The organism is Gordonia sp. IITR100 (assembly GCF_002009645.1).
In the GTDB taxonomy this organism is placed as follows: Bacteria; Actinomycetota; Actinomycetes; order Mycobacteriales; family Mycobacteriaceae; genus Gordonia; species Gordonia hongkongensis.
Map to the genome: position 1 here is coordinate 227,751 of NZ_MVKV01000001.1, position 113,535 is coordinate 341,285.

The 113,535-nt window shown below is 67.8% G+C and carries 113 protein-coding genes, 1 tRNA gene, 2 pseudogenes and 1 riboswitch (2 of these 117 running past the window's edge); of the genes and pseudogenes, 69 read left to right on the forward strand and 47 right to left on the reverse strand.

Translation table 11 applies throughout. The annotated features are described in order from the left end of the window. Positions 1-111 carry the start of a TetR/AcrR family transcriptional regulator gene (locus B1818_RS01085; protein ID WP_058251334.1) on the reverse strand. It extends 516 nt beyond the left edge of the window, so the window shows 111 of its 627 coding nt (coding positions 1-111); the start codon lies at positions 109-111; the stop codon falls past the left edge of the window. Between the two features lie 209 nt (positions 112-320). Between B1818_RS01085 and B1818_RS01090 the strand changes: the two genes are divergently transcribed. The 4 genes from B1818_RS01090 to B1818_RS01105 all read left to right on the forward strand — a co-directional run bounded on the left by B1818_RS01090 (position 321) and on the right by B1818_RS01105 (position 3,856). Beyond that, positions 321-1,514 (forward strand): acyl-CoA dehydrogenase family protein, encoded by a 1,194-nt coding sequence (locus tag B1818_RS01090; RefSeq protein ID WP_058251335.1) that lies wholly within the window; start codon positions 321-323, stop codon positions 1,512-1,514. Between the two features lie 41 nt (positions 1,515-1,555). Next, positions 1,556-2,668, forward strand: a complete 1,113-nt coding sequence (locus tag B1818_RS01095; protein ID WP_058251336.1) for an acyl-CoA dehydrogenase family protein — start codon at positions 1,556-1,558, stop codon at positions 2,666-2,668. A gap of 142 nt (positions 2,669-2,810) precedes the next feature. Further along, positions 2,811-3,296 carry a DUF350 domain-containing protein gene (locus tag B1818_RS01100; protein ID WP_058251337.1) on the forward strand — a complete coding sequence of 162 codons (486 nt, stop codon included), beginning with the start codon at positions 2,811-2,813 and terminating at the stop codon, positions 3,294-3,296. A 101-nt stretch (positions 3,297-3,397) separates the two neighbouring features. Next, on the forward strand, positions 3,398-3,856 hold the full coding sequence (locus tag B1818_RS01105; protein WP_058251338.1) for an SRPBCC family protein: 459 nt from the start codon (positions 3,398-3,400) through the stop codon (positions 3,854-3,856). 236 nt (positions 3,857-4,092) lie between these two features. Here the strand turns inward: B1818_RS01105 and B1818_RS01110 are convergent, their stop codons facing one another. After that, the gene (locus B1818_RS01110) at positions 4,093-4,893 is read right to left on the reverse strand and encodes an HAD-IIA family hydrolase (RefSeq protein WP_058251339.1); all 801 of its coding nucleotides are present in this window, start codon (positions 4,891-4,893) and stop codon (positions 4,093-4,095) included. A gap of 99 nt (positions 4,894-4,992) precedes the next feature. Here B1818_RS01110 and glp point away from each other — a divergent pair, with 99 nt between their 5' ends. The 6 genes from glp to B1818_RS01140 all read left to right on the forward strand — a co-directional run bounded on the left by glp (position 4,993) and on the right by B1818_RS01140 (position 13,161). Continuing rightward, on the forward strand, positions 4,993-6,234 hold the full coding sequence (gene glp, locus B1818_RS01115; protein ID WP_058251429.1) for a gephyrin-like molybdotransferase Glp: 1,242 nt from the start codon (positions 4,993-4,995) through the stop codon (positions 6,232-6,234). Positions 6,235-6,338: 104 nt separating this feature from the next. Beyond that, a complete protein-coding gene (locus B1818_RS01120; RefSeq protein ID WP_058251340.1) occupies positions 6,339-7,070 on the forward strand; it encodes a phosphatidylserine decarboxylase in 732 nt (243 codons plus the stop codon). 26 nt (positions 7,071-7,096) lie between these two features. Next, complete coding sequence (locus B1818_RS01125; protein WP_231742352.1) at positions 7,097-8,143, forward strand: phosphatidylcholine/phosphatidylserine synthase; 1,047 nt, start codon at positions 7,097-7,099, stop codon at positions 8,141-8,143. Beyond that, positions 8,140-10,434: an AAA family ATPase gene (locus tag B1818_RS01130; RefSeq protein ID WP_058251342.1), complete on the forward strand. Its 2,295-nt coding sequence runs from the start codon at positions 8,140-8,142 to the stop codon at positions 10,432-10,434. Before B1818_RS01125 ends, B1818_RS01130 begins: the two co-directional genes overlap by 4 nt. A gap of 193 nt (positions 10,435-10,627) precedes the next feature. Continuing rightward, on the forward strand, positions 10,628-12,307 hold the full coding sequence (locus B1818_RS01135) for an MDR family MFS transporter (protein ID WP_078111727.1): 1,680 nt from the start codon (positions 10,628-10,630) through the stop codon (positions 12,305-12,307). Then, complete coding sequence (locus B1818_RS01140) at positions 12,304-13,161, forward strand: universal stress protein (protein WP_078111728.1); 858 nt, start codon at positions 12,304-12,306, stop codon at positions 13,159-13,161. Before B1818_RS01135 ends, B1818_RS01140 begins: the two co-directional genes overlap by 4 nt. A gap of 170 nt (positions 13,162-13,331) precedes the next feature. Here the strand turns inward: B1818_RS01140 and B1818_RS01145 are convergent, their stop codons facing one another. Beyond that, positions 13,332-13,760 (reverse strand): hypothetical protein, encoded by a 429-nt coding sequence (locus B1818_RS01145; protein ID WP_078111729.1) that lies wholly within the window; start codon positions 13,758-13,760, stop codon positions 13,332-13,334. A 73-nt stretch (positions 13,761-13,833) separates the two neighbouring features. Here B1818_RS01145 and B1818_RS01150 point away from each other — a divergent pair, with 73 nt between their 5' ends. From B1818_RS01150 to B1818_RS01185, 7 genes are all read left to right on the forward strand, one after another. Further along, positions 13,834-16,779, forward strand: coding sequence for a Na+/H+ antiporter subunit A (locus B1818_RS01150; protein WP_058251346.1), 2,946 nt, complete (start codon positions 13,834-13,836; stop codon positions 16,777-16,779). After that, positions 16,776-17,570 (forward strand): Na(+)/H(+) antiporter subunit C, encoded by a 795-nt coding sequence (locus B1818_RS01155; RefSeq protein ID WP_065630107.1) that lies wholly within the window; start codon positions 16,776-16,778, stop codon positions 17,568-17,570. Before B1818_RS01150 ends, B1818_RS01155 begins: the two co-directional genes overlap by 4 nt. Further along, positions 17,567-19,183, forward strand: a complete 1,617-nt coding sequence (locus B1818_RS01160; RefSeq protein WP_058251348.1) for a Na+/H+ antiporter subunit D — start codon at positions 17,567-17,569, stop codon at positions 19,181-19,183. Before B1818_RS01155 ends, B1818_RS01160 begins: the two co-directional genes overlap by 4 nt. Next, a complete protein-coding gene (locus B1818_RS01165; protein WP_078111730.1) occupies positions 19,180-20,037 on the forward strand; it encodes a Na+/H+ antiporter subunit E in 858 nt (285 codons plus the stop codon). The genes B1818_RS01160 and B1818_RS01165 overlap by 4 nt, the downstream gene beginning before the upstream one ends. Further along, positions 20,034-20,297: a monovalent cation/H+ antiporter complex subunit F gene (locus B1818_RS01170; protein WP_058251350.1), complete on the forward strand. Its 264-nt coding sequence runs from the start codon at positions 20,034-20,036 to the stop codon at positions 20,295-20,297. Before B1818_RS01165 ends, B1818_RS01170 begins: the two co-directional genes overlap by 4 nt. Next, positions 20,294-20,626, forward strand: coding sequence for a monovalent cation/H(+) antiporter subunit G (gene mnhG / locus B1818_RS01175; protein ID WP_058251351.1), 333 nt, complete (start codon positions 20,294-20,296; stop codon positions 20,624-20,626). The genes B1818_RS01170 and mnhG overlap by 4 nt, the downstream gene beginning before the upstream one ends. Before the next feature lie 308 nt (positions 20,627-20,934). Continuing rightward, positions 20,935-21,324 (forward strand): DUF1304 domain-containing protein, encoded by a 390-nt coding sequence (locus B1818_RS01185; protein WP_078111731.1) that lies wholly within the window; start codon positions 20,935-20,937, stop codon positions 21,322-21,324. 38 nt (positions 21,325-21,362) lie between these two features. On the opposite strand, the gene B1818_RS01190 is transcribed toward B1818_RS01185, so the two are convergent. The 4 genes from B1818_RS01190 to B1818_RS01205 all read right to left on the reverse strand — a co-directional run bounded on the left by B1818_RS01190 (position 21,363) and on the right by B1818_RS01205 (position 24,188). Further along, positions 21,363-22,490, reverse strand: coding sequence for a glutamate--cysteine ligase (locus B1818_RS01190; protein WP_078111732.1), 1,128 nt, complete (start codon positions 22,488-22,490; stop codon positions 21,363-21,365). A 33-nt stretch (positions 22,491-22,523) separates the two neighbouring features. After that, a complete protein-coding gene (locus B1818_RS01195; protein ID WP_065630469.1) occupies positions 22,524-23,204 on the reverse strand; it encodes a superoxide dismutase family protein in 681 nt (226 codons plus the stop codon). 85 nt (positions 23,205-23,289) lie between these two features. Continuing rightward, entirely contained in the window at positions 23,290-23,775 is a 486-nt protein-coding gene (locus B1818_RS01200; protein WP_065630470.1) for a LytR C-terminal domain-containing protein, read from the reverse strand. A 47-nt stretch (positions 23,776-23,822) separates the two neighbouring features. Continuing rightward, positions 23,823-24,188, reverse strand: a complete 366-nt coding sequence (locus B1818_RS01205; protein WP_065630471.1) for a DUF3263 domain-containing protein — start codon at positions 24,186-24,188, stop codon at positions 23,823-23,825. A 273-nt stretch (positions 24,189-24,461) separates the two neighbouring features. Here B1818_RS01205 and B1818_RS01210 point away from each other — a divergent pair, with 273 nt between their 5' ends. The 6 genes from B1818_RS01210 (at position 24,462) to B1818_RS01235 (ending at position 28,687) form a co-directional block, all read left to right on the forward strand. Further along, positions 24,462-25,307, forward strand: coding sequence for a triacylglycerol lipase (locus tag B1818_RS01210; RefSeq protein ID WP_065630536.1), 846 nt, complete (start codon positions 24,462-24,464; stop codon positions 25,305-25,307). A gap of 20 nt (positions 25,308-25,327) precedes the next feature. Next, a complete protein-coding gene (locus tag B1818_RS01215; protein ID WP_068970680.1) occupies positions 25,328-25,930 on the forward strand; it encodes a peptide deformylase in 603 nt (200 codons plus the stop codon). Positions 25,931-25,954: 24 nt separating this feature from the next. Then, a complete protein-coding gene (locus B1818_RS01220) occupies positions 25,955-26,938 on the forward strand; it encodes a GNAT family N-acetyltransferase (protein WP_249145312.1) in 984 nt (327 codons plus the stop codon). Further along, positions 26,935-27,723, forward strand: coding sequence for an exodeoxyribonuclease III (locus B1818_RS01225; RefSeq protein WP_068970671.1), 789 nt, complete (start codon positions 26,935-26,937; stop codon positions 27,721-27,723). Before B1818_RS01220 ends, B1818_RS01225 begins: the two co-directional genes overlap by 4 nt. Before the next feature lie 84 nt (positions 27,724-27,807). Further along, entirely contained in the window at positions 27,808-28,239 is a 432-nt protein-coding gene (locus B1818_RS01230; protein ID WP_068970670.1) for a MarR family winged helix-turn-helix transcriptional regulator, read from the forward strand. A gap of 25 nt (positions 28,240-28,264) precedes the next feature. Continuing rightward, entirely contained in the window at positions 28,265-28,687 is a 423-nt protein-coding gene (locus B1818_RS01235; protein WP_068970669.1) for an organic hydroperoxide resistance protein, read from the forward strand. A 61-nt stretch (positions 28,688-28,748) separates the two neighbouring features. Here the strand turns inward: B1818_RS01235 and B1818_RS01240 are convergent, their stop codons facing one another. Beyond that, positions 28,749-29,495 carry a siderophore-interacting protein gene (locus tag B1818_RS01240; protein WP_058251359.1) on the reverse strand — a complete coding sequence of 249 codons (747 nt, stop codon included), beginning with the start codon at positions 29,493-29,495 and terminating at the stop codon, positions 28,749-28,751. Between the two features lie 105 nt (positions 29,496-29,600). Further along, positions 29,601-31,250 carry a long-chain-fatty acid--ACP ligase MbtM gene (gene mbtM, locus B1818_RS01245; RefSeq protein ID WP_078111733.1) on the reverse strand — a complete coding sequence of 550 codons (1,650 nt, stop codon included), beginning with the start codon at positions 31,248-31,250 and terminating at the stop codon, positions 29,601-29,603. A 378-nt stretch (positions 31,251-31,628) separates the two neighbouring features. Between mbtM and B1818_RS01250 the strand changes: the two genes are divergently transcribed. From B1818_RS01250 to B1818_RS01280, 7 genes are read left to right on the forward strand one after another with little or no spacing between them, the layout of a single operon-like run. Next, positions 31,629-35,339 (forward strand): non-ribosomal peptide synthetase, encoded by a 3,711-nt coding sequence (locus B1818_RS01250; protein WP_068971006.1) that lies wholly within the window; start codon positions 31,629-31,631, stop codon positions 35,337-35,339. A gap of 57 nt (positions 35,340-35,396) precedes the next feature. After that, positions 35,397-36,005, forward strand: coding sequence for a GNAT family N-acetyltransferase (locus B1818_RS01255; RefSeq protein ID WP_058251362.1), 609 nt, complete (start codon positions 35,397-35,399; stop codon positions 36,003-36,005). 4 nt (positions 36,006-36,009) lie between these two features. After that, positions 36,010-37,824 carry an IucA/IucC family siderophore biosynthesis protein gene (locus tag B1818_RS01260; protein ID WP_068971005.1) on the forward strand — a complete coding sequence of 605 codons (1,815 nt, stop codon included), beginning with the start codon at positions 36,010-36,012 and terminating at the stop codon, positions 37,822-37,824. 5 nt (positions 37,825-37,829) lie between these two features. Continuing rightward, positions 37,830-40,247 (forward strand): penicillin acylase family protein, encoded by a 2,418-nt coding sequence (locus B1818_RS01265; protein ID WP_078111734.1) that lies wholly within the window; start codon positions 37,830-37,832, stop codon positions 40,245-40,247. Beyond that, positions 40,235-41,695 (forward strand): condensation domain-containing protein, encoded by a 1,461-nt coding sequence (locus B1818_RS01270; RefSeq protein ID WP_058251365.1) that lies wholly within the window; start codon positions 40,235-40,237, stop codon positions 41,693-41,695. Before B1818_RS01265 ends, B1818_RS01270 begins: the two co-directional genes overlap by 13 nt. Positions 41,696-41,745: 50 nt before the next feature. Next, positions 41,746-43,290, forward strand: coding sequence for a pyridoxal-dependent decarboxylase (locus B1818_RS01275; RefSeq protein WP_058251366.1), 1,545 nt, complete (start codon positions 41,746-41,748; stop codon positions 43,288-43,290). After that, a complete protein-coding gene (locus B1818_RS01280) occupies positions 43,287-44,621 on the forward strand; it encodes a lysine N(6)-hydroxylase/L-ornithine N(5)-oxygenase family protein (RefSeq protein WP_058251367.1) in 1,335 nt (444 codons plus the stop codon). Before B1818_RS01275 ends, B1818_RS01280 begins: the two co-directional genes overlap by 4 nt. Positions 44,622-45,147: 526 nt before the next feature. Here the strand turns inward: B1818_RS01280 and B1818_RS01285 are convergent. From B1818_RS01285 to B1818_RS01310, 6 genes are all read right to left on the reverse strand, one after another. After that, positions 45,148-46,122 (reverse strand): ABC transporter substrate-binding protein, encoded by a 975-nt coding sequence (locus tag B1818_RS01285; RefSeq protein WP_058251432.1) that lies wholly within the window; start codon positions 46,120-46,122, stop codon positions 45,148-45,150. 63 nt (positions 46,123-46,185) lie between these two features. Then, positions 46,186-47,025 carry a hypothetical protein gene (locus B1818_RS01290; protein ID WP_058251368.1) on the reverse strand — a complete coding sequence of 280 codons (840 nt, stop codon included), beginning with the start codon at positions 47,023-47,025 and terminating at the stop codon, positions 46,186-46,188. A gap of 107 nt (positions 47,026-47,132) precedes the next feature. Next, positions 47,133-48,440 (reverse strand): wax ester/triacylglycerol synthase domain-containing protein, encoded by a 1,308-nt coding sequence (locus B1818_RS01295; protein WP_058251369.1) that lies wholly within the window; start codon positions 48,438-48,440, stop codon positions 47,133-47,135. 41 nt (positions 48,441-48,481) lie between these two features. Next, on the reverse strand, positions 48,482-49,663 hold the full coding sequence (locus tag B1818_RS01300) for an acyl-CoA dehydrogenase family protein (protein WP_058251370.1): 1,182 nt from the start codon (positions 49,661-49,663) through the stop codon (positions 48,482-48,484). 17 nt (positions 49,664-49,680) lie between these two features. Beyond that, on the reverse strand, positions 49,681-49,929 hold the full coding sequence (locus tag B1818_RS01305; RefSeq protein ID WP_058251371.1) for an acyl carrier protein: 249 nt from the start codon (positions 49,927-49,929) through the stop codon (positions 49,681-49,683). A 46-nt stretch (positions 49,930-49,975) separates the two neighbouring features. Continuing rightward, positions 49,976-51,316 (reverse strand): salicylate synthase, encoded by a 1,341-nt coding sequence (locus tag B1818_RS01310; protein WP_058251433.1) that lies wholly within the window; start codon positions 51,314-51,316, stop codon positions 49,976-49,978. A 157-nt stretch (positions 51,317-51,473) separates the two neighbouring features. Here B1818_RS01310 and B1818_RS01315 point away from each other — a divergent pair, with 157 nt between their 5' ends. Beyond that, entirely contained in the window at positions 51,474-53,144 is a 1,671-nt protein-coding gene (locus tag B1818_RS01315; RefSeq protein ID WP_078111966.1) for a (2,3-dihydroxybenzoyl)adenylate synthase, read from the forward strand. A 166-nt stretch (positions 53,145-53,310) separates the two neighbouring features. Here B1818_RS01315 and B1818_RS01320 read toward each other — a convergent pair whose 3' ends face one another. Then, complete coding sequence (locus B1818_RS01320; protein ID WP_058251372.1) at positions 53,311-53,658, reverse strand: GNAT family N-acetyltransferase; 348 nt, start codon at positions 53,656-53,658, stop codon at positions 53,311-53,313. A 210-nt stretch (positions 53,659-53,868) separates the two neighbouring features. Continuing rightward, positions 53,869-53,983, forward strand: a riboswitch (TPP riboswitch). On the opposite strand from B1818_RS01320, the gene thiC reads away from it, so the two are divergent. After that, entirely contained in the window at positions 53,975-55,663 is a 1,689-nt protein-coding gene (gene thiC, locus B1818_RS01325) for a phosphomethylpyrimidine synthase ThiC (protein WP_078111735.1), read from the forward strand. It overlaps the preceding riboswitch by 9 nt. Further along, the gene (gene thiD, locus B1818_RS01330) at positions 55,663-56,583 is read left to right on the forward strand and encodes a bifunctional hydroxymethylpyrimidine kinase/phosphomethylpyrimidine kinase (protein WP_078111736.1); all 921 of its coding nucleotides are present in this window, start codon (positions 55,663-55,665) and stop codon (positions 56,581-56,583) included. Before thiC ends, thiD begins: the two co-directional genes overlap by 1 nt. 77 nt (positions 56,584-56,660) lie before the next feature. Here the strand turns inward: thiD and B1818_RS01335 are convergent, their stop codons facing one another. After that, positions 56,661-57,050: an SHOCT domain-containing protein gene (locus B1818_RS01335; RefSeq protein WP_058251374.1), complete on the reverse strand. Its 390-nt coding sequence runs from the start codon at positions 57,048-57,050 to the stop codon at positions 56,661-56,663. A gap of 192 nt (positions 57,051-57,242) precedes the next feature. Here B1818_RS01335 and B1818_RS01340 point away from each other — a divergent pair, with 192 nt between their 5' ends. Beyond that, entirely contained in the window at positions 57,243-58,307 is a 1,065-nt protein-coding gene (locus B1818_RS01340; RefSeq protein ID WP_078111737.1) for an LLM class flavin-dependent oxidoreductase, read from the forward strand. On the opposite strand, the gene egtD is transcribed toward B1818_RS01340, so the two are convergent. Both egtD and egtB read right to left on the reverse strand, forming a co-directional pair. Beyond that, positions 58,288-59,277, reverse strand: coding sequence for an L-histidine N(alpha)-methyltransferase (gene egtD / locus B1818_RS01345; RefSeq protein ID WP_058251376.1), 990 nt, complete (start codon positions 59,275-59,277; stop codon positions 58,288-58,290). The genes B1818_RS01340 and egtD overlap by 20 nt on opposite strands. Then, the gene (egtB, locus tag B1818_RS01350; protein ID WP_078111738.1) at positions 59,274-60,587 is read right to left on the reverse strand and encodes an ergothioneine biosynthesis protein EgtB; all 1,314 of its coding nucleotides are present in this window, start codon (positions 60,585-60,587) and stop codon (positions 59,274-59,276) included. The genes egtD and egtB overlap by 4 nt, the downstream gene beginning before the upstream one ends. A gap of 172 nt (positions 60,588-60,759) precedes the next feature. Here egtB and B1818_RS01355 point away from each other — a divergent pair, with 172 nt between their 5' ends. Continuing rightward, entirely contained in the window at positions 60,760-61,611 is an 852-nt protein-coding gene (locus tag B1818_RS01355; RefSeq protein ID WP_078111739.1) for a Clp protease N-terminal domain-containing protein, read from the forward strand. On the opposite strand, the gene B1818_RS01360 is transcribed toward B1818_RS01355, so the two are convergent. Further along, entirely contained in the window at positions 61,608-62,102 is a 495-nt protein-coding gene (locus B1818_RS01360) for a DUF5709 domain-containing protein (protein ID WP_078111740.1), read from the reverse strand. The two genes, B1818_RS01355 and B1818_RS01360, sit on opposite strands and share 4 nt — an antisense overlap. 129 nt (positions 62,103-62,231) lie before the next feature. Here B1818_RS01360 and B1818_RS01365 point away from each other — a divergent pair, with 129 nt between their 5' ends. Next, positions 62,232-62,813, forward strand: coding sequence for a hypothetical protein (locus B1818_RS01365; RefSeq protein WP_175404303.1), 582 nt, complete (start codon positions 62,232-62,234; stop codon positions 62,811-62,813). Positions 62,814-62,817: 4 nt separating this feature from the next. On the opposite strand, the gene B1818_RS01370 is transcribed toward B1818_RS01365, so the two are convergent. Then, positions 62,818-63,243 carry a DoxX family protein gene (locus tag B1818_RS01370; protein ID WP_058251379.1) on the reverse strand — a complete coding sequence of 142 codons (426 nt, stop codon included), beginning with the start codon at positions 63,241-63,243 and terminating at the stop codon, positions 62,818-62,820. A 222-nt stretch (positions 63,244-63,465) separates the two neighbouring features. On the opposite strand from B1818_RS01370, the gene B1818_RS01380 reads away from it, so the two are divergent. Both B1818_RS01380 and B1818_RS01385 read left to right on the forward strand, forming a co-directional pair. Next, a complete protein-coding gene (locus B1818_RS01380; protein ID WP_078111741.1) occupies positions 63,466-64,833 on the forward strand; it encodes a M1 family metallopeptidase in 1,368 nt (455 codons plus the stop codon). A gap of 8 nt (positions 64,834-64,841) precedes the next feature. Continuing rightward, complete coding sequence (locus tag B1818_RS01385) at positions 64,842-66,110, forward strand: hypothetical protein (protein WP_058251382.1); 1,269 nt, start codon at positions 64,842-64,844, stop codon at positions 66,108-66,110. 292 nt (positions 66,111-66,402) lie between these two features. Here the strand turns inward: B1818_RS01385 and B1818_RS01390 are convergent, their stop codons facing one another. Beyond that, a complete protein-coding gene (locus tag B1818_RS01390; protein WP_058251383.1) occupies positions 66,403-67,257 on the reverse strand; it encodes a glycosyltransferase family 2 protein in 855 nt (284 codons plus the stop codon). A gap of 91 nt (positions 67,258-67,348) precedes the next feature. Here B1818_RS01390 and B1818_RS01395 point away from each other — a divergent pair, with 91 nt between their 5' ends. Further along, positions 67,349-68,050, forward strand: a complete 702-nt coding sequence (locus B1818_RS01395; RefSeq protein WP_058251384.1) for a glycosyltransferase family 2 protein — start codon at positions 67,349-67,351, stop codon at positions 68,048-68,050. A gap of 7 nt (positions 68,051-68,057) precedes the next feature. After that, complete coding sequence (locus B1818_RS01400; RefSeq protein ID WP_058251385.1) at positions 68,058-68,411, forward strand: DUF2304 domain-containing protein; 354 nt, start codon at positions 68,058-68,060, stop codon at positions 68,409-68,411. Here B1818_RS01400 and B1818_RS01405 read toward each other — a convergent pair. Further along, positions 68,408-69,139, reverse strand: a complete 732-nt coding sequence (locus tag B1818_RS01405; protein ID WP_176455863.1) for a hypothetical protein — start codon at positions 69,137-69,139, stop codon at positions 68,408-68,410. The two genes, B1818_RS01400 and B1818_RS01405, sit on opposite strands and share 4 nt — an antisense overlap. 126 nt (positions 69,140-69,265) lie before the next feature. Here B1818_RS01405 and B1818_RS01410 point away from each other — a divergent pair, with 126 nt between their 5' ends. From B1818_RS01410 to B1818_RS01420, 3 genes are all read left to right on the forward strand, one after another. Continuing rightward, complete coding sequence (locus B1818_RS01410; protein ID WP_058251387.1) at positions 69,266-69,808, forward strand: EXLDI protein; 543 nt, start codon at positions 69,266-69,268, stop codon at positions 69,806-69,808. A gap of 133 nt (positions 69,809-69,941) precedes the next feature. Beyond that, positions 69,942-70,880, forward strand: a complete 939-nt coding sequence (locus tag B1818_RS01415; RefSeq protein WP_058251388.1) for an ABC transporter ATP-binding protein — start codon at positions 69,942-69,944, stop codon at positions 70,878-70,880. A gap of 8 nt (positions 70,881-70,888) precedes the next feature. Beyond that, complete coding sequence (locus tag B1818_RS01420) at positions 70,889-71,683, forward strand: ABC transporter permease (RefSeq protein ID WP_058251389.1); 795 nt, start codon at positions 70,889-70,891, stop codon at positions 71,681-71,683. A gap of 57 nt (positions 71,684-71,740) precedes the next feature. Here the strand turns inward: B1818_RS01420 and B1818_RS01425 are convergent, their stop codons facing one another. Both B1818_RS01425 and rfbA read right to left on the reverse strand, forming a co-directional pair. Next, positions 71,741-72,358, reverse strand: a complete 618-nt coding sequence (locus tag B1818_RS01425; protein ID WP_058251390.1) for a dTDP-4-dehydrorhamnose 3,5-epimerase family protein — start codon at positions 72,356-72,358, stop codon at positions 71,741-71,743. 52 nt (positions 72,359-72,410) lie between these two features. Then, positions 72,411-73,286 (reverse strand): glucose-1-phosphate thymidylyltransferase RfbA, encoded by an 876-nt coding sequence (rfbA, locus tag B1818_RS01430; protein WP_058251437.1) that lies wholly within the window; start codon positions 73,284-73,286, stop codon positions 72,411-72,413. A 130-nt stretch (positions 73,287-73,416) separates the two neighbouring features. Between rfbA and rfbB the strand changes: the two genes are divergently transcribed. Next, entirely contained in the window at positions 73,417-74,433 is a 1,017-nt protein-coding gene (rfbB, locus tag B1818_RS01435; protein WP_058251391.1) for a dTDP-glucose 4,6-dehydratase, read from the forward strand. A 222-nt stretch (positions 74,434-74,655) separates the two neighbouring features. Next, positions 74,656-75,675 carry a UDP-glucose 4-epimerase GalE gene (galE, locus tag B1818_RS01440; RefSeq protein ID WP_058251392.1) on the forward strand — a complete coding sequence of 340 codons (1,020 nt, stop codon included), beginning with the start codon at positions 74,656-74,658 and terminating at the stop codon, positions 75,673-75,675. Here the strand turns inward: galE and B1818_RS01445 are convergent. The 4 genes from B1818_RS01445 to B1818_RS01460 all read right to left on the reverse strand — a co-directional run bounded on the left by B1818_RS01445 (position 75,660) and on the right by B1818_RS01460 (position 80,927). Beyond that, positions 75,660-76,523, reverse strand: coding sequence for a hydrolase (locus B1818_RS01445; RefSeq protein ID WP_078111742.1), 864 nt, complete (start codon positions 76,521-76,523; stop codon positions 75,660-75,662). The two genes, galE and B1818_RS01445, sit on opposite strands and share 16 nt — an antisense overlap. Positions 76,524-76,811: 288 nt before the next feature. Then, the gene (locus B1818_RS01450) at positions 76,812-78,893 is read right to left on the reverse strand and encodes a DUF6541 family protein (RefSeq protein ID WP_078111743.1); all 2,082 of its coding nucleotides are present in this window, start codon (positions 78,891-78,893) and stop codon (positions 76,812-76,814) included. 109 nt (positions 78,894-79,002) lie between these two features. Then, the gene (locus tag B1818_RS01455) at positions 79,003-80,265 is read right to left on the reverse strand and encodes an MFS transporter (RefSeq protein WP_078111744.1); all 1,263 of its coding nucleotides are present in this window, start codon (positions 80,263-80,265) and stop codon (positions 79,003-79,005) included. Further along, complete coding sequence (locus tag B1818_RS01460; RefSeq protein WP_058251396.1) at positions 80,262-80,927, reverse strand: GntR family transcriptional regulator; 666 nt, start codon at positions 80,925-80,927, stop codon at positions 80,262-80,264. Before B1818_RS01460 ends, B1818_RS01455 begins: the two co-directional genes overlap by 4 nt. A 267-nt stretch (positions 80,928-81,194) precedes the next feature. Here B1818_RS01460 and B1818_RS01465 point away from each other — a divergent pair, with 267 nt between their 5' ends. Continuing rightward, positions 81,195-82,391, forward strand: coding sequence for an NADP-dependent malic enzyme (locus tag B1818_RS01465; RefSeq protein WP_058251397.1), 1,197 nt, complete (start codon positions 81,195-81,197; stop codon positions 82,389-82,391). Between the two features lie 132 nt (positions 82,392-82,523). Here the strand turns inward: B1818_RS01465 and B1818_RS01470 are convergent, their stop codons facing one another. From B1818_RS01470 to B1818_RS01515, 9 genes and pseudogenes are all read right to left on the reverse strand, one after another. After that, positions 82,524-83,195 (reverse strand): VOC family protein, encoded by a 672-nt coding sequence (locus tag B1818_RS01470; protein WP_058251398.1) that lies wholly within the window; start codon positions 83,193-83,195, stop codon positions 82,524-82,526. A 48-nt stretch (positions 83,196-83,243) separates the two neighbouring features. Next, positions 83,244-83,951: a hypothetical protein gene (locus tag B1818_RS01475; RefSeq protein WP_078111745.1), complete on the reverse strand. Its 708-nt coding sequence runs from the start codon at positions 83,949-83,951 to the stop codon at positions 83,244-83,246. Between the two features lie 6 nt (positions 83,952-83,957). Then, positions 83,958-84,440 (reverse strand): enoyl-CoA hydratase, encoded by a 483-nt coding sequence (locus tag B1818_RS01480; RefSeq protein ID WP_078111746.1) that lies wholly within the window; start codon positions 84,438-84,440, stop codon positions 83,958-83,960. Between the two features lie 713 nt (positions 84,441-85,153). Then, entirely contained in the window at positions 85,154-85,642 is a 489-nt protein-coding gene (locus tag B1818_RS23865; RefSeq protein ID WP_139114285.1) for an enoyl-CoA hydratase, read from the reverse strand. 20 nt (positions 85,643-85,662) lie between these two features. Next, complete coding sequence (locus B1818_RS01495) at positions 85,663-86,841, reverse strand: hypothetical protein (protein WP_254859515.1); 1,179 nt, start codon at positions 86,839-86,841, stop codon at positions 85,663-85,665. Positions 86,842-86,935: 94 nt separating this feature from the next. Further along, positions 86,936-87,636: pseudogene (locus B1818_RS01500) on the reverse strand (hypothetical protein); the annotation flags it as partial. Between the two features lie 74 nt (positions 87,637-87,710). Continuing rightward, the gene (locus B1818_RS01505; RefSeq protein ID WP_139114287.1) at positions 87,711-87,908 is read right to left on the reverse strand and encodes a hypothetical protein; all 198 of its coding nucleotides are present in this window, start codon (positions 87,906-87,908) and stop codon (positions 87,711-87,713) included. A 308-nt stretch (positions 87,909-88,216) separates the two neighbouring features. After that, entirely contained in the window at positions 88,217-89,428 is a 1,212-nt protein-coding gene (locus B1818_RS01510; RefSeq protein WP_254859516.1) for a hypothetical protein, read from the reverse strand. Positions 89,429-89,469: 41 nt separating this feature from the next. Then, a complete protein-coding gene (locus B1818_RS01515) occupies positions 89,470-90,345 on the reverse strand; it encodes a hypothetical protein (protein WP_231742338.1) in 876 nt (291 codons plus the stop codon). A 222-nt stretch (positions 90,346-90,567) separates the two neighbouring features. Here B1818_RS01515 and B1818_RS01520 point away from each other — a divergent pair, with 222 nt between their 5' ends. The 5 genes from B1818_RS01520 (at position 90,568) to B1818_RS01540 (ending at position 93,233) form a co-directional block, all read left to right on the forward strand. Further along, positions 90,568-91,149 (forward strand): hypothetical protein, encoded by a 582-nt coding sequence (locus B1818_RS01520; protein ID WP_058251113.1) that lies wholly within the window; start codon positions 90,568-90,570, stop codon positions 91,147-91,149. A gap of 49 nt (positions 91,150-91,198) precedes the next feature. After that, complete coding sequence (locus B1818_RS01525; protein WP_078111749.1) at positions 91,199-91,699, forward strand: helix-turn-helix domain-containing protein; 501 nt, start codon at positions 91,199-91,201, stop codon at positions 91,697-91,699. A gap of 38 nt (positions 91,700-91,737) precedes the next feature. Beyond that, positions 91,738-92,163 (forward strand): VOC family protein, encoded by a 426-nt coding sequence (locus B1818_RS01530; protein ID WP_058251159.1) that lies wholly within the window; start codon positions 91,738-91,740, stop codon positions 92,161-92,163. 61 nt (positions 92,164-92,224) lie between these two features. Further along, the gene (locus B1818_RS01535; protein WP_058251112.1) at positions 92,225-93,076 is read left to right on the forward strand and encodes a triacylglycerol lipase; all 852 of its coding nucleotides are present in this window, start codon (positions 92,225-92,227) and stop codon (positions 93,074-93,076) included. An 84-nt stretch (positions 93,077-93,160) separates the two neighbouring features. Continuing rightward, positions 93,161-93,233, forward strand: a tRNA-Thr gene (locus B1818_RS01540). Between the two features lie 79 nt (positions 93,234-93,312). On the opposite strand, the gene B1818_RS01545 is transcribed toward B1818_RS01540, so the two are convergent. Together B1818_RS01545 and B1818_RS01550 are read right to left on the reverse strand one after the other, a co-directional pair. Next, positions 93,313-94,458 (reverse strand): tyrosine-type recombinase/integrase, encoded by a 1,146-nt coding sequence (locus B1818_RS01545; RefSeq protein ID WP_078111750.1) that lies wholly within the window; start codon positions 94,456-94,458, stop codon positions 93,313-93,315. Beyond that, entirely contained in the window at positions 94,458-94,994 is a 537-nt protein-coding gene (locus B1818_RS01550) for a hypothetical protein (protein ID WP_139362966.1), read from the reverse strand. The genes B1818_RS01545 and B1818_RS01550 overlap by 1 nt, the downstream gene beginning before the upstream one ends. A 115-nt stretch (positions 94,995-95,109) precedes the next feature. Here B1818_RS01550 and B1818_RS01555 point away from each other — a divergent pair, with 115 nt between their 5' ends. The 16 genes and pseudogenes from B1818_RS01555 to B1818_RS01620 all read left to right on the forward strand — a co-directional run bounded on the left by B1818_RS01555 (position 95,110) and on the right by B1818_RS01620 (position 106,520). Further along, on the forward strand, positions 95,110-95,316 hold the full coding sequence (locus tag B1818_RS01555; RefSeq protein WP_078111752.1) for a helix-turn-helix domain-containing protein: 207 nt from the start codon (positions 95,110-95,112) through the stop codon (positions 95,314-95,316). Continuing rightward, complete coding sequence (locus B1818_RS24125) at positions 95,313-95,450, forward strand: hypothetical protein (protein ID WP_176455864.1); 138 nt, start codon at positions 95,313-95,315, stop codon at positions 95,448-95,450. Before B1818_RS01555 ends, B1818_RS24125 begins: the two co-directional genes overlap by 4 nt. Beyond that, on the forward strand, positions 95,443-95,772 hold the full coding sequence (locus B1818_RS01560; protein WP_078111753.1) for a hypothetical protein: 330 nt from the start codon (positions 95,443-95,445) through the stop codon (positions 95,770-95,772). The genes B1818_RS24125 and B1818_RS01560 overlap by 8 nt, the downstream gene beginning before the upstream one ends. Continuing rightward, positions 95,769-96,095 (forward strand): DUF2742 domain-containing protein, encoded by a 327-nt coding sequence (locus B1818_RS01565; RefSeq protein ID WP_078111754.1) that lies wholly within the window; start codon positions 95,769-95,771, stop codon positions 96,093-96,095. The genes B1818_RS01560 and B1818_RS01565 overlap by 4 nt, the downstream gene beginning before the upstream one ends. Then, the gene (locus tag B1818_RS01570) at positions 96,096-97,511 is read left to right on the forward strand and encodes an AAA family ATPase (protein WP_078111755.1); all 1,416 of its coding nucleotides are present in this window, start codon (positions 96,096-96,098) and stop codon (positions 97,509-97,511) included. A 141-nt stretch (positions 97,512-97,652) separates the two neighbouring features. Next, the gene (locus tag B1818_RS23870) at positions 97,653-97,865 is read left to right on the forward strand and encodes a hypothetical protein (RefSeq protein ID WP_139362967.1); all 213 of its coding nucleotides are present in this window, start codon (positions 97,653-97,655) and stop codon (positions 97,863-97,865) included. Then, positions 97,865-98,230 (forward strand): HNH endonuclease, encoded by a 366-nt coding sequence (locus B1818_RS01575; protein ID WP_078111756.1) that lies wholly within the window; start codon positions 97,865-97,867, stop codon positions 98,228-98,230. Before B1818_RS23870 ends, B1818_RS01575 begins: the two co-directional genes overlap by 1 nt. Further along, positions 98,230-99,706 (forward strand): annotated as a pseudogene (locus B1818_RS01580) (terminase large subunit). The gene B1818_RS01575 and the pseudogene B1818_RS01580 overlap by 1 nt, the downstream one beginning before the upstream one ends. Continuing rightward, entirely contained in the window at positions 99,703-100,986 is a 1,284-nt protein-coding gene (locus B1818_RS01585; protein ID WP_078111757.1) for a phage portal protein, read from the forward strand. Before B1818_RS01580 ends, B1818_RS01585 begins: the two are co-directional and overlap by 4 nt. Then, complete coding sequence (locus tag B1818_RS01590; protein ID WP_078111758.1) at positions 100,986-101,567, forward strand: hypothetical protein; 582 nt, start codon at positions 100,986-100,988, stop codon at positions 101,565-101,567. Before B1818_RS01585 ends, B1818_RS01590 begins: the two co-directional genes overlap by 1 nt. Then, the gene (locus B1818_RS01595) at positions 101,564-101,971 is read left to right on the forward strand and encodes a hypothetical protein (RefSeq protein ID WP_254859518.1); all 408 of its coding nucleotides are present in this window, start codon (positions 101,564-101,566) and stop codon (positions 101,969-101,971) included. The genes B1818_RS01590 and B1818_RS01595 overlap by 4 nt, the downstream gene beginning before the upstream one ends. Positions 101,972-101,981: 10 nt before the next feature. Beyond that, on the forward strand, positions 101,982-102,233 hold the full coding sequence (locus B1818_RS01600; protein WP_078111760.1) for a hypothetical protein: 252 nt from the start codon (positions 101,982-101,984) through the stop codon (positions 102,231-102,233). Between the two features lie 102 nt (positions 102,234-102,335). Beyond that, the gene (locus B1818_RS01605; protein WP_078111761.1) at positions 102,336-103,178 is read left to right on the forward strand and encodes a phage major capsid protein; all 843 of its coding nucleotides are present in this window, start codon (positions 102,336-102,338) and stop codon (positions 103,176-103,178) included. Continuing rightward, entirely contained in the window at positions 103,178-103,510 is a 333-nt protein-coding gene (locus B1818_RS01610; protein ID WP_078111762.1) for a hypothetical protein, read from the forward strand. Before B1818_RS01605 ends, B1818_RS01610 begins: the two co-directional genes overlap by 1 nt. Positions 103,511-103,991: 481 nt before the next feature. Continuing rightward, positions 103,992-105,257 (forward strand): Fic family protein, encoded by a 1,266-nt coding sequence (locus B1818_RS01615; protein ID WP_058251111.1) that lies wholly within the window; start codon positions 103,992-103,994, stop codon positions 105,255-105,257. A gap of 108 nt (positions 105,258-105,365) precedes the next feature. Next, complete coding sequence (locus tag B1818_RS01620; RefSeq protein WP_058251110.1) at positions 105,366-106,520, forward strand: hypothetical protein; 1,155 nt, start codon at positions 105,366-105,368, stop codon at positions 106,518-106,520. Positions 106,521-106,542: 22 nt separating this feature from the next. Here the strand turns inward: B1818_RS01620 and B1818_RS01625 are convergent, their stop codons facing one another. Both B1818_RS01625 and B1818_RS01630 read right to left on the reverse strand, forming a co-directional pair. After that, positions 106,543-107,259, reverse strand: a complete 717-nt coding sequence (locus B1818_RS01625) for a phytanoyl-CoA dioxygenase family protein (RefSeq protein ID WP_058251158.1) — start codon at positions 107,257-107,259, stop codon at positions 106,543-106,545. Positions 107,260-107,369: 110 nt separating this feature from the next. Next, positions 107,370-107,930, reverse strand: a complete 561-nt coding sequence (locus B1818_RS01630) for a TetR/AcrR family transcriptional regulator (protein ID WP_078111763.1) — start codon at positions 107,928-107,930, stop codon at positions 107,370-107,372. A 154-nt stretch (positions 107,931-108,084) separates the two neighbouring features. On the opposite strand from B1818_RS01630, the gene B1818_RS01635 reads away from it, so the two are divergent. Then, positions 108,085-108,927 (forward strand): alpha/beta fold hydrolase, encoded by an 843-nt coding sequence (locus B1818_RS01635; protein ID WP_078111968.1) that lies wholly within the window; start codon positions 108,085-108,087, stop codon positions 108,925-108,927. Between the two features lie 96 nt (positions 108,928-109,023). Here B1818_RS01635 and B1818_RS01640 read toward each other — a convergent pair whose 3' ends face one another. The 4 genes from B1818_RS01640 to B1818_RS01655 form a co-directional block, all read right to left on the reverse strand. Next, positions 109,024-109,203 carry a hypothetical protein gene (locus B1818_RS01640; protein ID WP_078111764.1) on the reverse strand — a complete coding sequence of 60 codons (180 nt, stop codon included), beginning with the start codon at positions 109,201-109,203 and terminating at the stop codon, positions 109,024-109,026. A gap of 103 nt (positions 109,204-109,306) precedes the next feature. Beyond that, the gene (locus B1818_RS01645) at positions 109,307-109,831 is read right to left on the reverse strand and encodes an SRPBCC family protein (RefSeq protein WP_078111765.1); all 525 of its coding nucleotides are present in this window, start codon (positions 109,829-109,831) and stop codon (positions 109,307-109,309) included. After that, the gene (locus tag B1818_RS01650; protein ID WP_068970201.1) at positions 109,828-110,271 is read right to left on the reverse strand and encodes a helix-turn-helix transcriptional regulator; all 444 of its coding nucleotides are present in this window, start codon (positions 110,269-110,271) and stop codon (positions 109,828-109,830) included. The genes B1818_RS01645 and B1818_RS01650 overlap by 4 nt, the downstream gene beginning before the upstream one ends. 47 nt (positions 110,272-110,318) lie before the next feature. After that, a complete protein-coding gene (locus B1818_RS01655; RefSeq protein ID WP_078111766.1) occupies positions 110,319-111,605 on the reverse strand; it encodes a DNA polymerase III subunit delta' in 1,287 nt (428 codons plus the stop codon). 172 nt (positions 111,606-111,777) lie between these two features. Between B1818_RS01655 and B1818_RS01660 the strand changes: the two genes are divergently transcribed. Next, positions 111,778-113,238, forward strand: coding sequence for an adenylate/guanylate cyclase domain-containing protein (locus B1818_RS01660; RefSeq protein WP_078111767.1), 1,461 nt, complete (start codon positions 111,778-111,780; stop codon positions 113,236-113,238). Between the two features lie 82 nt (positions 113,239-113,320). Here the strand turns inward: B1818_RS01660 and topA are convergent, their stop codons facing one another. Then, positions 113,321-113,535, reverse strand: the 3' end of a protein-coding gene (gene topA, locus B1818_RS01665; RefSeq protein WP_078111768.1) for a type I DNA topoisomerase. The gene runs 2,887 nt beyond the window's last position; only the last 215 of its 3,102 coding nucleotides appear in the window; its start codon lies off the right edge, out of view — the gene reads right to left on this strand; it ends in the stop codon at positions 113,321-113,323.

Sequence of the window (113,535 nt, forward strand, 5' to 3'; positions counted from 1 at the left end):
CCCGTTGAACCCCTTGGCGGCGAACGCCTCGACGGCGGCGCGCAGGAGCCGGGCCCGGGCGGCCACGGGCCGGACTTCGGGCGTCGGATCGGCAGACGGGCCCACGGTCACCTTCTCGGAACGGTCGGACTGGTCATCGCGACGAGCCCGTGATTGACAGCATCCAGCCCGCGCGGCATAGTGCAACCTATCACTAAGCAAGCGCTTAGTCATTCGTGGCTCGGTTGGGTTTCCCCAGCTTGGGTGCACACGGCAGAGGTCCCCAGTTCGACCACACCGCCCGGGGTACGGACACCCTCGACAGGAGTAGAGAAGAACCCATGCAGCTGAAATTCAGTCCTGAAGAAGAGGCCTTCCGCGAGGAGTTGCGCAGCATCTTCGCCAAGGTCCCCGAAGACGTCCGCAAGCGGTGCGAAGAGGGCAAGCTCCAGTACCCCGAGGACCTCGTCACCACGACGCGCATCCTCAACGAGCACGGTGTGGCCACCCCCAGCTGGCCGGTGGAGCACGGCGGCAAGGACTGGACCCCGATCCAGCATCACATCTACCGCGAGGAGATGAGCCTCGCGTTCGTCCCCGACATGCTGCCGTTCAACGTCGGCATGATCGGCCCGGTCATCGCCCAGTTCGGTTCCGACGAGATGAAGGAACGCTTCCTGGCCAAGACCGCCAACCTCGACATCTGGTGGTGCCAGGGCTTCTCCGAGCCAGAGGCCGGCTCCGACCTCGCCTCGCTGAAGACCCGCGCGGTCCGCGACGGCGACGACTACGTGATCAACGGACAGAAGACCTGGACCACACTCGGACAGTTCGCCGACTGGATCTTCTGCCTCGCGCGTACCAACCCCGATGTCAAGAAGCAGGCCGGCATCAGCATGTTCCTGTTCCCGATGGACACGCCGGGCGTCGAGATCCGCCCGATCCAGCTCATCGACGGCAGCTACGAGGTCAACGAGGTCTTCTTCAACGACGTCCGCGTGCCCGCCGAGAACATGGTCGGCGAGGAGAACAGCGGCTGGACCCAGGCGAAGTTCCTGCTCGGCAACGAGCGCAACGGCATCGCCCGCGTCGGTTACACCAAGGCCAAGCTCGCCCGCGCCAAGGAACTCGCCAAGCAGACCCGGACCGCCAAGGGCACCCTCCTCGACGATCCGCTGTTCGCCGCCCGCCTGGCCGAGGTCGAGAACGAACTGCTCGCCCTCGAGCTCACCCAGCTGCGCGTCGCCGCCTCGTCGGCCGACGGCAAGCCGAACCCGGCATCGTCGCTGCTCAAGCTGACCGGCAGCCAGTTGCAGCAGGCCGCCATGGAACTCCTCGCCGACATCGCGGGCCCCGACTCGCTCCCGGTCGCCCAGCTCGACGCCTCGGCTCCGAATGGCAGCGCCGAGGTGAGCGCCCCCGAATGGGCCCAGCTCGCCGCCCCGACCTACCTCAACTACCGCAAGGTCACGATCTACGGCGGGTCGTCGGAGGTCCAGCGCCAGATCATCGACAAGGCTGTCCTCGGCCTCTGAGCGCCGACCCCGCACCTTTCGACCTTTCACTAAGGAACACCATGGATTTCGAGCTTTCCGAAGAGCAGGGGATGCTGCGCGACACCGTTCGCGAGGTCCTCACCAAGACCTACGACGTCGAGACGCTGCGCAAGGTCACCGACACCGATCTCGGCTGGAGCGAGAAGGTGTGGAAGTCGCTGGCCGAGATCGGCATCCTCGGCCTCACCTTCCCGGAGGACGAGGGCGGCATGGACGCCGGCCCCGTCGAATTCACCAGTGTCATGACCGAACTCGGCCGCGCACTGGCACCTGAGCCCTACCTCGACTCGGTCCTCGTCCCCGGCTCGCTCCTCGGCCTCGCCGACGACGCGACCCGCGCCGAGCTGCGGACCGCGCTGGCGTCGGGCGAACTGCTGATGGCCTTCGCCCACACCGAGCCGGGCGACCGCTGGCCGGAGGCGCGGGTGGAGACCACCGCGTCGGCCGACGGCGTCCTCAAAGGCACCAAGAGCCTTGTCGGACATGGCGATTGCGCTGCGAAGCTGATCGTGTCGGCGCGCGACGACAACGGCGTCGGCCTCTACCTCGTCGACGCCGATGCCCAGGGCATCACCCGGACGCCGTACCGGACGCACGACCGCCGTCGCGGCGCGCAGATCGAGTTCAGCGACGTCAAGGCGACGCGACTGGGCACCGGCGACGCGTCGCAGACCATCGCCGACGCCGAGGTCGGCATCCAGACCGCACTGTGCGCCGAGGCCGTCGGCGCGATGGAGCGGAGCCTGGACCTGACCGTCGAATACCTCAAGTCGCGCAAGCAGTTCGGCGTCACGCTGTCGGCCTTCCAGGCACTGACCCACCGTGCCGCCGACATGTACGTCCAGCTCGAACTCGCTCGCAGCCTGAGCCTCTACGCGACGTCGGCGCTGGCGGATGGGATCGCCGATCCCATCATCGCGTCGCGGGCCAAGCTGCAGATCTGCCGCTCGGCGCGCCTGATCGGTCAGGAAGCGATCCAGATGCACGGCGGTATCGGTATGACCGCCGAGTACCCGATCGCCCATTACGTGAGCCGTCTGACGGCGATCAGCCACACCCTGGGCGACGCGTCGGACCATGTGACCCGCCTGGCGGAGAACATCGACACCTACGACATGCTCAGCGTCGGCTGATACCGGCTACTGTCCTTCAGCGAAGGCCCTGCGCGTTCTCGCGCGCAGGCCTTCGCTGAAGTCCTTTCGGGCGGCAGCCCGCTCGAGGTGTTGCAGTCGGGCGGCAGCCCGCTGATGTCGATGCGAGGCGAGAGGGAGCCGGATGGAACTGCTGCGGGACAACCTGGCCGCGGGGGCATCGTTCAGCCTGGTGGGGATCGCCGTGCTCGTCCTCGGCTTCGCCGCCCTCGACCTGGTGACACCGGGCCGGCTGCGGCAGCTGGTGTGGATCGAGCACAACCGCAACGCGGTGCTGCTGACCACATCGATGGTCATCGGCCTCGCGATCGTGCTGGTCTGTTCGGTCATCGACACCGAACTCCTGGAACTGTGGCGCGCGCTGCTCTACACCGTCGCGTACACGGTCTTGGCGATCGCGGTGATGATGTGGTCGTTCGTGCTGATCGACTGGCTCACACCCGGGAAGCTCGGCACGCTGCTCTTCGACGGCGCGCCGCGCAGTGACGAGACCCCCGACGACGCCGTGACCACCGGCCGCCGGGCCGCCGACGAACACCCCGCCGGGTGGATCACCGCCGCCGTCTTCCTGGCCATCGGTGCCGTCATCGGGATCACCCTGCTGGTCTGAGTTCGGCGCGACATCGCTGGTCCACGCGTTTTCCGGGGTTGACTCGGGCACCCGAACATGCTTATTGACCCTCGGCCAACAAGCACATAGGGTGAGCGACCATGACCGCAGCACTCATCGAGGAATCCATCGACATCGACGCCACGCCCGAACAGGTGTGGTCGGTGATCTCCGATCTGAAGCGCATGGGCGAGTGGAGCCCCCAGTGCAAGAAGATGATCATCCGCGGCGGCACCGTCGGGTTGGGGACCAAGACCATCAACATCAACCGCCGGGGCCCGCTGGTGTGGCCGACCACCTCCAAGGTCGTCCGGTTCACCCCGAACCAGGAACTCGGCTTCCGGGTCGCGGAGAACCACACCATCTGGAGCTACACCATCACCCCGAAGGACGCCGGGGTCACGGTCACCGAGCGGCGCGAGGTCAACGGGTCGACCACCAAGGTGTCGTCGGTACTCGTCGACAAGCTCTTCGGCGGCGCCGAGTCGTTCGAAGAGGAGCTCAAGCTCGGGATGGCCGAGACGCTGGGCAAGATCAAGCGCGCCGCCGAGTCCAACTGACCCTTCGAGACGCTCGCAAGCTCGCTCCTCAGGGAGCGGGGAGACGCTCGCAAGCTCGCTCCTCAGGGAGCGGGGAGACGCTCGCCCCCTGCTCCCTGAGGAGGCCGGAGCTTGCGGAGGCCGTCACGAAGGGTCTCGCAGCCCGGTCGAAGGACCCTTCGTGACGCGCCCTCCGCAAGCTCCGGGCGCTCTCAGGGAGCAGAGGGTGGTGCTTCTTTCCGATCCAGGCGCGGGGATCAGGCTCCGCCGAGCTTGCCGATGAGCTCGGGGAGATCGGCGACCGAGTCGATGATGTGGTCGGGGTAGGGCCCGAACTCGTCACGCTGCAGCGCATGCAGCGCCTCCTCGCGGAACTTGCCGGTGCGGACCAGCACGCCGATCAGCGCCGCCGCCTGGGCACCGAGAACGTCATTGTGCATGTCGTCGCCGACCATCACCACCTGGGTCGGCTCCAGACCGAGGACCTCGGTGGCCGCCCGGAAACCGACCGGCGAGGGCTTGCCGATCGCCTTGATCTTTGCGCCCGAAGCCTTTTCGAGACCCTCGAGGTACACCCCGGTGTCGATGCTCAAGCCGTCCGCCGTCGACCAGGTCATGGACCGGTGCATCGCGATCACCGGAATCCCGTCGAGCATCATCTCCAGGACCTTGGACAGCGTGGCGTGCGTGAAGACCGAACCGGCACCGCCGAGTACCACCACCTCGGCCGACGCCGGGTCGTCGGTCAACTCCACGCCGGTCATGTCCTCGGCGATCGGGCCCTGGTTGAGCACCCACACGCGCTTGCCCGGATAGGTGGCGGCGACGTGTTCGGCGGTCAGCTTGGCGGCCGACAGGATCTCGTCCGGCTTCACCTCGAAACCGCATTCGTTGAGCGCCTCGGCGATCTCGCCACGCGAGCGGGACGTCGTGTTGGTCAAGAACATCCGCGGGATGCCCTGGTCGGCGAGATCGGCGATCGCCTCGACCGCGCCGGGCAGCGCCTGCCACGAGGTGACCATCACCCCGTCGATGTCGAACAGCAGACCCAGCGCCATGCGCACGAATGTAGTCCTCGCCCAGCGGCGTCGCAGGACGGCCCGGTCACCTGCCGGGACGACGCCATGGTCTCCGTCGACACCTGGCATGCTGAGCGGATGCGTACCGTCGTAGAGCATCAGCGCATCGTCGCGGCGTTGTTCGGCCCCGCCGAACCGTCGGAGGTCGCCGTGCCGGAATCGCTCGGCTTCGCCACGTTCACCGACGTGGACGCCCCGCTGTCGCTGCCCGGCTTCGACAACTCCGCGATGGACGGATTCGCGGTCCGCGCAGACGATCTCGCGGACGCGAGCGCCGACGAGCCGGTCACCCTGCCGGTCGCCGCGGACATCCCCGCCGGCCGTACCGACGACCTCACTCTCGAGCCGGGCACCGCGCACCGCATCATGACCGGCGCCCCGATGCCCGCGGGCGCCGACGCGGTCGTCCCGGTCGAACTGACCGACGCCGTGGTGGGCCCGGTGGCCGCGGCGCCGACCGTCACGTTCACCGCAGCACCCGAGCGCGGCAGGCACATCCGGCGCGGCGGCTCCGACATCGAGGCCGGCACCCGGGCGCTGCCGGCCGGCACGGTGATCGGCGCACCGCAGATCGGCCTGCTCGCCGCACTGGGCCTCGCCGAGATCACCGTCGCCCGGCGGCTGCGGGTCGTCGTGCTGTCCACCGGTTCTGAACTCGTCGAACCCGGAAAACCGTTGCGCCACGGGCAGATCTACGAGTCGAACGGCGCGATGCTGACCGCCGCGGTCATCGAGGCCGGCGCGGCCGGCCGTCACCTGCACTTCGTGCCCGACAACACCGCGGACTTCGCCGCGCGGCTCGACGAGGTCGCCGACGACGCCGATCTGATCATCACCTCGGGCGGTGTCAGCGCCGGCGCCTTCGAGGTGGTCAAGGACGCACTGTCGGCGACCGGGACCGTCGAGTTCGTGAAGGTTGCGATGCAGCCGGGCATGCCCCAGGGGTGCGGCCACTTCCCCTCCTCCCGCGGCCGGCGCGTGCCGATCATCACGCTGCCGGGAAATCCCGTCAGTGCACTCGTGTCCTTCGAGGTCTTCATCCGGCCCGCGCTGCGGGCCGCGATGGCACTGCCCGCCGACCGGGAACGAATCCGAGCTCGTCTCGGTGCCGACATCCGCTCACCCCGCGGCAAACGACAGTTCCTGCGGGGCGTGCTCGACGCCGGGCCTCGCGACGGGGTGGTCGGGGTGGACCCGATCGGCCCGCCGGCGTCCCATCACCTGCGCTACCTCGCCGAGGCCGACGCGCTCATCGACGTCCCCGCCGACGTCGAGGCGGTCGAGGCGGGCACCCTGGTGGACGTGCTGGTCCTGCGCTGACGACGAGGTCTCCGGGCGCGGCGCTCTAGAGTGGACGCCGATGCACCCGGCGATGCGGTGCGCACCATTTATCCGGCCTGGACACAGGCCAGAGGAGGTTGATCGTGGCCCGACGTCCGCGTCCGGACGGCTCCGGTGACACCGGCCGTGTCGCCCATTTTCTCGATCTGGCCCGAGAGACCATCCCTCCGATCCATCCGGCGGGTGTGCCGTTCGTCGCCGCGCCTGCAGCCGTCGCGCTCCTCGGGCGTCGACACCGCTGGATCGCCCGACCGGCCACGCTGACCGCCGCCGCGTGCGCAGCCTTCTTCCGGCATCCGAAGCGGGTCACCCCGACCGAACCCGGCGTGGTGGTCGCCCCCGCGGACGGGACCATCGCCCTGGTCGACGAGGCTGTCCCGCCCGCCGAGTCCGGCCTGGGCACACAGCCGCTGCCCCGGGTCTCGACCTTCCTGTCGATCTTCGACGTCCACGTGCAGCGCGTGCCGATCGCGGGCACGGTGACCACTGTGACCCACACGCCCGGCGCGTTCGTCTCCGCCGACCTCCCCGAGGCCAGCCGCGACAACGAGCGCACCACGATGACCATCCGCACCACCGCCGCAGGCGGCACGCCCGGCCCTGAGCTGGCGGTCGTGCAGATCGCCGGTCTCGTCGCCCGTCGGATCGTGTGCGAGCCGTCGGTCGGGGACTCGCTGACGATCGGCGAGACCTACGGGCTCATCCGATTCGGATCGCGCGTCGACGTCTACTTCCCGGCCGGCACCCGGCCCCGCGTCTCGGTCGGCCAGCGCGCGGTCGGCGGCGAGACCCCGTTCGCGTACCTGGATCAGTGAACTCCGGCCCGGTGAACCCGACCGACATGACCTCACCCGGCACGAACCCCGGCCGGCGACGCCCCGGCTCGCGCACCGCGCGCAACCCGACCGCGCGCTCGGCCAGCCGGCACGCACAGACACATCCGGTTCCGCGGGAGCCGGAGCGCCGGCGTCTGCGGCGCCAGGCACAGGCCAGCCGCATCGTCATCCCGTCGTCGCTGACGATCCTCGCGATCTGCGCGGGCCTGACGGCCATGCGGTCAGCGATCAACGGCGACGTCGACACCGCGATGGCTCTCCTGGTCGCGGCCGCGTTCCTCGACGGCATCGACGGTCGGGTCGCACGCCTGATGGGAGCCACGAGCCGGATCGGCGCCGAGATCGACTCGCTGGCCGACGCGATCAACTTCGGTGTGGTCCCGGCGATGATCATCTACTTCTATTTCATCGACGGGCATGACCTCGGCTGGGTGCTCGCGCTGATCTACTGCTGCGCCATCGTCCTGCGCCTCGCGAGGTTCAACACCCTGCTCGACGACGACGAGGCACCCGCGTACACCAAGGATTTCTTCGTCGGTGTCCCCGCGCCCGCCGCGGCGATCTGCGCGCTCCTGCCCATCGGGCTGGAACAACAGTTCGGCGACGGGTGGTGGACGTCGCTGCCGGCCGTCGGCGGGTGGCTGATCTTCGTCGCCTTCCTGGCCGTAAGTCGCGTCCCGACGTCCTCGCTGAAGACCGCATCGATCCCGGCTCGCGCGGTGACCGGCCTGCTGGTGCTGGTCGCCGCGGCCGCGGCACTGTTGGTGACCTTCCCGTACGTGCTGATGATGATCGCCATCGCCGGATACGTCCTGCACATCCCGTACGCGTGGCGCGCGCGCCGCTGGGTCGCCTCCCGGCCCGAGCACTGGGACGACAAACCGGCCGAGCGTCGTGCACAGCGCCGGGCGCTGCGGGCCACGTCGCCCGGAGGTCGACGCCGTCGGCCGGTCATCAACTCCCTCGGCCGCATGGGCCTGAACCGTCCCACCGGCCCCGGCCGGTCCGTGGTCGGCGCGCCCGGCGAGACGACCGAAAGCGAGTCCGAATGAGCACACCGGCCTCCCTCACGCTGACCGCGCGGCACAATCCCTCGGCGGCCGAGGCGCGGCGCGGCATCATCCGCGTGCATCCCGAGGTGTTGACGGCCCTCTCGCTGCGGGAATGGGACGCGGTGTCGATCACCGGCGCACGGGTCACCGCCGCCGTGGTGGCCGCGACCGAGGCCTCCGCGCCGACCGGCGTCGCCCTCCTCGACGAGATCGCCTTCTCCAACGCCGGTGTCCGCGAGAACTCGACGGTCGTGCTGGCGCCCGTTGAGGTGCAGGGCGCAAGCCGGGTGGTGGTGAGCGGTTCGGCGCTGGCCACCCAGTCGATCACCGAGTCGACGCTGCGCCGCGCGCTGCTGGGGAAGGTCTTGTCCGTCGGTGACGCCGTCTCGCTCCTCCCCCGCGACCTCGGTCCCGAGCTCGCCGCCACCGAGGCCACGCGTGCGCTGGCCAGGTCGGTCGGGATCACCTGGACCACCGAATTGCTCACCGTCACGGCAACCGAGCCCGGCCCGCCGGCGGGTGGCCGGGTGTCGGCGCCGGTCAGCGTGCAGACCAACACCGCCGTGCTGTGGTCGACCACCGCGGGCGAGGTGGCACCGCTGGGCGATCGGACCGGTCCCGGTTCACCCCGGATCCCCGGCGCCCTCGGCATGGTGTCGGAGTCCGACTCCCGCCCGCGGCCGGCCGCCGCGCCCAGCCCGGTCCGCGAGCCCGCCCGGGAGCCCGAGATCCCGGTCCGGCCGGTGTCGGAGCTGGTCGGCGTCGACTCCCAGATCACCAAGCTCACCGAGTGGCTCACCATCACCCTCGACGAGCCGGAGGTGCTGCGCACCCTCGGTGCGACACCGCGTCTCGGCGTCCTGGTCACCGGCCCGGCCGGCGGCGGCAAGGCGACCTTCGTCCGTTCGGTGTGCGCGTCGCGCACGCTGGTGACCATCGACGGCCCGACGGTCGGCGCGACGGAGGCCAACACCCGCCTGCGGACGGTCGCCGACGCGGTGGCCCGCACCCGGGCGGCCGCCGGGGTCCTGCTGATCACCGACGTCGACGCGCTGTTACCCGCCGAACCCGAGCCCGTCGCCGCACTGATCCTCGACGAACTGCGTTCCGGCATCGCCGACGGCCGCATCGCACTCATCGCGACCACCGCCGAACCGGTACGCCTCGACGCCCGGTTGCGCGACCCGTCGCTCTGCGACCGGGAACTGGTCATCGGCCTCCCCGACGCCGCGACCCGGGCGCGGTTGCTCTCGGCGATCCTGTCGAACGTCCCGACCGACGGCGACCTCGACCTCACGTCGGTCGCCTCGCGCACCCCCGGTTTCGTCGCCGGGGATCTCGCCGCGCTGGCCCGCGAGGCCGCGCTGCGCGCCGCGACGCGCGCGAGTGCCGAGAAGTCCGCGCCGTCGCTGCGCACCGAGGATCTCGTCGGCGCCCTCGACGTCATCCGGCCGGTGTCCCGCTCGGATTCCCCCGAAGTCGCGCTTGGCTCGATCACCCTCGCCGACGTCGGCGACATGGTCGAGACGAAACAGGCTCTGACCGAAGCGGTCCTGTGGCCGCTGCAGCACCCCGACACCTTCGCCCGGCTCGGCGTCGACCCGCCGCGTGGAGTGCTTCTGTTCGGCCCGCCGGGCTGCGGCAAGACCTTCGTCGTCCGCGCGCTCGCGGCGTCGGGTCAGTTGTCGGTGCACACGGTCAAGGGCGCCGAGCTGATGGACAAGTGGGTCGGGTCGTCGGAGAAGGCAGTGCGGGATCTGTTCGCCCGTGCCCGCGAGTCGGCGCCCTCGCTGATCTTCCTCGACGAGGTCGACGCGCTGGCACCGCGCCGCGGTCAGTCCACCGACTCCGGTGTCGGCGACCGGGTGGTCGCCGCGCTGCTGACCGAACTGGACGGCGTCGAACCGCTCCAGGACGTCGTGGTGCTCGGTGCGACGAACCGACCCGACCTCATCGACCCGGCGCTGCTGCGGCCCGGGCGGCTGGAACGGCTCGTCTTCGTGCCGCCGCCGGACGCCGACGCCCGCGGGGACATCCTGCGCGCCACCGGGCGCGACGTCCCGCTCGACGGAGTCGACCTCGATGAGTTGGCCGGCGACCTTGAGGGCTACTCGGCGGCCGACTGTTCGGCCCTGCTGCGCGAGGCCGCCCTGTCGGCGATGCGCCGGGACATCGACGCCGCCGCGGTGACCGTGGCCGACGTCGAGGAGGCCCGCAAGCGGGTTCGGCCGTCGCTCGATCCCGCGCAGGTCGCCGACCTCAAGGCTTACGCCGAGCGTCGGCTCGACTGAGCACCGCCGCGCTCCCCGCTGCGTCTGAATGAGTCCCGGAACACACCCGGAATAACCTCCGATAGTTGTTGGTTGCAACCATCACGACTTATAGTTGCATCAATCAACCAATCGGGTGCGCCACCGCGCGCGCCGTTTCGCCGCCCGCCCGTCTCCTCGTCGCGGGCAGCTCTCTTTCTCGGAGGTTTGCCATATGAGTGCACCCGCGTCCGCGATGGCGCCGGCCGAAGAGGTGCCGATGACGCATCGTCAGAAGATCGAGGCCCTCATCGGCCTCCTGCTCGGCATGTTCGTCGCGTTCCTGTCGTCGACCGTGGTGTCCAACGCCCTGCCGACGATCATCACCGACCTGCACGGCACCCAGGACCAGTACACCTGGGTCATCACCGCGACCCTGCTCGCGTCCACCGCGACCACGCCCATCTGGGGCAAGTTCGCCGACCTGGTCAGCAAGAAACTCCTGGTGCAGGGCGCGCTGTTCCTGTTCACCCTGGGTTCGGTCCTCGCCGGGCTCTCCACCTCGGTCGACATGCTGATCGGCTTCCGCGTCATCCAGGGTCTGGGCCTCGGCGGCCTGCAGGCGCTGGTCGTGATCGTCGTCGCGACGATGTTCAGCCCGCGCGAACGCGGCCGCTACCAGGGCCCGATGGCCGCGGTGATGTCCGTCGCGACCGTCGCCGGTCCGCTCATCGGCGGCGTCATCGTCGACACCAGTTGGCTCGGCTGGCGCTGGACGTTCTACGTCTGCGTCCCGCTCGCCGTCATCGCCCTTCTCGTCATCCAGCGCACGCTGAACGTCCCGGTGGTCCGCAAGAAGGTCAGCATCGACTACCTCGGTGCCGCCCTCATCGCCTCGGGCGTCAGCACCCTGCTCATCTGGGTGACGCTGGCCGGTAAGAACTTCGACTGGGCCTCGCTGACCTCGTACGGTCTCGTCGCACTCGGTGTCGTGCTCCTCGCCCTGGCGATCTTCGTCGAGTCGAAGGTCTCCAGCCCGATCATCCCGCTGCACATCTTCCGCGACCGCACCACCACCCTGGCCACCCTCGCCAGCGTCGGCGTCGGCGTCGCGCTGTTCGGCGGTGCGGTCTTCCTCGGCCAGTACTTCCAGATCGCACGTGGCTACTCCCCCACCGCGGCCGGCCTGCTGACGCTGCCGATGGTCATCGGTTCGATGCTGTCGGCGACCGTGTCGGGCAACCTGATCACCCGGTACGGGCGGTGGAAGCGATTCCTCGTGGCCGGTGCCGCGATGATGACGATCGGCTTCGGACTGCTCGCGACCATCGACGCACACACGGACATGGTCGTGGTCGGCGTGTTCCTCTTCATCCTGGGCTGCGGCATGGGCATGACGATGCAGAACCTCGTGCTGGCGGTACAGAACAACGTCAGCCCGGACAACCTCGGTGCGGCGACCTCGACGGTCACCTTCTTCCGCTCACTCGGCGGCGCCGCGGGTGTGTCGGTGCTCGGCGCGGTCCTGTCCAACCACGTCACCGACCTCATCGCGAAGGGGCTCGGCGCGCTGGGCATCGGCGCCGGTGCGTCGAGCGGCGGCAGTGCCGGGCTGGCGAACCTGAACGAACTGCCCGCCCCGATCGCGACCATCGTGCGCGGCGCGTACGGCGACGGCACCGCCCGGGTGTTCCTGGTCGCGGCGGTCATGGCGGCCCTGAGCTTCATCGCCATCGTGTTCATCAAGGAGGTTGCGCTGAAGACGATGAGCAGCGACGAGGAGCGCCGCGCGCAGGAGGCGGCGGTCGCCGACGTCGCCGTGCCCGCAGCCGTGGCACCGTCGGCGGTCGGTCCCGTCGCGGACGACGCCGTCGCCGGCGAGACGCGGACGGGCAACGCCACCCGCGCCCGATGAACACCATCGCCGTCGGGGTCGATCTGAGTCCCGAATCCGAGGCGGCCGCTCACTGGGCGGCCGCCTCGGCCCGCGACGGGGACCGCGTGCTACTGATCCACGGATTCGCGGCAGCCGTTGCGCTGCAACCACTCAGCGAGTTCGAACTCGACTTCGACGTCACCGCCACGCGGCAGGCAGCGGCCGCCCATCTGACCGCGGTGGCCGGCCGTCTCGGCACCCGGCTTCCGGGCCTGCGCATCGAGACCGTCGTCGAACACGACTTCGCGATACCCCTGCTCACCAGGCTGTCGGGTCAGGTCGATCTGATGGTCCTCGGCCATCATCGACCCGGCCTCATCGAACGCCTCACCACCGGGAGCATCAGCTCCGCGCTCTCGGCCCGGTCGCGATGCCCGGTCGTGACGGTTCCGTACGGCAACCTCGCGACGGGCGGTCCGGTCGTCGCGGCCATCGATGCCGACGCCCCGTCCGATCTCGCTCTGTCGACCGCCTTCGAGTACGCCGATGCCACCGGCAGCCCCGTGGCGATCGTGTGCGCGATCCCCGACGACGCCCCGCCCGCTCGGATCGAAGCGGTGTACGCGCGAGCCGACACACTGCTCGAACCCTGGCGCCGACGCTTCCCCGACCGCGACACGACGCTGCAACTGGTCAACGGCAACCCGTCGAGGGCCGTCGGCGAGGCGGTTCCGCAGGCGTCCCTGCTCGTCGTCACCCGGCCACGCGCGGGAAGCACCTTCGCGACCTGGGCGGGGTCGGTGGCGCGCGCCGCCCAGCACCACACGCGATGCCCGATCGCGATCGTCGATCACAGCCGGTCCGGTCACCTCGACCGCGGGTCGACGAGCTAGTGGTGTGTCTCGGAAATAGGTGGCCGGTATCCGGTGGAGCGATCGGTGTTCTGGCAAGGCGGAGGAGGGAGGGATAGCGGAGCTATCTCGACCGACGACAACGCAGCCAGGCGCCGATCGAGCGCCGGAGACCAGTCGCTTATTTCCGAGACACACCACTAGTGCGATGCCTACTCCACGTTGACCAGATAGAAGACCGACGACCCACCGCCCGCGGCCTGCGGGGACGCGCCGATCTGGACCCAGTAGGTCGAACCCTCCTTGGTCGCCGACAGCACGACGACCGATTGTCCACCCTCGGTCGAACGGTGCGATTCGACGTAGCCGGCCTCGGTGAGCGTCTCGGTCGCGGCCTCGAGCTGATAGCCCGCGTTGGCCGGGCCCTGCACCGCGACCTCCCAGCCGTCGGAGCGACTGCCGCTCGCCGAGAGCACGTGACCGTCGATGAGCGGGACCTGCGCGGCCGGGAAATCCGACGGCAACGGCACCCCGTCGGGGCCGGCCTGCTCCTCGTCCGCACAACCCACGACGAGGCCGAACACCAGCAGGACAGCGGCGATGCTGACGGCGGTACGCCGGAGCCAGTCGAACCGGAACATACGGGCAACGGTAAAGTAGCCACCGCGGGTGCTCGCCCGTGACACCCCGCCGGGAGAAAGACGGAGTGCCCTTTTGATCTCTGTGTTGGCTGCGTTGGCAGTGTGCGCACTCGTCGCGCCCGCAGTCATCCATTGGATGGGTACCCGCGGTTTCTACGTTCTCGCACTGGCGCCCCTCGGCGCGCTGATCTGGGTCGTGCTCAACTGGCCGCCGGCCGATGCGGCTGCCGCCCGCGTCGAGACGGTCAGCTGGGTCCCATCACTCCAGATGGACATCGCCACCCGCTTCGACACCCTGACCGCGATCCTGTCGGTGCTGATCCTCGGGGTCGGTGCGCTCGTCCTCTGCTACTGCGCCCACTACTTCGACGACGCCCGTCCCCGCGTCGCCGTGTTCGGCGGCGAGATGGTCGCGTTCGCCGCGGCCATGTTCGGCCTCGTCATCTCCGACAACATGCTGGTGCTGTACGTGTTCTGGGAGCTCACGACCGTGCTCTCGTTCATGCTGGTCGGCTTCTACGGGGTGCGCGCGACGGCTCGGCGGTCCGCCACCCAGGCGCTGTTGGTCACCACGTTCGGCGGTCTGGCCATGCTCGTCGGCATCATCATGCTGGGCGAGCGGTCGGGCACCTACCTGCTGTCGGAGATCGTCTCGGCACCGCCGACCGGTGTGTACGTCGACATCGCAGTGGTCCTGCTGCTGATCGGCGCGCTCACCAAATCGGCCATCGTCCCGTTCCACTTCTGGCTGCCCGGCGCCATGGCCGCACCGACCCCGGTCAGCGCGTACCTGCACGCGGCCGCGATGGTCAAGGCCGGCATCTACCTCATCGCACGTCTCGCCCCCGCCTTCTCGGTGACGATCAGTTGGCAGATCGCCGTGGTGGGGCTCGGCCTGGTGACGATGGTGCTCGGCGGATGGCGCTCGCTGCGCGAGCTCGACCTCAAACTCATCCTCGCGTTCGGCACGGTGTCCCAGCTCGGCTTCATGGCCGTGCTGGTCGGCATCGGCGACGCGAACGTCGCCATGGCGGGCATCGCGATGCTCGTCGCGCACGCGCTGTTCAAAGCGTCGCTGTTCATGGTCGTCGGCATCATCGACCACTCCACCGGCACCCGCGATGTCCGCAAACTCGCCCGGCTCGGCCATCGTCTCCCGGGGCTGGCGATCACCGCCGCGGTCGCCGGGGCGAGCATGGCCGGCATCCCCGTCACCCTCGGATTCGTCGGCAAGGAAACAGCTTTCGCCTCGGTGTGGGAGACCGGGGCGTTCGTCTCGTGGCAGGCCCACGCCGTCGACATAATCCTGCTGGTCGGCTCGATCATCACCTGTGCCTACACGCTCCGCTTCCTGTGGGGCGCGTTCGGCCGCAAGGTGCGCAGCACCCCGAGTCCGGCGGTCGCCAAGATGCACCCGCCGAAGTGGCCCTTCTACTTCTCGCCCGTGGCGCTCGCCGCGGCCGGTGTGGCGGCCGGCGTGTTCAGCCCGCAGCTAGGCGCTCTCTTCGAGCCGTACGCCGAGACCCTCGACGGGTACGGGCACGAACTCGAGCATCTCGCGCTGTGGCACGGGTTCGGCCTTCCCGTCGTGTTCTCGATCATCGTCATCGTCGGCGGCGCCCTGCTGTTCCTCGGTATCCGCCGGGTCCGCGACCGCGTCTTCGGCTTCCGCCCGCTGGTGAACGCCGACCGCATCTACGACGCGACGCTGCGCGGAGCCGACACCCTGTCGCTGCTGCTGACGCGCAACACCCAGCGCGGTTCGCTCCCGGTCACCCAGGGGGTCATCCTGTGCACCGCGATCCTGCTGCCGACCATCGTGCTGTTCGCCGGCGCTCGCGACCGACTGGAGATCGACTACGACGCCAAGCCGGTCCAGCTGGTGATCGGCGGGTGCATCGTCGCCGCGTCGTTGGCCGCCGTGCTGCTGCGCAACCGCCTCGCCGCGACGCTCGTCGTCGGGATCACCGGCTACGGCTGCGCGATGCTGTTCGCGCTGTACGGCGCCCCCGACCTCGCGCTCACCCAGTTCCTCGTCGAGACGCTCACCCTGGTCATCTTCGTGCTGGTACTGCGCAAGCTGCCCGCCGAACCGGAGAAGCGGCACGCCACCGGGTTCAAGCCGCTGCGCGCCCTCATCGGACTCGCCTTCGGCGCGATGCTGGTCCTGATCGGGTTGTTCGCGGCGTCCGCCCGCTCGACCGAACCGCTGCACGTCGACCTGCCCGAGGCCGCCTACAAGTACGGCCACGGCGCCAACGCGGTCAACGTCCTGCTCGTCGACATCCGCGCCTGGGACACCCTCGGCGAGGTGTCGGTGCTCATCGCGGCCGCCACCGGCGTCGCGTCGATGGTCTTCCGCAACCGCCGCTTCGGGGCGGCGCCGCGGGTGGCCGACGCCGCCCGGCTGCAGGCCGGCGACAACGGGGACGACGACGATCACGTCCCACCGGACCGCACCACGTGGCTCCTCGGTTCCGGACTGCGCGACCCGCGCCACCGGTCGATGGTTCTCGAGGCCACGACGCGATTGCTGTTCCCGACGATGGTCGTGCTGTCGATCTACTTCTTCTACGCCGGCCACAATGCGCCGGGCGGTGGCTTCGCCGGCGGCCTGACGATGGGTCTCGCGCTCGTCCTCCGCTACCTGGCGGGCGGACGCTACGAACTCGGTGAGGCGCTGCCGATCGAGCCCGGCCGCATCCTGGGCGCCGGCCTGGCCGTCTCGGCGACCACGGCGATCGTCTCGATGTTCCTCGGCGCCCCCGCACTCTCGTCGGCGGTCTTCGAGGTCACCGTCCCGGTCCTCGGCGACATCAAGTTCGTGACCGCCCTGTTCTTCGACCTCGGCATCTACCTGATCGTTGTCGGGCTCGTCCTGGACGTGCTGCGAAGTCTCGGCGCGCGTCTCGATGTGGAGACCACGATCGCCCGCACCGCGGCGCGCATCGAGAACTCGCGTGGCGACACCGCGGCGGACGACGCCGCGAGCACCACCGGCGAGCAGGTGAGCCGATGACCACCAATCTCTCGCTGATGCTGGTCATCGGCGCGATGGCGGCGTGCGGCGTGTACCTGCTGATGGAACGCAGTCTGGTCCGGATGCTGTTCGGGCTCCTGCTCGTCGGCAATGCGCTCAACCTGATGATCATCGTCGTGTCGGGCGGCATGGGGAACCCGCCGATCATGGGCCGGTCGTCGGAGAACCGGGCGTCCGACGCCGATCCCCTCGCGCAGGGCATGGTCCTGACCGCGATCGTGATCATGATGGGCGTCGCCGCGTTCGTCCTGGCGCTGGTCTACCGGCTGTTCGTGATCAATCGGGACGACGACGACGTCGAGGACGACGAGGAGGACGTCAAGATCTTGAGCGGATCGCTGGGGACGGCACCCGACCGCGATCGCAGCGACGATCCACTGACCCTCTCCGACACCCCGACCGGCGATCACTTCGACGACAAGGGCAATCCGCTCACCGCGGAGGAGGCCGCCGCCCGGCACGCCGCGCTCTACGAGACCGACATCATGCCGACGGACTCCGACGTCGTCGACGAGATCGGCGGCGCGGAGGAGGAGCCCGACCCCGAGACCTCGGCGCAGACCGCCGCCCGCGAGGACGGGCCGGACGTGTACGGGCCGGGCGAACTCGGTCCCGACGAGGTAGGTCCCAAGTCGGCCGTCGCACCTCCCGACGGGTCCGGCGAGGACGACGCCGACCCCGACGTCATCGACCAGCGCGAGATGCCGGACCGCGACGTGGTCGGGCCGGACAAGAAGAAGCACGGCGACGAGAACGGGGGTGACCGATGACCCCGCAGGAGTCGTGGATCCCCGTCCTGATCACGCTGCCGACGCTGGTGCCGCTGGGCGCTGCCGCCGTCTCGCTGCTGCTCGGCCGCAGCCCCAAGATCCAGCGGGCGGTGTCGATCGTCGCCATCACCGTCGCGTTCGTCGCGTCGTGCCTGATGCTGTACCTGACCGACCGCCACGGGACCTTCGCGGTCGCGATCGGCGGCTGGGGAGACAAGGGCTACCCGAACGGACCGCTCGGGATCACGCTGGTCGTCGACCAGCTCGCGGCCCTGATGCTCGTCGTCTCGACGATCGTGCTGCTGTGCGTCGTCGTGTACGCGATCGGGCAGGGTATCCGTGACGGCACGGCCCAGCAGCCGACGTCGATCTTCCTGCCGACCTACCTCATCCTGACCGCGGGTGTCTGCAACGCGTTCCTCGCCGGCGACCTGTTCAACCTGTACGTCTCGTTCGAGATCCTGCTGACCGCGAGTTACGTGCTGCTGACCCTCGGGGCGAGCGCCGAACGTGTCCGAGCGGGCGCGTCGTACGTGATGGTGTCGATGGTGTCGTCGCTGATCTTCCTCGCGGGCATCGCGTTCGCGTACGCGACGACCGGCACCCTCAACCTCGCCGAGATGGCCGTGCGCCTCGACGACGTCCCCGACGGGACCCGCAACGCGCTGTTCGCGGTGCTACTCGTGGCGTTCGGCATCAAGGCCGCGGTGTTCCCGCTGTCGACGTGGCTACCCGACTCCTACCCCACCGCGCCGGCACCCGTCACGGCGGTGTTCGCCGGCCTGCTCACCAAGGTCGGTGTGTACGCGATCGTGCGCGCCCACTCGCTGCTGTTCCCCGGCGGCACGATGGACGCGGTGCTGCTGGTCGCCGGCCTGTTGACGATGCTCGTGGGCATCTTCGGCGCGATCGCCCAGGCCGACATCAAGCGACTGCTGTCGTTCACCCTCGTCAGCCACATCGGCTACATGATCTTCGGCATCGCGCTGTCGTCGGACCTCGGGATGTCGGCGGCGATCTACTACGTCGCCCACCACATCCTCGTGCAGACGACGCTGTTCCTGGTCGTCGGCCTGATCGAACGTCAAGCCGGTTCGGCCTCGCTCCGCCGCCTGGGCGGGCTCATCGCCAGCCCCCTGCTGGCCGTCCTGTTCCTGGTACCCGCGCTGAATCTCGGCGGCATCCCACCGTTCTCCGGTTTCATCGGCAAGGTCGCCCTCCTCGAGGCGGGCACCCAGGACGGGTCCGTGCTGGCCTGGATCCTCGTCGCCGGGTCGGTGGTCACCAGCCTGCTCACCCTCTACGTCATGGCCCGCATCTGGACCAAGGGATTCTGGCGACCGCGCGCCGACGCCCCCGAGGGCGATCTCGCCGACAAGGGCCCGTCCGCGTTGATCGACGAGAGCGCCGACGACGCCGCGTTCTCCGACCGTGAGGACGTCGGTCGGATGCCCGTGATGATGGTGCTGCCGACGATGGCGATGGTGGCCGCCGGACTCGTGCTCACCCTCTGGGCCGGGCCCATCTTCGACTTCACCGACCATGCGGCGACCGACGTCGTCGACCGCGCCGTCTACGTCGACGCCGTGCTGGGAGTGGGTGGTACCCGATGAGCGCGCAGGATCGAGCCGACGACCGCGCCCGCGGAGCATCCGCGGCGCCCAAGCGGCGGCCGCCGGTCGTCTCGACCAAGGGACCGGTCCTGTCCCTGGTCATCAACGTCTGGCGCGTGTCGCTGCTGTTCGTCTTCTGGCACTTCGTCGGCGCGCTGGTGTGGTTGCGCACGCACACCCGTGTGCCCAGGTGGCTGGGCAGCGACGGCCGCGAGGTCGCGGTCCGGTTGTGGACCATCGCGTGGCTGACGTTCGTCTGGGTCCTGCTGTGGGGCACGCTGTCCTGGGCCAATGTGATCGCAGGGATCGTGCTGGCGATGCTCGTGCTGACCGTGCTGCCGTTGCCGCGGGTCCCGGTCGAGGGCCGTATCCATCCCCTGTCGGTACTGCAGCTCGTCGGCCGTCTGATCGTCGACTTCTTCGTGTCGAGTGTGCAGATCGGCTGGATGGCCATCCGTCCCGGCCGGCCACCGCTGGGCGCCGTGGTACGGGTGCGCGTCGCGATCAAGTCCGACATGGTGCTGACCCTGGCCGTCGACTACCTCAACCTGGTGCCGGGCACCATGGTCCTGGAGATCGACCATCGACGCCGGATGCTCTACGTGCACGTCTTCGACGTCCGTTCGGAGAAGAAGGTGCGGGCCTTCTACGATCAGGTCGCCTATGTCGAGCGGATGTTCATCAAGGCGTTCGAGCGGGACAGCGAATGGCATCCGAGTCCGTTCCACGGCATCGACGAGGACTTCCACCACGTCCGCACGGTGGACCGGTCGGTGGACAACGCCCGGTCGATCGACGACACCGAACCGGAACGTCGACAGGGCGAGCCCGAGCGGGAACGAGGTGACTTATGAGCTACGTCTGGACGATCGCCGCCGCCATGCTGCTCGTCGCCGCGGTGCTGACGATGATCCGCATCCTGCGCGGCCCGACCACGCTCGACCGACTCGTCGCACTCGACGTGCTCATCGCGCTGTGCATGTGCGGCCTGGGGACCTGGGCGGCGTTCAGCCGTGATTCGACGGTGGTCCCGGCGATCGTGGCCCTGGCCCTCCTCAGCTTCGTCGGGTCGGTGTCGATCGCGCGGTTCCGAGTCCGGGACGACCAGACATGATCATCGACATCATCAGCGCGACGCTGCTGCTCCTCGGATGCCTGATGGCGGTCACCGCCGCCATCGGACTCGTCCGGTTCCCGGACACCCTGAGCCGGATGCACGCGGCCACCAAACCGCAGACCTTCGGCCTGCTCCTCATCCTGCTCGGCGCCGTGCTCCGGCTCGGCGACAACGTCGACAGCGGGATGCTGATTCTCGCCGGGCTCTTCGCCCTGATCACCGCGCCCGTCGTGGCGCATCGGATCGGCCGGCTCGCATACCAGGAGCAACGGGCCCGCGACGGGCTCATGGATCAGCGGGACATGGAGTCACCGGACCGGGACTGACTGCGGACCGATCGTCCGACGCCCCTCGCCGAGCGACAGCAGCGTCGCGCCCGATGGGGGCACCGGCGGTGTTGATGAGCAGGCAGCCCTCGCGAGCCGGAGACGTGTCATCGGTCGGCGCCGATCGCAGCCCGTTCAGGTAGTTCTCGGCGGCATCGGCCGCGACGATGCCGGCGGTCAGTGGACGCAGCCGCGGGCGGACTACCTCGTCGAGATAACTGTGTACGGCCGCGTCGAAGAGACCTCGCTTCGATCCGAAGGTCGGAACGCTATTCTCCGACGGGCCCGTCGACAACGAGGAGTACGCAATGGTCATCGCAGGTCTGGTGCTCGCCGCGATCGCTGCGCTCGTCCACGTCTTCATCTTCTATCTGGAGTCCATCGCATGGACGAGCGCGCGCGCACGCGCGACGTTCGGCACCGGAACGGTGGAACAGGCGAGCGCACAAAAGGAACTGGCGTTCAACCAGGGGTTCTACAACCTGTTCCTCGCGATCGCCGTGTTCGTCGGGATCGCCTTTGTCATCGGCGGATCCATCGCGATCGGCGCAACACTCGTCATCACCGGCACGGCCTCGATGGCGGCCGCGGCACTTGTGCTGGCGCTGTCGAGCCCCGACAAGATCGCGGCCGCACTGAAGCAGGGTGTGGTTCCCGCTCTCGGAATCGTCGTGCTCGCCATTGGTCTGGCCCGCTGAGCCCGGGCCCTGCCTCCCGGATCTCGCGCCGACCGAGATCAGGGAGCGTCCAGCTCGGCGACCACCGACGCGACCACCTCGCGTAGCGAACCGGTGCGACGATGCACGTCACGCTGCCGCTGATAGCTCGCGCCCTGGGCGATGATGCGCTCGACGCCGGCCAGCTCGTCGACGCAATCGAGTTCGCGCGCAATCGGTTCGAGACGTTCGAGCAGAGCGGTGAGGTCCTCGGTCACGAGTTTCTCGGTGCAGTCGGAGTCGAGGATGACGATGGCGTCGAGTCCGTAGCGGGCTGCCCGCCATTTGTTCTCCTGGACGAGCCAGGGCGCCATCGTCGGCAGCTTCTCGCCCGCCGAGAACCGCCGGTCCAGGTCGACGACCAGGCAGTGGATGAGTGCCACGATCGCCGACAGCTCGCCGAGGTTGGTCATGCCGTCGCACACGCGGACCTCGATGGTCCCCAGATGCGGGGAAGGCCGGATGTCCCAGCGGATCTCGTTGAGATGGTCGATGATCCCGGTCGTCTTCTGGTCTGCGACGAAAGCCTCGAACTGCCCCCAGGTCTCGAACTGGAACGGCAGCCCGGCGGTCGGGAGTTGCTGGAACATCATGGCGCGATTGCTCGCGTATCCGGTGTCCTGACCGGCCCACATCGGCGACGACGAGGACAGTGCGAGCAGGTGCGGATAGTAGTTCAGGAGCGCGTCGAGAACGGGTAACACCTTGTCGCGGTGGCTGATCCCGACGTGGACGTGCACGCCCCAGATCAGCATCTGCCGCCCCCACCACTGGGTGCGCTCGATCAGCTCCGCGTATCGGTGACCCTCGGTGAGCAGTTGGGTCGAGTACTCCGCGAACGGATGCGTACCGGCGCCGTACAGATCGACGCCGAGGTCCTCGGTCAGCCCCCGCACCACGCCGAGCGTGCCCGTGAGGTCGGCGATCGCCTCGCCCGCGGTCCGGCAGATGCCGGTCACCAACTCGACGGTGTTGCGCAGCAGCTCCTTGTGGATTCTGCCCGCGAAGTCGGGATGGTGTTCGCCGACGGCGGCGAAGAGCGCCGCCGCCGAGTTCGACAGATCGCCGGTTCCCTTGTCGGTCAGGGCGAACTCCCATTCGACCCCGAGGGTGGGGGTCGGTGACCCGTCGAACTCGATCGGTGTCATGTGCTCAGGTGGCGTCGGACGGCGCCAGAACCCCTAGCTCTCCTCTTCGATGACACCGCACGCGATGCGTGCGCCGGCGTCGCCGGTCCGCAGGGTGTCGGGGTTCGGGCCGCCCGGGTACTTGTCAGCCGGGATGTTCCCGAAGTTGTCGGGCTTCTCGTGGATCATGATCGACTTGCCGATCAGCTGCTGGATGGTCACCGCGTCGGTCGTGGTGACCGTCCGGCCGGTGTGGTCCTCGAGGATGTTGATCGAGATCAGATCTCCGCTCGAGGGATGATCGGTGTTGCCGTCCACCTGCAGATGTCCGCCCGCCGAGGTGAACGCCTGCGAGCCGCCGGCGCCCGCGTCACAGGTGCCGGTCTCGTGGATGTGCATGCCGTGGAACCCGGCCGGCAGCTCACCGGCGGTGACGCGCACGTTGATGGTGACCGGCTCGGCGGTTTCGGTGGCCGCGGTGAAGGTTGCTTGGCCCACGACCTCGCCGGAGGTGTCCTTGATCTCGGCGACGGCGATCTGGCCGCTGGGCTCGCCGTCGACGTCGTCCTCGGCGCCCGGCGGGAGCGGCGCATCGCTGACGACGGGCGGCGTCGTGCCCGGGACGTCCGTGGGTTCCTGGTCGGGGCTGCACCCGGCCAGTGTCACGCCGATCAGTCCTGCGGAGAACAACGCGGCGAGAGCGCGGGGCGCGGCGAGTGTGGAACGTCCGGACATGTCACTCCTTGGTTGGCGGACAGTGGTTTTCGGTAATTCTCGGTTCAGCTGCTTCGTGATTCAGAGGTTCGCGGCTCGGCCCGGGTCATGCGCCGCTGACCGCGGTCACCACGACCACCGGGATGCCGCCGCGGCACCGGGTGAACGAGGCCGGCCGCTCCTCGACCGCGACCTGGCCGCCGAGTGCCTCGGCGACCTCGTCGGCCTGGGCCTTGTCCGTGTCGTCCTCGTGGAAGACCGTGTTCTCGCTGAACCCGCCCGCGGTGTAGTTGCCGGGCTCCGCCATCTGGTAACCCCTGGCCTCCAGCAGATCGGTGACGTCCGAGGCGAGGCCCGCGACCTGGCCGGCGTTGATCACGCAGAGCCGCTTGTCGGTCGACGCCGCACTCGTGGACGCCGGCGTCGACGTGGGCGACGAACTCACGGTCGTCGCGGCCTCGGTCGTCGGGGCGTCGTTCCCGGCGGTCGCCGCGGAATGCCAGCCGAGGCCGATGAAGACCACGGCGACTGCGAAGAGCATCATCGCCCCCGCACGAAGCGGCAGGCGATTGGGCTCACGATCTGCATTCATCACCGACGACCTTAACGCACCGCGCGAGGGCGACCGGGTTCAGCGTCTCAGGTGATCTCGAAGCCCAGACGGCGCGCCGCACGGGCCTTCTGACGGGTCGCGCGCAGGCGCCGGAGCCGCTTGACGAGCATCGGATCGGCCGCGAGCGCCTCCGGCCGGTCGACCAGCGCGTTGAGCACCTGGTAGTACCGGGTCGCCGACAAACCGAACAGCTCTTTGATCGCTTCTTCCTTGGCGCCGGCGTACTTCCACCACTGGCGCTCGAACGCGAGGATGTCGTGTTCGCGGCGGGTCAGACCGTCCGCACCGACCTCGTGCGGATCGACCGGCCGGCCGGCCGCCCCGGCCTCTGCGTCCTGGCCGGGGGTGGTTTGATCGCCCTGTTTCTGGCTACGCGCAGCTGCGCCGTCCATCTCACTCCCTCAGATACCAGTCGACGACCTCACACCACCGCTGACGTGCACCTATTCGCGACGCGACGCGGGCGCGGACGTCTCCTCACGGAGACGAATGACAGCGGTGTGGTTCGCAGCCAATCTAACCACGGCGGGCCGGTCCGATCGCGGTGTGACTCGCCACGGCGCGCATCACGACCATTCCGTCGGACGGCGGCCACTGTTAGGCTGCCCTCACCCATCCCCGTCCGGGATGGGTCGAGGCGGGGGACAGAGATGACGACGGTCGGGATGACGACAACCGGATCCGGGGTGGCGAGGACCCGGCGAGCAGTGTTGGGAGCCATCGCGGCGCTGGCCTCCACGGCCGCCGGCGCGACCGCGGCACTCGCCGCGCCCGCTGCCGCCGCGCCCGCCGAGCGCGTCGTGGTCATCGTGCCCGGCCAGCAGCTCTACGCCGGCAACGCACAGAACGAGGAGACGTTCCGTCCGCTGGCCGAGGCGATCCGCGCCGACGGGAACACCGTGGTGTACGCGCACGCCGGGGGACGCGACGTGGCGTCCGACGCCCGGCTGATCCAGCGGACGATCGCACCTTTCGCCGGCACCGCGAAGTCGATCGGGCTCGTCACCCACAGTGCGGGCGGGCTCGGCGCCCGGCACTACCTGAAGTTCCTCGGCGGGTCCGACGTCGTCGACGAGTACGTCGCGATCGGGACCGCCCAGTACGGCTCGCCCGGCGGTTGCGCGCAGCCGCGCGACGGCGGTTACGACACCTGCATGTACGCCGACGCGGTCACCGAGCTCAACCGTGGTCCCGACGCCCCCGGCCCCACCCGGTACTCGGTGGTGCAGAGCGACGGCGAATGGACCGACGGTCGCCTCGACGGAACCGCACAGTGCCGCGCATACTCCCCCGTCCCCCTGGCGAACACCGGGTACGACCACGTCATCGAGATGCGCGACCCGACGATCATCGCCAACGTGCGGACGTCGCTGCGCGGGTCGTGCGCGGGCTCGGTGGTGACCGAGCCGGTCGACAGCTTCGACTGGCAGTCGACGCTGTTCCCCGGCATTCCCGGCCCTGCCGGTGACGCCATCCGCGACGCCGTACCCGGCGTCGTTCCTGCGCCCTGAGCAGCGCTAAGGTGATCGCCATGGCGATTCTCCCGATCTGCATCGTGGGCGAGCCGGTCCTGCACCAGCCGACCACTCCGGTCCCCCTCGACGCGGACGGCCGTCCGTCCGACGAGGTCGTCGGCCTCATCGACGACATGTACGACACCATGGACGCCGCCCACGGTGTGGGCCTGGCCGCCAATCAGGTGGGCGTCGGGTCCCGGGTGTTCGTCTACGACTGCCCCGACGGCGACCGCTCAGCGGCCCGCCGCCGCGGCGAGGTCATCAACCCGGTCCTCGAGACCTCCGAGATCCCCGAGACCATGCCGGATCCCGACGACAACGACGAGGGATGCCTGTCGGTGCCGGGTGAGCAGTTCCCCACCGGCCGTGCCGACTGGGCCCGCGTCACCGGCACCGACCGGACCGGCACCGAGGTCGTCATCGAGGGCGAGGGATTCTTCGCCCGGATGCTCCAGCACGAGGTCGGCCACCTCGACGGCTTCCTCTACGTCGACGTGCTCGTGGGGCGCAACGCCCGGGCCGCGAAGAAGGCGATCAAACGTAACAAGTGGGGGGTCCCCGGTCTGACGTGGACGCCCGGCGAGGTCGCCGACCCGTTCGGGCACGACGACGACTGATCCCGCTTCCGCGTGGAGGTCTCATTGTCGGGTGCCGTCGCGGGCGACCGCGTCGTCGTTCGCTATCTGCTGGGCGATGCGACCCCCGCCGATTGGCGGGGAGATCCCACGGCCGCCCGGTCGGACGTGACGGGCGTCCTGCTCGACGACTCCGACCCGCTGCGGATACGACGCGACGACGAGGAGTTGTCGATCCCGTTCGCGGCGATCACCTCGGTCCGTCTGTTGTCCGCGAAACCGGTGCGCAACAGCGAGATCCGCGCGCTCGAGCACGCCGCCGCCCTCGCCTGGCCCGGTGTCGAGACGGAGTGGGTCGACGACTGGCTCCTGCGGGCCGGTCACGGCTTCAGCAGACGCGCCAACTCGGCTGTGCCCCTGGCACGCCACGCACGTCCCGACGCCGCGACCCTGCGACATATCGGTGAGTGGTACGCCGACCGCGGCCTCCCTCCGCTCCTCGCCTCCCCGGATCGCCTCATCCCGTCGGGCTCCGTTCCCGGAGACCCCGGGGTCGAGGTACAGATGCTGACCGCCGACCTGCCGGGGCTCCGCGCGCGCACCGGCGAGATGCACGGACGGACAGTGCAACTCGATCCGCAACCGGACACCCGCTGGTTGAGCGCATACGCCGGTGGGCGCGCGTCGCGCGGACTCGACACCGTGGCCGGCGTCGTGACCGCCGGGGACGGCCCGATGACCTTCGCGACCGTCGACGATGCAGCAGCGATCGGGCGGGGTTCGGTGACCGAGTCGCCGGACGGACACCGGTGGCTGGGGTTGACCGCCCTGTGGACCGACCCGGGCTCGCGCGGGGGCGGGCTCTCCTCCGCGGTGGTCGCGGCGCTGACGGCGTGGGGGGTCGAGCAGGGCGCCGACTCGGTCTACCTGCAGGTCGAGTCCACCAACCGGTTGGCCGGATCGTGGTATCGCCGCCTGGGTTTCGGGCTGCATCACACCTATCGCTATGTGACACCGCACGTGCCGGCCGCGTCGGAGGACATCCGATGAGGATCGCCACCTGGAACGTCAACTCGATCCGCGCCCGGTCCGAGTCCGTCGTCGCCTGGGCGGAGACCGCCGGCGTCGACGTTCTCGCGATGCAGGAGACCAAGTGTCACGACGACGCGTTCCCGCTGATGAGTTTCCTCGCCGCCGGTTACGACGTCGCGCACGTCGGGCAAGGCGCCTACAACGGTGTCGCGATCGCCTCACGGGTCGGGCTCGACGAGGTCGAGATCTCCTTCGACGGCGTGCCGACGCACCCGGTCGACGGCCAGCCGATCCGGGAGGCGCGGTCGATCTCCGCGCGCTGCAACGGTGTTCGCGTCTGGAGCCTCTATGTACCCAACGGCAGGACACCCGACGACCCGCACTACACGTACAAGCTCGCCTGGCTCGACGCGCTGCGGAATCACATCACCCTGCGGCTGGCCCACGACCCCGCCGCGGACATGATGCTCGCCGGCGACTGGAACGTCGCCCAGACCGACGACGACGTGTGGGATCGCGAGTACTTCGAGGGACGCACACACGTGACCCCACCCGAACGCGCTGCAGTGCAGGGGTTTCTGGAGGCCGGCCTCGTCGACTCGGCCCTTCCGTACGCCCCGGGGTACACCTTCTGGGACTACACCCAGCTGCGGTTCCCCCGGAACGAGGGCATGCGCATCGACTACGCGTTCTGCTCGCCCGCTCTCGACACCCGCATCATGGGCGCCGTCGTCGATCGCGCCGCGCGAAAAGCGAAGGGCGCCAGCGATCACGCCCCGGTGGTCTTCGACATCGCCGACTGACCATCTGCCCCAGGCCATCTCGGACCACACTTCTCCATCCGATAAACATTGCGCACAACTTAATCGTGCGCTATCTTTCTTGGTGTGAACGAGTTGGCCCTGGATCAGCAATTGTGCTTCGCCCTGTACAAGGCGTCGCGCGCGGCCACCGCGGTGTACCGGCCCCTTCTCGCCGAACTCGGGATCACGTACCCCCAGTACCTGGTGTTGCTGGCTCTCTGGGATCAGGACGGCCGGTACGTGAACGAGTTGAGCGAGCAGTTGGAGTTGGACACCGGCACCCTCTCGCCGCTTCTCAAACGGCTCGAGGCGCAGCAGCTCATCGACCGTCGCCGATCACCTGAGGACGAGCGCCGGGTCACCGTTCACCTCACGCCGTCCGGCACAGCACTCCGCACACGGGCACGGGCGATACCTCGGCTGCTGGGTTCCTGCACGAATTTGTCCACCGACGAGATGAACGACCTGCGTTCGACTCTCGACTCCCTGACCGCCCGACTGCATCAATCGATGTGAATCACTCACCAACGAGGAGAACACCATGAAAGCCATCTACACGGCCGAGGCAATCGCGACCGGCGACGGGCGTAACGGTCACGGGCGCACCAGCGACGGGCTGCTCGACGTCACCCTCGCCACGCCACCCGCCCTGGGCGGTACCGGCGACGGGACCAACCCCGAACAACTCTTCGCAGTCGGATACGCCGCCTGCTTCCACTCCGCTTTGCGCTTGGTTGCCAAGCAGGCCGGCGCGAACGTAGAAGACTCCGCAGTGGGCGCCCAGGTGAGCATCGGGGCACTCGACGGAGGAGCCTTCGGTCTCGCCGTGAAGTTGGAAGTGACCCTGCCCCACCTCGACCACGCACAGGCGCAGGAACTCGCGGACAAGGCACACCAAGTTTGCCCGTACTCCAACGCCACCCGCGGAAACATCGACGTCTCCGTTACCGTCACCAACGACTGACCCCGCGCAGGTCCTCCGGCTCTCACGGCCCGTCCCCGACATTCCGTCGGCGCCGGGCCGCTCAGGCGAACGACTTCCCGACGATCCAGTAGGCCTGCGACTTCACCGACTTCTTGGGAATCCCATAATCGTTCCTGAACAATCCGGCGACCGTGCGGGTGCTCGTGGAATCGAGTGCAACCCAACCGAAGTGGTCGGCGGCGTCGAAGGCGGCGGATCGGACCGCGTCGACGAGGGCCGCGCCGTCGCGCTCACGCGGAAGCCAGTGCACCGTATCCTGCGCGCGGGCGCGCAGCGGCAGCGACCTGTCGCTCTCGTGCTGATACTCGAACCAGATCGTCGCACCCGCCCCGGAGTCGCCGAGCGAGTCCAGCAGCGAGTTGATCGCCGGTAGCGAGGCGGTGTCACCGGCGACGAGCCATCCCGCCGGCGCGGGGTCGGGGATCGCGAACTTCGAGCCCATCAGGGTCGCGCCGATGGCGTCACCCACATGTGCGTCCTGAGCCCATCGGGCGGCGGTGCCGTCGTGGATCGCGAACTCGATGTCGAAGGTGTCCGTCGCCGGGTCGGGATCGACGAGCGTGTAACCGCGCTGATGCAGCTTGCCACCGTCGGCGAACCAGAGGCGCACCCACATGGTCGGGTGGATCGCGGAACCGGTGAGGAGCCCGCCACCGTGGAAACGCAGTCGCAGATAGTGATCCGTCACCGCCTCTTTGCCGGTGAGGGTGAAGGTGAAGTCGTCACCGCCAAGGATCTTCATGACGGCGCCCTGCCAGCCGCGCCCCTTCGTGGATACCTCGCTCATGTCTGAACCTCTCTACAGTGCCTCCCCGGCCCGGGGTCCGGGCCGGGGAGACACTGTCATTCTCGTGACCGTCGGCATGACACGACGCACCACGGAAAACCGGACCTACTGGAAGGTGCCGTTCTCGACCATCTGACGGGCCTCGAGGCGACGGATCTTGCCGGATGTGGTGCGCGGCACCGAGTCCGGCGCGACGAAGATGACCTCGGCGGGCATGATCCCGCACGCCGACGCGACCTCGGAGTTGACCTCTGCACGCGCCTGGTCGGGATCGGACCCCTTGTACTCGGCGAGGATCACCAGGCCCGGCCGGGCCGAACCCTCCCCCCGCGCCATGGCGACGACGCCGCCGCGACGCACACCGGCGACTTCGGCGGCCGCGCGCTCGATCTCGATCGGGAACAGGTTGCGGCCCGCGACGATGATGACCTCCTTGGCCCGGCCGCAGATCACCAGCCGATCGTCGATCAGGTAACCGAGGTCGCCGGTCGAGAACCATTCGCCCGCACCGAGATCGGCGTCGCCCAGGTAGCCGCGCATCATCGACGCGCCGCGGATCTCCACGTGTCCGACGTTGCGCCCGTCGATGACCGGGACGTCGACATTCGGCTCGACGATGCGAACCTGCATGCCGCCCAGCGGCTTACCGAGGATCGCGTACCGGCGGCGAATGGGCTCGCCACCGCCGGGCGGGGTCACGGTGACCTCGTCGTAGTGCACCCCCTCGCCGACCGCGGGCATCGTCACCGCGCAGGCGGATTCGGCCATACCGTAGGCGGGTGCCGCGGCGGAACGATCGAATCCGAACGGCGCGGTCGCCTCGAGGAACTTGTCGAAGGCATCGGCGTCGATCGGCTCACCGCCGCTGATCGCGACGCGCAGGTGTGAGAGGTCGATGTCGCGCAGCAGTTTGCCGTAGCGGCCGAGGATGTCGTAGGCGAAGTTCGGCGCCGCGGTGACGGTCGTCTTGGTCTCGGTGAGCCACTGCATCCACTTGAAGGGCGCCGCCGCGAAGGCGGTGTTCGGCACGATGTAGGCGGGGATGCCGGTGGTCATCCCGGCGAGCAGGAACATCAGACCCATGTCGTGGTAGAGCGGCAGCCAGCTGAACCCGGTGTCGCGGGTGCGGTGGAGGCCGAGCCGGCTGACCAGTTCGATGGCGTTCGAGTAGACGGCCGAGGCCGTCAGGGCGACGGTCTTGGGGTCTCCGGTCGATCCGGCGGTTCCCTGGAGGACGGCGATGGTGTTGCCGTTGACGTTACGGGCGACGAAGTCGGTGGTGTCGGCGCCGAGGCCGTACTCGCCCACTCGCGCGATGTGCAGCCGTCCCTCGACCTTCGACAGCAGGTCGAGCTGGGCTCCGCTGCCGAGGACGGTGCCGACGCCGATCGACACGTACCGGTGGTAGGTGTTCTGCGCCCATCGCTCCTCGTCGGCCCCCCGGATGGGGCCCGGCAGGATGGTGACCGGAACACCGGCGAGCCACGCGCCCTGGATGGCGGCGATCAGGTCCACCGTGGGGTCCCCGATGAGGCCGAGCGCCTGCGGCTCGTGCAGTTCGCTGTCAGCCAGCAACTGGACCGCGATCTGCTCCGCGCGGGCATGGACCTCGCGCCACGGCGCCGTCACCCACTCGCCGGTGTCGGAGTCCAGGACGGACAGACTCGTATCCCCCGCCAGCATCGCCTCACGAACGGTGGCCGCCAACGCATTGGTCGAGCCCGCTTCCTCCAGGATCACGCTGTTCTGCGACATTCTCGTTTCCCGTTCTCGCCAGCACCTGGCGTCGGTCGTCTGATCGTCTTCCGGTCGTGTGAGCGACCGAGTGGTCATACCGCGGGTCGTCCCCGACCGCTGGTCTCGGCGAACACAACTGCTCGCACCATTTGGGTAGGGTAGCCTAATCTTTCTCGGACACAAGACCCCGAGTCGATCATCGCGACTACGTGATCCGCGTCATCCGATGAGACCAATACGTGAAACTTAGGCTAACCTAATTCGCGTCGGCTCGCGGGGCCCTCGCCGACATTGCCCAGAGATTGGGCGGAGCGGTTAGTTAGTATAACCTACCCTAAATGCGGGTTCCCCGGACTGAGTAAACATCTCACCGAACTGCGAGAGGCACGCCGGCTGATGGCCACGAATTCCCAGACCACGGATCTTGTCACCGCGGCCGACATCGTCGCCGAGGTGTCCGAGGCCCTCGGCCTGACGCCCGAGTCGATAGACCCGGAGCAGGACCTCATCGCCCAGGGACTCGACTCGCTGCGGATGATGCGACTGGCCGGCACCTGGCGCAAACGCGGCCTCGACGTCGACTTCGCCCGCCTCGCCGCACAACCCACGGTCACGGCCTGGGCGGCACTTCTGCGCTCCTCGGCCGGTCGGCCGAGCGACGCGAACCCGGCCGGTGCCGGCGCGGCCGCCGCCGCGACTTCGGACATCCGCGACCAGGTGGCCACGGCGCTCGGCGTGACCCCCGAGTCGATCGACCCCGAGCAGGACCTCATCGCACAGGGACTCGACTCGCTGCGGATGATGCGACTGGCCGGCACCTGGCGCAAACGCGGCCTCGACGTCGACTTCGCCCGCCTCGCCGCGCAACCGACCATCACCGCGTGGGCGGCGTTGCTGGGCGGCACGCCCGCGCCGACCACCGACGACCTCGCACCTTCGTCATCGGAACCGACCGAAGGACCGTTCCCCCTCGCTCCGATGCAGCACGCCTACTGGATCGGCAGGTCGGACAGCCACGCGTTCGGCAATGTCGCCGCTCACCTCTACATCGAGTTCGACGGTTCCGACGTCGACCGCGACCGCTTCACCTCGGCGATGGCCGCGCTGCTGGAACGCCACCCGATGCTGCGCGTCCGAGTACTTCCCGACGGCACCCAGGAGATCGGCCCGGCACACCCCGAAGCCATTGCGGTGCACGACCTTCGGGAACACTCACCGGAGACGGTCGAGCAGGTCCTGGCGGCCCGCCGCGCGGACGGCACCCACCGCGCCCTGCCGGTCGACGAGGGAGCGGTGATCCGCGCCGAACTGAGTCTGCTGCCGGGGAACTCGACCCGTGTCCATCTCGACGTCGACATGATCGCCGCCGACGCGATGAGCTACCGCGTCCTCGTCGACGACTTCGCTCGCCTGTACCGCGGCGAGTCCCTGCCGGAACTCGGCGTCACCTTCGCGACGATCACCGCGGATCGCACGTCGCGGGAGATCCGCGACGACGACGTGACCTGGTGGCGCGAAAGGATTCCCACACTCCCCGGCCCGCCCGAACTCCCGCTCGACGAACGTGCGATGCGCGGCGATGTCGAACCGCACAGCGTCCGCCTCCACCATTCGGTGTCCGCGTCGGACTGGAAGCGACTCGAGGAGCACGCGCACCGGCGCGGCGTCACCCCCGCGGCCGCGGTGGCCGCAGTCTTCGCCGAAGCCGTCGGAACACATTCGGCCACACCGCGATTCCTGCTCACGGTACCGTTGTTCGATCGTCCACAGGTCCATCCGGACGTCGAGCGGGTGGTGGGCGACTTCACGTCGTCGATCCTCGTGGGCGTCGACCTGAGCGAGCCGGCGACGCTCGCCGAACGTGCGCGATCGATGCGGGCATCGATGCACGAGGCCGCCGCGCACGGTTCGATGAACGGACTGGACGTGCTTCGCGAACTGAGTCGCCACCGCGGCGAACCGGTGGTCTCGCCGATCGTGTTCACCAGCGCGCTGGGACTGGGAGACCTCTTCTCGCAACAGGCAACCGACGTGCTGGGTGATCCGTCGTGGATCGTCTCGCAGGGCCCTCAGGTACTGCTCGACGCACAGGTGACCGAGGTGGCCGGCGGACTGCTCCTCAACTGGGACGTCCGTGCCTCCGACCTCGAACTCACCACCGCACGTTCGATGTTCGACCACTATGTCCGTCTGCTCGGGCTCCTCGTCGACGGTGAGTGGGATGTGCCCGCGCCGGCTCCGATCACGGCCGAGGTTCGAGCACAGCGTCTTTCGGTGGAGAGTCCGCTCCCGGCCACCGACACCTTCGACGGCACCCTGCACGGAACCTTCTTCGCCCGCGCCGCCGAGCGTGCCGGGGCACCGGCAGTCGTGTCCGACGCACGCATCTGGACCCACGCCGAATTGGCCGACGAGGCCCGCCGAGTCGCCGGAGCCCTGGTCGCAGCCGGGGTCACACCGGGTGACACGGTCGTCGTGCACCTCCCCAAGGGCGGCGACCAGGTCGTCGCCGCACTCGGAGTGCTCGCCGCCGGCGCGGCCTACGTCCCGATCGCCCCCACCCAGCCCCGGGCGCGCCGCGAGCGCATCGTCGACGTCGCCACCCCGGCCGCAATTCTCACCTCCGAACCCGCCGCCTGGACCTCTGCCGAAGCCACCGTGCTCGAGGTGAACGACGCCCGACGCACCGATCCGGTCGACCCGGTCGCGATCGGCGGCGACGCCCTCGCCTACGTCCTGTTCACCTCGGGCTCCACCGGATTGCCCAAGGGCGTCCAGGTTCCGCACCGGGCCGCGGTCGCCACGATCACCGACCTCGTCGACCGGTATGCGATCGGAGCCGACGATCGTAGCCTGCAGGTGTCCTCGCTGGAGTTCGACCTCTCGGTCTTCGACATCTTCGGCCTGCTCGCCGTCGGCGGCGCCGTCGTCGTGCCCGGCGACGACGAGCAGACCAGGGTCGACGACTGGGCGCGGCTGCTCACCCAGCACTCGGTGAGCGTGCTCAACTGCGTGCCGTCGATCCTCGGCATGCTCCTCGATCTCAACCCCCTGCCCGCGTCGCTACGGATGATCATCATGGGCGGCGACAAGGTCGACGTGTCGCTGCTCGAGCGCGTCGGCGCACAGCTGCCCGATTGTCGCGTGGCCGGCCTCGGCGGGACCACCGAGACGGCGATCCATTCCACCATCTGCGAAGCGGATGCCGTCCCGGCCGGAATGGCGTTCGTGCCGTACGGGATTCCGCTCCGCGGCGTCCGCTGCCGGGTCGTCGACGACGCCGGCCGCGACCGCCCCGACCTCGTGCCGGGTGAACTGTGGATCGGCGGAGCCGGCGTGGCCGACGGTTACCGCGGCGACCCCGAGCGCACCGCCGATCGTTTCGTCGAGCACGAGGGACAGCGTTGGTACCGCACCGGCGATCTCGCGCGTTACCTCCCGGGTGGCTTCCTCGACTTCCTGGGCCGCGCCGATCACATGGTGAAGATCCGCGGGTACCGCGTCGAACTCGGTGAGGTCGAGGCCGGGTTGCTGGGTCTGGCCGGGGTGGGCTCGGCCGTCGCCTGGTCCGACGGTCGCGACCTGCGTGCCGCGGTGGTACTCACCGACGGATCGACCGAGGACGACGCCGCCCTGCGCGCCCGGTTGTCGGAAGCCCTTCCACGGCACATGGTCCCGCGGTCCATCACGGTCCTGGACCGGTTCCCGCTGACTCCGAACGGCAAGCATGACCGCAAGGCCATCGCCGCCGGCGTCCGGTCCGACGACGACGACGTCGAGTCGGTCGCGCCGCGCGGCCCGGTCGAAGAGGCCCTCACCCTGATCTTCGGGGAGGTCCTGCCGACACCGCCCGCGAGCGTCACCGAGGACTTCATCTCCCTCGGCGGCGATTCCGTCCAGGCCACCCGCGTGGTCGCACTGACGCGCCAATGGCTCGACGCACCCGGCCTCTCGGTCGCCGACATCTTCTCGCGGCGGACGATCGCGGGGCTCGCCGGACGACTCACCGAACTCGGCGGGGAACGCGCTGAGTTCGTGGCACAGACCTTCCTCGACGTCCTGCAACTCACCGACGAACAGGTGGAGGCCGAGATCGCGCGCGGCTGACCGCATCCGGCACCTTCTCCGGCACACCAACAGACCACCTCCCAGAGCAAAGGCATCATGACCATTTCCTCCGCCCCGACCTACGACCTGACCTCGGTCGACCTCGACGACGTATCGCACGCCGCGACGGTCCACGGATGGCTCACCCATCCCAAGGCCAAGTACTGGGACATGCTCGACAGCTCGGTTGCAGACGTGGAGAAGATGATTCGCGAGTCGGCCGAGGCCACCGCCGGCACGCCCTACGGAATGCGCCTGGGCTACCACGACGGGCGCCCGCAGTTCCTGTTCGAGCTCTACGACCCGGCCACCAGCGAACTCGCCGACCCCGCGAGCGGTTACGTACCCGCCGACGGTGACATCGGCATGCACCTGCTGGTCGCCCACGCCGAACAGTCCCTGCCGGGCTTCACCGGCGCGGTGATGCTGCACATCATGCGGACCGCGATCCTGGAGGTCGGCGCCGCGCGCGTCGTCGTCGAGCCCGACGTCCGCAACAAGGCCGTGCACCGCCTCAACGCGAGTGTCGGCTTCCGCGTCGACGGCGACTACCCCGTCGGGAACAAGACCGCGCACCTGAGCTATTGCACCCGAGCCGACTTCCTCGAGGTGACCGACAACGGCAAGTGCGTCGGACCCGTCGAGGTCACGGACCTGGGGGCGTAGATCGTTGACTCTCCAGGACATCGGGACCATTCCGGGATTCGCGACGCGCACGGCCGGGGGGTCGGGTGCGCGAAGCCTTCGCCAGACGTATCACACCAGGATCGCGAAGAAGATCCTCGCCGAGTTCTCCCACGAGCGGGCACTCGCCCCGGTGGCGAGTGGCGACGGGTACATCGTCTCCTCCGCCGACGGCCGCACCGACTACCACTTCCGCGCCGACCGACTCGCCCTGGACAGCTGGGCGATCGACGAGTCGACGCTGCGTCGTGTGCGCGACGGCGCCGAACTCCCGATCGACGCGGTGGCGATGATCGTCGACCTGGCACCGTTCCTGGGGATCGGTCCCCAGGCGCTGCCGGAGTACCTCGAGGAGTTCATCAACACCCTGGCGATCAGCGCCGACCGTCCGGACGAACGACGCATCCCAGCAACGGATCTCGCTCACGCCGACTTCCAGACCATCGAGGCGACGATGACGGAGGGGCACCCGTGCATCGTCGCCAACGCCGGCCGTCTTGGGTTCAGCGCGGACGACATCGAGCGCTACGCCCCCGAGGTGGGCAACCACTTCAGGCTCGTCTGGCTCGCCGTCCGTCGCGAGGACTGTGACGTCGCCACCGTCAGCGACGTCGACTACGACGCGCTGCTCCTCGACGAGCTCGGACCCGAGACGCTGTCCGACTTCGGGGACGCCCTGCGCGAAGTCGGTTGTGACCCGGCCGATTACCGATACCTCCCGGTGCATCCCTGGCAGTGGGTCGAGAAGGTACGCAAGCTCTACTCCGCCGACATCGCCGACCAGCGCATCGTCGAGGTCGGCACGAGCCCCGACCTCTATCAGGCACAGCAGTCGATCCGCACGGTGTTCAACGCGACCACCCCGACCCGCAACTACGTCAAGGTCGCACTGTCGATCGTGAACATGGGTTTCACACGCGGGATGTCGGCCGACTACATGCGGACGACGCCGCTGATCAACAACTGGGTCCGTGGACTCGTCGCCGACGACCAGTACCTCGCCGCGATCGGCTTCGAGATGATCTTCGAGGTCGCGGCGATCGGTTACCGCAGCCCGACGTTCACGCCGATCACGCAGCCGGGGTCGGAGTACCGCAAGATCCTGTCCGCGCTGTGGCGACAGAGCCCGGTGCCGCTGGCAGCCGCCGACGAGCAACTGTCGACCATGGCCGCGCTGCTTCACATCGACCACCTGGGGGAGCCACTGGTCGGCGCGTTCATCGACCGTTCGGGTGTCCCCGCGACCGAGTGGATCCGTCGCTACCTGCGCACCTATCTACATCCCATCGCCTACCTGCTCTACCGATACGAGCTGAAGTTCTCGCCGCACGGGGAGAACCTCATCCTCGTTCTCGCCGAGGGCATCCCGGTGCGAGCGATCCTCAAGGACATCGGCGAGGAGGTCTCGGTGTTCGGCGAGGCGGACGGACTCCCGGAGAGCTGCGCCCGCGTCCGGACCACCGAACCGGACGAGATCCGCAACCTGGGTGTGCTGTCGGACGTCTTCGACGACTTCCTGCGTCCACTCGCCGAGATCCTGCACACGCACGGCATCGTCGGCGACGACGAGTTCTGGTCGCTGGTGGCCGAGAGCCTGCGTGAGTTCGTCGCGGCCCACCCCGATCTGGAAGACAGGTTCGCTCGCTGGGATCTGTTCGCACCGGAGTTCGGGGCGGTGCACATGAACGGGCTGCAACTGCGCAACAACAAGCGCATGGTCGACATCGAGGACTCCTACGCATCGCTGATCGACGCGGGTCACCGGCTCGTCAATCCGATTGCGCCGCCGAGGGACCGGTGAGGGAGATGACCACCACCCGCACCCACGCACCCGACGACGCGGAGATCCTGCGTGATGGCCACGGCATCCCGCACGTCCTCGCCTCGACGCCGCGCGGCGCACTGTACGGACAGGGCCGGGCATGCGGCGAGGACCGGCGCTGGCAGATCGAGTTCATGCGGCTGCGCGCCGAGGGACGTACCGCCGAGGTCTTCGGGGCCGGCTGCGTCGAATGGGACACCTTCGCCCGCCGCGCCCAGCTCGACGTGGCGGCGAAACGCATCTTCGACGCATCGTCCACCCGGACCCGCGAGCTCGTCACCGCCTACGCCAACGGCGTGAACAGCACCCTCGGCGACCTCGAGAAGGCCTCTGCTGCACCGGAACTCGAGGCGTTGGCGCATCGCCCGCTGCCGTGGCGGCCGTGGACGCCGATCTCGGTGTTCATCATGCACCACGTGCTCTTCGGCCGGTTCACCACGAAACTCTTCCGCCTGCACGCCTGCCGCACGCTCGGTTTGGATGCGCTGCGGTTCTGGGACTTCGAGACGCGGGAGACCGACCCCACGGTGCCCGCGATGCCCGATGAGGCGTTCCTGGGGGAGATCCTCGCGATCACCCGCCCGGCGTCGCCCGAGCAACCCGCCCCGGCGGTGGATCTCGGCGATCCGACGTCGGGCAGCAACGCCTGGGGTGTGTCCGCCGAGCGGAGCTCGACCGGTGCGCCCATCGTCGCCGGCGACCCGCATCGATTCCTCGAACTGCCGGGCATCTATCAGCAGTTCCACCTCGCCTCGACAGGTCCGCACGAAGCGTTCGACATGGCCGGGTTCGCCTTTGCCGGCGTCCCGGGAGTCCCGCACTTCTGTCAGGGCGACGACATCGCCTGGGGCATCACGAATGCCATGGGTGACTATCAAGATCTGTACCTCGAGCGATTGACGCGCGACGAGGCCGGCACGCTCCTGGTCGAGGTACCGGGCGGCGGGCGGGTGCCGGCCGGGGTGAGCACCGAGACGATCCTCGTCCGGGATGCCGAACCCGTTGCCGTGCAGCTCCTCACCACCCCGAACGGTGCCGTCGTCTTCGGCGGCCCCGACGAGTCGTTCGCGATGAGCATCCGGTCCCCGCTGCTCACCGAAGAAGTCACCTTCGACGCGCCGATCGACCTCCTCTTCGCGCACACCGTCGCCGATGTCGAAGCAGCCCTGACGAAGTGGGTCGAGCCGGTCAACCGCGCGGTCATCGCCCACGCCGACGGCACCGTCGCCACCCACGTGGCCGGCCGGGTGCCGGTCCGCGCGCCCGAGAACTACTGGTTGCCGGTCCCGGGCTGGGACGAGCGCTACCAGTGGCGCGGATACGAGGCGGGTTCGCTCGGTGACCCCGGCTTCGACGCGACCCTCCGCTCCCTGAGGAATCCGGAGCTCGCGGAGGCCACCCCCCGCTCCCTGAGGAGCCCGGAGCTTGCGGAGGGCGTCTCGAAGGGTCCCGCCTTCACCGTCACCGCCAACCAGCGGATGTCCGATGTGCCTGCGTTGCAGCCGCTCACGAGTGAGTGCGTCGAACCGTTCCGGGCCGACCGGATCACCGCGCGACTCGACGATCTCGGTTCGGTGAGTCCGGCGGATTGCGCCGACATCCACACCGATGTCCGGCTCGAGCAGGCGACCGTCGTCCAGGAGTTGCTGTCACGTGTACGCGGCGCCGACGCCGAGGCCGAAGGCATCCGGGAGCGCCTGGTGGCGTGGGACCGGTCGATGATCGCCGACAGCACCGACGCGTATCTCTATGCCGAGTTCCGTACCCAGTTGGTTCTCGGGGTCGCGAGTACCGACGTGCTCGCGCCGCTGCGCGGGCCGCACGGATTCCCGGCGGTGTTCCAGCCGTGGTTCGTGCCCGAGCCCCGTCTCGCGACCGCGCTGACCTCCGTCGTCGCCAACACGGCGGGGATCGGCATCGACATCGAGGCCGTGGCGGTCGCCGCCCTCGATGCCGTGGTGGCCCGGATCGGGACCTTCGGTTCGACGCCCACGTGGGGCAGCGTCCATCGCCTGGCACCGATCCACGGATTCGACCTGGTCGGCGCGTCGCCGCAGCACCCGGATCTGTTCGCCACCCTTCGTCCGACTCCCCTGCCCCTGGCGGGGGACGCCGAGTGCGTCTTCGCCAACGCCGCGGCGGTCGGCACCCACCTGTGCATCACGGGTGCCGCCGCACGCTACGTGTGGGACCTCGCCGACCGCGGGGCGAGCCGTTGGATCGTCCCGCTGGGCGTGAGCGGTGATCCCCGTTCCGATCACTTCCAGGACCAGGCGCCGCGGTGGGCGGCGGGCGAGCTGATCGAGGTCGTCCGCGATTGGGATGTGTTGCGTGGCAAGACCGCAGCAGCGTCGACGACGTCCACCGCCACATCGACCGAGAGGGAGCCATGCCCGCGTTGACCGAAGCGCGACTGACGCTGTTGCGTCGTCGAATCGCGCAGACCGGCGAACCCGCCCGCACGGCCGCAGCTGACGAACCAAGGGCCTCCGTGCCGTTCGGCGAGTTCGGCACCGCCGAACGGCGGATGTGGCGGATCTACGAACTGGATCCGGAATCGGTGTCGCACAACATCGGACTCGTCCTGCAGTTCGGCGGTACGCGAACGCTCCGATCGGTCGTCGACTCCGCCGAACTACTCGTCGAGCGCTTCGGGGTCCTGAAATCGGTGGTCGAGGTCGACAACGCGGGCACGCCGCGTCGCCGCGCCGTTTCGCACGCGGGATCGTGGGACGCATCGGGCACGGTGTGGACCTGGGGCCTGCCGGACGCGGAGGCAACCGGACCCGTCGACGATGCCGACGCGATCGCGACCGCGCTGACCCGCACGCCATTCGATCTGACGTCGGATGTGCCACTCCGGCTTCGGGTCTCGGGCTCGGACGGCGACGTCACCATGATCCTCGTCGTGCACCATCTCGCCGTCGACGACACCTCATGGCCGCTGCTGCTGGGCACCCTGGTGTCAGGTTCGTGGCCCGGCGACGTCAACGCCGACTCCCGCCCGGTCTCACCAAATTCCGCGGCCGCCTCGGCAGCCGCCGAGGACGCGGTGCGCCACGCGCTCACGACCTGGGCCGCCGACGACGTCCGCTATCCGCTCAGCGGCGAGTTGCCCACCGAAAGTGCCGCCGACAGCTGGCTCTCGCCGATGGACGACCGGGACGGCATCAAGGTCGCCGCCCCGGTTGCGGCCGACTCGCTGGCCGCTTTCGGCCGGGTCGCGCAGACCGTCGGCGCCACCCCGAACGCGTTGCTGATCGGCGTGTGTTCGCTGGCGGCGTATGCCCTGACCGGCGCCGCCGACCACGTCCTGGTGGTGCCGGCCGACAACCGTCGTCGGACGCAGTCACCCCAGAACGTCGGATACTGCGGCAACATCATCCCGATGCGGTTCCGCATCGACCCCGACGCCACGGTCGAGCAGGCTCTGCGGGATGCGGGTGCGGCCATCTACCGATCGATGGAACACTCCGGCACCGATTTCGGGCCGATCCTGACCGCGTTGCGGCAGCAGGGCGGCCGTTTTCCCGTCATCGAGATCATGGCGTCGGTCCGGCCCGCGCCGCTGCGCGGGATCCCACAACCCGCCGACGCCCCGGTCACCTGCCGGTCGGTGTTCAACGGGATCGCCAACTACCCGCTCTCGATCGCCTTCGAGGCCGACGACGAGAGCACCCACGTCGAGGTCGACCACCAGCCGGGGATCGTCCCCGACGCGGTGGCCGACCGCGCCACCGCAGTACTCACCGCACTCGTCGACCTGATTCCGACGTCGTTGCACCAGAACGTCTCCGCACTCGTCGAAACCCTCGCCGAGAGCGCACCACAGAAGGGCAGCGCCGGATGACCGGCCTGCCACCGCGCCACCGCGCGCCAGAGTCAACAGGGGGGAACTCAGTGTCCGAAGACCGCCAGTCCGTATGGGGTGCCTCGCGATTCGCCCGTCCCGGCGATGGCTGGGCCGACGTCGGGCGCGGCTTGGCGGAGGTCGCGGCCGCGGTCGGCGACGACCACCACGGCGCCCCGCTGCCGAGCGGTGACCCCGTCGCGGTGCTCGGCGGGGTGACGGCACTACTCGGCCCGCACGGAGTCCCGGAGAACGGGATCGGGGAGTCCCAGGCGCTGACCCGGCTCGCCCGCCTGGTGGCCGAGTTCGGACTGGACCTCACCCATCCGATGGCGGCGGCGCATCTGCAACCCGCGCCGCTGTCGGTCGCGGTCGCCGCCGACGCCCTGGCCTCGGCCACCAATGCCTCACTCGACACCTACGATTCCGGCCCGGCCACACTGGCGCTCGAGACCTGGACCGTACAGTCGCTGGCTCGTATGGCCGGGTTCGGCGAACATGCCGGCGGTGTCTTCAGTCCCGGTGGATCGATCTCGAATCTGCTGGCGCTCATGATCGCTCGCGACCACACCGCTGCCCGGCGGGGCATCGACGTGCGGCACGACGGCGTCGGCGCGTTGCACCGCCCGGTCGTCTTCTGCTCGCGCGTGGCGCACTTCTCGGTTCACCGCGCCTGTGCGGCACTGGGACTGGGCGAGACCGCGGTCATCCCGGTCGAGGTCGACTCGCATCACCGGATGATCCCGGAGGCGCTGGAAGCGACCATCCGCGAGGCCGGCGCGGCGACACCGCTGGCGATCGTCGCCACCGCGGGTACCACCGACTTCGGTACCATCGACCCGCTCGGGGAGATCGCCGACATCGCCGAGCGGCACGAGATCTGGATGCACGTCGACGCCGCCTACGGTTTCGGCTCGCTGTTCTCCGACCGCCTCGCCGGTCTGCTCACCGGCGTCGAACGCGCCGACTCGGTCACCCTCGACCTGCACAAGGTCGGTTGGCAGCCGGCGGCCGCGAGCCTCATGCTGCTGTCCGACGCCGATCGCTTCGTGTCCCTGAACCGTTCGGTGGCCTACCTCAACCCCGACGACGACGTGGAGGCCGGGTACAGCGGCCTCCTGGGTCAGACGCTGCAGACGACGCGACGGCCCGACGTCCTCAAGGTCGCGGCGACCCTGCTCGCCTACGGACGCCGCACTCTGGGTGACATGCTCGACAAGTGCAACGACCTCGCGGTGTACGCCGAACAGCGAATCGCCACCGAACTGCAGCTCGAGCTCATCGCGCCGGTCACGCTGACCACCGTCGTGTTCCGGTATCGGTGCACCGATCTCGACGCGGTCAACGGCGAACTGCGGCGTCGGTTGATCGCCGACGGCAAGGCACTCATCGGCCGTACCCAGGTCCGGGTGCCCGGTGAGGAAGAGCCCCAGACCTGCCTGAAGCTGACCCTCCTCAACCCGGAAACCTCGGAGAGCGACATCGACGAGCTGTTCGACGAACTGTTGCGCGTCGCGCTCGAGGTGGAGTCGGAAGGCACCGCCGCACCCGGCGCGGAAGTCCACAGTGAAGAAATGGTGAGAGTGTCCGAATGACCCCAGAAGAGAAGACCACTGTCGAGAATGTAGACGTACTCGCGATCGGTTGCGGCCCATTCAATCTGGGCCTCGCCGCGCTCGCCTCGACGCTCGACGACGTGAACCTCCTGGTCGTCGACTCGCGAGACGAGTTCCGGTGGCATCCGGGCCTGATGTTCGACGACGCCACCCTCCAGGTGAGCTTCCTGTCGGACCTGGTGACGCTCGTCGACCCGACCCATCCGCTGTCGTTCCTGAACTACATGGCCGACATCGATCGCATGTACCGGTTCCTGGTACGCGAGAACTTTTTCCCGACCCGCATCGAGTACGAGGCCTACCTGCTCTGGTGCGTGTCCCGGCTCGACTCGCTCCGATGGGGCACCACCGTCGACGAGGTGGCCTGGGACGCCGAGGCCGACGCGTTCCGGGTGACCATGCACACCGGCACCACCTCCTCGACGGTCATCGCACGACACGTGGTGGTCGGCATCGGCACCGAACCGTTCGTCCCGCAGGCACTCTCGTCGGACTCGCCCGCGGTGGTCCACAGCTCCGACTACCTGTTCAACCAGGAGAAGGCGCTCGCCGCCGACACCGTCACCGTCATCGGCTCCGGCCAGTCGGGTGCCGAGATCGTCATCGATCTGCTGGAATCCAACCTACGCGGCGGCCCCGCGGTCCGATGGTGGACGCGCACACCATGGTTCGCGCCGCTGGACTTCACGAAGCTCTCGCTGGAGATGACCACGCCGGCCTACATGGACTACTTCCACAGCCTTCCCGAGGCCGCACGGGATCGGGTTCGCCCGCAGCACTGGCAGTTCCACAAGGGCATCTCCACCGACACCCTGGAGCGCCTGCACGACCTGCTGTACCGGCGCCAGTTGCAGGACAAGCTCAACCCGGTGCAGCTGCGGATCTCGGTCGAGGTCGAAGGCATCGACACCCTCGCCGACGGCAAGCTCCGGGTCCGCGGCCGTCACCTCGACACCGGCTCCGAGCTGGCCCACACCACCGACATGGTCATCGCCAGTACCGGCTACCAGGCCCGCAGGGCGGACTTCCTGGCCCCGATCGAGTCTGCGCTGCACCGGGATTCGCGCGGACGCCTGGTCATCGGCGCCAACCACGAGATCGAGACCGACGACGCCCTGACCAACCGGATCTTCGTCGCCAATGCCGAGGAGCACGCGCACGGCGTCTCGGCCCCGAACCTCGACATCGGCGCGGTCCGCAACGCACGCATCCTGAACACCGTGCTGGGCCGCGAGGCCTACCGCCTGCCCAGGCACACCGCGTTCACAAGTTTCGGCGCCTCGGACGACGACGACATCGTCGCGCCGTAACCCGCTAGCCGGCTCACGGCCCGATCCGCCACGTGCGGCTCGGGCCGTTGTCGTTGTTGCGAAGTGGCTTCGACACGGCTCCTCACTGCGCTCGTCGCCTGCTCAACCAGCGGTGGGCCCCCGCTCCCTGAGGAGCCCATGGCGACGGGCACCCCCTGCTCCCTGAGGAGCGCCCGGAGCTTGCGGAAGGCGCGGCCAACCCCCCGCTCCCTGAGGAGCGCCCGGAGCTTGCGGAGGGCGCGTCACGAAGGGTCTTCGCAACCCGACTCACCAGGACCCTTCGTGACGGCCTCCGCAAGCTCCGGCCTCCTCAGGGAGCAGTGATTGGGCTCGCTCCAACACAACGGGTTCTTTCGTAGTCCACGACGGCCGCCAGGCCGCGGATACTGAGGAGCGATAGCGACGAGCAACCCCCTGCTCCCTGAGGTGCGAGGAGCGATAGCGACGAGCCACGAAGGGTCCGGCGACCCCGAAAACCAACTCGCCCTCCACATTCCGCGGAGGGCGAGTTCGTTTCAGACCGAGCTCAGTTGGACGCCGCGGCGAACGACGGCTTCAGCAGGTCGAGGACGTACGGGATCGAGTTCGGCGTCGGCGCGTTGAGACCGGTGATCTGCGACTGGGTCATGAACGTGACGGCGTTGTCCTTGACCGCCTTCAGGTTCTTGTACCCGGGCAGCGACTTCAGGGTCTCCGCCTGCTCGGGGGTGGCCGTGGCCACGACGAGTACGTCGGCGTCGAGCATCGGGATGTTCTCGGTGCTCAGCCCGAAGCGCGGCTGGCCGGTCCGCTGGTACTCGGCGACCAGCTTGGGAGCCATCTTCATCCCGAGCGAGGTGAACAGCTTTCCGGCGCCGTCGTTCTCGTCGCCGAGCACCGACAGCTGGTCGTTGCCGTACATGAACGCGAAGGCGTAGGTCTTACCCTTCAGATCCGGGTACTCCTGCGCCACCGCCGCGATCTTCGCGTTGGTGTCGTCGATGATCGACTTCGCCTTCTCCGGGTCGTGCAGCACGGTGCCCATCACCGTGACCATGTCCTGCCAGGGATCGATCTCCTGGTCGCTGATGGCATTGACCGTCGGGGCCAGCTTCGAGATCTGCTGGAACTCCGGGCTGTCCGAGGCGAAGCCGGGTGCGAAGATCAGGTCCGGGTTCAGCTTGGCGATGGTCGTCGCGTCGTCGCCCTTGGTGGGATCGACGAACGTCGCGTCGGCCAGCTTCTCGCCGTACCACGGCTGCATCTCGCCGGTCGCCGACTTCGAGTAATCGTAGTACCCCACCGGCGTCTCACCGAAGGACAGAACGACGTCGGTCCATTGGTCACCCAGGGTCACGATCCGCTCCGGGGTGTCGGGGATCGTCACCGACCGGCCGTCCGGAAGGTTGAGTTGGACGGTGCCACCGGCGGATTCGTCATCCGAGCTCGAGCAACCGGCCAGCAGGCCCGCGAACAGGAGTGCACTCGCGGCGAGTGCGCCCAGGCGTGGTCGTGAAATCACGTGAAGATCCCCCAATGGGTTGTCGGTGTCGTCCGGCGGACCGGACCGTGTCACCCCGCGCGGTCAGAGCGAGCAGGGCAGCAGGACGAATCCCGCGATGGTGCAGACGCTTCGGTTGGAGAGCTTCCACTTGTTGCCGCTCCACACGAACGTCATCGAGCGATTCTGGCTACCGCGGCCGACCACGCTGATCTGCAGCGGAGCGGTCAGCGTGTTGCCGCTGACCTGGACGGGCCCGACCATCTGGTAGCTGAGCCCGACGTTGCCGTAGGTCGTGATCGCGCGGGCGACGAGGTCGATCTGACGGAGCGCGCGCTCACCGCCCTCGAGTTCGGCGGCGCGTGCGGCGCGGCTGCCGTTGGAGTTCATGACGATGCGGACCTTGGTGTTGAGCTGTCCGGGCGTCAGCGCGGTCGGGCCGGCGGCAACGCTCTGCTGCGGGGCGGCCGTGGTGCCCGGCGCGGGAGCAGGTGCGGGGGCCGCACCCGGAGCCGGCGCGGCTCCTTCACCGGGAGGACCGACCGGTCCACCGATCGCTCCGCCGCCTTCGGGCACGTTTTCCGTCGGGGCCGCTGCCGGTGCGCCGGCGGGTGCGGGCTGACCGGGGACGGGCTGCTGGCCGGCAATGCCCTGCTGGGGCAGCGCGGTCTGCGCGGCACCGAGGTTGACGACGGTCGGCTGTGCGGCGGTGGCGGAGTCGTTGCGCTCGCTCACCACGATGCCCACCACGCCGATCGTCACGACGATCGCGGAGATGATGGCAGCGATGCCTGCCGACGCCAGGACGGTCGGGACGCTGACCCCGCCCGACCGGCGAGACGAACCGGTGTCCGACTCGCGGTGGTCGACCCCCGAGTAGTAATCGGCCCCGGCCGGGTCCTGGTAGTTGACGTCGTTGCTCATGTTGTTCTTTCTCCGTGTATGTCTTCGCCCCCGCCGAGCCGACGGCCACCTGTATATTGCAGCCCTCGGACCCCGGATTACAAGGCAAGCCTAAGCTCGCACCCCCGTCAGGTTGACGGGAGGGCCTCCTGCAGCACTTCGTCGAGCGCGGCCACGAACCGTTCGGCGTACCCGGGTAGCGCCTGCGCGTCGGTGACGACGCCGAACGTGGTGGTGTGTCCGAGGATCAGGGTCGTCACCGACAGCGAGTAACCCGCGAGCGGCGACAACGGTGTCAGGGTGACGATCGAGCGCCCCAGCACCGACCGGACCCGCGAGAACCCGGGGTTGATGCCGATGTGGATGTCGGGGTGCATGTGGGACATCGACGCGTTCACGATCGCGCGCTGCAGACCCCACAGCGGGGCGCGCGGCAGATCGTCGGCGGCGGCCAGGTACAGCTCCGGCTTCCGCGTCGCTATGGTTTCGAGTTCGCTTCGCGCACGGCCGATCTGACGTGACAGATCGGGCTCGTTGCCGAGCAGGTTGAGGAGCGCCACGGACACCGCGTTGCCGGTGTGCCGGAACTCGTCGTCGAGGGTCACCGGCAGTGTCACGCGGACGACGTCGGCCTGTGGGGACGCGGGCGGGTTGAGGCTGATCGCCCGGCCGATGGCGGCGAGGAGGAACTCGTGAACGGTCGCGCCGTTGCCCTTGGCAGCCTTGCGCAGCGTCCGGGTCGACGCGGCGAACAGGGCGTACTCGCGCTCGCCCGACTTCGTCAGCGCGGGCCAGGCTCGTTTCTTGCCACCGCCCGCCGCGTGCTGGTCGCCATAGGCGGCCTTCGCCTCTTTGAGTTCCTCGGGGTCGATGCCGCTGATCCGGAAGCGGGGACTTGTGGCGAATCGCTCGAACTCCGCGAGATCGTCGGGTTCCCCGTCGGCGAGGAGAGCGGCGAAGGCCGCCCCCGCGATGCCGTCGGAGATGCTGTGGTGCACCCGGAGCAGGACCCACTGTCCGACGCCTTCGGCACCCGCCGACGGCGTGAACAGGGTGATGTCCCAGAACGGGCGCGGACGCGGCAGCGGCGACTCGAGCAGTTTCGTCACCCGTCGCTGGAGATGGGCGCGATCGGTGAACCCGAACTCGGTCACGTGCTCGCCGGCATCCCAGCTGTCGTCGGCGAGCACCATTTCGGGCTTGCGCCAGCGGCCGTTGCGGATACCCAGCCGGAAGATCTCGAACAGCCCGGCCCGCTCCCGGACCCGCGTCCGCACCTCGTCGAGGCCGAGCAACGCCCCGTTGCTCTCGAGCTGCAGGATCATCGACCAGTGCATGGGCGCGCTGTCTTTGTCCATGTGCAGGTAGGTGTGGTCGGGCGGCGCGAGTTCGGTGACACGCGCGTCGGCCGGCGCCTGGCTGGCTGGGCTGTTCATGGGATGACCGCCTGGGTAAGAGGGACGATGGCTCGAGCGCTTCAGGACACCGGCGAGCCGGTGCCGTGGAGTTCGGAGTCGACGAACATGGCCTTATAACGCTCGGTGTCGGGTTTCATCGCCGCCGCGACCAGTTCCCACAGCACCTCGTCGGTGCCGCCGCCGACGCGGGCCAGTTTCATGTCCCGCCACCAGCGACCGATGGGGGATCCGGTCTCGAGGTAACCGATACCGCCGAAGATGTGCAGGCACTCCGACGCGACCTCTTCCCCGAGGTTGGCGGCGGTGGCCTTCAGCGCCGCGGCGGTGCGCAGGTTGATCTTGCCCTCCGCGGCGACACCGGCCAGCGAATAGCGCAGGACGTCGACCCTGGCCTGCAGATCGGCGACGCGCAGCCGGAGCGCCTGATGGTCGTAGAGCTTCTTGCCGAACTGGGTACGCTCCACCATCCGGGCGAGTGTCACGCCGATCATCACGTCGCACGCGGCGGCGATCTGGGCGGCCACCGAGTACCGCTCGTGCGCCAGTCCCCAGCTGATGATCGCCAGGCCCGTCCCCGGCCGGGCGATCAGCGCCTCGTCGGGAATCCAGGCGTCGATGGTCACCGGCGCGGTGTCGAGGGGCCCGGCGCCGAGTTTCGCATACGGCTTCCCCACCGTCACCGACTCGATCGGGACGGCGGCCAACGCCACGTTGCCGCCCACGTCAGGACCGTCGTCGACGCCACGGCAGACCACGAACACGTGGTCCGCGATCGGCGAGAGAGACACGAACTTCTTGTGCCCGACGACGCGGAACCCGCCGTTCTCCGGCAGGATCCGGGTCTCGGAGTTCTGTAGATCCGACCCGCCCTGCTCCTCAGAGGCCCCGATACACAGCACGGTCTCGGCGGTCAGGGCGCGCTGGGCCAGGTCTCTGAGATAGTCGTTGCGGCCGAAGCGGCGGAGGATTGCGATGGCCGAATCGTGCAGGCTCACACCCACTCCGATGGCCGCGGAGCCCAGCGCGCCGAGATGTGCGCCGAGGGCGAAATGGTCGTGGAGGTCGGTGACCTTGCGGTCCTCCCACTTGCGGACGAAGACGCCCTCGGCACCGAGGTGTTCGAGCAGGGGCCGCGGGAATCGATGATCCCGCTCGGCCTGCGCCGTCCAGGCCGTCACCTGCTCGTCGAACGCGGCGTCGAGCAGTTCGGCGTACGTCTGCACTGGGGTCTCCACAGTCATGTCGGGTCCGGGTCCTCTCAGGCCGGGGTGCCGGCCTTCGACCGGATGAGGTCCTCGAGGTCGCCGACGGTCTTGGACTCGAAGAGCTCCCGTTCCGACAGCTTCACGCCGAGACGCTCTTCGATCGCCACCACGCCGATGGCGAACGCCACCGAGTCCAGCCCGAGGTCGTCGATCAGCTTCGAGTCGCGGCTGATGTCGCCGAGCGCGAGGTCGAGGTCCTCTTCGAGGATGCCGCGCAGGGCTTCGGTGATGTGGTCGGACATGTGGTGGCTCCTGGGGTGGTGATGTTCGGTCGAAAGTATCGGTCGGTCAGCGCGGGACCACGTACGGGGCGACGCTGGCCAGCTTCTCGCAGGTCTCGGTGAACTCGCGCTCCGGCGTGGACTGCGCGACGATCCCGGCACCGGCACGCAGCCATGCGCCTTGCCCGGACGAGAAGATGGTGCGCAGGGCCAGGGTCGCCTCGAGCTCGCCCGTCGACGAGGCGGTGAGGATCGCGCCGGAATACAGGCCGCGGCGTCGGGGCTCGAGACGGTCGATCGCCTCCACGGCCGGGGTCTTGGGGATGCCCGACGCGGTGATCGACGGGAACACCACCTCGATTGCACGCCAAGGCGTTTCGTGATCGGCGAGGGTCCCGCGCACGGTCGAGGCCAGATGCTGGACGCTCCCGCGCTCACGAACCTCCATGAACTCACTCACGGCCGTGGTGTCCGCAGCGGCGATCGAGGAGATCTCGTCGAAGCACGCGCGCACCGACATGGCGTGCTCGGCGATCTCCTTGGCATCCGAGAGCAGGTCGGCGCGGGCCGCCGCGTCCTGCTCCGCGGAGATCCCGAAAGCCCTTGTGCCGGCCAGTGGTTCGGTGACCACGGTCCGGTCGTCGTGCACCGCGACGACGAGTTCGGGACTGAACCCGGCCGCCTGCAGGTCACCGAGCGAGAGCAGGTAGCTCCGGGCGGGGTTGTTGTCGGCGCGGCCGCGGGCGTAGGTGGCAGGGATGTCGACGTCGAACGGGATGTCGACGGCACGCGAGAGGATCACCTTCTGGTACCGCCCGGCTTCGATCTCGGCGACAGCGGTGGCCACACGGCCGCGGTAGTCGTCCGGGTCGGACTGCACGTCCACCGGCCGCGACTCGCCGGGAACGGTTGCTCGCGAGGCGATCTCGAGGAGACGACCGGCACGCTCGGCGTCGAGCGACCCGGTGTCGACCCCGTCGGCATCGACAGTCGCCTCGAACTCGGGAACGATGAGGTGCGCCAGCACCGTGTCCTCGGGAACGCGCTCGAGGATGCCGTGATACGGGGCGCAGAAGTCGAAACCGACCCAGCCGTAGACGCGCCAGTCGGAAATCGACAGCGACGCGGTCGCGGCGGCGAGCGCGTCGGCGGGGTCGCCGCGCCAGGGCGTCGTCGTGCGGTCGCCCTGATCGTCGACGATGACCTCACTGCGTGTGATCACCACGCGGGCGCGGACACCCGCCGCGAAGGTCCAGCGCCGGTCGCGCTCGTAGACGACATGGTCGCCGAATTCGCCGGAGCCGGCCCAGGCCGCCGTGATCCGCGCGGCATCGGACTCGCTCAGCGGCGAGGCCGGCGCGAGCAGGTCGACGAACTGCGCGGCGTGCGATTCGGTTGTCAGCGACATGTCCTTCGTTCCTCCGGTCGTGATGCACTCGAGCACCGATGATCATAGGGAATCTTAGGGCAGCCTAATCAAACAATCCCCCGCGGGTCGACAGCCGGCCTCCCGCCCTGCATCGACCGGTAAGGTTACCCTATCCTGCCTGTGTTTGAATGAACTCATGCCGACGCATCTCGACCCCGCGACCGATCTGCTCGACGGTTTCGCTCCCCACACCGACGCACAGGCACAGAAGTACCGCGACGCCGGCGTCTTCCTCGACCGCCCGTTGTTCGCCGGCCTCGATCTGGCCGCCGAGCGAACTCCCGACTCCCCTGCGCTGACCGACGCCTCCACCGACGGGCCGCGCACGCTCACCTATGCCGAGTTCCGCGACGCCACCCTCCGTCGTGCCGCCGGTTTCGTCGCGGCCGGACTGCGGCCGACGCAACGGGTCGTGTTGCAGCTGAACAACTCCCTCGACTTCGCGGTCACCCTGTACGGCCTCCTACGCGCGGGTGTCGTTCCGGTGATGACGCTGCCCGCGCACCGGATCACCGAGATCGCCCATCTCGCAGCCGGTGCCGGCGCGGTCGCCTACATCGGTGAGGACGGCCGCCGGGGGTTCGACTATCGCGAGCTCGCGACCGAGCTGCAGTCACGGGTGCCCGACGTCGCGCAGGTCTTCATCTCCGGCGAACCTGGTCGATTCACACCGCTCCCCGACGCCGACCCCGCCTCGGTCGAGCTCCCGGCTGCCCCCGACGCCGGGCTACCCGCCCTGTTCCTCGTGTCGGGGGGCACCACCGGACTGCCGAAACTCATCGCGCGCACGCACGACGACTACGACCTCAACGCCCGGCTGTCCGCGGACGTCGCCGGCCTCACCGCCGACGACACCTACCTCGTCGCCCTGCCGGCCGCGCACAACTTTCCGCTGTGCTGCCCGGGAATCCTGGGCGTCTTCGGTGCGGGCGGCCACGTCGTCTTAGCCGACAACCCCAGTCCGGACAACACTTTCGACCTCATCGAGCGGCACCGCGTCACGGTGACCGCGCTCGTCCCCGCGCTCGCGCAACTCTGGTGCGCGGCGACCGAGTGGGAGCCGGCGGACATCAGCTCCCTGCGCCTGCTGCAGGTGGGCGGCGCCAAGCTGGCACAGTCCGACGCCGTCGCCCTCGACGCGGCCCTCGGCCCCGTCGTCCAGCAGGTCTTCGGCATGGCCGAGGGGCTGATCTGCTACACCCGGACCGACGACCCGCGTGACTTGGTGCACCAAGTGCAAGGGGCACCGATGTCGGAGCTCGACGAGGTGCGGGTCGTCGACGAGGGCGGAGCCGATGTCCCCGACGGGGAAGAAGGTGAACTGCTGGTGCGGGGGCCCTACACGATCCGCGGTTACTACCGCGCCACGGCGCACAACGAGAAGTCCTTCACGCCGGACGGCTTCTACCGGTCCGGGGACAAGGTCACCCGGCTGCCGTCGGGGCACCTGGCCGTGACCGGCCGCATCAAGGACACCATCGTGCGCGCCGGGGAGAACGTCGCCGCCGACGACGTCGAGGAGAACCTCCTCGCCCACGATTCGGTCCGGCAGGTCGCGGTGGTCGGGCTGCCCGACGACGCGCTCGGTGAGAAGATCTGTGCGGCAGTCGTGCTCTCGCACGAACACCCCCCGGCCCGACCACTCGAGCTGGCCGCGATCCGCACCTTCCTCGCCGACCGCGGACTCGCCTCCTTCAAACTGCCCGACGTGGTCCGCGTCGTGCGCACGCTCCCGGTCACCGCAGTAGGCAAGATCGACAAAAAGGTGCTCCGCGAGACACTGCTGTCGGAGCCGTCGGCAGGCTGAGCCGAGTCGGAGCCCGCTCCTCACACCGGCGCGAGGAGCGCGACCACCGCACCATAATCCCAAGGAAGCGCATAACCCCTGCTCCCTGAGGTGCGAGGAGCGATAGCGACGAGCCTCGAAGGGTCCGGCGAGGAATGTTCCGGAGCCGCCGAGGCTTACCTTCGGATCACACCGGCGCGAGGGTCACGATCCCGGGATGGCCGTCGAGATAGTGCTTGGTGAAGGTGCACACGGGCCGCAGGCGGGCGCCCTGCTCGCGGGTGAAGTGCACGACGGTGCGGGTGAGTCGGGTGGCGAGACCATGTCCGGTGTACTCGTCGTAGAGCACGGTGTGTAGGACGGTGATGGTGGTCTGACCGTCGACCGTCTCGGTCGAATAGCCGAGCACGCCGACCAGGTCGCCGGCGACCCACAGCTCGAACCGGTCGCGGTCGGGATTGTGCACCACCTGCGAGATCTGCTGCAGGATCGACTTCGCCGACTGTGGTGGTCGCTGACGATGCTTGCGTAGCACCCGACCCTCCTCACCTCTTGATCGTGGACATCGGACCACTGACATGTGCCGTCCGAACCTCGGCATAGGCCCCGCTTGTGATCCGGGTCACACGGTACCTTACGGAACCGTAACTGATGACCCCGATCGTCCGGTCGTCGCACATCGAGACGGTCGCGCGCACCCCTACGACCCGAACGAACTCCGCGCTGTAGGGTGGCGGACGCACGACAACTACACCGCGGGGGCTCTCACGATGACCGAGGGCTGAGATGGCGACGGGCGGTCGCCGACCGCTCGAACCTGTCCGGGTAATGCCGGCGTAGGGAGACAAGCCATGGGCACACGTGTATCCGCGACTCGCGACGGCAGCGCACCCGCCGACTCAGGGTTCCTGACCCTCGGTCCGATCGAGGGCAGCACCAAGCACCACCTCACGGTCGGCGACCTGCGCGTCCCGCAGCGTCGTATCCACCTCACCAACGGCGAACACCTCGACGTCTACGACACCTCGGGTCCGTACACCGATCCGACGGCGCGCATCGACGTCGAGAAGGGCCTCGCCCCCACCCGCGACAACTGGCGCCGCCCGGAACCGGTCGACGGCGCGAGCACCCAGCTAGCTTGGGCGCGGGCCGGGATCATCACCGAAGAGATGCGGTTCATCGCCGCCCGAGAGGGCATCGACCCCGAACTGGTCCGGTCGGAGGTGGCGATCGGGCGAGCGGTCATCCCGGCGAACCACCGGCATCCGGAGTCCGAACCGATGATCATAGGCAAGAACTTCGCGGTGAAAGTCAATGCGAACATCGGAAATTCGGCGGTGCGCAGCTCGATCTCCGACGAGGTCGAGAAGATGGTGTGGGCCACCCGCTGGGGCGCCGACACGATCATGGATCTCTCGACCGGCGCCGACATCCACACCACCCGCGAGTGGATCATGCGTAACTCGCCGGTCCCCGTGGGGACGGTTCCGATCTACCAGGCGCTGGAGAAGGTCAACGGCGATCCCGCCTCGCTGACCTGGGAACTGTATCGCGACACCGTGATCGAGCAGGCCGAGCAGGGTGTCGACTACATGACCGTGCATGCCGGTGTCCTGCTGCGCTACGTTCCGCTGACCGCGAAGCGGGTGACGGGCATCGTGTCGCGCGGCGGTTCGATCATGGCGGCCTGGTGTCTCGCGCACCACCGGGAGTCGTTCCTGTACACGCACTTCGACGAGTTGTGCGAGATCTTCCGCCGCTACGACATCACGTTCTCCCTCGGCGACGGCTTGCGCCCCGGATCGATCGCCGACGCGAACGACGAGGCCCAGTTCGCCGAACTCCGCACTCTCGGCGAGCTGACCGCGATCGCCAAATCGCATGGTGTGCAGGTCATGATCGAAGGCCCCGGGCACGTCCCGATGCACAAGATCGCCGAGAACGTGCGCCTGGAGGAGGAGTTGTGCGAGGAGGCCCCCTTCTACACCCTGGGTCCGCTCGCCACCGACATCGCGCCGGCCTACGACCACATCACCTCGGCCATCGGCGCGGCGATGATCGCTCAGGCCGGCACCGCGATGCTGTGCTACGTGACTCCGAAAGAGCATTTAGGACTTCCGGACCGCGACGACGTCAAGGTCGGCGTGATCACGTACAAGATCGCGGCGCACTCGGCCGACCTGGCCAAAGGCCACCCGCGGGCACAGGAACGCGACGACGCACTGAGCAAGGCGCGCTTCGAGTTCCGCTGGACCGACCAGTTCAATCTCGCCCTCGACCCCGACACCGCGCGCGCATACCACGACGAGACGCTGCCCGCCGAGCCCGCGAAGACCGCCCACTTCTGCTCGATGTGCGGACCCAAGTTCTGCTCGATGCGGATCTCGGCGGACGTCCGCGCCTACGCCGAGGAGCACGGTCTCGTCACCGCGGACGACATCGACCGGACTATCGCCGAGGGCATGGCCGCGAAGTCGGCCGAGTTCGCCGAGGCTGGTAACCGCGTGTACCTCCCGCTCCAGACGACCGGCGGCGCCTGATGCGCACAGACGACGCACGACGACGCACAGTCGACGCGAATCAGCGCACGGTCGACGAACAGGCCTACACGGGACTCCCGCTGTCACCGCCCGGAACGGCCCCGGTACGGGTCCTGACCATCGCGGGTTCGGACTCCGGCGGGGGCGCGGGAATACAGGCAGACATGCGCACCTTCGCCCTGCTCGGGGTGCACGGGTGTGTCGCGGTGACCGCGGTGACGGTCCAGAACTCGGTGGGCGTGAGCGGGTTCGAGGAGATCTCACCGCAGACCGTGGCGGCGCAGATCGACTCCGTGTCCGGTGACATCGGTGTGGCCGCGGCGAAGACCGGGATGCTCGCGTCGGCGCCCATCATCGAGGCCATCGTCGAGCAGTGCCGCACGAGCGGAATCGGCCGGGACACATCCGTTCCGCTGGTGGTCGATCCAGTGTGCGCGTCGATGCACGGCAACCAGCTGCTCGCCGACTCGGCACTCGACACCCTGCGGCACAGCCTGTTTCCCCTCGCGACGGTGGTGACACCGAACCTGGACGAGGTCCGGCTCATCACCGGCATCGCGGTCACCGATGCCGCGTCGCAGCGCGACGCGGCCAGGGCACTGCTCGATCTCGGGCCGCGCTGGGCGCTGGTGAAAGGCGGGCACCTGCGAACCTCGGACCACTCCCCCGATCTGCTCTACGACGGCGACCAGTTCATCGAGCTCAGCCACGAACGCATCGACACCCCGCACGACCACGGCGCCGGCGACACCCTCGCCGCCGCGATCGCATGCGCGCTGGCCCACGGGCACGACGTTCCCGCGGCGGTCGGCTTCGGCAAGGACTGGGTGACCCGCTGCCTGGCGGCCGCGTATCCACTGGGCGCCGGCCACGGTCCGGTCAATCCGCTGTGGCGTGTGGGCGTCGGGTCGGCGGACTGACGCGAACACGAGAAACAGACAACGCTCCCCGACGGCGACCGGCGCCATCGGGGAGCGTTGTCTGTGTCGAGGGACCGTCAGGCGGTTCCGCTGAGGGCCTTGCTCTTCAAGTGCTCGAACTCCTGGGGTGTGATCGCGCCCGAGTCGAGCAGGTTCTTCGCGTCGGCGATCTGCTGGGTCGGTGAGGTGCCTGCGACGGACCGGATGTACTCGTCGGACGCCTGCTTGGCCTCGCTGTACGCCTCACGCTGACGCTCGGCCATCCCCTTGCCCTTCGCGAGCAGGTACACGATGGCGGTGATGTACGGGAAGATGATCAGGAAGACCACCCACGCCGCCTTCGCCCACCCCGAAGCCGCCTTGTCGCGGAACAGGTCGCTGATGATGTGCCACAGGACGATCAGGTATGCGACGAACGCGAAGATGACGATCGTGTACCAGATGAAGTCCCAGAATGAATCCCACATCGGAGTGTCTCCCTTGTCTAGAAGAATCGGCGCTCGCACGCCGAGCACATGAACCGATATGAAGCATTACACAGCACCGACCTCGACACCGTGACGAACTGGAAAGAATTTAGTGAAATCGTGTGAAGAGACCAATGCGGGCGCAATTCCTCCGATTTCGCCCCGCACGATCACAACTTCGCGAAGGGCGACATGGAATCTCACCCGGTAGGTATCGAGAAGGTCGAGCTCGGTCTCGACACGTTCGGGGACATCACCGCCGAACCCGACGGCACATTGCGCTCGGGGTCGCAGACCCTGCGCGATCTGCTCGAGCAGGCCATCCTCGCCGACACGGTCGGCGTCGACTTCCTCGGTGTCGGTGAGCATCACCGCGACGACTACGCGGTGTCGGCACCCGAGGTCGTACTCGGCGCGATCGCGGCGCGCACCACCCGGACGCGTCTCGGTTCGGCCGTCACCGTCCTGAGTTCCGATGATCCGATCCGCGTGTTCCAGCGGTTCTCGACAGTCGATGCGTTGTCGTCGGGTCGCGCCGAGGTGATCCTCGGGCGCGGGTCGTTCACCGAGTCGTTTCCGCTGTTCGGTTTCGACCTCTCCGATTACGAGGAACTGTTCAGCGACAAGCTGGCCCTGTTCGCCGAACTGCGCACCGGCCGACCGGTCTCCTGGTCGGGTTCCACGCGCAGTCCGCTGCAGTCCCAGACGGTCTACCCCGAACTCGAGAACCCTCCCCTGCCGACGTGGATCGCGGTCGGCGGCAGCCCGGAGTCGGTGGTACGTGCCGCGTCGTACGGCCTGCCGCTCATGCTGGCGATCATCGGCGGCGACCCGCTGCGCTTCAAGCCGTACGTCGATCTCTATCACCGCGCCCTGCGCGAGATGGACAAGCCGCTATTGCCCGTCGGCGTGCACTCACCGGGACATGTCGCCGACACCGACGCGCAGGCACGCGACGACCTGTGGCCGCACTACCGCGAGTACGTCGGACGCATCGGTCGCGAACGCGGCTGGCCGCCGCCGACCCGCATCGAGTTCGAGCGGTCGACCGGACCCGGCGGCTCGCTCTACGTCGGGTCGCCCGACACCGTCGCCCGCAAGATCGCGTCGACCGTCCAAGCACTGGGACTGAGCCGATTCGACCTGAAGTACTCGCACGGGACACTCGGCCACCCCGAGCTCATGCGCAGCATCGAACTCTATGGAACGCAGGTCATCCCGCGGGTGCGCGAACTGCTCAGCGTCGGGTCAGGGTGAGCTGGAAGTCGCCCGCGGGATCGGTCCACGCCGACACGACGGACAGTCCGGCCGACTCGAGTTCTTCCGCGAGCGCCCCGGGCTGGAACTTGGTGCTGATCTCGGTGTGGATCTCGGTTCCCGCGGGCACCCGCCACGATCGGCCCAGCACACCGAAGTACGCGTCGACGTCCCGCCGGGCGCGAAGCCACATCTCGACGCGGTGCTCGCCCGGATTCCAGCGGGCGATGTGTTCGAAGTCGTCGGCGTAGAGCCCGCGAGCGTCGAGGCCGGCACGGAGCACCTCGATCATGTTCCGGTTGAAATCGGCGGTCACACCGGCACTGTCGTCGTAGGCAGCGACGAGCCGCCCGGTGTCCTTGACGAGGTCGGTACCGAGGAGAAAGTAGTCACCCGGGGACAACGAGCCGACCATCGAACGATAGAACTCCGCGCGCGCAGCAGGATCGAAGTTGCCGATCGTGCCACCGAGGAACACCGCGAGGCGCGGGCCGTCGGCGGGCGGGAGATCCAGGTCGGGCTCGGTGAAGTCGGCGACCACGGGGACGACGTCGATCCCGGGATAGTCGACGGCGAGCACTTCGGCTGTCGTCGTGAGCATCTCGGTGCTGACGTCGACGGGGACGTAGGTCGGACGCTCACCGTCGGCGGCCGCGTCCACGAAGGCGTCGAGCAGCAGACGCGTCTTGGTCGATGTGCCCGAGCCCAGTTCGACGATGACGTCGGCACGGGTCGTCGAGGCGATCTCGGCCGACCGCGCGCGCAGGATCGCGGTCTCGCGGCGGGTGGGATAGTACTCGGGCAGACGGGTGATCTCGTCGAAGAGCTTGCTGCCGCGCTCGTCGTACAACCACTTCGTCGGGAGGACCGGCGGTTGCTGCCACAATCCCGAGAGTGCGTCTGCGGCAAGGCCCCCGATGGCCGTGTCCCCGGTGGTCGCCGTCACCGGGGTGTCGCTGTCGAGGCTCATCGGGCCAGCCGGAGTCCCGAGAAGACCCAGCGCGACGGCGCCGGGAAGAAGTTCCGGTACGTCAGTCGTTCGTGACCCACAGGCGTCACCGCGCTCGCCCCACGCAGCACATGCTGGTCGGACATGAACTTGCCGTTGTATTCACCCACCGCGCCGTTGGCGGGCACGAAGCCGGGATAGGGCAGGTACGCACTGGCCGTCCACTCCCACACATCCCCGATCATCGCCGCACCGACGCGGCCGGGATGACATCGGTCCGGGTCGAGCAGGGCCCCGCGCTCGGTACCCAGTGAGCCGGCGGCGATCTCCCACTCGAATTCGGTGGGCAACCGGGCCCCCGCCCAGCGGGCGTAGGCGTCGGCCTCGTAGAACGAGACGTGCAGGACGGGCTCGTCGGGCACGATGCGCCGCCGACCGGACAGGGTGTACGTCGTCCAGTCCGACGGGTCGGTGGAGCGCGCACCGGTCTCGTCGCGCCAGTATCCCGGTGCGTCCCATCCGGTCTGGCGGATGGTCGCCCACCCGTCGGACAACCAGAATTCGGCGCGCCGGTAACCGTCGTCGGCCATGAACTCCAGCCAGTCGGCGTTGGTGACCGCGCGGTCGGCGATCTCGAAGTCCTCGAGATACACCCGGTGTCGGGGGCCCTCGTTGTCGTAGGAGAATCCGCTGCCCAACGCGCCGATCTCGTTGACGCCGCCCTCGAACTGCCGCCAGCCCAACGCTTTCGCGATGCCCGGTTCGTCGGGTTCGCGATCGACGTACACCGGCCCGAACGTATTGGTGGAGAAGAGATGCTTGATGTCCATGAGCAGCAGCTCCTGGTGCTGCTGTTCGTGATTGAAGCCGAGTTCGACGAGTTCGAGTGCGGCCTCGTCGAGGTCGCCGCGCTCGAGGAGATCCACCATCGCGGCGTCGACATGCTCGCGATAGCGGGTCACATCGCGGACACCCGGCCGCGTGACGAGACCGCGATCAGGTCGTGGATGCCGTTCTCCCACAGCCTCGTAGTAGCTGTTGAACAGGTACCGGAACGTGTCGTCGTAGACCTTGTACGCGGGGTCACGCCGCAGGATGAACTCCTCGAAGAACCAGGTGACGTGCGCCCGGTGCCATTTCGCCGGGCTCGCCTCGGTCATCGACTGCGGTGTCTGGTCCTCGGGCGAAAGCCGTTCGGACAGCGTGTCGGTCAGGGCGCGGACGTCGAGGTAGCGACGCGCGACATCGGTGACGACCCCGTTCGCCGGCGGGCTCTCGGCGGACCGGGTGTCTGTGGACTGGGGACGAACCGACGGTTCGGTGATGCTCACTGGATAACCTCCCGTGGCAAAGCCTGGAGCGGCCGGCGACGACTTCGCCGATCTCCGCATCCATCGTCATGACGCTTGCCGTTCCTGTCAACGCACACGCGCTTGATCGGCCTCGACGTGTCGTCGTCAACTCGGGGTTGACGCGATCAACTCGTCAACCTACGGTTGACGCATGCCCCAGAATTCAGTCTCCATCCGCCTCGACGACCTGATCCATGCCATCCGCAAGGTCCACGACGACCCGTTGGACCAACTCTCCGACGCGGTGGTCGCCGCGCAGCACCTGGGCGACATCGCCGACAGCCTGATCGGTCACTTCGTCGACCAGGCCCGTCGCTCGGGGGCATCGTGGACCGCGATCGGCACCAGCATGGGCGTGAGCAAACAGGCCGCTCAGAAGCGGTTCGTCGACCGCGTGTCGTCCGCAGGCGAGAACGATGCACCCGGCGCGGACAACCCGTTCTCGCGTTTCACGCCCCGGGCCGCGAACGTACTGATGGCCGCGAACGCGGCAGCGGCCGCAGGCCGCGCCGAGCACGTGACCCCGGCCCACATCGCGCAGGCCCTCACGGCCGAACCGAAGTCCCTCGTGTTCCATGTGTTGCGGGACTCCGGCGTCGACGCCGACGCCTGGCGTGCAGCCATCGCGCCGCTACTCCCGGCACCGCGGGACATCGCCGACGACGAAGCAACGAGCGTGGTGCCCTACGACGACGCGTCGAAGTCGGTCCTGGAGTCGACCGTCGCTGCCGCCCTCGATCTCGGGCACAACTACATCGGCACGGAGCATCTTCTGCTCGGCTTCTTCGCCGATGCCACGCTCGCCGAGGCGATGAGCGGGCTGGGTCTCACGGCCGACGCCGTCCGCTCGACCATCGTCGCGACGCTGGCGCAGGTGATGGAGCAACCCGGCGCCGGGAGCGAAGCGAGCGGGCCGAATCAAACCGGCGCCGGGAGCGAAGCGAGCGGGCCGAAACAGACCGGCGCCGGGAGCGAAGCGAGCGGGCCGGGTCAGACCGACTAGTCCGAATCGGAGATGTAGTGCACGGCAGCCTCTTCCGCGGAGGCCCCGGCACCGTCGATCCCGGCGTCCTCGGCCACGGCGTCGGACTCGGTGTCGATGCCCGACCCGGCGTCCGGGGCGATGAGTCGTCCGGCGCGGCGGTCGCCGACCTCGTCGTCCTCCTCGAACTCTTCGTCGCGGTCGGAATCGTGTGCGCGCCAGTCGGTCCGCGCACGTTCCTCGGCGGTGATCTCGTCGAGCGGATCGACCGCCCCGACGTCGGGCTCCTCTTCGGCAAGCCGCTCGTCGAGCGTCTCGCCCTCGGCCTGCTCGCGGGGGGTCAGCCCGTGGACGGCACCCTTGGGCTCATAGTCGGGCGGTGAGTACCCCTCGTCGAGGACGTCGTCGACGCCGCGGTCGTCCAGAGTGTCCTCGGGCTGCAGTTGGTCGTCCTCGTCCAGGCTGTACTCGCCGTCCGAACCCTCCGGAGTGCTACCGATGTCGTCCTTCATCCTTGCCACGATGCCAGCCCGCCGGGAGTCCCGCCAGGACGACCCGATGGTGTTACCTGGCCGGCCGGTGTCGGTCGTGCTCACCCGGTTCGGCCGAATCGCCGATGCCGGGGTGCCGGATCGGCGACAATGTCGAGGGTGATCGAGGAAATGCAGGCCGAGGCCCGGGCGCTGCTCTCGGCCGGTGAATACGACCACGCGCTGGCCGAGTTCTCCGTGCTCCGCGAGATCAGGTCGCGCCGCGAGGGACCGTATTCGGTGATGTACCTGTCCAATCTGCACGACTGCGTCCGCTGCATGTCCCATCTCATGCTGTGGTCCGACGCCAGCCACCTGTGTCGTGAACTGCACGGCAAGTACGTGCGCACGCACGGGCGCGCCGAAGCCGACACGGTCGACGTCGCGAAGCACTGGGCCTGGGCGCTCGTGCACCTGCACGACTATTCGCCGGCCGTCCGGTTGTACCTGCTGACCGCCGACGCGCTCTGGGAGTCCGATCCCGCCCAGGCGCAACGTCTGCTCGGCGCGGCGGTGGTCCACCGGCACGACACCGATCCCCTCGCGCTGATCTCGCCGGGGCTCATCGACGGTGTCGGACTCCGTCATGCCGACGAGGAACGGGAACTGCTCACGCGCCTGGTCGAGAGGTTGGCCGATGGTGGCGGCGCTCCGGCGAGCGCGGCCACCATCGACGGTCTGGCTCTGGTGTGAGCCGTCAGACGACGTCTCGGCGTCGGCGTCGCATGATGTAGCTGTCGGCGCCCATCCGGCCGGCCGACGTGTAGCCGACGGCCAGCAGGCCCGCGATCAGCGCGAGCGGCCACTCGTAACCGCCGTCCATGTTCCAGAACCCGGCGTCCCAGTGCACGAACACGATCGCGCCGATCATGTCGGCGATCAGCAGGGTCGCGACGATCGGCAGCAGCAGTCCGAGGATCAGCAGGATGCCGCCGATCAGCTCGACCCATGTCGCGTAGTACGCGGCGAGCTCCGGGTAGGGGATGTCCATGCCGGCCGGGCCGAATGCCGCCTTGGTGGCGTCCATACCCTGGGTGACCAGCTTCTGCCACCCGTGGGCGATGAAGATGATGCCGAGTATCAGGCGCGCGAGAAACTGCGCCACACTACCGAATCCGCTCATTCCGCACTCCTCGTATCGATCGGGCGGGCCGGCCGTGCCGCCGCCAGGTACTCTCTCAGTGTCCGGGACAGCATCGCCCCGTCGCGGGTGAACAGCCGAATCGAGACGTCACCACCGAACCGCAACCGCTTCGTGACCGGTCGCAGCGCGTCGCCGACGCGACTCGTCGAGGCGCGCCGCCGCACGTCAGCCCGCCGGGGCAGAACGGAGTAGGAGTCGAGAGTGCCGGGAAAGTCTGGGCTGGGTTCACGTGGCAACTCCGGGCAACCCGTGCTGGGGGCACCCGCCGACGTCCTCGATACATATCTGCCCGACAACGGCAATCTGGGCTATCGCATCTCTCGATACGATCTGGAACTCGAGTACAAGGTGTCGAGCAATCGACTCGAGGGCACCGCGATCCTGACCGCGACGTCGTACGCCGAGCTCAAGCGTTTCACCCTCGACCTGGCGAGCTCGCTGTCGGTGCAACGGGTGTCGGTCAACGACAAGCGCGCCCGCTACTCGCATCGTCGGCACAAGCTGACCATCACCCCCGACACTCCACTCCCCCCGGGCGGGGCGATGACCGTCACCGTCCGGTACCACGGCAGTCCGCATCCGATCCGCGGCCCGTGGGGTGAGGTCGGTTGGGAGGAACTGACCGACGGCTCGCTCTGTGCGAACCAGCCCAACGGGGCGGCGTCGTGGTTCCCCTGCGACGACCACCCGAGCGCCAAGGCGCCGTACCGGATCTCGATCACCACCGACAGCCCGTATCACGCGCTCGCCAACGGCGTCCTGGAGTCCAAGCGGGTCCGCGCCGCGCAGACCACCTGGGTCTACGAGCAGGTGGAACCGATGCCCACCTACCTGGCGTCGATCCAGATCGGTCAGTACAATCAGATCTCGTTGGCGTCCAAACCGATTCCGGTCTCGGGCCTCGTCCCCTCGCGACTCGAGGAGAACTTCGGGGTCGATTTCGGTCAGCAGACCGAGATGATGGCGGCGTTCGTCGAGATGTTCGGGCCGTATCCGTTCCCCCGGTACACCGTCGTGGTCACCGACGACGAACTCGAGATCCCCATCGAGGCACAGAGTTTCTCCACCTTCGGGGCCAATCACTGCGACGGCAGCCGGCACGCGGAGCGGTTGATCGCCCACGAGCTCGCGCATCAGTGGTTCGGCAATTCGGTGACCGCGGCCCGCTGGCGCGACATCTGGCTCCACGAGGGTTTCGCCTGTTACGCCGAATGGCTGTGGAGTCAGCACTCGGGCGGCCGCAGCGCCGACGAATGGGCGCGTCACTACTACGCGAAACTCGAATCGTCGCCGGTGCGTGTGCCACTCGCCGATCCCGGTCCGCGCAAGATGTTCGACGACTGGATCTACAAACGCGGCGCACTCACCCTGCACGCACTGCGGCTGACCATCGGTGACGGCGACTTCTTCGCGCTGCTGCAGCGGTGGACCGACAAGTATCGGTACGGCTCGGTGACCACCGAGGACTTCATGGCACTCGCCGCCACCCACTCGTCGAAGCCGCTCAAGGATCTCTGGGACGACTGGCTGTTCACGCCCGAGTTGCCGCCGTTCCCAGGTCCTTCCTGAACCGTTCGATGACGACCGATCCGACGACGCCGGGTCCGGACGCCGGTTCGGCAGGCGACACCGACGCACGTTCACTGGGCCGGGTCACGATGGCGACGATCGTCGCGGCCGCGTCGGGGTATGTCGTCCTGCTCTTGGCGGCCAGGCATCTCGGGGCCGTCGGTTACGGCGTGTTCGCCGTGTTCTGGGCTGCCTACGGCCTGGTGACCGGGGCGCAGAACGGGCAACTGCAGGAGACGACGCGGGCGGTCCGGACCGCCGCATCGGAGGGGCTCGCCCGGTCGCGCCCGTTGCTGGTCAACGCGGGCATCGGGCTCGGCCTGGCCGTTCTGGTCGTCGCGACGTCACCGTTGTGGAGCTCACGGGTGTTCACCGCGGATCGCGGCCTGTCGGTGCTGCTGCTCGCCGTCGGCGTGGCGAGCTTCGCGGTGTACGCACACCTGTGCGGAGCGTTGTCGGGGCGGCTGGACTGGTCGTCGTTCGCGGTGCTGCTGTCGGTCGACGCGCTGATCCGGCTCGCTGGTGCCGGTGTCGCGGTGGCGGCCGGCTGGGGCGTCACCGCGTTCCTGGTCGTCACCGTCGTCGGGTCGGTGTCGTGGTGCCTGCTGCTCGTGGTGTCGGCCTCGGCCCGCCGTGCGATCGGCGTCGCCGGCGACGTCGCGCCCCGACGTCTGACGGGCAACACCCTGACCGCGATGGCCGCCGCCGCCGCGAGCGCCGTCCTCGTCATGGGTTTTCCCGTGCTCATCAACCTGACCACCGACCTGCGTGGCGGCCCCGACGCCGACGACGTCCGGACGATCGGCGCGCTGATCCTCGCCGTCACCCTGACCCGCGCACCACTACTAGTGCCGCTCAACAGCTTTCAGGGTGTGCTGATCTCGAGGTTCGTCGACCGCCGGGACCACCGCCTCGCCGCGCTGGGTGCTCCCCTCGGGATCGTCGCCGCGGTCGGTGGCGTCGGGGTGACGGCCGCGTGGCTGGTGGGCCCGTGGTTGCTGCGATCGGTGTTCGGCGCCGACTTCGATCTCGACGGTGTGGTCGTGGCGATGCTGACGCTCGGCGCGACGTGCCTGGCGCTGCTGACGGTGACCGGCGCCGCCGCGATCGCCGCGGGCGCCCACCGCTGGTACGCGGCCGGATGGTGGGTGTCGACCCTGGTCGCGATCGCGATGTTGTTGCTGCCGCTCGACGTCGCGACCCGGACCTGCGTCGCCCTCGTCGTCGGACCCCTGGTCGGCCTCGGCGTGCATCTCGTCGGGGTGCTGCGGGCCTGACCCTTCGTGACGCTCGCAAGCTCGCTCCTCAGGGAGCATGGGGTCGGCTCGCAAGCTCGCTCCTTAGTACCTGCGGCCTCGCGGCCGTCGTTGACCGAAAGAACCGCATAACCCCTGCTCCCTGAGGTGCGAGGAGCGCAAGCGACGAGCCTCGAAGGGCTGGTGAGGCGCGCTACGAGCCCTTCGAGGCTCGCTTCGCTCGCACCTCAGGGAGCAGGGGTTAAGCTCGCTTCGCTCGCACCTCAGGGAGCAGGGGTTGGGCTCGCCCACCCCCCAGGGAGCGCAGGCGCTCCTAGCTTCCGGACGAAATCCGCAGCCGGCCGAGGCCCGCGCCGACGCGGGCCGAGAGGTGGTTCAGCCTCGACGTCGCGTGCCACCTGGCGGCGCGCGCTGCCTTCGGCCAGCCGTGCGCCTCGCAACGCTGCGCTTCGTCGGCGAAGAATCGGTTCTCCTCGGCGAACCGCCGACCGTCGACGGCCTGCACCGAACTCACCGAGGCGCGGTGCCTGCGGTAGGAGAAGACGACCTCGGGGTCGTAGACCAGTGATCCGCCGGCGCTCGCCAAATCGACGAGGAGTGCGAGATCGAGGACGATCTCGAGTCCGGGCCGGAACCCGACCTCGCGCACGGCGGCGGTCCGCCACAACAGGGACGGAAAATAGGTCCAGTTGCCGTGGTACAGCGAGGTGGCCAGCCGTTCCCCGGACAGCACGGTCGCCCGCGGCGGCGCGAGAACCGACTTGATCCGGTCACCGAGCGGCGTGACCGGTTGACCGTTCTCGTCGATGACGTCGACGCCGGGCGCGATGACCGCGGCGTCGGGATGGTGGCGGGCCATCGTACGGACGGCGGCGAGGTAGGCGCGGTGCATCACGTCGTCGCACCCCATGACCACGAACCAGTCGGCGGTGACCAGCTCGACGCAGCGCCGGAAGTTCCCGTTCACGCCGAGGTTGGTCTCGTTGCGGAGGTACTGGACCCGGGCGTCGCCGAGCGACTCCAGCCATTGCCGCGGCGTCGGATCCGGGTAGCAGTCGTCGACGACGACGAGCCGGAGGTCCGGGTCGTCCTGGTCGAGCACACTGGTGACGGCTTGCCGGAACTGGGCGACGTCGCCGTAGAACGGCATCATCACGTCGATCGTCACCGGACAAGACTAACCAGGTCCGATCACCATGCAGCCCCCGAGGCGTGCCGGGCGGCAGACCCCGCGCGGAAGCGGGTTAGGGTTGTTGACCATGGCCGAACCCAGTACCAACGCCGACGTGTGGCTGGTGGTGCCCGTCTTCAACGAGGGCCAGGTGATCCGCGAGGTGGCGGCCAAGGCCCGCGAGACGTTTCCCAACATCGTCTGCGTCGACGACGGCAGCTCGGACAACTCGGCCGAGCAGATCCGGGCCGCCGGGGTGCATCTGGTTCGGCACCCGGTGAACCTCGGTCAGGGCGCCGCGATCCAGACCGGCGTCGAGTACGCGCGTCGCCGGCCGGGGGCACGGTTCTTCGTGACCTTCGACGCCGACGGGCAGCACCAGGTTAACGACGTGTCGGCCATGATCGAACGCTTACGACGCGAGCCGGTCGACATCATCGTCGGGACCCGCTTCGCCGACGGTCGCAGCGAATCGGTTCCGATCCTGCGCCGGATGGCGTTGCGCACCATCGTGTTCCTGAGCCCGCGCACTCGTCGCCTCGGATTGTCCGACGCGCACAACGGACTTCGGGCGTTCAACAAGACCGTGGCCGATGAGCTCGACCTGCTCATGAGCGGGATGAGCCACGCGTCAGAGTTCATCGCGCTCATCGATCACCACCGGTGGCGGGTGGCCGAACAACCGGTGACGATCCTCTACACCGACTACTCGCGGGCGAAGGGACAGTCGCTGATCAACGGGGTCAACATCGTCGCCGACGGCCTGTTCCACACCCGGGTGAGGAAGTGATGCCACGATGATCTGGTTCCAGATCCTCGCGATCCTCGGTCTGGTCGCGCTCGTCGGGTTCTTCGTGGTGAATCGAGGCACGGCCCGCGCGTCGGCAGGCGTGAAGCTGCTGTTCGTCGCGTTCATCGGCTTCGGCCTCTACGCGATGCTGCGGCAGGACGACGTCACATGGGTGGCCAACAAGATCGGCATCCAACGCGGCCTCGACCTGGTCCTGTTCCTCCTGGTCATCGCGTTCGCCTTCACGACGGTGTCGACGTATCTGCGGTTCCGCGACCTGGAGGTCAAGTACGCGCGGCTGGCCCGCGCGATCGCGCTGCAAGACGCGGAGCGCGAGAACCATTCCGGAACGGGCGACTAGCTCCGGACCGTCATCGACTGCGCCGCGGCCCTCCCCGACTCCAGCCGATTGTTCGTACCATTGGCGGCGGAACGGCTTTCGGCCGCGGCCACCTGGAACATGGTGGCGACGATGGAGGCGTACAACACCAGCTCACCGAAATTGCCTAGCCAGAGAACCGACATGCCCGCGGCCGCGGTGACCAGCATCGTCACCGAGCCGAGCAACAGCCAGAGCGACCGCACCTGACGCCACGCGGTCATCCCGATCGCGATGAGGATCAGCACGGTGCCCAGTGCGGGGACCGGCGGGCCGGCAGCGGCGGCGTTGGCGTACCGCAGCGCATCACCGTCGGTCGCCGGCGTCAGCTCCAGCGCCACGAAGCACTCGACGATCCCGACGACCACCAATGCGGCGACGAGAACGGCCCCGACCACGACCACCGGGCGACTCCACCGCACCCCCAGACGCCAGGCGAGCACGGCCGCGGCGACAACGATCAGCGGAGTCATCAGCCCGTGAATCCAGAAGCGCGGCAGGTTGATCGCGTACAAAAGGTCACCGAAGCCGACCATCCGGCCTACGGCAACTGCCACGTTGTCGAATGTCAGTGCCACGCCGAGCAGGACCACCAACCAGGTGACGGCCCCGCCCGACCGCCTCAGGCGGAACGCACACGCCGTCAACGCGATCATCCCCAGCCCTATCGCGGCCATGATCGCCGAATTTCCGATCACTCCAGTGAGCATCTGCTCGCCACCTCCCATTGCTCAGCTTACTGAACGATTCGGAGCCGTCACCCTCACGGACTGCCCTCCCGGATGCAGTTTCCCCGATCCCTTGCGTCTACGTATACATCTACATATAGTTACCGCATGCCCAACAAGACCATCTACGTCTCCGACGATGACCTCAAAGTCCTCGAACGCGCTCAACAGGTGTCAGGAGGCAATCTCTCCGGCGCAGTCGTCGAGGCACTGCGCGCGTACGTGCGGGCAGCCGACTACCGCGACGCCGGTTACGACGAGGTCGTCCTGCGCGACGGTCCCGACGGAGTGCGTCGTAAACGGTTCTTCGGCAGACTCCTCGCCGAGGAGACCGAGTACGACGAAACCACCGGCAATGCAACCAAATTGACCGCTTACGAAGGGCGGACCGGCAAGATCGTCCTCGCGGTCCACCACGTCGACTGGGCGAACTACGGGGTGACACATCGGCAGAAGACCGGTAACTGGCTGAAAGACCTGACCGGCCTTCCCAGTGTCCGCAGCCTGTTCACCGCCGACCTACCCGACTGGGGCGACTACCGCGTCGACATCGTCGACTCTCCCGACCAGCTCAAACCGCTTGTCCCCGAACGCTTCTACGCACGTACTGCCGCCGCCCTCCGACCCGAGGTCGAAGACCTGGACGTGTAAAACCCCACCCGACCGCACCACTAGAACAACCGAGCAGTTCCCGGCGACGTCCATCAGGGACCGTCGTCTACCCACACATGCATATATGCGCATGAGTTTATTTCTAGTTTCAGCAACCACTGGGAGCACGATCATGACAACAACCGCCGTCCGCGCCTCCGGACTCACGAAGTCCTTCGGCGACCACACCGTCCTCGACGGTATCGATCTCGACGTACCGGCGGGCGCGGTGTTCGCCCTGCTCGGACCCAACGGCTCCGGGAAGACGACCACCGTGAAGATTCTGTCCACGTTGTCGCAACAGGACGCTGGTGAGGTGGAGGTCGCCGGACTCGATCCGCGGACCGACCGCGCCGCGATCTGCGCGCAGATCGGCCTGACCGGGCAGTTCGCCGCCGTCGACACGTTGCTGACCGGGCGGGAGAACCTCACCATGGTCGCCCGCCTGCGACATCTCTCGAAAGCGGCGACCCGCGAACGGGTCGACCGGTTGCTGCGCGACTTCGACCTCACCGACGCCGCGGACCGTCGGGTCGCCGAATACTCCGGCGGTATGACCAGGCGCCTCGACCTGGCCATGACTTTGGTGGGCGAACCGTCGATCATCTTTCTCGACGAGCCGACGACCGGACTCGATCCACGGTCCCGCCGCGCGGTCTGGGACACCGTCCGCGGTCTCGTCGCCGGCGGCACCACCATCTTCCTCACCACGCAGTACCTCGAGGAAGCGGATCACCTCGCGGACCGGATCGCTGTGCTCGACCGCGGCCGCATCGTGGCCGAGGGGACGGCGGCCGAACTGAAGCGTCTCGTGCCGGGCGGATACATCCGGATCGACTTCACGAACGCCGACGACCTCGAACGGGCGCGGTCGCAGTTCCCCTCGGCGGTCGACACCCCGGGCGAGAACACCCTCGCCGTCCCCGGTGGCGCCGGGATCGGCGCTGTCCGCGGCGTGCTCGCCACCCTCGACGACGCCCGGATCGACGCTGCCGGGATCTCGGTCCACACACCGGATCTCGACGACGTCTTCCTCACCATCACCGGCCGCACCGCCGCTACCACCAACTAGGAGAAGTCATGACCACCACGCTCGACCACACCCTGTCCGACTCCGCGGTGATGGTGCGCCGCAACCTGATCCGGCTACGGCGCTACCCCACAATGATGTTCTCCACGATTGCGATGCCGGTCGTGATCCTGCTGATGATGACCTACTTCTTCGGCGGTGCCATCGAGAGCGCCCTCGCCGCGGACGGACCGCTGGACGGCAAGTACATCAACTATCTTCTCCCCGGCCTACTGCTCTTCGTGCCGTCGTTCCTGACGGTGGCGGTTGCGGTCTCGGTCAATCAGGACGTCACCGAGGGCATCATCAATCGGTTGCGATCACTGGCCACTCCGCCGACAGCGATCCTGGCCGGACACTTCGTCGGCGCCCTCATCCAAGGTGTGGTCGCGGTCTGCTTCCTGCTCGCGGTCGCGTTCGCGATGGGCTTCCGTGCCGACGCAAGCCTTCTCGACTGGTTCGCGGCCGGCGGACTGCTCCTGCTACTGACCGCGGGCCTCGTGTGGATCGCGGTTGCCATGGGTGTCGTCGCGCCGAATCCGGAGAGTGCGAGCAACATGCCGCTGCCGCTGCTGTTCCTGCCCTATCTGGGCAGTGGGCTGGTCCCGACCGACAGCATGCCCAACGGTGTCCGCCAGTTCGCCGAGTACCAGCCGTTCAGTCCCATCGCGGACACGCTGCGCGGACTCCTCATGGGTCTCGACATCAGTGATCGCTGGCCGTGGGCGCTGGGGTGGTGCGTGGTGTTCCTGGTGGTCGGCTACTTCTGGGCGGTCACCGCGTTTCGGCGGTCCACTACCGGCTGACGCTTCCTGCCCTGCGACGTGTACGGCTGGCGCCGTGCACGTTTCGGCGTTCGCGCCTCAGTTCCGCAGCGAACCCAGGAAGTCGGCCACCTCGTCGTGGTTCGGCAGCAGACCCGACTCGCGCGCCTCGGTGAGCCCCGGTGCCGCGGTGTCCTTCGGCGAGAGTTCGAACTCCAGCGGTGAACCGTCCCGGGCGTGCGTCGGCCATTCGATACCCAGTTCCGGATCGAGCGGGTTGATGCCGTGCTCACCGGTCGGGTTGTATCCGGTGGAACAGAGGTAGGTCACGGTCGAGTTGTCGGCGAGCGCGCAGAACGCGTGGCCGAGACCCTCGGACAGGTAGACCGCACGACGATCCACGTCGTCGAGCAGGACGGTGTCGTAGGTACCGAAAGTGGGTGAGCCGACGCGGATGTCGACGATGACGTCGAGAATCGCGCCGGTGGGGCAGGTGACGTATTTCGCCTGTCCGGGGGGGACGTCGGCGAAGTGCACGCCGCGCAGCACGCCGGCCGCGGACACCGAGAGGTTCACCTGCGCGAGGTCGAAGCGGTGACCGATGGTCTCGGCGATCACGTCGGCCTTGAACGCCTCGGCGAACAACCCACGGGCATCGCCGTGTTGGACCGGGGTGAACTCCCACGCTCCGTCGATGGCGAGCGGGCGGACCTTCATGCGGACACCTTTCCCAGGGTCGGTCGTCGGACATGCGCCTCGGGGGCGGCGCTTAGAAACCCTTGCCCCGCTGCAACAGTTCGAGCAGGTAGTCACCGTAACCCGACTTGCGGAGTTTGTCGGCACGAGCCCGCAACTCCTCGTCGGAGAGATACCCCTGTCGCCACGCGATCTCCTCTGGGACAGCGATTTTGAGTCCCTGGCGTTGTTCGACGGTGCGGACGAAGTTGCCGGCGTCGAGGAGGCTGTCGAACGTGCCGGTGTCGAGCCACGCCGTGCCGCGCGGCAGGACGGTGACCGACAGTTTCCCGCGGTCGAGGTAGTGGGCGTTGACGTCGGTGATCTCGTACTCGCCGCGGGCGCTGGGCCGCAGGTTGCGGGCGATGTCGACGACGTCGTTGTCGTAGAAGTACAGACCGGGTACCGCGAAGTTCGACTTCGGTTGTGCCGGTTTCTCTTCCAATGAGATGGCGGTGCCGTCGGCGTCGAAGTCGACCACCCCGTAGGCCTCCGGGTTGGCCACCCAGTAGGCGAAGACCGCGCCGCCGTCGACGTTCTCGAAACCCTGCAACCGGCTGCCGAGTCCGGGTCCGTAGAAGATGTTGTCGCCGAGGACGAGAGCGACCGAGTCGGTACCGACGTGGTCGGCGCCGAGGACAAAGGCCTGCGCGAGTCCGTCCGGGGAGGGCTGGGTCTTGTAGGTGAGGTCGATGCCGAACTGGTCGCCGTTGCCGAGCAGGTTCTCGAAGGCCGGGGCGTCGTGCGGGGTGGTGATGATCAGGATGTCGCGGATCCCGGCCAGCATGAGCGTCGAGAGCGGGTAATAGATCATCGGCTTGTCGTAGACCGGGACGAGTTGCTTGCTCACCCCCTGCGTGATGGGGTGCAGCCGCGTGCCCGTACCGCCGGCCAGGATGATCCCTTTCATGGCGATCAGGGTAATGCCCGCGGCCTTTCGCGACGGCACGCGAGTCGCGCCGCTGCGCTCACCCGAGGCGAGCAGGTCGGCTCCTCGGTAGAGTGACTGCGACCATCGACCTCGACGAAAGGCGCCGCGCGTGCGTGTTCTCGTGACCGGGGGTGCCGGGTTCATCGGCGCCAACTTCGTGCTGCGCACCCTGACGACCCGCCCCGACGTCTCGATCCGGGTCCTGGACAAACTCACCTACGCCGCCAACCCCGACACCCTCGCCCCGGTCGCCGACCGCGTCGAACTCGTCGAGGGCGACATCACCGACGCCGCCCTGGTCGGCCGACTCGTCGCCGACACAGACCTCGTCGTGCACTTCGCCGCCGAATCCCACAACGACAACTCTCTGGCCGACCCGTCGGCGTTCGTCTCCACCAACCTCGTGGGCACCTACACCCTGCTCGAAGCCGTCCGCGCCCACCAGGTGCGCTACCACCACATCAGCACCGACGAGGTCTACGGCGACCTCGATCTCGACGACCCGGCCCGCTTCACCGAACAGACCGCCTACAACCCGTCGAGCCCCTACTCCTCGACCAAAGCCGGCAGCGACCTGCTCGTGCGCGCCTGGGTCCGCTCCTTCGGCGTGGCCGCCACCATCTCCAACTGCTCCAACAACTACGGCCCGTACCAGCACATCGAGAAGTTCATCCCCCGCCAGATCACCAACGTGCTCTCCGGGGTGCGCCCCAAGCTCTACGGCGACGGCCGCAACGTCCGGGACTGGATCCACGTCGACGACCACAACGACGCCGTGTGGACAATCATCGACCGCGGCCAGATCGGCGAGACCTACCTCATCGGCGCCGACGGCGAGGTCGACAACCGCACCGTCGTGGAGACCATCCTCGAACTCCTCGACCAGCCCGCCGACGCCTTCGACTTCGTCACCGACCGCCCCGGCCACGACCGCCGCTACGCCATCGACTCCACCCGCCTTCGCACCGAACTCGGCTGGACCCCCTCCTACCTCGACTTCCGCGCCGGCCTCGCCGCCACCATCGACTGGTACCGCGACCACCCCGGCTGGTGGCAACCCGCTAAAGAAGCCGTCGAACAGAAGTACGCCACCACCGAACGCGTCACCGGCACCTCCGCTGGTTGAGCCGTTGTCCGCTAGTTGACCCGGCCCCTCCGCTGGTTGACCCGGCCCCTCCGCTAATTAACCAGCCCCTCCGCTGGTGACCCGGCCCCTCCACTGGTTGACCCGCCCCCTCCGCTGGTTGAGCCGGCCCCGAGCGAAGCGAGGCGCCGAGTCGAAGCCACCTGGTGACCTCCATGCAGTCCACTTGGCCCATTCCCAGGGTCGCCGCTTACGGTGGTCGTCATGCGCGTACTCGTGAGCGGAGGAGCGGGCTACATCGGCTCGCACACCGTCATCCAATTGGTCTCGGCCGGACACGACGTCGTCATCGTCGACGATTTCAGCAACGCCAAGCCGGCCGTCGTCGGCCGGCTCGAGGCACTGACCGACCGTTCCATCCCCGTCCACGCCTTCGACCTCGCCGACGTCGACAAGACCGAACACTTCTTCGCCCACGAGGACATCGACGCGGTCATCCACTTCGCGGGGTTCAAGGCGGTAGGCGAGTCGGTGGCCAAGCCGCTCGACTACTACCAGAACAACCTCGGCACCACGTTCGCCCTGCTCCGCGCGATGGAACGCCACGACGTGCACACGCTGGTGTTCTCGTCGTCGGCAACGGTCTACGGCGCGGAGCCGCAGTTGCCGATGACCGAGGACCTACCCACTTCGGCGACCAACCCGTACGGCTGGACCAAGGTGATGATCGAGCAGATCCTGCGCGATGTCGCCGCCAGTTCGGACGTGTGGCGCATCGCGGCACTGCGGTACTTCAATCCGGTGGGCGCACATCCGAGCGGACAGATCGGCGAGGACCCGTCGGGCATTCCGAACAACCTGATGCCGTTCGTCGCGCAGGTCGCGGTCGGCCGGCGCGAGAAGCTGGCGGTCTTCGGCGACGACTACGACACCCCCGACGGCACCGGCGTGCGCGACTACATCCACGTCGACGACCTGGCCGCCGGCCATGTCGCGGCCCTCGACCGCATCAGCACCGGCGAGACCGGCATGTCGACCTGGAATCTCGGTACGGGGCAAGGGGTTTCGGTCTTGGAGGTCGTGCACGCGTTCGAGAGGGCCAGTGGGCGCCCAATCCCCTACGAGGTCGCCCCGCGGCGGGCCGGCGACATCGCCGCGTCCTACGCCGATCCGACCCGGGCGAACGACGACCTGAACTGGCACGCCGCCAAGACCATTGACGACATGTGCGCCGACACCTGGCGCTGGCAGTCGGGCAACCCGAAGGGCTACCCGGACGCCTGACCGGTTTCCCCTTGGGCAGGCGCGTGCGGATCGTCGGGATCGACGATCGAGTCGGTGACCCAGCCGATGTAGCGCCGCGCCGAACTGTCCACCACGTCCCGGGCGTTCTCGGCCACGACGACACCGAACGCGTCGTAGAGCCGGTCGAACCGGAGTTCGTTCACCCGGTCGACGATCTGACGGACGAGCCGCGGTGACAGCGGGATCATGTTCGGGTAGCTGCGCATGAAGGTCACCATGCCGGGCTGCATGACGCCCTTGATGGTGTCGCCGGTCAGCACCGCACCCCTGCCGTCGGCGGCGTCGGGGAGGTGTAGCACCGCGCTGCCGGGGAAATGACCGCCGCACTGGACGAGTCGCACCCCGCCGAGGACTTCGGTGGTGTCCGACCAGAAGCGCACGACGGGGTCGGGGCGGGTGACCCATCGCCGGTCGGAGTCGTTGTAATACACCGGAACTCGACCGAATCGGTGACTGAGCGAGACGCTCGCGCCCACCAGATGCGGATGGCTCGCGGCGATGGCGGCGACCCCGCCGTGCTGCTTTAGCCAGTCGACGAGGGACGGCCCGAGGAAACCCGGCGGTTCCCAGAGGATGTTCCCGTCGGGAGTCGCGACGAGCAGGGCACGCTGCCCGATCCCCACGGAGGGTTGCACCGTCAGCGCGGTCAGACCGGGCTCCAGTTCGTGGGCGGTCAGCGCGTTGTCGGCGGTCTCGTCGAGCGGAGTCCAGCTGGGACCGCTGACCGGAAGCCACTGCCGGTCGTCGTCGCAGATCGGGCACATCGCGGGCGGCGTCTCGCCCGGCGGGAACTCGTTGGCGCAGAAGACACACATCCAGGGCCGCATGTCCCGACGCTAGCCCGTGCCCGTGCGTCGAACGGGGTGAATGGCCGCCCCGCTCCGTGTGCGAGACGCGGCCCCACTGCTCCCTAAATCCGAAAGAAGCGACCCCATTGCTCCCTGAGGTGTGAGGAGCGATAGCGACGAGCCACGAAGGGCCTGGTGAGACACGATGCTGAGCCCTTCGTGGCTCGCTTCGCTCGCACCTCAGGGAGCATGAGTTCAGTCGCCCAGGATTGGTCTTTCGTGGCCCACGACGGCCGCCGGGCCGCAGTTACTGAGGAGCGGAGTCACTCAGGGCGCGGGCGGCGGCGGGTAGACGAGGTCGTTGACGCGGTAGACCACCGCGTCGCCGCGGCGGAACACCTCGGTCAATCCGGGAGCGCCGTTCTGACGCAACGCCAGGAAGGGGTCGCCCTGGTGACCACGGGCGGGGTCGGGCATGCCGCGCTGGAACTCCCAGTAACTCGGCGGCGAGTCGATCACGTAATGCACGTTCATGTCTCGCACGATCTGGTCGATGGCCGGGTCGGCGCCGATCTCCGACACACCCCAGAACAGGTCGCGCTGCCGCTCGGAGAACTCGTTGGCCCGGTAGAAGGGGAACATCGGGGTGACCCCGGTGACCGGGTACAGCCAGCCGGTGCCCTGGTCGAGGTTGTTGAGGACGAGGACGTCCTGGGCGTCGGGCTGCGCGGCGAGCCACTCGTAGGCGGCAAGATCGTCGGGCCCGACATACTTGCCGCCCCGCTCCTTCGACGCGATCTGCGCGTTCGGCGGATAACGCACGACGGCGGCGCCGGCGATCAGACCCAGCAACATCACGTATGTCGCGGCCACCACCCAGCGCGCCTTCCCCGAAGTCGCCTCGGCCTTCTCCCGACCGTCGGCCGGGTCCGATGCCACGCGGCGTCGGAACAGACCTGCGACGCCGAGCGCGAGAGCCCCGATCGCGACGCCTGCCGCCGCGGCCGAGAGGATCGCGACGACGAATGTGAGCCGGTGGGGCGAGTTGTAGAAGTAGCCGCCGATCGCCCCGAGCGGGTACGACAGCGGACCCAGGGACACCATCGCGTTGGCGGTCACCATGGCGAACACGAACCATGCGACGAGGCCGGCCCAGCATCGCAGCCATACGAGTGCGATCAGCCCGAGCAGGGTGACAACGATCAGCGGCCACACCGGGAAGTGATCGAGCTCGAGCGGGATCGTCCCGTTGAACGCGCCCTTGACGAGCCCGTCGAGGACGCCGATCGTCTCCTCACGGAAGTCGAAGAACGGGAGTTCGTTGGTGTCGGCGACCCGGATCGTGCCCAGGACGACCGGTGCGATGAGGACCAGCGTCACCACCGCAGTGACGGCCAGCGTCGCGAGATCGCGCAGGCGACCGGCGACCGGACGCCACAGACCCTCGCACAGCCACCAGAGGCCGACGATCACGCCGACGACGATCAGGCCGGAGGGGTGGGTGGCGGTCACACCGGCCACGGCCAGCGCGGCCGGCAGCACACGCGATCTGTCCGACACCACGCTCATCACGAGGACGGCGGCGACCGGCGCCAGGCTCACGCCGACCGCGTTCGGCACCGAGGTCAGCTGGACCTCGACGTAGGGCAGGGACGGGAACAGCGCGCTCAGCGCACCCGCGGTACCGGCGATGAGAGCCGACGAGTCGACGTCGTAGCGGTGCCGCGCGAACCAGTAGGCCAGCGACGCGACACCGAGCGGAACGGTGATCGCCAGCACGGCGGGCGAATACGTGTTGTAGAGCTCGACCGGGTCGGCACCGGTCAGCGGGAACAGCAACGCACCCAGCGCATGCCAGGTGTTCGGGTAGTAGTTGAACCCCTGGGTGTCGTAGTTCATCAGCTCGCCCATCCGCATGGCCGAGCCGACGCCCGTCTCGTGGATCCAGCGCAGGGAACTGGCGTGCCACAACGAATCCCACACCTGCGAGATGTTGCCGAGACCGGCGAATGCGGTCGTCGCGATCGGCCGGATACAGGTGACGGCGATGACGAGTCCACCGAGTCCGAGCCCGGCGGCGACCCACACCACCGCGGTCCGTCCCACGCGGGATTCGCCGTCGGCGTCGGGTACCGGCGCCAGCCGCTGACCCCACCGGGTGAGCAGCAGTGCCGAGTAGACCCAGGCACCGCCGACCGCGAAGACCAGACCCACCAGGGCCGAGACGGCATTCCACTCGAAGCCGACGACGGAGTACAGCACCGTCAGGATCGAGACCAGGGCGAACGTGATGGGCGGACCGGCGGCCAGCGCGACCGGCCACGGTAGGTTCATCCGTCGGCCGACGAACGCGCCGGGCAGGATGAGCACGAGCGCGGTCACGACGACGACCCATGCTCCGAGCATCATCGTCTGCGCCTTTCCACACTCACCCGCTGCACTCCCCGTCGCACCGCGGTGTCACTGCGGTGCCTGATCAAACTCTCAGCAGGTTACCGGGTGGTCGATCGACGACGCGTCACCGTGTGCGGGCGGCCCCGCCGGCCGAGCCCGCCATCGCGGCGGTACCGGGTTCTACGACGGGCGCACCGTGGCGACGATGTCCGAGGAGAGCGACGATCAGGCTCATCATTGCGGCGACGGCGCCGAAGCCGAACATGACCGGGTAGGTGATCGCCGGCCAGCTCTCCGAGATCCAGGCCAGAACCGCCGGAACCCCGAAGCCGAGGTAGGTCACGCCGTAGAACACGGCCGTGAGCCCGGCGAGGTCGTCGGGTCCGGCGATGCGCTGCACCTCCAGCAGGCCGACGATCATCGCCATGCCGTATCCGCAGCCGAGCAGCGTCGACGCCAGGAGCGCGACCCATACGGTCAGCACGTGTGCCGCCACGGCCGCGAGGACCATTCCGGCCACGAGCACCACGAAGGCGACGACGACACCGCGGAGACTCCCCGGCCGGTTGATCCGCCGACCCAACGACTGGATGCCGAAACCGGCGGACAGGCCGAGGACGCAGCACAGGCCGGCGAACGCGATCGGCGCTCCCGCGGTGCGGGCGGACATGAGGGCGGGGACGATCGCGTAACCCGATGCGGCGGCACCGAAAACCCAGGGCGCCAGTGGCAGCACGACGAACAGGAAACGACGATGGCCCGCGGACGGGATGCGCAGGTCGTCACGCAGACGCCCCGGCGAGTCTTGTCTGGGACGCGTCTCCGGCACCAGCACGATCAGGTTCGCCGCGACGACCGCGATGGCGATGTTGATCAGGTACGGCAGCACATGCGGCCACGGCCCCCACTGCGCGAGCACCCCGGCCACCCCGGCGCCGACGCCGAAGCCGGCCGTGAGACTCATGGCCGCGCGACCGGCGCCGGCACCCGTCCGCGCACCGTCGCGGTCGGAGAGTTCCTTGATCCAGCTCCCCCCCACGGCCATCGAGAGACCCAGCGCGATGCCGCTGCACACCCGCCCGGCGGTCAGCAGTGCCACCGACTCCGAGCCCGCGGCCAGCAGTCCCGAGCCGACCGCCGCGAACAGCGGGGCGGGCAGCATGAGTGGCCGTCGGCCCAGCCGATCCGACAACGGGCCGCCGATCAGCAGGGCGGGCACGATGCCCAGGACGTAGGCGAAAAGCAACGCGTCGACGACGACCGGCGACATGTCGGTGATCTGCCGGTACATGACCAGCAGCGGCGTGAATTCGTTGCCGCCCCACGCGGTGGCGAACACGGCGAGCGCGACGGCGGGCCATCCGAAGCGCGCGCGGTCGGCGCTCATGCCGGTGCCCCGGGGAGGTCGTGCCCGGGTAGATCGTGAACCGCGACGAGGTGGCCGGCAAGCAGGGTGTCGAAACGTTCGGCGTCGGCGGAGTCGATCGCGTCGAGGAGCGCGCGGTGGTCGTCGAGGATTCGGGCCGCGACACTCGCGTCCCGGTGCACCGACGCCGTCGTCATCCGTCGATGCCGCTCCCCGAGCGTGGTGTAGAAGCCGGACAGCAATGCGTTGTCGCCGGCGGCGGCGATGAGCTGATGGAACTCGGCGTCGATGCGGGAGAACTCCCGGATGTCCGAGGCGTCGGACCGACGATGGGCGTCGAGGTTGGCGCGCAGACTCCGCACGAGTCCGGCCACCGCACCCGGCCGACCGACGACCGCACGCACCGCGTGCCGTTCGAGGAGCAGGCGTGCGTCCACGACGTCGCGGATCTCGCGCTCACCGATAGGGACCACGAGGGCTCCCCGTTTCGGGTAGAGACGCATCCAGCCTTCGGTCTCCAACCGCAGGAACGCCTCGCGCACCGGCGTACGGCTCACCGAGCACTTCGCGGCGATCTCACCCTCGCTGATCAGCTCACCGCCGGCGATCGCGTTTGTGAGAATTTGCTCTTTGACCTCGACATATACCCGCTCAGCAGCGGATTCGGAGGTCGCATGCAACATAGACACAAGTTGTACCTTATCAATGATCATTGGACACTTCACCTGGGCCGACCCACCTTCCGGAACGATCCCAGACGGTGAGACACTTAATCCGGCCGTAACGAGCGTCACCCCGCTCACACGAGCCCGGCCCGCGTCCGCTGAGCCCACCTGCTCGCGTCGATGCGGATCACTTCTAGCTCGCGGGCAGCGTGGCCGGCGAGACGATGCAACCCGCATTTTCGCGGCTTTTCAGGAGGACCCGTGACGAGCACGGAGGACACACGTATGGGTGAGACCCCCTACACCGAACCCACGATCGCCGACCACCCCATCACCGACGAAGAGATCTTCTTGGCCCACGTCGGCGGCAAGCTCTCGGTGGAGCTGCGCGCACCCATCGACACCCAGCGCGACCTGTCGATCGCCTACACCCCGGGTGTGGCCCAGGTGTCGCGTGCGATCGACACCGATGCCACCCTGGTGAACAAGTACACCTGGACCGATCGCCTGGTCGCCGTGGTGAGCGACGGCTCGGCGGTCCTCGGACTCGGCGACATCGGTCCCCGCGCCTCGCTGCCGGTCATGGAGGGCAAGTCCGCACTGTTCCGCAGCTTCGCCGGACTCAACTCGATCCCCATCGTTCTCGACACCCAGGATCCCGACGAGATCGTCGAGACCCTCATCCGACTCCGCCCGAGCTTCGGCGCCGTGAACCTCGAGGACATCTCCGCGCCGCGCTGCTTCGAGATCGAGCGCCGCGTCATCGAGGCCCTCGACTGCCCGGTCATGCACGACGACCAGCACGGCACCGCGATCGTCGTCCTCGCCGCCCTCAAGGGCGCGACGACCCACCTCGGCCGCGATCTCGCCGGCCTGAAGGTCGTGATCTCCGGCGCCGGTGCCGCGGGTGTCGCGTGCGCGAACATCCTTCTGGCAGTGGGCATCTCCGATGTCGTCGTGTTGGATTCCAAGGGCATCGTGTCTGCGGGACGTGACGGCCTGAACGAGTCGAAGAGCGAACTGGCGTCACGCACCAACCCGCGCGGGCTGACCGGTGGCGCGGTCGAGGCCCTCGCCGGCGCCGACGTCTTCATCGGTGTGTCGGCAGGTCTGATCCCCGAAGAGCTCATCGCGTCGATGAACGACGATTCGATCGTCTTCGCCCTGTCGAACCCCGACCCGGAGATCCATCCGGAGGCCGCCGCGAAGTACGCGGCGATCGTCGCGACCGGACGCAGCGACTTCCCGAACCAGATCAACAACGTCCTCGCCTTCCCCGGCGTCTTCAAGGGTGCGCTCGACGCCGGTGCGCGACGCATCAGCGAGGGCATGAAAATCGCTGCGGCCGAAGCCATCTTCTCGGTCGTCGCCGATGACTTGCGCGCCGACCGCATCGTGCCCAGCCCGCTCGACGACCGGGTCGCCCCGGCAGTGGCGGCCGCCGTCGCCGACGTCGCCCGCGCCGAGGGGCACTGCTCCTAGGCGCTTTGCCCACCCGCGACTGAAAACCACCCTCCGGGAGCGACCGTCGGCTATGTTCGCCGGCTCGCCTCTGAGAGGGTGGTTTTCAGTCGCGCTTCTCGATGGGTTGAGGGGTCACCACCCCTCGGTTGATCAGTAGTTCTGGTCCTGCCAGGTGCACAGGCACACCTCGTTGCCCTCGGCGTCGGCGAGAACCCAGAAGGCCGGGGCGTACTCGTCCGTGAGGAGTTGGCCGCCGGCGGTGATGGCCGACTGCAGGCGCTCGTGAAGTTCGTCGGTCGGGATCCACAGGTCGACGTGCATCCTGCTCCGCTGGGGGCGAGGTTCGTCCATCTGCTGGAACCAGACGCTGGGTAGGCGCCCGGCCGGATCGACGAGGTCGACGGGTTCGCGATCGGCCGCGTCGCCGTAGCCCAGGACGGCCTTCCAGAAAGGCCTGATGGCCGGGATGTCGAGGGCATCGATGGCGAGGTTGAACTGGGTGACGGGCGCGGACACCGGCTCGAGGCCGAGGTCGGCGGCGATGCCGGTGATCCGGTTCGCCAGGGCGACATCGGCTTCCGTTAGTTGGTGCGCGCTGTGCGTGGTGAGCACGAGATGCACCGTGCCGTAACGCAGATCGATGTCGGGGTGGTGGTTCGCCTCTTCGGCGGCGTCGATGATCTTGGCGACGAACTCGCCGCCCCGCACCATCGATCCGGTGTTGTAGGCGGCGGCGAGTCTGTCGGCGATGACACGCCAGGGATCGGCGACCATCTCGGCGGCCTCGGCGGTGGTGAGCGGCGAGCGAGTGGACCCGGTCATGTCGCCCCATGCTGCCCCGTTCCGGTGGATTGCGAAAGGGGGCGCGCCTCAGTGCCTGTTGGTGGTCGCCGCGGCCAAGGCCGCGATCGCCTGGTGCGTCGCCGGCAGGAACCCACGGCGCGCCTCCTGGTCCAGGGCGGTGCCGGCCCCGATGACGGGGTCGTAGTCGAGCCCGATCACTCCGCCGACCGCACCGGACACCACGTTGACCAGCATGTCGGCGAGGCCGTCCTGATGGGTGGCCGGTAGTTGCGCGGAGATGACGACGATCGTCTTCTCCAGCACCCCGGCCCGGTCCCATTCGGTGAACACGACCCGGGCGCGGTTGAGTAGGTCGGGTCGCGCCGCGATGACGAGCACCGGGGTGAGGTTCGGGAGGTCGTCTTCGGCGAGTTCGGGCAGCAGCGTGAGCGGATGCGCACCGGCGTCGACGACGGGAACCGCGCCCTGCCGCCACGTCTCGACGACGGCGTCAGTGACCGTCGCCTCCTCGGGCGGTAGCCACAGACCCGTGCCCGCCGCCGTGCGCAACAGTTCGGGGTTACCCGACCCGCGGAGCCGCAGCTCGATGTCGCAGTCGTTGCCCGACGCGTCCACCCACCACGAGAGAAGCCCGAGCGTCGACGACGCCCGATGCTCCGCGAGCAGCGCCGAAACAACCGACGTGCCAACGCCTCCCGCTGTCCCGCACACGACGACGGCCCGCTCGGCCCAGGCCTGCGGGTCGTCGTCGCGTGGGGTGGTCGGGTTGGTCATGTGGATTCAGGGGACGAGCATGTGAAATACGAGAAGAGCACCCGTCGGCGTGCGGACCGGGTTGTTGATGGCAGATGTCGTGATTCCGATCGTTGCCGGACCCGGGCCAGTCGGAACGTCCCACACCTTCGTCTCACCCCGACGCGTCCCGAAGGTCACTGTTGTCCATTTGTCGAGTGCATAGCCACGAAGACTCGTGTATCGGGTTTGAAAGAGTACTCGGCACTTCGGATTCCGCTTCCAGGTCGCGCCTTCTCCGCCGAACCCTGCGGACCGTGCTGTCACCCTGACCACGCCGCGTTTGTTCGGCGGCGTCTTTACCGTGACGTTGACGTTGCCGCGGCAGAAAGAATGGTCCCCCATGGTTCCCAGGTTGTTGCCGTAGAGCGCGATGTTCGGGATTGGCGCCGCGGTCGCCTGGCCAACGCCGGTCACCGTAGTCACCGCGGCGAATGCGGCCAACATGACTCCAATTACCAATTTCTTCATATTTATTCCCCGCAATTTCTGACCCGCAGGTCTACTCGAACTTTTCGAGATCACACACACGCGATTCATACTTGTAGGCGTGAGCCCCGCCGGAATCGGCGGACAATTCCCAGCCGATCCTGCCTAAGGGACAAGCATGTAGATCGTAGATCCGTAACCGGACGGTACCCGGATTGGACTGTTAGCGGCCACCGCCGTAATACCTAGACTTACCGGACCCGAACCTGAAGGGATTTCCCAGGTCTTTGTCTCGCCGGACCGGGTCCCGAACGAGACAGTAACGAACTTCTCGAGATTGATTCCGCGAACACTGTTGTAGACGTTCCACCGGAGCACACGACACTTGGGATTGCGTTTCCAGCTCGCACCCTGGCCCGTAAATCCGTGCGACCGCGCGGTGACACGGACGACGCCGCGCTTCTTCGGCGCCGAGTCCGCGGTGACGTTAATGGCGCCGCGGCAATACGAATGGTCACCGAACGTCCCGAAGTTGTAACCGGTGAAAGTCACTTGAGGAATCGGAGCCGCGGACGCCTGACCGACGCCCGACAAGGCGCTGGCAAGTGCTAGGACCGTGGCGCCCACGCACAGAACTGCTCTCTTCATACGTGTCATCCTCGCAATAAGGGAAGGCGGCCACACAGGTGGCGTCGCTGCTCCAATTGATCGGTATGGTCCTGGTAACAGGTCAGATCACGAGACCCGACTCTGAGCTAGGGCACCAGCATGTAATACGACAGACCGAGTGATTGCCGTAGACGGATCGGATTGTTGCGTGCGTACGACGACAACTGAAGTTCGACCACACCGGATCCCGTCCTGATGTCGCGAACCACCTTCTGCCCACGTTTCGGACCGAAATCCGCGTTGAAGAAACTCCATTGCGCGTAACCGATCGCGCTGGTGTGCACCGCACCAATCAACAGTTTGCACACCGGATTACGCTTCCAGCTCGGACCCTGCCCGCTAAACCCATACGATGTAAGCCCGACCCGGACGAAGCCGGGTTTCCTCGGAGCCGCAGTGAGACTAACGCGGAGTTCGCCATTGCAGAATGAGTGATTTCCCACTGTCGCAAATCGGTCACCATTGATCGAGATTCTCTGCAGTTCGGGTGCTGCGGCACCTTCACCCGATCCAGTGATCAATCCGGCGAGCACGGCGGCAATCGTGGCCAACACAACCACCAGTCGTTTTGACATCAGTACTCAACTCACTCTCGTTAGCGTTCGGCTGCATCTGCGCCGGTGTCTTCGGACGGCCAGGCGATGTCGCTGCCCGGAATCGCGGTCCTTAAGCTCTCTGCGTGCCCTCGCGTCCAATCACGGACCGATTTCTCGACGTGTGGACCGAAAACGGCGTAGGGCGATCGGGCTTGACCGCCTGACCAGCCGAAGGTGGAGGTCCCAACCTTCGCGTCTACGTCGCCGCGGTGATTGACCACGTAGTCGACAGCAGGCAGTCCCGAGCGCCGCGCCTGCTCTGATGTCAAGTGGAACTCGAATTGGTTCGGCCCGTCAGCGTCAGGCAGCGCATGACGTGGACCGTTCTGACGCCACGGCTCATCCGGGTTCGCGCCAGGGTCACCGGCGCCCAGCGCATAGGCCAGGAGACCACCCGTCGTACCGCCAATGGCCGCGCCAACCGCAGCACCCGCGGCTCCAGCTCCCACGCCACCGACCGCGGCGCCGATCCCAGCACCTGCAATTCCTTGTCCGCCTAGACTTGTCCCGATAGTGGCCCCAGTGATGGCACCTACTCCCGCGCCCACAACCGCCGACGGAATACCAAGCGCGACAGCCCCAGCCGTACCACCAGCCATAACACCGATGATCGTCGCAGCAGCACGACGAGTCGCCTCGTCCTCAGGAACACCAGCAGAGATCAAACCCTGCGCGATCTTCGCCTCGCCATACGCCGACCACGCATTGATCGAGTTCACATCACGCTTCGACATCCCCTCCGGAATGTCGGTGACGAAGTTGCCCACACGGATCTTCTCCGGCGGCGGCGCGATCGGCCGAACCGGCGGAGCAACCCGCGGAGCCACCCGATTGTTGATCAACAGCGTGTAGGGCTCGTCATACGAATACGACCCAGGCGCGGTGTACGCCTGATACGGCGCCTCCACCGGCGGACCCGGAATACTGCCCGGACCCGGAACCACCACCGGCTCGACCGTCGCCTCAGCACCGGCACCACCATCCGGCGACACATCACTCGGACTCGTCCCACCCTGCCCCGGAGCCGTGTCACCCGGACTCGTCCCACCCTGCTCCGGCACCGCAAACGCCGCCCCCGCACCCGCAGTGATCGACACCGCGACCACCGCCGACGTCACCGACAGCAATGGACCACTCGGCACCCGACGCTTCCGATGCCGACCCCGACCATGCCTCATTACTCAACTACCTCTCTCGTGCGCCCACGGCGGGCGAAATCTCACTCAACCGATCGGATGGACTGGATATAGGACTTGCCGCCGGAGCTGTCGTGCGATTCGTGGTTGCCGCGGCCAAGGCCGCGATCGCCTGGTGCGTCGCCGGCAGGAACCCACGGCGCGCCTCCTGGTCCAGGGCGGTGCCGGCCCCGATGACGGGGTCGTAGTCGAGCCCGATCACTCCGCCGACCGCACCGGACACCACGTTGACCAGCATGTCGGCGAGGCCGTCCTGATGGGTGGCCGGTAGTTGCGCGGAGATGACGACGATCGTCTTCTCCAGCACCCCGGCCCGGTCCCATTCGGTGAACACGACCCGGGCGCGGTTGAGTAGGTCGGGTCGCGCCGCGATGACGAGCACCGGGGTGAGGTTCGGGAGGTCGTCTTCGGCGAGTTCGGGCAGCAGCGTGAGCGGATGCGCACCGGCGTCGACGACGGGAACCGCGCCCTGCCGCCACGTCTCGACGACGGCGTCAGTGACCGTCGCCTCCTCGGGCGGTAGCCACAGACCCGTGCCCGCCGCCGTGCGCAGCAGTTCGGGGCTACCCGACCCGCGGAGCCGCAGCTCGACGTCGCAGTCGTTCCCCGACGCGTCCACCCACCACGAGAGCAGCCGAGCGTCGACGACGCCCGATGCTCCGCGAGCAGGGCCGTAACAACCGACGTGCCAACGCCTCCCGCTGTCCCGCACACGACGACGGCCCGCTCGGCCCAGGCCTGCGGGTCGCCGTCGCGGGGTGTGGTCGGGTTGGTCATACGGGGTCTGCGACAACCACCGTCAGTACAGCTGCAATACGTCTTGACATCAGAAGCTCAACTCGATTCGTAAGCTACGGCACGAGCATGTAGTGGGAGACTCCGTAGGACTGCATGACGCGAACGGGGTTGTTCCGCGCATACGAGACGGCCTGGAACTGAACAAGACCGGACCCGGTCCGGATGTCGTGGACCACCTTCTGTCCGCGGCGCGGTCCAAAATCGGCGTTGAAGAAGTTCCATTTGGCATACGCCTCGATGCTCGTATGCACTGTGCCGATCAGAAGCTTGCACACCGGCTTCCGCTTCCAGCTCGGACCGTTTCCTATGAAGCCAGAAGACGTGAGGGTGACTCGAACGACCCCGCGCTTGGACGGGGCGGCGGTCAAGCCCACATGCAGGACCCCCCTGCAGTAGGAATGATCGCCAAAGGTTCCCATGGTGTCGCCGGTAATACCTATGCGGGGCAACTGTGGTGCAGCATCGCTCTCCCCAGCTCCGACAATCAGACCCGCGGACACCACGATGAGGGCGACCGCTAGGCATAGCAAGCGTTTCAATTTCTACAGAGCTCCAATTCTCAGTGATTTACGGCCGTGGAGTGGCCACCTTCGGCCGGCCAAAGGACGTCACTCCCGGGGAATGCATTCTGCAGGCTGTCAGATTGTGCGCGAGTCCAATCACGAACCGACTTCTCCACGTGGGGACCAAGCACGGTATATGGCGACCTGGCCTGAACCCCGGACCATTCAAAGGTCGAAGCTCCGATCTTTGCGTCAACGTCGCCACGATGGTTCACCACGTAGTCCACCGCTGGCAATCCCGAGCGGCGTGCATGCTCTGCCGATAAATGAAACTCGAACTGGTTTTGCCCTTCAGCCTCCGGAAGCGCGTGACGCGGGCCATTCGGACGCCACGGCTCGCTCGGGTTCGCGCCGGGATCCCCCGCTCCAAGCGCGTATGCGAGTGCTCCGCCAGCCGTCCCGGCGATCGCGAACCCGACCGCAGCCCCGGCAGCGCCCGCCCCGATACCGCCAATTGCGGCGCCTGCCCCAGCTCCGATAGCCGCCCCTGTCAAACCCATCACGCCCCCGAAGAAGGGTGACGAACCGATGAGCGCACCCGTCGCAGCACCAATCGGCGCGCCAACGACCGCGCCCACAACCGCCGACGGAATACCAAGCGCGACAGCCCCAGCCGTACCACCGGCCATCACACCGATGATCGTCGCAGCAGCACGACGAGTCGCCTCGTCCTCAGGAACACCAGCAGAGATCAAACCCTGCGCGATCTTCGCCTCGCCATACGCCGACCACGCATTGATCGAGTTCACATCACGCTTCGACATCCCCTCCGGAATGTCGGTGACGAAGTTGCCCACACGGATCTTCTCCGGCGGCGGCGCGATCGGCCGAACCGGCGGAGCAACCCGCGGAGCCACCCGATTGTTGATCAACAGCGTGTAGGGCTCGTCATACGAATACGACCCAGGCGCGGTGTACGCCTGATACGGCGCCTCCACCGGCGGACCCGGAATACTGCCCGGACCCGGAACCACCACCGGCTCGACCGTCGCCTCAGCACCGGCACCACCATCCGGCGACACATCGCTCGGACTCGTGCCACCTTGCCCCGGAGCCGTGTCACCCGGACTCGTCCCACCCTGCTCCGGCACCGCGAACGCCGCTCCCGCACCGGCAGTGATCGACACCGCGACCACCGCCGACGTCACCGACAGCAATGGACCACTCGGCACCCGACGCTTCCGGTGCCGACCCCGACTATGACTCATTACTCGACTACCTCTCTGGTGCGCTTACGGTGGGCGGAAACTCACTCAACGGATCGGATGGACTGGATGTAGGACTTGCCGCCGATGGTCGTCGTGCGGATGACCTGGCGGTAGGTGATAGGCGCCGCGTCGGGCTGCAGTTCGGTGAGCACCACCGAGTACTCGCCCGGTCCGCGCTCGGCGACCGTCAGACAGTGCCGGGTACCGAGTGGACGCTGGTTGATGTACTGCTGCATCACGTACTCGGAGGCCACCGCGCCCGGCGCCGCGACCGCCCGTGCCGCCCTCGCCGAGCGCAGAACGTAGTAGGCGTGGTTGAAGGCGCGGATCGCACCGGCGCCGGACTCTTGATTACCGGCATCGTCGCCGTCGGACACCGTCGTCCCCGATCCCACCGGGCGCTGCGTACAGGCGGGCTCGCTCGCCACAGCGGACGTGGACGGCAACAACGAATCGGAGGCGTCAGCGGTGGACGTCGATGCCGTCGTCGATTCGGGCTCGCCGCCGCGCGTCAGGACCACACCCATGGCTGTGGCGACAATCACAAGAATCGCTGCTGCCGCACCTGCGATTCGCAGTGGTGAACCGATACGCGCGCGCTTCTCGCTGCGCGAAGCCGATCCGCTCTTTCGCTTCGCACGGACCGACTTCTCCGCCTCTGCCAGGAACGCATCGAGCTCCGACGCCGGGCGCGGCGCGACGACCTGCGGCGCGGCGACCGACGGCCGAATCGGCTCCTCGTGCTGTGGAACTGGGCGCTCGAGAACGGCCACCGCGGACGGTTGCGAGGCCACCTGAGCTGGGCCGACGGAGCGGTATCGGGCCAGGTGAGCGGCGAGATCGGCGGCTGGCGTCGCGTCGGAAGCGGGCGACGGCGGGACGTCGGGGAACCACAGTGCGGAAGCGCGCGGCGGCACCAAGATCCCTCCCCCCGGCCGGTGATCATTTCGTCGTGAAGTTGCGCTCAACGACGGCACGACGCAGGGGGTCCCCCGATGACGTCGGCATTTGCCGTCGCTGACCTCGGGACACCCTACAACAGCTCTCAGGACCTTCTCAGCTGTCATCCACAGGGGTGACAGGCGATCCTGCGCTGCGAATTCATGCACACAGATGTCGCGCTGACTAGGGTCGCGAGTGTGCTTCTCACGGCCGCAGTCGCCCGCGGGGTCGCGGACGGAACCGTCGACCTCGCCTTCCGGCGATGGGGTCATCCGCGCATTCATCCCGGCTCGAGCTTCATCGCGCTGACTCACGTCATCGAGGTGACGTCGCTCGAACGCGTCGACCCCGAACGGATCACGCGCGACGAGGCGCGGCGCGCAGGATACGACGATGCCGACGCCGTCCGGGCCGCCCTCTGCGTCAACGTCCACAATCCGACCTACCGCATCGGACTGCAGTGCATCGGCGAGGACCCACGGATCGCCCTGCGCGCCGACGATGATCTCGCGGACGCGGACGTGGACGAGATCCGAACCCGCCTCGACCGGATGGACTCCCGGTCCAAGATCGGGCCGTGGGCCCGAGAAACCCTCGACCTCATCGCGCGCCGCCCGGGCGTGGTGTCGACCGACCTCGCGGCTGAACTCGGCAGGGACCGAGCAGGATTGAAGCAGGACATCACCAAGCTCAAGAGGCTCGGGCTGACCGACAGCCTCGTCGTCGGGTACGAACTGTCGCCACGCGGCGTCGAGTTCCGGCGTCGCGACCGCGACTGAGGTCACCGAACATCCGACGGCGACATGTCGACGTGGGCATCATCGGTTCATGCCCAGCGCACACCCGGCCCGTCACCTGCTGCGCGCCAAAGATCTCGCGGACGTGCGATTCGCCGAGCCGCTGACGGTCGACGACATGGCCGCCGCGGCGAAACTGTCCCGCGCCCACTTCTCGCGGGCCTTCGCAGCCGCATACGGACAGTCGCCACACGCGTATCTGCAGACTCGACGACTGGAACGGGCAGCGGCCATGCTGCGAACGACGGACCGTACCGTCGCCGACATCTGCATGGCGGTGGGTCTTTCCAGTGTCGGTTCGTTCACCACGAGCTTCACTCGCGCATTCGGCAAGACGCCGACGGCATATCGGGATTCGTTCCTGCCCGCCTCCATGTACGCACGGATACCGGCGTGCGTTCTGCGCGTCTACTCGCGCCCGGCTCCGACGAGCCGGACCGCGCAATCCCCGGGAAGTGAAGCATCACGCGACGGACCAGGTGAGGACAGCACACGGGGAGAAGACCTCGACGGCCGCAGCGACCTACGTTGATCTCACCACCGCAACATCTTCAAGCGAAGGAAGACAACATGATTCGCATCGCCAGCGCCCAACTGTGGGTACACGACCAGGACGAGGCGCTCGACTTCTGGACGTCGAAGGTCGGACTCGAGGTTCGTTCGGACGCGTCCCTGCCCGAGATGGGCGGCTTCCGATGGCTGACCGTCGGTCCGCCCGGACAGGACGACGTGAGCATCGTCCTCATGGGAATCCCCGGGCCCCCGGCCATCGACTCCGGCGTCGCCGAGGAGATCCGCAGCCTGATGTCGAAGGGTTTCGCCGGCACGGTCTTCCTCACCACCGACGACTGTCGGCGGGATTATGAGGCCCTGGCCGCGCGGGGCGTCGAGTTCACCGAGACACCCGAGGAACGGCCGTACGGCATCGACGCGGGTTTCCGCGACCCGTCGGGGAACAGTGTTCGCCTGACGCAACTGGACGAGGTACTCGCCTAGACCACCCCGACGTTCCGGCAATCGCGGGTCGCGCCGCCACGTCGTCGGCGACAATCCGACCATGAACAGCCTCCGATCCGGAGTCACTGCGGTTGTGCTCGCGCTCGCCGCCGCAGGTCTGTGCCTCGTGGCCGGCACCGCGAACGCCGCGCCGTTCCCGGTGATCGCGGATGCGCCGACTGCCATCGCCTCTCGATATCTCAGCCCGGCAACCGAGTCGCCCGCCGGCGCCAACCGCTTCGGCTGCCGCGACCGGGCCGGACGCAATCCGGTCGTGCTATTGCACGCGACCGCCATGAACCAGAGCGCCAACTGGGCGTATCTCGCGCCGACCCTGGCCAACGCGGGGTACTGCGTGTTCAGCCTGACCTACGGCCAGACGAGCTGGAGCGGCAACACCGGTGGCCTGGGCAACAAGGAGCAGTCCGCCCGTGTGGTGTCGGCCTTCGTCGGGCGGGTTCTGGCTGCCACCGGCGCCCAGAAAGTCGATGTCGTCGGCCACAGTCAGGGGGGCGCGATCGCACAGCTCGTCACCCAATTGCCCGGACGCGCCGAACAGGTGGGCACGATCGTCGGGCTGTCCGCGTCGAACCGCGGATACTCACGGGTCGGCTCGATCACCGACCGGTTACCCGCCCGTGCCCCCGGTCAGAGCTACTGGGGTCCGACGCATCGCTCGATCCGATACGTGAACCTCGCGACGCGATTCGACGAGATCTCGACGCCGTACACCGTGACCTTGATGCCGCCCGGCCCCGACATCACCAACACGGTGATCCAGGACGTGTGCCCGGCGTCGAAGATCGGTCACGTCGGGATGGCGTACTCCCCGACCGTCGCTGCGCTCGTCCGCAACGCGCTCGATCCGCAGCGTCGGGTGCCGGTCGTCTGCGGTTCCGACTTCCCGGGTTGACCTGGGCCCTCTGGCTTCGACGACCCGGGTTTTGTTCGTTCCCCCGTCCCTCGCTAGACTCGTCTGCGCTGCCTCGCGTAGCACGCCGCCCTAGCTCAGTCGGTAGAGCAATTCACTCGTAATGAATAGGTCAGGGGTTCGATTCCCCTGGGCGGCTCGGATAAGGCCAGGTAGTCCACGGTTCTCGCAACCGGACCACCTGGCCTTTGTCGTTGAAGTCAACAGTTATCCAACGTTTATGCTGGTCCGAGCCTGTCCAGCGTGGCCCGAAGGTCCGGCGCGGACGACGCCCGCTCGACATAGTGGCGCTCGGTGACAGCCGTCCCCGAGTGACCCAGCTGAGCCGACGCTGCGCTGAGCCCGATCTCCCGCTCGACGAGCGTGCCGACCGTCTTACGGAAGTCGTGGGGCTTCACCCACTGGAAGTCATCGCCTCTGACCTTGCGCCACGCTGTCCGCACATTGGACGGGGACCGAGGAGTTCCGTTTCGCGTCGGGAACACCAGCTCGGTCGGGATCTCTCGAGCCCTCTGGCGCTCCAACGCCTCCGCGGTGAATCTCGGCACGATCACCCGTCGATACCCAGCCCGCGTCTTGGTGTGCTCCTGCCGAACCACTCCGACGCCGGCCATCTCCACGACAGTGCCGGCGATGGTCACGACGACTGAGCCGTCCTCTGTCGTCTCGATGTCTCGCCATCGGAGTGCCAGCACTTCCCCGATTCGACACCCGGTCCCGATCATCACGTCGAGAATCTCTGCTAAGTCGTAAGCGCGTTTCGGCCCGAGCCGCTGCTCGTCCTGCCAGGCCGTCACTCGGCGGCGCAACTCGCGAACCTGGTCGATGGTCAGTGCCTTGGCCGGGCGCACCGCCGCTGGCGGCTTCGAGGTGTCGGCTACGGGATTGTGCTGCACCGCGTCATGTCGGGCTGCAAGCGCGAACGCCTGCCGCAGAATCGTGCGTGAGTCCCGAACCGTCGACGGCGACCGTAGCGCCTTGAGATACGCCTCGATGCGGCCTGTGGTGGCCTCGTGGAGCCGAAGCCCGCCGAGCGCCGGCTTGATCGCCTTCTCGATCGTCCTGCGGTAGTAGCTGATGGTCTGGGGGCTGCGATCAGATCGGCCGATCTCATCGAGCCAGTAGTCCATCAGTTCCGTGACTGTGGACTCGCTGCTGATCTCACTGCCGGTCGGCCGGGACCGATCCCGGAGCGCGACTTTCAACGCGGCCTTCGCCTTCGCCTCGGTGTCACCGCTCGCCTGCACCAGGCGGGTCACCCCATCGAAATCACGAAACCGGGCCTTCGCCACCCACTTGCCGCGGGATGTCTGCGAGGTGCCGATCGCTCCATATGTGCCTAGTGGAGATGGACGCCTGGGCATTACTTGATCCTTCGATGGTCATCTACAAGAATCTTCCGCTTGCGGGCTGCTGCAATCCATTTCGTGGTCGTCGGCCGAGGTATGCCGTACATCTCGAGGAACACGCCCGACGGTCTCTTCCCCTGAACCATCAACCATGCGTACAGCTGGGCCATGTGATCGAGGGCTTCATCAGTGGGGCCGTTCGCGGCGAAATCTTCTGGCGGCCACGTGTGCCGTTTCGTCCAATCCCCGGTGCCAGGAACTGGTTCCGCAACGAACGATTCCACCATCGATTGCAGCCATTTGCTCACGTTCGCACCACGGATCGCGGCCGTGGATATGGGCGGCCCGACAGTTTCACCTGTGGAGTCGAGCCTGTCTATTTTCAGGCTGTCGCAGACCAGCCTGCCCCCTTCCATGGTCGGCGCTATGTAATAGCGAAACCCGTTGTCCCACACCTCTAATGGGCCAATCGTCAGAAGTACTCTTCCGCCGTACATCTCCCAGAGTTGGTTGTCTTCACCACCCCACGAGATCCGCATCGAATTAGCCATCGGCCATCATCTCCTCCTTGGAAACACTGCGCAGAGTGTTGCACAGTCCTACGAGTTCGTGCTACTCCTTGATGGCGGGCAACAGTCCGCAGAATGTTTCCACGAGGAGGATTCGATGCCCACTGTCGAGGATCTGCACAACGCGGGTCCGACTGTTCCGCTCTGGCCCACCGCAGGTCAGGTGCTGAGCATCAGCAAGTCGCACACGTACAAGCTCGCTCGTGACGATCAGTTCCCCGCCAAGGTCATCAAGGTCGGGGCCAGCTATCGCGTGGTCACCGCTGACCTACTCCGACTCCTCAATGTCTCGGAGGTCGCGTGATCCCAGATGAAGATCTCTGCGCCGGGTGGCAGGAGGACCTGACACCCAACCTCGCAGACGAAAAAACCCTCGCCGACGGCCAGGTCGACGAGGGCAAGAAATCCATCCCTAGCAAAGGACAATTCCATGACTGACGATACCCGCCACGCCGACAATCTCGCCAACACCCAACCCGCCGACATCCCCGACCTGCTGAACCTTGCCGACCAGATCTCCCCGGCCGCAGCAACGGTGGACGCCATGTTCGACGACCGGGACCACGACCTCGAAGTCCTCCATCGTGTGAAGCCGGACTCCGACGTGTCCCTCTGCGGGATCGCTGACGACTGGAATCGGATCGGTGCTCAACCAGGCCCAGCTTCGACGTCGGAGGCGCTCTGCCCACTGTGTGAAACGTTGCGCGCCATGTACCGACAGCTCGACATGACCGGCCTGGAAGAGATGCCGCCGCGATGACTGATCCGATCACCTGGGACCCGGTGCGCGACTTCGTGCGCCGGGTCCTCGGTGGCCGTCACACCACCATCGTCGCCGGCACCCCCGAATGGATCGCACTGCCCGACGACGACCCCGCCAAGACCATCGCGGTCCTCACCGCCGGCTCCCGCTGGTGCCTCGAAACCGAACTCGACCAGATCGACCAGCGTCGCATCAACGCCAAGCACGCCGCCATCGAAGTCGCCACGGCACTCGACTGGACCCGCGTCGCCAAGCGCATCCGCGACCGCGACCAGTTCTACCGGGACAACCCCGACCTCCGACGAAAGAAGGTCTCCTAGATGGAAGAGCCTGCACGCCGGCTCCGCGTCACCCTCGGCCACAACGTGAAGATGAAGATCATCGAGTGGTGGGAAGAATGCTGGATCGCCCTCGGCGCACTCACCCTCCTGGCCGGCCGTGAAGGACTCGGCAAGTCCACCATCGCCTGCTACTGGGCCGCACTCGAGACCCGCCGCGGCCACTATGTCATCTACTTGCACTCCGAGGACTCCCGCGAACACACCGTCGTCCCGAGGCTCCTGGCCGCCGGGGCCGACCTCTCCAAGGTCATCTTCATTGACGTCGAGACCGAGTTCACCACCGAGGGCAACGTCGTCCTCCCGTACGACAACGACGAGCTCGACGCGCTGATCGTGGAGTACGGAGTCACCTTCATCGTGTTGGACGCGGCCACGAGCGCCATGTCCGCGAACCTGTCCGGCAAGGACGACCGCGACGTCCGCCGATTCCTCGAACCGCTATCTCAGCTCGCCGCCAAGCACAACATCGTCATCCTCGGCCTGGTCCACTTCGGCAAGCGTGACGGCGCGGACAGCGGCAAGCTCATCCTCGGTTCCATCGCCTGGTCCCAAGTAGCCCGATCCGTTCTGTCCGTTGCCCTCGACGCCGACAGCGGCAACCTCGTCGTCACCAACACGAAGGGGAACTTGGCCCCGAGGACCCGCTCGGTCGAGGCTCGCATCAAGTCCACCGTCATCACCATCGACGGCGACCAGGCCGAGCTTGGCGTCGTCGAATGGCTCGGGGAAACCACCGCCGATGCCCGCGACTACCTCGCCGGTGAAGACGGCCAAGCCAACCGAGACGTGGATCAGTGGTTGTCCGACTACCTCGAGGGCGGCCGCCAGAAGGCCAACGAGATCTTCCAGGCCGCCGACGCCAACGGGTTCTCTAAGGACCAGGTGAAGCGGGCTAAGAAGCGGGTCGGAGCGCAGGCCGTGAAGGACGGCGTGTGGTGGTGGGAACTACCCACCGTCGTCGAGGGCGAAGTGATCTCCAGCTCGGACGAAGAGGTCAAGGGAGCAGAGAGCACACCCCATACACGCACCCTTGCTCCCTTGCTCCCTTCCAGGTCAGAGGGGTTGCAGGAGTGCTCCCTTGATCCAAGGGAGCAAGAGAGCGTGAGTGCTCCCTTGGCTGCTCCCTTGGCCCGCCCGACCGCCTGCTCGGTGTGCAACATCGACCTGCCCAAGACTGCGACCACCGACATCTGCGAAGAGTGCGACGACCCGTCACGGCAGCGACCCACACCGCCGCCGACCCGCCCGCTCCACGTCATCCACAACGGACGAGCAGAAGGCAGAACTACCACCTGCCCCTACTGCACCGAGCCCCTGATCTACAGCGACGACAAAGCGGACGGCTACCACACCTCCAACTCCAAGTGTGTACGCGCACACAAGAAGGGGGCCTGATGCCCCGACCCCACGTGACCCTCGCAGTCACACCACCCCGCGACCACCGCACCGCAGTCACAGTCGCAGGCATCGGACTCACCGAACCCGAAGCCATCGACCTCATCAACACCATCCAGGACCACCTAGAAGGGCACCACCATGACCACTCCTAACGGAATACCGGCCCGCACAGCACCACTCGGTCGCACCGAGGAACGACGCCTCCGAGCCCGCGCCAAGACCCGGCTCTACAAGTTGGTGAATCAGCTCCCCGACCGAGACGCCGACCAACTCCTCGCGCTCCACGAGCGCATCGACCAGTTCTACGCCGAACTCAACCACCTGCACGCTGAGCAGGAGGACGACGACTGATGAGCAAACCCTGCCTCGTCTGCGGGGAACCCAGCCCCGAATCCCGCTGTCCCGACCACCGTGTCCACAAGACGCACATCGGCCGGCACGCCGTCCACACCAACACCACCCGCTGGAAGAAACTGTCCCGCAAGCTCCGCCGCATGCAACCCTTCTGCTCCACATGCGGAGCCCGCGAAGACCTCACCGTCGACCACAAGATCCCGCTGACCGAGCGCCCCGACCTCGCCTACGACCTCGCCAACCTCGACGTCCTCTGCCGCTCCTGCAACTCCGCGAAGGACGCACACCTGGGGGGATGGGCCAAAGCCGCAGGTCAGCCGCCCGAAGGCAAGGCGCAGAGGGCAATGAAGGGGGGTCTCTAGTGCGGTCGGGTAACAAGGGGAAGCTCGAGAACGGGGACGTCCCGTTGCCTTTCAGGCCCCGATCAGAGGTCGAATCCGAACGGTTCCTGAAGTTCTCGGAGAAGTTCTTGCGGGTGCCGCAAGGGAACCGGCGCGAAGAAGGTGTTCAGGCCGCGGGATTGGCAGATGGAGATCGTGTCGGACGTGCTGGACTCGAGGGCGCGGACGGTCGGGATCATGCTCCCCCGAGGCCAGGGCAAGACGACCTTGAACGCCGCGATCGCCTTGTACGTGTTCTTCACGTGGGGTGAAGCCGCGAACGTCGTCTGTGTCGCGGTCGACGAGCGTCAGGCGGGTCTGCTGTTCAACGCGGCCCGCCGCATGGTCGAACTGTCGGAAGATCTGGCGTCGCGCTGTTACGTGTACGCCGACAAGCTGGTGCTCCCGCTCACTGACTCCACGTTTCAAGTACTACCGGCGTCGCCTGCCGCGCTGGAGGGTCTGGACTTCGTGTTCGCGGTGGTCGACGAGGCCGGCGTGGTCCGCCGCGACACCTTCGAGGTGGTGCAACTGGCCCAGGGCAAACGGGAGCGGTCGGTGGTGGTCGCGATGGGCACACCGGGCCCGGACCCGAACGATCAGGTTCTGGTGGATCTCCGCAATGCTGCGTCAGAACACCCGGAGGACTCGTCGCTGCGGTGGCGGGAGTACTCGGCAGCTGGTTTCGAGGATCATCCTGTCGATTGCGAACACTGCTGGAAGCTGGCGAACCCGGCGTTGGATGACTTCCTGCACCGGGATGCGATCACCGCGTTGTTGCCGCCGAAGACGCGGGAGGCGACGTTCCGCCGTGCTCGGTTGTGCCAGTTCGCCACCGACACCGACGGCGCATTCCTCCCGGCTGGTGTATGGGAGGGACTGTCGACGGGCCTGCCGGTCCCGGCCGGCACCGAGGTCGTCATCGCCTTGGACGGTTCGTTCTCCGACGACACCACGGCGTTGCTGGTGGCCTCAGTCGGAACCGAACCGCACGTCGACAAGGTCAAGGTGTGGCAGCGGCCAGCGAACGATGAGAGCTATCGGGTGCCGGTTGCAGAGGTCGAGCAGACCATCCGCGATGCGTGTCGACGCTGGAAGGTTCTGGAGATCGTCGCGGACCCGTTCCGGTGGACGAGGACGTTGCAGATTCTTGAGTCGGAGAACCTGCCGGTCGTCGAGTTCCCGCACTCGCCGGCCCGGTTGACCGCGGCCACGACGGACTTGTTCTCGGCGGCCACGAACGCCCGTCTGACCCATTCGGGGGATCAGACGTTGGCTGAGCATGTCGCCGCCGCGGTGATCGTCGAGGACGCCCGCGGTATACGGCTCAGTAAGGCGTCGAGGTCCCGGTCGGCCAGAAAGATCGACCTCGCCGCATGCCTGGTCATGGCCCATAGTCGCGCCACCTGGCGCGCAACCCATAAGAAGCGTTCCAAGACAAGGAGTTTCGCAGCATGAACACTGACCTACTCACCACACTGCTACAGAAGATCGACGAACCAGCCGCACGCTACGCCGACCTCGATCGGTACTACGCCGGCCTGCAACCGCTGGCGTTCCTCAGCCCCGAATCGCGGAAAGCGTTGGGCGACAGGTTCGGCCGACTCGCCACCAACGTGCCCCGCCTCGCAGTCACTTCACTGGCCGAGCGGCTGCGGGTCACCGGCTTCACCGGAGCGGACGTGTGGACCGACTGGCTACGCAATGACCTGGATCAGGAATCCGGGATCGCACACCGGGAGGCGCTGCTGCTCGGTGCCTCGTATGTGATCGTGTGGGCCGACCAGTTCGGCCGGCCGAAGGCCACCATCGAGTCCGCGAAACAGGTGGCCGTACTCACTGACCCTGGTACCCGCCGCATCACTGCCGCGGTGAAGCGGTGGGAGACCGCCACGACGACCGAGGCGACGGTGTTCCTGCCGGAGGAGATCATTCGGTTGCGGGCCGAGCAGACCGGCGCTGTCACCGCCGGCTTCAAGGTCGTCGAGACCCTGGCAAATCCGCTCGGTGTCGTCCCGGTCGTCCGACTGCGCAACGGGGACCGACTCCTGGACAACGGGGTCTCAGAGATCGAAGACCTCAAGCCGCTGGTGGACGCGCTGAACAAGGTGCTGGTCGACATGATGACAACCTCGGAGTATGTGGGCCGGCCGCGGCGCTGGGCCACCGGCATCGAACTCGAGGAGAACGAGGCTGGGGAAGCGGTCAACCCGATCCCTGAGGGCAACCGGGCGATGATCTCCGAGAACGACACGGCCAAGTTCGGGCAACTCGACGGTGCTCGTCTCGACGGCTACGAGTCGGCGGTCAACGTGCTACTCGGTCAGATCATGGCGGTCTCCGCGCTGCCGGCGCACTACATCGGCCAGTTGTCGGACACCCCGGCATCGGCTGACGCGCTGCGGGCCGCAGAAGCGTCGCTGACCGCCCGCGCCGAAGCCCGCCAGGCCGCGTTCGGCCGTTCGTGGGAAGACGTGGCCCGCCTGATTGTCGCTGTCCGGGAGGGTGCCGACCCTCAGCTGGTCGACGTTCGGGTGACGTGGGCGGACGCCGCTACCCGCTCCATCGCCCAAGAAGCTGATGCGGTGGTCAAGCTATACCAGGCCGGTCTGCTCCCGGCGTCGTACGCCCTGAAACGACTCGGGTACTCCGACACCGAGGTCACAGAGATCGGTGCTGCCCGCCGCGGCGATGCCCTGAACGCGATGGCCGTCGACCTCAACAAGTTGGTGAGCTGATGGCCTACCGGCACACACTCATCGCCCTGTCGGAGAGATCGGAACGACAAGTCGTCGCCGCGTACAACGCCTACCTCTCCGGGGCTCTGTCACGTGACGAATGCGTGCAGTGGATCGCCTCAGCGGTCGCGATCTCCAACGGGCAGGCACACAGTCTGGCGAACCTCGCCTACGCCGCGGAACTTATGGCGCAGTTGGGGGTCGCCGCCCCGGTCGTGACCACCACCCACCCCGACGACCTCGACCGCCTGACCAAAGCCGCCGACACCGCGTTGTCGGTCGCGTCAGCGTCAGCGTCGTCGGCCGCGATCGTCGGACGCCTCGGACGGGCCGAACCTCTGGAGACCGCCGCCAGAAGCTACAGCGACGCGATGGTCCGGTCGGGCAGGACCCGAGGGTGGGTGCGTCAACGCTCGGCGAACTGCTGCCAACTCTGTACGTGGTGGTGGCGCAACGGCCGCGTCTGGCCCGCCGAGCACCCGTTCCAAACACACAAGGGATGCACCTGCACCCCGAAACCAGTTATCGCAGAAGGGATCAAGGAAACATGGAAGACAGCACGAGCCAAGGGGATACGGTGACCGACGAAACCCTTGAGGGGTCCCAGCAGGACCCGGCAACAGAGGTTCAACCCGAACCTGACTCCGAGAACACCGAGCAGGAGCCGGACACGTTCCCGCGGTCCTATGTTGAGCAGCTTCGGCAGGAGAATGGTAAGTACCGGCAGCGGGCTCAGCGGGCCGACGACCTCGCCCACCGGCTGCACCGCGCACTCGTCGAGCAGACCGGCCGGCTCCAGGACCCCTCCGACCTGCCGTTCGACGAGGACCACCTTGAGGGTGACAATCTGTCACTCGCAATCGACGAGCTACTGAAGGCGAAACCTCATCTGTCCAGACGACAGGTGAAGGGCGAAATCGGGCAAGGCGCAACCCAGTCCGCGACTAGCGTGGACCTCGCCGCACTACTCCGCGGCAACCGATAGGAGAACAAGAATGGCACGTTTCAGTTGGGGTGGCCCGAGTGAGCGCGACGGCACTCTCGGAGCAATCACAGTGGTCGAGGCAGACCGATACGAGATCCAGGGTCAGTTCGTAACCTTCATCAAGGATGACGAGAACATCGTCAGCGTCCCGGAGCGGAAGGTCGCGGTCGTCTCGAAGCTGACGGACGACAACAACTCGATGTTCTACCTCGACGAGCCCGCTGTGAACCCACCGGCGAATACGCCTGACAAGTTCCGGTAACCCCCTCGGGGTATTATCAAGGGGTCGCACCTGGTGTGCGACCCCTTGATTCGTCCTGGTGGCGAAGGTGACCATTCCCTTCAACTCCCCCAGGAGACCACCGTGACTGAAACCACCGCCACCAACCCCGAACTGCTCGCCGACCAGGTATCGCAGCTGCTCGTCCAGCCCCTCGAAGCCGCCAGCGTCGTCCTGTCGTCCGGTCCGCAAATCTTCGACACTGCCGGCCAGCTCCGCATCCCACGGCTCGTGTCCGGTGCCGCCCCGACGTTCGTCGCAGAAGGTGGCCTGATCCCCGACGACGCCGAGGTCGACTTCGACGAAGTCAAGCTGATGCCTACCAACCGGAAGAGCATCAAGCTGATCCTCAAGTACACCAACGAGCTCGTCCGGCAGTCGGTCATCGGTATCGACGCCGTACTCAAGACCCGGCTCACCACCGACGTGTCCAACGCCCTCGACAGCGCCCTGCTCTCGGGCGCCGGAACATCGGACACCATCCGCGGAATCATCAACCAGCCCAGCATTCAGACTGGCGAACTCGACGTCACCGACCCCGACAGCCTGCTCGACGCCATCGCGCTGTGCCATGCCGAAGAGGTCACCCCAAATCGGTGGTTCCTCAACTCGCAGGACTTCATCGCGCTCCGCAAGATCAAGGACACGTCGGGCAAGTACATCCTGCAGGCCGACCTGACCGCCGATGCCACCTACACACTGTTCGGTATCCCGGTCACTGTCACCAACAAGCTCGTCGAGGGCAAGGCCATCCTCGTCGACATGAACCAGGTTGCCGTAGCACGCGACATCGCGCCGAGCGTCACCGTCCTCACCGAGCGATACGCCGAGTACGACATGGTCGGGCTACGGGTCGTCACCCGCTACGACCTCGGTCTGCTCCACCCCGAGGGCGTGGTTGTCCTGTCGGCGGCATCGGGTAGCTGATGCCGCCCGTGACCGGAGGGACGGTCGCCGCGTTCCTCGGCGAGGGTAACGACACCGCGTTGATTGCCCTCGCCGAGCAGCACGCCGCCATCGTCACCGCAATGGCCCGCTCCTACACCCGCGGCGCAGGTTTCGACGGAACCACCCCAGCCGATGACATTGCCGCCGTCATCACCACCGCAACAGCGCGACTCGTCACCCACCCCGATCAGGTGCCGTCGAAGACCCAGACCGCCGGCCCCATGTCGGTCGCCGAGAACGGTGCCGGGTTCACCGGCTGGACCCTCGCAGAGCTGTACGTCCTCAACCGCTACCGGAAGAAGGCGCAGTGACAGTCAACATCTCGCCATCGAAAATGACGATCACTTGGAGGGTGGCTACGGACTGCACGCACGGCGTCTAGCGGGGTGACCTGCAAAGAGGGGACCTGTAGCACTCGGGCGCACTACGTGAAACGGCGTGCCGTAATGAATAGGTCAGGGGTTCGATTCCCCTGGGCGGCTCCATCTCCTCCCGGCCACTCATGCCCCGGTTCCGGCCCACCCCTGCGTCGTCAGAAATTTGCAAACGCGGCCGCCTCGACACACTGACCGCAGGCCGTCTAGATCAATCGTTCAACCAGGAACAGGCGGACGTGTGGTCGCCCCGCGGTGCGCGACCCCCGTCGACCGAACCTGCGGACGCAGCCCTGGGCACTACTGCTGGAACAATAGAGGCCACTCCGATGTTGATTATTTTATCTATCTACGGCTCCGTATAAAGTAGGCCATACAGGCCACCCCGCTTTTGCGTATGGATGCGGAGATAGATCAAGTGTCTTACAGAACGCTCAAGTCCGTCTTCCACCAGCGCGATCGAGTCGGCGCCGACGCTGAGGAACGGGTCCGACGCGAGTCTCCCGCCGCCCTCCGCTGGGACCTGATGATCGGCGAGTACCCGATGTTCGCGCTGCTGACCCCCGAGATCGCAGTGCTGATCGAACGAATCATGAGCTTTGAGCCGAAGATTCAGTCCGAGTGGGAACATCTGCCAGGACGAGCACGGACCCACTATCTCCATCGCATGGTCATCGACGAGATCCAAGCGACCAACGAGATCGAACAGGTCCGTTCGACCCGACAGGAGATCGGTGCGGCGATCAGGGCCGTCCGGGCGCGACAACCCATCGAGAACAAGCGCTTCGCGGAGATGGCGCGTCTTTACCTCGACATCGGCAACGACGAGGCCGAAAGTCCGCATACGCTGGACGACATCCGGGCTGTCTACGACGCGGTGACCGCGGGAGAGATCCGTGATGAAGACGCTCCCGATGGGCGGCTGTTCCGGCAGGGACCGGTATCGATCGAATCCGGGACCAAGATCGTGCATACCGGAGTCGTGCCCGAGTCAGCGATCGACGCAGCGCTCACCCTGATGCTGAGCCAGGCGCGCGACGATTCGGTCCCCCAACTCATCAGGGCCGTGGCTGCGCACTTCATCTTCGAGTACACGCACCCGTTCTACGACGGCAACGGCCGAACCGGGCGCTACCTTCTCGCACTCGACCTCCGACAGGTGATCGCTCCGTACGCGAGCCTCGCGCTGTCGGCGACCGTCGCCGACAACAAGGACCGTTACTATCGCGCGTTCGCGGACGTGGAGAATCCACTGAATCGCGGGGATCTGACGCCTTTCTTGATCAGAATGTTGGAGATCATCGCCGAGGCACAACATCGGCTGCTGCTCGACCTCTCCGAACGTCGGCAGAAGATCGAGGCGCTCAGGGCACGCCTTCGCGATCTGGTTGATGACGAACAGTTTCCGCTCAGCGTAGGGCTCGACCGCGAGTCGTCACCGCCGATAAGTCGTGACGACTTCGGCGCGATCTTGTACACCCTCGGCCAGGCCTACTACTTCGATGTGAACCGCGCCGTCCGATCGAACACCCTGGCCGACGTGCTGGGAAGATCCAGTCAGTTCGTCCGACCGCGACTCCAGCGCTTGGACGACGCCGGGATCATCGAGACCGTCACGAGGAAACCGCTGCGTTTCCGGCTCACCCAGCGGGTGGCCGCGCTGCTGGATCTGGAAGGACCTTGATCTCCAGTAGCTGACCCTCCGAGTAGATGTCCCGATTTGTGTCGTTCAGACGACAGCGAGCAGCCCACTCGTCGTCTAATATCTGATCGACAAAGAGGGGGCCCAGGGGTGGCAGGATATCGGCGCGGCACGCGACGCGCCGTCGAGAACGACGGCGTCGGTCCTCTTCGACGACCCTCGGGCCTCTCCAACGCCTCTCTCACCCTCGGCGCGCTCTCGCTGGCCACCGTCATCCCGACCGCGGTCGCATCGATCAACGTGACCACCCTGGTCCACGCTCTCACCGCGCCGGACACCGTCCAGGTGGCCACCGAATCGACGACAGGGTGGAGCCAACCGATCCCGTTGTCGCCGGGCGCCGGCGGCCCCGCCGCCCCGTCCGTCGCTGCGACACCGACCGGCGGGCCGGCCGCTCCCATGACACGCGACCTGTCTTCCACGGGTACACCGAGAACGCTGGTCATCGACTTTCCGCACTCGGTCGGCCCCATCATCGCCGGCGGTCCCCGAACCCGCGCAGTGTTGTCGACGGAGCTCGACGACGAACTCAAAGAACGTGCGGTGCAACAGAACCTGGCGGTCATGACCGTCATCGCCGGACTCGACGCGAACAGTCCGTTCGTCGTCTACACCGGCGACGCCCAGGGCTCCGGCGGGCCCGGCGCGCCCGGTGTACCCGAGGGCGGCACCAGCCTGACTCCTCCCCCGCCGGGTACCGACGGGCCGGTCATCGTGCTGGTGTCGGATCCGCGCGGGCCGTGGAGCATTCGAGTCTGGCTGGAGACCGTCCCGCTCGTCTCGGCACTCCTGAAGTCGATCGGATGGAAGGTCGACCCGCCCCGGACGGACCGCCCTGTCGAGACGCCACGTCCCGATGCCGGCACGGGCAGCGAGCCGGAGGTCACCGAACCACCCCGCGGCCGGCCCATCGAGCCGACCACCGACCGTGGGGCCACCACATCCGACGCCGGAGCCGATGCCGAGACGCCCAGGGACACCGTCGAGACACGGGACGTAGGTCGGGAAACCCTGCGGGACATCGTGGTCGACGATGACCAGGACTTGCCGACCGAGTTCGCCGATGTCGAAGACGACGGGAACACCGGATCGGACTCAGGCGAAGCGGGCGACGACGGTCCGTCCGAGAGTTCGGGCAACTCCCGATCCGACTCGACGAGCGGTGACAGCTCCGGCGCGGGCGACGACAGCGATTCTTCCGACCGCGGTGGTTCCGGCAGCGAATCCTCGGAATCCGCCGCCTGATCCGTCGTCGTAGATCAGCTGCTCAACCGAACACCGACGCCAGTGGTGCTGCCGAGTCGGGCGACAACGGCGAGGTCAGCATCACCGGCCCCTGCGCCATGAAACGTGGAGTCGCACCACGATGTTCGTCAGCCGCGTGCACGGTGAACGGATGGACCACGAAGACGTCACCGGGACTGCCGGTCGCGTAGGCGACGCGACGCTCGCGACTCGCGGCGTCCAGTAACGGACCGGCGTCGAAGGGGCTCATCCCGTCGTTGTCGAGAACCGCGACAGCGTCGAGATGTGACCCCACCCGGATGCGCGTCGGTGCGTCGGTCGGTCCGACCTCGGAGAGCAGGGTCAGGATCAGCACGGTGTGGGGCCGTCGACTCACCACCCACGATCCGTCCTCGCGCGGTGTGTTGGCGTCGATGTGCCAGCCGCGGTCATCGACCGTCGGCGGTAGCGGGAAGCGGACCGGTATGTTGCCCAGGGCGCCACGCGGTGTCCAGCCGCCGACGCCACAGATCGCATCGAGCGCCTCGGTCAGCTCCGGACTGTTCGCGAGCAACCCGAATGGGCCGGCTCCCACCATGTCCGACGCCCAGCGCACCGGATCGGTCCAGGCGTCCGGGTCGTCCTCGGACAATCCCAGTTGCGCCCACAATCCCGCCCGGGCCCGGTCCGCGGCCTCGCGCAGCGACGGACGCTCGATCTTGAGGAAACCGTCTGCGCTGAACCTGTCGACGTCGATCACCGTCGCAGCCTCCCACCATCGGGCGTCTCCCGCGAGCGATTTTCGCCGCACCGCGGGCGACAGATCACCAAGCGTCGAGAAGCTCACGGCCGCAAGACCTCTGGAATCGACTACCGGAGAGCTTGGTCGATCAGGACTTCGGCGGCGGCACGTGCATCGTCGGCGGCACGCGCCGAGCCCGCGATCGCCGCCGTGGTCTGGGCCCCCTCGGCGAGGATGGACAGCTGCGCGCCGAGGCCGTCGGGGCCTCCCAACTCCGCCACCAGACCCGCGACGTAACGCTGGAAATCAGCTTTCTGCGCACGGACCGCGGCGGCGACCGAGGGCATCTCGGCCCCGAGTTCGCCGTAGGCGTTGATGAACGCGCACCCGCGGAACTCGTCGGTGCCGAACCACTGGAACAAGAAGTCGAACACGGCGAGCAGCCTCTCCCGCGGCGACGACAGCCCCTCCGCACAGGCGGCGATCCCGCTGTTCCACTGCCGGGTCCGATCGTCGAGCACCGCGAGGATCAACGCCTCCTTCGACGGGAACATCGAGTAGATCTTCTTCAGCGACATCCCCGCCGCATCGCGGACCTTGTCCATCCCCACCGCGTGGACCCCGTGCGCGTTGAACAGCCGGTCAGCGGCACGGACCACCTGCTCGCGCGGGTCCACGGCGTCGGCCACCTCGATCTCCTCTGCTGCCGGTTCCCGGCTTGGGGGTTGCGCGGGGAACGATCGTTCTCTAGTGTAGCAATCACCGGCGAGAACGACCGTTCTCCCGCCCGCCGCATCGATTCCGATCCCGATCGGGTCGCCTCAACAGAGAGAAGTGATCGCAATGGGCTACATCAAAGTCGGCACCGAGAACTCCACCGACGTCGAGCTGTACTACGAAGATCACGGCACCGGCCAGGCCGTCATGCTGATCCACGGCTATCCGCTCGACGGGAACAGCTGGGAACTGCAGGCGCGCGAGCTCATCGACGCCGGCTACCGCGTGATCACCTATGACCGTCGCGGGTTCGGGAAGTCGAGCAAGGTCGGCACCGGCTACCACTACGACACCTTCGCCGCGGACCTGAACACCGTCCTGGAGACGCTCGACCTCCGCGACGTCATCCTCGTCGGATTCTCCATGGGCACCGGCGAACTCGCCCGCTACGCCAAGAACCACGGCACCGACCGGGTCGCGAAGTTCGCGTTCCTGGCGTCGCTCGAACCGTTCCTGGTGAAGACCGACGACAATCCCGAAGGCGTCGACCGGTCCGTCTTCGACGGTATCGCGGCGGCCGCCAAGGAGAACCGCTACGCCTGGTACACGCAGTTCTACAAGGACTTCTACAACCTCGACGACAACCTCGGCACCCGCATCACCCAGGAGGTCGTCGACGCGAACTGGAACACCGCGGTCGGCAGCGCGCCGGTCGCCGCCTACTCGGTCGTCCCCGCCTGGATCGAGGACTTCCGCGAAGATGTTGCCGCAGTGCGCGACTCGGGCAAGCCGACCCTGATCCTGCACGGCACGGCCGACAACATCCTGCCGATCGATGCCACTGGTCGCCGCTTCCACCAGGCCGTTCCGGACGCCGAGTACGTCGAGATCCCCGATGCGCCGCACGGCCTGCTGTGGACTCACGCCGCCGAGGTGAACGAGGCGCTGCTGGGGTTCGTTCAGAAGTGAGCGACCCGGGGTGAGTTCGCCCAGCGAGCACACCCGCGTGACAGCAGGACGGCCGCCGGATGGATTCTCCATCCGGCGGCCGTTTGCCGTCTGTCCCTACCGGGCGTCGTCGTCGACCCGTTCCGCGTCCTCGGCGGTCTCGTCGGACGCCTCGGCGTCCTTGTTGTCGGCGAGGGGGTCGTAGCCGGGGACACCCTCGAGCACCGTCAGTTCCTGATCGATGGCGGCCGAGACGGCCTTGGCATCTTCCTTGATCTTGCGGATGAAGTCCGACATCGCTCGCTCCTCGCTCATCGTCCGGCCGCGGCACGCGACCGTGACCTCATGATAGGTCGAGGCCCGCGTCGCCCTTCGGCGATCGGAGTCCGGGCGCGACCGATCAGTCCCGGAACAGGTCCGCGTACGACGACGACAACGCCGGGTAGTAGGCGTCCCAGTCGACCTCGGCGACGCTACGGCCGGCCTCGGCCGCCACCAGACGGTCGAGGTAGTACTCCCATCCCGGGCCCACGTTCTCGGCCATGTCGGCCCGTGGCAGTCCCTGGGCGAAGCTCAGTGTCGTCGTTCCGTGAGCCTCGGCCAGGTCCAGTTCCAGCCGCCACACGTCCTCACCCCCGTCCTGGGCCGGGGACTTCGATTCGACGACCAGCCGGCGCGGCGGATCGCATTCCAGGATCGTGAACCGCTCCGGCTCCACGTCGTCGCCCTCGGCGGTCATCCGGAAGTCGACGAAACCGTCGACGGGGTCGCCGGCCCATGTTCCGATCCAGCGTTCGAGGCGCGCGGGTTCGGTGATCGCCGCCCATACGGCGTCTACCGGCGCCGCGAAACTCCGTTCGAGCACCACGTGCGGCACGCCGGCCCGCACCTCTCGACGGCCCGTGGCCGTGATGTCCGCAGTCATCCTGTCTCCTTGTGTCGTCTGCCTGAATCGGGCTGTGCAAGAGGGGAGTCCGCGGATTCCTCATCGACGAACTCGCGCACGGTACGTCGCACCTCGAGGTCGAGCGCGTCGAGATGACGCTCATCGAATCTCGGCTGCACGGCGTGCGAGTCCACGGCGCGCGAGTCCACGGCGTGCGAGCCCGCAACCGCCGAGTCCACCGCGTCGAGCCACGCCCGGACCCCGGCCAGCGCGCCGGACGCCAGCTCGTAGTGCCGCTCCCGGCCGTGGTCGACGGCCGTCGTCACGCCTGCTTCGCCGAGCACACGAAGGTGACGCGAGATCGCCGGTCGGCTGATCGGGTGGTCGGCCGCGAGATCGACGACGCGCGCCGACCCGCGAGCGAGCCGCTCGATCAGCGCACGACGCACCGGGTCGGCAATCGCCTCGAAGTCGTCCACGTCCTATTGGTAACACACGAGTTACCAATAGGGAAGGGTGAAGCTGTCTACGCCCCGGCCGGGCGCGCGAGCGCGAGTCCGATCCGCGCGACCATGTCGTCGACGGCGAACTTCGGCTTCACGTTCATGTCGAGGGCCTCCCGGCACGCGAGCACGGCTTCGACGCACTGCAGCAGCTGCTCGGGCTTGGCGTAGCCGGCGAGCGGATTCGCGAGGTCGTCGGCCTTGTCCGGATGCATCGCGGTGACCTGGGCGCCCACGCCGACGACGAGCGCGTCGCGGAACAGCGCGGCGAGATCGACCAGGGCACGGTCGAGGACGTCGCGTCCGACCCGGGTCGCCCTCGACTTCTGCCGTTTCTCCAGTTCCTTGAGCGCGCCGGCACTTCCGCGCGGCATCCGCGCGGTGCCCTTGCCCGTGCCGCCCGCCCCGAGCGCGGTCTTCATCTCCTCGGTCTCGGCCGCGTCGAGTTCGGCACTGATCGCCTTGGCGGCCTCATCGGCCGACCGGACGAGCTCCTCGGCAGCGGCATAGGCGGTCGAGTCGCGGGCGGCGGCACGCGCCAGCCCGAGCGCCTTCTCGCGTTGCGTGCGCGCCTCGGGATCCGTCGCCAGCCGACGCGCGCGCCCGATGTGGCCGCCGCACACCGACGCCGCCCACCGAGCCTGCTCCGGATCGAGACCGTCGCGCTCGACGAGAACCCGCTCGATGTCGGCGGTCGTCGGCGTCACCAGTGCGACGTGCCGGCAGCGCGACCGCAGGGTCACCGAGATGTCCTCCGGGTCCACCGACGGCGCACACAGCAGGAACACCGTGCGTGACGGCGGCTCCTCGACGACCTTCAGCAGCGCGTTCGCGGCCTGCTCGGTGAGCCGGTCGGCGTCCTCGACGATGACGATCTGCCAGCGCCCCGTCCCCGGCCGGCGCGCGGCGGCCTGCACGATGTCGCGCATCGCCCCGACGGCGAGACTCAGCCCCTCCGGCACGACGTGGCGGACATCGGCATGGGTCTTCGCCATCACCGTGACGCACGCACGACACTCGCCACAGCCGACGTTCGCGGCGTCGGGCGCCTGGCACTGGAGAGCCGCGGCGAAGCATTGCGCGGCCACCGACCGACCACTGCCCGGTGGTCCGGTGAACAGCCACGAGTGGGTCATCGACGCCCGCGACCACCCCGCATCGACGGCCGGGATCTCGTCGTCGGCGAGGAACAAGTCGTCCGAGGTACCCGCGTCGAGCCTCGCCGCAAGAGCACGCGCGGCCCGTGCGGCGGCCCGCAGATCGTCGGCGATGGCCTCTTGCCCGGTCAGCCGATCGAAGACATTTGTCACAGCAACACCCTAATCCGCAGTTCGGACACGCCTGAGGCGCGGAACCGTGTTTAACGATTGCAAGCAGCCAGCTACCGTAGTCTCCGTGGTTCAACAACGGTCGCGGTGGTCAAAGGGCCTGCATCTGGCCCGATGGCTGATTCATACGCCGTGGCCCATTCTCGCGCTGGACATGCTGCGGGCGAACCTCGTCGGTGCACTGTTCACCTTCGCGTTCCTGCGCTTCGGCATGCCGATCCAGGATTCGATCAGCCTCGACGAGATCACCGCGCTGAACCAGGTCATCTTCGCTGCCTACCTGTTGATCGCGATGGTCATCGGCGGCTTCGCCAGCATCCAGTTGTCGCTACCGGTGCTCATCTGGCATCGGCGTCGCACCCGACTCGACAACGAGGCCGCACGACGCCGCGCCCTCGCGCTACCGATGCTGCTGACCGCGGTGAACGCCGCGCTGTGGGTCGTGGGCGGCACGCTGTTCACGCTCGTCAACCTGACCGTCTCGTCGAAGAACGCCTTCATCGTCGCGATCGCCAGCACGATCGGCGCGATGGTCACGTGTGCGCTCAGCTACATGCAGGCGGAGAAGGTCATGCGGCCGATCACGGTCGCGGCGATGGCCAACAATCCCGACAACGCCATCGCGCCCAGTGTCACCACCCGCATCACCGCGTTCTGGGTGATCAGCGTCGTCGCCCCGATGCTGGTGATCATCGGGATGATCGTGCTGCACCGGCTCGGCATCATCGAGGCCGACTCCACCGGCCTGGAGCGGCCGATCCTGTGGATGGCGATCTCGGCGCTCGCGTTCAGCGTGATCGCGATCGTGCGCGTTGTCGCCGCAATCAACGACCCGATCAAGCAGCTGCGGCGCGCGCAGTCCAAGGTCAGCGAGGGCGACCTCAACGTCGCGGTGAAGATCTACGACGGCAGTGATCTCGGCCTGCTGCAGGCCGGATTCAACGACATGGTCGCCGACCTGCGCGAACGCCAGCAGCTGCGCAACCTGTTCGGCCGCTACGTCGGCGAGGACGTTGCGCGGCGGGCCATCGAGACCGGCACCGAACTCGGTGGCGAGGAACGCTACGTCGGCGTCCTGTTCGTCGACATCGTCGGCTCGACGCGCCTGGCGGTGAATCGGCCGCCCCGCGAGATCGTCGAACTGCTCAACGAGTTCTTCCGGGTCGTAGTCGGCGTGGTCGGTCGCCACGGCGGGTTCGTCAACAAATTCCAGGGCGACGCCGCGCTCGCCATCTTCGGGGCGCCGCTCGACCTCGACGACTTCGCCGGCCGGGCGCTTGCCTCCGCGCGTGAGCTGCGGGCCGAGCTCTACGAGACCCTGGGTGACACCGACATCGGCATCGGGGTGTCGGCCGGCAAGGCCATCGCCGGCCACATCGGCGCCGAACAGCGACTCGAGTACACGGTCATCGGCGACCCGGTCAACGAGGCGGCCCGCCTCACCGAGCTCGCGAAGGACGAACCCACCCGCGTCCTCGGGTCCGCTCGCGCGGTGTTCCTGGCGTCTCACGAGGAAGCCGAGCATTGGGAGATCGGCGAGGGAGTCGAACTCCGCGGCCGTGGGATCGAGACGCTCCTCGCGCGCCCGCACCTCGAGCCGGACCGGCGGGACTGAGCTACCCACCCTCCCCTGCCCCCTGAGGTGCGAGCAGGGACTCGCCGTCGCTTGCCCCAGCGATTAGCGATTATTGGGCGTTTTACTCGGCGTCCGGCGTCGCCTTCTTGGCTGCCGTCTTCTTGGCGGTCGACTTCTTGGCTGCGGTCTTCTTCGCCGTCGTCTTCTTGGCTGCGGTCTTCTTCGCCGTCGTCTTCTTGGCTGCGGTCTTCTTCGCCGCAGTCTTCTTGGCCGCTGTCTTCTTGGCGGGGGCCTTCTTCGCCGCCGCCTTCTTCGTGGTCTTCTTGGCCGGGCCAC

What these genes read in the sequence shown, in the direction of transcription:
- B1818_RS01445 (WP_078111742.1), bottom strand. Translation starts at nt 76,523, where the DNA reads ATGCGGCCCTGGATGTGTGTCTTCTGCGCCAACGAGTTCCCGCCGGGC.
- B1818_RS01315 (WP_078111966.1), top strand. Translation starts at nt 51,474, where the DNA reads ATGCCGACGCATCTCGACCCCGCGACCGATCTGCTCGACGGTTTCGCT.
- B1818_RS01635 (WP_078111968.1), top strand. Translation starts at nt 108,085, where the DNA reads ATGGGCTACATCAAAGTCGGCACCGAGAACTCCACCGACGTCGAGCTG.
- B1818_RS01110 (WP_058251339.1), bottom strand. Translation starts at nt 4,893, where the DNA reads ATGGCGCTGGGTCTGCTGTTCGACATCGACGGGGTGATGGTCACCTCG.
- B1818_RS01460 (WP_058251396.1), bottom strand. Translation starts at nt 80,927, where the DNA reads ATGTTGCATGCGACCTCCGAATCCGCTGCTGAGCGGGTATATGTCGAG.
- B1818_RS01250 (WP_068971006.1), top strand. Translation starts at nt 31,629, where the DNA reads ATGGCCACGAATTCCCAGACCACGGATCTTGTCACCGCGGCCGACATC.
- B1818_RS01570 (WP_078111755.1), top strand. Translation starts at nt 96,096, where the DNA reads ATGGAAGAGCCTGCACGCCGGCTCCGCGTCACCCTCGGCCACAACGTG.
- B1818_RS01090 (WP_058251335.1), top strand. Translation starts at nt 321, where the DNA reads ATGCAGCTGAAATTCAGTCCTGAAGAAGAGGCCTTCCGCGAGGAGTTG.
- B1818_RS01215 (WP_068970680.1), top strand. Translation starts at nt 25,328, where the DNA reads ATGGCGATTCTCCCGATCTGCATCGTGGGCGAGCCGGTCCTGCACCAG.
- B1818_RS01555 (WP_078111752.1), top strand. Translation starts at nt 95,110, where the DNA reads ATGCCCACTGTCGAGGATCTGCACAACGCGGGTCCGACTGTTCCGCTC.
- B1818_RS01415 (WP_058251388.1), top strand. Translation starts at nt 69,942, where the DNA reads ATGACAACAACCGCCGTCCGCGCCTCCGGACTCACGAAGTCCTTCGGC.
- B1818_RS01455 (WP_078111744.1), bottom strand. Translation starts at nt 80,265, where the DNA reads ATGAGCGCCGACCGCGCGCGCTTCGGATGGCCCGCCGTCGCGCTCGCC.
- B1818_RS01640 (WP_078111764.1), bottom strand. Translation starts at nt 109,203, where the DNA reads ATGTCGGACTTCATCCGCAAGATCAAGGAAGATGCCAAGGCCGTCTCG.
- B1818_RS01300 (WP_058251370.1), bottom strand. Translation starts at nt 49,663, where the DNA reads ATGACTGTGGAGACCCCAGTGCAGACGTACGCCGAACTGCTCGACGCC.
- B1818_RS01590 (WP_078111758.1), top strand. Translation starts at nt 100,986, where the DNA reads ATGGCCTACCGGCACACACTCATCGCCCTGTCGGAGAGATCGGAACGA.
- B1818_RS01295 (WP_058251369.1), bottom strand. Translation starts at nt 48,440, where the DNA reads ATGAACAGCCCAGCCAGCCAGGCGCCGGCCGACGCGCGTGTCACCGAA.
- B1818_RS23870 (WP_139362967.1), top strand. Translation starts at nt 97,653, where the DNA reads ATGACCACTCCTAACGGAATACCGGCCCGCACAGCACCACTCGGTCGC.
- B1818_RS01550 (WP_139362966.1), bottom strand. Translation starts at nt 94,994, where the DNA reads ATGGCTAATTCGATGCGGATCTCGTGGGGTGGTGAAGACAACCAACTC.
- B1818_RS01510 (WP_254859516.1), bottom strand. Translation starts at nt 89,428, where the DNA reads ATGAGTCATAGTCGGGGTCGGCACCGGAAGCGTCGGGTGCCGAGTGGT.
- B1818_RS01610 (WP_078111762.1), top strand. Translation starts at nt 103,178, where the DNA reads ATGCCGCCCGTGACCGGAGGGACGGTCGCCGCGTTCCTCGGCGAGGGT.
- B1818_RS01480 (WP_078111746.1), bottom strand. Translation starts at nt 84,440, where the DNA reads ATGAAGAAATTGGTAATTGGAGTCATGTTGGCCGCATTCGCCGCGGTG.
- rfbA (WP_058251437.1), bottom strand. Translation starts at nt 73,286, where the DNA reads ATGAAAGGGATCATCCTGGCCGGCGGTACGGGCACGCGGCTGCACCCC.
- B1818_RS01185 (WP_078111731.1), top strand. Translation starts at nt 20,935, where the DNA reads ATGGTCATCGCAGGTCTGGTGCTCGCCGCGATCGCTGCGCTCGTCCAC.
- B1818_RS01360 (WP_078111740.1), bottom strand. Translation starts at nt 62,102, where the DNA reads ATGAAGGACGACATCGGTAGCACTCCGGAGGGTTCGGACGGCGAGTAC.
- B1818_RS01195 (WP_065630469.1), bottom strand. Translation starts at nt 23,204, where the DNA reads ATGTCCGGACGTTCCACACTCGCCGCGCCCCGCGCTCTCGCCGCGTTG.
- B1818_RS01645 (WP_078111765.1), bottom strand. Translation starts at nt 109,831, where the DNA reads ATGACTGCGGACATCACGGCCACGGGCCGTCGAGAGGTGCGGGCCGGC.
- B1818_RS01190 (WP_078111732.1), bottom strand. Translation starts at nt 22,490, where the DNA reads ATGACACCGATCGAGTTCGACGGGTCACCGACCCCCACCCTCGGGGTC.
- B1818_RS01210 (WP_065630536.1), top strand. Translation starts at nt 24,462, where the DNA reads ATGACGACAACCGGATCCGGGGTGGCGAGGACCCGGCGAGCAGTGTTG.
- B1818_RS01370 (WP_058251379.1), bottom strand. Translation starts at nt 63,243, where the DNA reads ATGAGCGGATTCGGTAGTGTGGCGCAGTTTCTCGCGCGCCTGATACTC.
- B1818_RS01280 (WP_058251367.1), top strand. Translation starts at nt 43,287, where the DNA reads ATGACCCCAGAAGAGAAGACCACTGTCGAGAATGTAGACGTACTCGCG.
- B1818_RS01165 (WP_078111730.1), top strand. Translation starts at nt 19,180, where the DNA reads ATGAGCGCGCAGGATCGAGCCGACGACCGCGCCCGCGGAGCATCCGCG.
- mbtM (WP_078111733.1), bottom strand. Translation starts at nt 31,250, where the DNA reads ATGTCGCAGAACAGCGTGATCCTGGAGGAAGCGGGCTCGACCAATGCG.
- glp (WP_058251429.1), top strand. Translation starts at nt 4,993, where the DNA reads ATGCGTACCGTCGTAGAGCATCAGCGCATCGTCGCGGCGTTGTTCGGC.
- B1818_RS23865 (WP_139114285.1), bottom strand. Translation starts at nt 85,642, where the DNA reads ATGTCAAAACGACTGGTGGTTGTGTTGGCCACGATTGCCGCCGTGCTC.
- B1818_RS01385 (WP_058251382.1), top strand. Translation starts at nt 64,842, where the DNA reads ATGACGACCGATCCGACGACGCCGGGTCCGGACGCCGGTTCGGCAGGC.
- B1818_RS01240 (WP_058251359.1), bottom strand. Translation starts at nt 29,495, where the DNA reads ATGAGCGAGGTATCCACGAAGGGGCGCGGCTGGCAGGGCGCCGTCATG.
- B1818_RS01335 (WP_058251374.1), bottom strand. Translation starts at nt 57,050, where the DNA reads ATGTGGGATTCATTCTGGGACTTCATCTGGTACACGATCGTCATCTTC.
- B1818_RS01600 (WP_078111760.1), top strand. Translation starts at nt 101,982, where the DNA reads ATGGCACGTTTCAGTTGGGGTGGCCCGAGTGAGCGCGACGGCACTCTC.
- B1818_RS01565 (WP_078111754.1), top strand. Translation starts at nt 95,769, where the DNA reads ATGACTGATCCGATCACCTGGGACCCGGTGCGCGACTTCGTGCGCCGG.
- B1818_RS01170 (WP_058251350.1), top strand. Translation starts at nt 20,034, where the DNA reads ATGAGCTACGTCTGGACGATCGCCGCCGCCATGCTGCTCGTCGCCGCG.
- B1818_RS01135 (WP_078111727.1), top strand. Translation starts at nt 10,628, where the DNA reads ATGAGTGCACCCGCGTCCGCGATGGCGCCGGCCGAAGAGGTGCCGATG.
- B1818_RS01305 (WP_058251371.1), bottom strand. Translation starts at nt 49,929, where the DNA reads ATGTCCGACCACATCACCGAAGCCCTGCGCGGCATCCTCGAAGAGGAC.
- B1818_RS01200 (WP_065630470.1), bottom strand. Translation starts at nt 23,775, where the DNA reads ATGAATGCAGATCGTGAGCCCAATCGCCTGCCGCTTCGTGCGGGGGCG.
- B1818_RS01355 (WP_078111739.1), top strand. Translation starts at nt 60,760, where the DNA reads ATGCCCCAGAATTCAGTCTCCATCCGCCTCGACGACCTGATCCATGCC.
- egtD (WP_058251376.1), bottom strand. Translation starts at nt 59,277, where the DNA reads ATGAGCCTCGACAGCGACACCCCGGTGACGGCGACCACCGGGGACACG.
- B1818_RS01450 (WP_078111743.1), bottom strand. Translation starts at nt 78,893, where the DNA reads ATGATGCTCGGAGCATGGGTCGTCGTCGTGACCGCGCTCGTGCTCATC.
- B1818_RS01340 (WP_078111737.1), top strand. Translation starts at nt 57,243, where the DNA reads ATGGAATCTCACCCGGTAGGTATCGAGAAGGTCGAGCTCGGTCTCGAC.
- B1818_RS01495 (WP_254859515.1), bottom strand. Translation starts at nt 86,841, where the DNA reads ATGAGGCATGGTCGGGGTCGGCATCGGAAGCGTCGGGTGCCGAGTGGT.
- B1818_RS01405 (WP_176455863.1), bottom strand. Translation starts at nt 69,139, where the DNA reads ATGCTCACTGGAGTGATCGGAAATTCGGCGATCATGGCCGCGATAGGG.
- B1818_RS01545 (WP_078111750.1), bottom strand. Translation starts at nt 94,458, where the DNA reads ATGCCCAGGCGTCCATCTCCACTAGGCACATATGGAGCGATCGGCACC.
- B1818_RS01525 (WP_078111749.1), top strand. Translation starts at nt 91,199, where the DNA reads ATGCCCAGCGCACACCCGGCCCGTCACCTGCTGCGCGCCAAAGATCTC.
- B1818_RS01140 (WP_078111728.1), top strand. Translation starts at nt 12,304, where the DNA reads ATGAACACCATCGCCGTCGGGGTCGATCTGAGTCCCGAATCCGAGGCG.
- galE (WP_058251392.1), top strand. Translation starts at nt 74,656, where the DNA reads ATGCGCGTACTCGTGAGCGGAGGAGCGGGCTACATCGGCTCGCACACC.
- B1818_RS01205 (WP_065630471.1), bottom strand. Translation starts at nt 24,188, where the DNA reads ATGGACGGCGCAGCTGCGCGTAGCCAGAAACAGGGCGATCAAACCACC.
- B1818_RS01290 (WP_058251368.1), bottom strand. Translation starts at nt 47,025, where the DNA reads ATGAGCAACGACGTCAACTACCAGGACCCGGCCGGGGCCGATTACTAC.
- B1818_RS01475 (WP_078111745.1), bottom strand. Translation starts at nt 83,951, where the DNA reads ATGACCAACCCGACCACCCCACGCGACGACGACCCGCAGGCCTGGGCC.
- B1818_RS01575 (WP_078111756.1), top strand. Translation starts at nt 97,865, where the DNA reads ATGAGCAAACCCTGCCTCGTCTGCGGGGAACCCAGCCCCGAATCCCGC.
- B1818_RS01535 (WP_058251112.1), top strand. Translation starts at nt 92,225, where the DNA reads ATGAACAGCCTCCGATCCGGAGTCACTGCGGTTGTGCTCGCGCTCGCC.
- B1818_RS01465 (WP_058251397.1), top strand. Translation starts at nt 81,195, where the DNA reads ATGGGTGAGACCCCCTACACCGAACCCACGATCGCCGACCACCCCATC.
- B1818_RS01395 (WP_058251384.1), top strand. Translation starts at nt 67,349, where the DNA reads ATGGCCGAACCCAGTACCAACGCCGACGTGTGGCTGGTGGTGCCCGTC.
- B1818_RS01425 (WP_058251390.1), bottom strand. Translation starts at nt 72,358, where the DNA reads ATGAAGGTCCGCCCGCTCGCCATCGACGGAGCGTGGGAGTTCACCCCG.
- B1818_RS01400 (WP_058251385.1), top strand. Translation starts at nt 68,058, where the DNA reads ATGATCTGGTTCCAGATCCTCGCGATCCTCGGTCTGGTCGCGCTCGTC.
- B1818_RS01560 (WP_078111753.1), top strand. Translation starts at nt 95,443, where the DNA reads ATGACTGACGATACCCGCCACGCCGACAATCTCGCCAACACCCAACCC.
- B1818_RS01530 (WP_058251159.1), top strand. Translation starts at nt 91,738, where the DNA reads ATGATTCGCATCGCCAGCGCCCAACTGTGGGTACACGACCAGGACGAG.
- B1818_RS01365 (WP_175404303.1), top strand. Translation starts at nt 62,232, where the DNA reads ATGTCGAGGGTGATCGAGGAAATGCAGGCCGAGGCCCGGGCGCTGCTC.
- B1818_RS01160 (WP_058251348.1), top strand. Translation starts at nt 17,567, where the DNA reads ATGACCCCGCAGGAGTCGTGGATCCCCGTCCTGATCACGCTGCCGACG.
- B1818_RS01145 (WP_078111729.1), bottom strand. Translation starts at nt 13,760, where the DNA reads ATGTTCCGGTTCGACTGGCTCCGGCGTACCGCCGTCAGCATCGCCGCT.
- B1818_RS01255 (WP_058251362.1), top strand. Translation starts at nt 35,397, where the DNA reads ATGACCATTTCCTCCGCCCCGACCTACGACCTGACCTCGGTCGACCTC.
- thiC (WP_078111735.1), top strand. Translation starts at nt 53,975, where the DNA reads ATGGGCACACGTGTATCCGCGACTCGCGACGGCAGCGCACCCGCCGAC.
- B1818_RS01235 (WP_068970669.1), top strand. Translation starts at nt 28,265, where the DNA reads ATGAAAGCCATCTACACGGCCGAGGCAATCGCGACCGGCGACGGGCGT.
- B1818_RS01130 (WP_058251342.1), top strand. Translation starts at nt 8,140, where the DNA reads ATGAGCACACCGGCCTCCCTCACGCTGACCGCGCGGCACAATCCCTCG.
- B1818_RS01310 (WP_058251433.1), bottom strand. Translation starts at nt 51,316, where the DNA reads ATGTCGCTGACAACCGAATCGCACGCCGCGCAGTTCGTCGACCTGCTC.
- B1818_RS01265 (WP_078111734.1), top strand. Translation starts at nt 37,830, where the DNA reads ATGACCACCACCCGCACCCACGCACCCGACGACGCGGAGATCCTGCGT.
- B1818_RS01155 (WP_065630107.1), top strand. Translation starts at nt 16,776, where the DNA reads ATGACCACCAATCTCTCGCTGATGCTGGTCATCGGCGCGATGGCGGCG.
- B1818_RS01585 (WP_078111757.1), top strand. Translation starts at nt 99,703, where the DNA reads ATGAACACTGACCTACTCACCACACTGCTACAGAAGATCGACGAACCA.
- B1818_RS01105 (WP_058251338.1), top strand. Translation starts at nt 3,398, where the DNA reads ATGACCGCAGCACTCATCGAGGAATCCATCGACATCGACGCCACGCCC.
- B1818_RS01125 (WP_231742352.1), top strand. Translation starts at nt 7,097, where the DNA reads ATGACCTCACCCGGCACGAACCCCGGCCGGCGACGCCCCGGCTCGCGC.
- B1818_RS01270 (WP_058251365.1), top strand. Translation starts at nt 40,235, where the DNA reads ATGCCCGCGTTGACCGAAGCGCGACTGACGCTGTTGCGTCGTCGAATC.
- B1818_RS01660 (WP_078111767.1), top strand. Translation starts at nt 111,778, where the DNA reads ATGCTGCGGGCGAACCTCGTCGGTGCACTGTTCACCTTCGCGTTCCTG.
- B1818_RS01095 (WP_058251336.1), top strand. Translation starts at nt 1,556, where the DNA reads ATGGATTTCGAGCTTTCCGAAGAGCAGGGGATGCTGCGCGACACCGTT.
- B1818_RS01100 (WP_058251337.1), top strand. Translation starts at nt 2,811, where the DNA reads ATGGAACTGCTGCGGGACAACCTGGCCGCGGGGGCATCGTTCAGCCTG.
- B1818_RS01470 (WP_058251398.1), bottom strand. Translation starts at nt 83,195, where the DNA reads ATGACCGGGTCCACTCGCTCGCCGCTCACCACCGCCGAGGCCGCCGAG.
- B1818_RS01225 (WP_068970671.1), top strand. Translation starts at nt 26,935, where the DNA reads ATGAGGATCGCCACCTGGAACGTCAACTCGATCCGCGCCCGGTCCGAG.
- B1818_RS01410 (WP_058251387.1), top strand. Translation starts at nt 69,266, where the DNA reads ATGCCCAACAAGACCATCTACGTCTCCGACGATGACCTCAAAGTCCTC.
- mnhG (WP_058251351.1), top strand. Translation starts at nt 20,294, where the DNA reads ATGATCATCGACATCATCAGCGCGACGCTGCTGCTCCTCGGATGCCTG.
- thiD (WP_078111736.1), top strand. Translation starts at nt 55,663, where the DNA reads ATGCGCACAGACGACGCACGACGACGCACAGTCGACGCGAATCAGCGC.
- B1818_RS01420 (WP_058251389.1), top strand. Translation starts at nt 70,889, where the DNA reads ATGACCACCACGCTCGACCACACCCTGTCCGACTCCGCGGTGATGGTG.